Source organism: Elusimicrobium sp., from assembly GCA_015062115.1.
In the GTDB taxonomy this organism is placed as follows: Bacteria; Elusimicrobiota; Elusimicrobia; order Elusimicrobiales; family Elusimicrobiaceae; genus Avelusimicrobium.
In genome coordinates, this window is the sequence record SUVG01000003.1 from 1 (window position 1) to 113,888 (window position 113,888).

At 44.8% G+C, this 113,888-nt stretch carries 114 protein-coding genes, 7 tRNA genes, 1 rRNA gene and 4 pseudogenes (1 of these 126 running past the window's edge); 62 read left to right on the forward strand and 64 right to left on the reverse strand.

The features are described from left to right. A 16S ribosomal RNA gene (locus E7027_02385) occupies positions 1–516 on the reverse strand; the annotation flags it as partial. Between the two features lie 1,147 nt (positions 517–1,663). On the opposite strand from E7027_02385, the gene E7027_02390 reads away from it, so the two are divergent. Continuing rightward, positions 1,664–2,671 carry a squalene/phytoene synthase family protein gene (locus E7027_02390; GenBank protein MBE6420977.1) on the forward strand — a complete coding sequence of 336 codons (1,008 nt, stop codon included), beginning with the start codon at positions 1,664–1,666 and terminating at the stop codon, positions 2,669–2,671. 283 nt (positions 2,672–2,954) lie between these two features. Here the strand turns inward: E7027_02390 and E7027_02395 are convergent, their stop codons facing one another. Beyond that, positions 2,955–3,338, reverse strand: coding sequence for a MazG family protein (locus tag E7027_02395; GenBank protein MBE6420978.1), 384 nt, complete (start codon positions 3,336–3,338; stop codon positions 2,955–2,957). Between the two features lie 37 nt (positions 3,339–3,375). Here E7027_02395 and E7027_02400 point away from each other — a divergent pair, with 37 nt between their 5' ends. Genes E7027_02400 through ybeY form a run of 5 tightly spaced genes read left to right on the forward strand, consistent with a single transcriptional unit; the run spans position 3,376 to position 8,077 of the window. Beyond that, positions 3,376–4,713: a hypothetical protein gene (locus E7027_02400; GenBank protein ID MBE6420979.1), complete on the forward strand. Its 1,338-nt coding sequence runs from the start codon at positions 3,376–3,378 to the stop codon at positions 4,711–4,713. Positions 4,714–4,749: 36 nt separating this feature from the next. Next, positions 4,750–5,421 (forward strand): FAD-dependent thymidylate synthase, encoded by a 672-nt coding sequence (locus tag E7027_02405; protein ID MBE6420980.1) that lies wholly within the window; start codon positions 4,750–4,752, stop codon positions 5,419–5,421. Between the two features lie 25 nt (positions 5,422–5,446). Continuing rightward, complete coding sequence (locus E7027_02410) at positions 5,447–6,658, forward strand: glucose-1-phosphate adenylyltransferase (protein ID MBE6420981.1); 1,212 nt, start codon at positions 5,447–5,449, stop codon at positions 6,656–6,658. A 37-nt stretch (positions 6,659–6,695) separates the two neighbouring features. Beyond that, positions 6,696–7,640 (forward strand): PhoH family protein, encoded by a 945-nt coding sequence (locus E7027_02415; protein ID MBE6420982.1) that lies wholly within the window; start codon positions 6,696–6,698, stop codon positions 7,638–7,640. Next, positions 7,637–8,077, forward strand: coding sequence for an rRNA maturation RNase YbeY (gene ybeY / locus E7027_02420; GenBank protein ID MBE6420983.1), 441 nt, complete (start codon positions 7,637–7,639; stop codon positions 8,075–8,077). The genes E7027_02415 and ybeY overlap by 4 nt, the downstream gene beginning before the upstream one ends. 337 nt (positions 8,078–8,414) lie before the next feature. Here ybeY and E7027_02425 read toward each other — a convergent pair. The 8 genes and pseudogenes from E7027_02425 to E7027_02460 form a co-directional block, all read right to left on the reverse strand. Continuing rightward, a pseudogene (locus E7027_02425) lies at positions 8,415–8,534 on the reverse strand (prepilin-type N-terminal cleavage/methylation domain-containing protein). Between the two features lie 101 nt (positions 8,535–8,635). Further along, the gene (locus E7027_02430; protein ID MBE6420984.1) at positions 8,636–9,199 is read right to left on the reverse strand and encodes an aminoacyl-tRNA hydrolase; all 564 of its coding nucleotides are present in this window, start codon (positions 9,197–9,199) and stop codon (positions 8,636–8,638) included. Positions 9,200–9,202: 3 nt separating this feature from the next. Then, entirely contained in the window at positions 9,203–9,853 is a 651-nt protein-coding gene (locus tag E7027_02435; protein ID MBE6420985.1) for a 50S ribosomal protein L25, read from the reverse strand. 32 nt (positions 9,854–9,885) lie between these two features. Next, on the reverse strand, positions 9,886–10,830 hold the full coding sequence (locus E7027_02440; GenBank protein ID MBE6420986.1) for a ribose-phosphate pyrophosphokinase: 945 nt from the start codon (positions 10,828–10,830) through the stop codon (positions 9,886–9,888). Beyond that, entirely contained in the window at positions 10,823–12,226 is a 1,404-nt protein-coding gene (glmU, locus tag E7027_02445) for a UDP-N-acetylglucosamine diphosphorylase/glucosamine-1-phosphate N-acetyltransferase (GenBank protein ID MBE6420987.1), read from the reverse strand. Before glmU ends, E7027_02440 begins: the two co-directional genes overlap by 8 nt. 232 nt (positions 12,227–12,458) lie before the next feature. Continuing rightward, entirely contained in the window at positions 12,459–12,806 is a 348-nt protein-coding gene (gene rplT / locus E7027_02450; protein ID MBE6420988.1) for a 50S ribosomal protein L20, read from the reverse strand. 11 nt (positions 12,807–12,817) lie between these two features. Further along, positions 12,818–13,024, reverse strand: a complete 207-nt coding sequence (gene rpmI / locus E7027_02455; protein MBE6420989.1) for a 50S ribosomal protein L35 — start codon at positions 13,022–13,024, stop codon at positions 12,818–12,820. A gap of 100 nt (positions 13,025–13,124) precedes the next feature. Further along, positions 13,125–13,670 carry a translation initiation factor IF-3 gene (locus tag E7027_02460; protein ID MBE6420990.1) on the reverse strand — a complete coding sequence of 182 codons (546 nt, stop codon included), beginning with the start codon at positions 13,668–13,670 and terminating at the stop codon, positions 13,125–13,127. A 220-nt stretch (positions 13,671–13,890) separates the two neighbouring features. On the opposite strand from E7027_02460, the gene nusB reads away from it, so the two are divergent. Together nusB and ligA are read left to right on the forward strand one after the other, a co-directional pair. Further along, the gene (nusB, locus tag E7027_02465) at positions 13,891–14,304 is read left to right on the forward strand and encodes a transcription antitermination factor NusB (GenBank protein MBE6420991.1); all 414 of its coding nucleotides are present in this window, start codon (positions 13,891–13,893) and stop codon (positions 14,302–14,304) included. Positions 14,305–14,313: 9 nt separating this feature from the next. Beyond that, complete coding sequence (gene ligA / locus E7027_02470; GenBank protein ID MBE6420992.1) at positions 14,314–16,299, forward strand: NAD-dependent DNA ligase LigA; 1,986 nt, start codon at positions 14,314–14,316, stop codon at positions 16,297–16,299. A gap of 329 nt (positions 16,300–16,628) precedes the next feature. On the opposite strand, the pseudogene E7027_02475 reads toward ligA, so the two are convergent. The 3 genes and pseudogenes from E7027_02475 to E7027_02485 all read right to left on the reverse strand — a co-directional run bounded on the left by E7027_02475 (position 16,629) and on the right by E7027_02485 (position 18,030). Next, a pseudogene (locus tag E7027_02475) lies at positions 16,629–16,742 on the reverse strand (prepilin-type N-terminal cleavage/methylation domain-containing protein). 215 nt (positions 16,743–16,957) lie between these two features. Continuing rightward, positions 16,958–17,635 (reverse strand): MarC family protein, encoded by a 678-nt coding sequence (locus tag E7027_02480; GenBank protein ID MBE6420993.1) that lies wholly within the window; start codon positions 17,633–17,635, stop codon positions 16,958–16,960. Between the two features lie 320 nt (positions 17,636–17,955). Further along, a tRNA-Val gene (locus tag E7027_02485) sits at positions 17,956–18,030 on the reverse strand. A 123-nt stretch (positions 18,031–18,153) separates the two neighbouring features. On the opposite strand from E7027_02485, the gene E7027_02490 reads away from it, so the two are divergent. Genes E7027_02490 through E7027_02510 form a run of 5 tightly spaced genes read left to right on the forward strand, consistent with a single transcriptional unit; the run spans position 18,154 to position 23,847 of the window. After that, a complete protein-coding gene (locus E7027_02490; protein MBE6420994.1) occupies positions 18,154–19,170 on the forward strand; it encodes an AI-2E family transporter in 1,017 nt (338 codons plus the stop codon). A gap of 7 nt (positions 19,171–19,177) precedes the next feature. After that, the gene (locus E7027_02495) at positions 19,178–20,470 is read left to right on the forward strand and encodes an AmpG family muropeptide MFS transporter (GenBank protein MBE6420995.1); all 1,293 of its coding nucleotides are present in this window, start codon (positions 19,178–19,180) and stop codon (positions 20,468–20,470) included. A gap of 2 nt (positions 20,471–20,472) precedes the next feature. Then, positions 20,473–21,357 carry an N-acetylmuramic acid 6-phosphate etherase gene (gene murQ, locus E7027_02500; GenBank protein MBE6420996.1) on the forward strand — a complete coding sequence of 295 codons (885 nt, stop codon included), beginning with the start codon at positions 20,473–20,475 and terminating at the stop codon, positions 21,355–21,357. Beyond that, the gene (locus E7027_02505; protein ID MBE6420997.1) at positions 21,350–22,438 is read left to right on the forward strand and encodes an anhydro-N-acetylmuramic acid kinase; all 1,089 of its coding nucleotides are present in this window, start codon (positions 21,350–21,352) and stop codon (positions 22,436–22,438) included. The genes murQ and E7027_02505 overlap by 8 nt, the downstream gene beginning before the upstream one ends. Further along, positions 22,435–23,847 (forward strand): hypothetical protein, encoded by a 1,413-nt coding sequence (locus tag E7027_02510; GenBank protein ID MBE6420998.1) that lies wholly within the window; start codon positions 22,435–22,437, stop codon positions 23,845–23,847. Before E7027_02505 ends, E7027_02510 begins: the two co-directional genes overlap by 4 nt. A 28-nt stretch (positions 23,848–23,875) precedes the next feature. Here E7027_02510 and E7027_02515 read toward each other — a convergent pair whose 3' ends face one another. From E7027_02515 to E7027_02545, 7 genes are read right to left on the reverse strand one after another with little or no spacing between them, the layout of a single operon-like run. Continuing rightward, entirely contained in the window at positions 23,876–24,364 is a 489-nt protein-coding gene (locus E7027_02515) for a nucleoside deaminase (GenBank protein ID MBE6420999.1), read from the reverse strand. Positions 24,365–24,394: 30 nt separating this feature from the next. After that, on the reverse strand, positions 24,395–26,260 hold the full coding sequence (locus E7027_02520; GenBank protein MBE6421000.1) for a ComEC family competence protein: 1,866 nt from the start codon (positions 26,258–26,260) through the stop codon (positions 24,395–24,397). Next, entirely contained in the window at positions 26,257–26,850 is a 594-nt protein-coding gene (gene recR, locus E7027_02525; GenBank protein ID MBE6421001.1) for a recombination protein RecR, read from the reverse strand. Before recR ends, E7027_02520 begins: the two co-directional genes overlap by 4 nt. Positions 26,851–26,854: 4 nt before the next feature. Further along, complete coding sequence (gene dnaX / locus E7027_02530; protein ID MBE6421002.1) at positions 26,855–28,663, reverse strand: DNA polymerase III subunit gamma/tau; 1,809 nt, start codon at positions 28,661–28,663, stop codon at positions 26,855–26,857. 2 nt (positions 28,664–28,665) lie between these two features. Next, positions 28,666–29,106 (reverse strand): hypothetical protein, encoded by a 441-nt coding sequence (locus E7027_02535; protein ID MBE6421003.1) that lies wholly within the window; start codon positions 29,104–29,106, stop codon positions 28,666–28,668. 15 nt (positions 29,107–29,121) lie between these two features. Continuing rightward, positions 29,122–29,976, reverse strand: coding sequence for a hypothetical protein (locus E7027_02540; protein MBE6421004.1), 855 nt, complete (start codon positions 29,974–29,976; stop codon positions 29,122–29,124). Next, complete coding sequence (locus E7027_02545; GenBank protein ID MBE6421005.1) at positions 29,976–31,052, reverse strand: deoxyhypusine synthase; 1,077 nt, start codon at positions 31,050–31,052, stop codon at positions 29,976–29,978. The genes E7027_02540 and E7027_02545 overlap by 1 nt, the downstream gene beginning before the upstream one ends. A gap of 152 nt (positions 31,053–31,204) precedes the next feature. Here E7027_02545 and E7027_02550 point away from each other — a divergent pair, with 152 nt between their 5' ends. Both E7027_02550 and E7027_02555 read left to right on the forward strand, forming a co-directional pair. Continuing rightward, a complete protein-coding gene (locus E7027_02550; protein ID MBE6421006.1) occupies positions 31,205–32,452 on the forward strand; it encodes a serine hydroxymethyltransferase in 1,248 nt (415 codons plus the stop codon). A 155-nt stretch (positions 32,453–32,607) separates the two neighbouring features. After that, entirely contained in the window at positions 32,608–33,930 is a 1,323-nt protein-coding gene (locus E7027_02555) for a trypsin-like peptidase domain-containing protein (protein ID MBE6421007.1), read from the forward strand. Positions 33,931–33,967: 37 nt separating this feature from the next. Here E7027_02555 and E7027_02560 read toward each other — a convergent pair whose 3' ends face one another. The 18 genes from E7027_02560 to dnaA all read right to left on the reverse strand — a co-directional run bounded on the left by E7027_02560 (position 33,968) and on the right by dnaA (position 53,447). After that, positions 33,968–35,092 carry a sel1 repeat family protein gene (locus E7027_02560; protein ID MBE6421008.1) on the reverse strand — a complete coding sequence of 375 codons (1,125 nt, stop codon included), beginning with the start codon at positions 35,090–35,092 and terminating at the stop codon, positions 33,968–33,970. A gap of 76 nt (positions 35,093–35,168) precedes the next feature. Continuing rightward, positions 35,169–36,002: a prohibitin family protein gene (locus tag E7027_02565; GenBank protein ID MBE6421009.1), complete on the reverse strand. Its 834-nt coding sequence runs from the start codon at positions 36,000–36,002 to the stop codon at positions 35,169–35,171. 57 nt (positions 36,003–36,059) lie between these two features. Beyond that, on the reverse strand, positions 36,060–36,473 hold the full coding sequence (gene atpC, locus E7027_02570) for an ATP synthase F1 subunit epsilon (protein MBE6421010.1): 414 nt from the start codon (positions 36,471–36,473) through the stop codon (positions 36,060–36,062). Between the two features lie 3 nt (positions 36,474–36,476). Next, positions 36,477–37,895: a F0F1 ATP synthase subunit beta gene (atpD, locus tag E7027_02575; protein MBE6421011.1), complete on the reverse strand. Its 1,419-nt coding sequence runs from the start codon at positions 37,893–37,895 to the stop codon at positions 36,477–36,479. Positions 37,896–37,907: 12 nt separating this feature from the next. Further along, positions 37,908–38,813 (reverse strand): ATP synthase F1 subunit gamma, encoded by a 906-nt coding sequence (atpG, locus tag E7027_02580; protein MBE6421012.1) that lies wholly within the window; start codon positions 38,811–38,813, stop codon positions 37,908–37,910. A 9-nt stretch (positions 38,814–38,822) separates the two neighbouring features. Continuing rightward, on the reverse strand, positions 38,823–39,758 hold the full coding sequence (rfaD, locus tag E7027_02585) for an ADP-glyceromanno-heptose 6-epimerase (protein MBE6421013.1): 936 nt from the start codon (positions 39,756–39,758) through the stop codon (positions 38,823–38,825). 9 nt (positions 39,759–39,767) lie between these two features. Further along, entirely contained in the window at positions 39,768–41,294 is a 1,527-nt protein-coding gene (locus tag E7027_02590; protein MBE6421014.1) for a F0F1 ATP synthase subunit alpha, read from the reverse strand. A 10-nt stretch (positions 41,295–41,304) separates the two neighbouring features. Next, positions 41,305–41,835, reverse strand: coding sequence for an ATP synthase F1 subunit delta (gene atpH, locus E7027_02595; GenBank protein ID MBE6421015.1), 531 nt, complete (start codon positions 41,833–41,835; stop codon positions 41,305–41,307). Between the two features lie 3 nt (positions 41,836–41,838). Further along, positions 41,839–42,333, reverse strand: coding sequence for a F0F1 ATP synthase subunit B (gene atpF / locus E7027_02600; protein ID MBE6421016.1), 495 nt, complete (start codon positions 42,331–42,333; stop codon positions 41,839–41,841). Between the two features lie 19 nt (positions 42,334–42,352). Further along, complete coding sequence (gene atpE / locus E7027_02605) at positions 42,353–42,580, reverse strand: ATP synthase F0 subunit C (protein ID MBE6421017.1); 228 nt, start codon at positions 42,578–42,580, stop codon at positions 42,353–42,355. A gap of 47 nt (positions 42,581–42,627) precedes the next feature. Then, positions 42,628–43,389, reverse strand: a complete 762-nt coding sequence (gene atpB / locus E7027_02610; protein ID MBE6421018.1) for a F0F1 ATP synthase subunit A — start codon at positions 43,387–43,389, stop codon at positions 42,628–42,630. Further along, positions 43,376–43,633, reverse strand: a complete 258-nt coding sequence (locus E7027_02615; protein ID MBE6421019.1) for an AtpZ/AtpI family protein — start codon at positions 43,631–43,633, stop codon at positions 43,376–43,378. Before E7027_02615 ends, atpB begins: the two co-directional genes overlap by 14 nt. A 136-nt stretch (positions 43,634–43,769) precedes the next feature. Continuing rightward, positions 43,770–45,224, reverse strand: coding sequence for an alpha-amylase (locus E7027_02620; GenBank protein ID MBE6421020.1), 1,455 nt, complete (start codon positions 45,222–45,224; stop codon positions 43,770–43,772). Between the two features lie 169 nt (positions 45,225–45,393). Then, positions 45,394–47,913 carry a DNA gyrase subunit A gene (gyrA, locus tag E7027_02625; GenBank protein MBE6421021.1) on the reverse strand — a complete coding sequence of 840 codons (2,520 nt, stop codon included), beginning with the start codon at positions 47,911–47,913 and terminating at the stop codon, positions 45,394–45,396. Between the two features lie 63 nt (positions 47,914–47,976). Next, on the reverse strand, positions 47,977–50,448 hold the full coding sequence (gene gyrB, locus E7027_02630; protein MBE6421022.1) for a DNA topoisomerase (ATP-hydrolyzing) subunit B: 2,472 nt from the start codon (positions 50,446–50,448) through the stop codon (positions 47,977–47,979). A 20-nt stretch (positions 50,449–50,468) separates the two neighbouring features. Then, positions 50,469–50,795, reverse strand: coding sequence for a DUF721 domain-containing protein (locus tag E7027_02635; GenBank protein MBE6421023.1), 327 nt, complete (start codon positions 50,793–50,795; stop codon positions 50,469–50,471). Beyond that, positions 50,795–51,904 carry a DNA polymerase III subunit beta gene (gene dnaN, locus E7027_02640; GenBank protein MBE6421024.1) on the reverse strand — a complete coding sequence of 370 codons (1,110 nt, stop codon included), beginning with the start codon at positions 51,902–51,904 and terminating at the stop codon, positions 50,795–50,797. The genes E7027_02635 and dnaN overlap by 1 nt, the downstream gene beginning before the upstream one ends. A 169-nt stretch (positions 51,905–52,073) precedes the next feature. Next, positions 52,074–53,447, reverse strand: coding sequence for a chromosomal replication initiator protein DnaA (dnaA, locus tag E7027_02645; protein MBE6421025.1), 1,374 nt, complete (start codon positions 53,445–53,447; stop codon positions 52,074–52,076). 336 nt (positions 53,448–53,783) lie between these two features. Here dnaA and E7027_02650 point away from each other — a divergent pair, with 336 nt between their 5' ends. The 4 genes from E7027_02650 to E7027_02665 are packed head-to-tail and all read left to right on the forward strand — an operon-like array spanning position 53,784 to position 56,102. Then, on the forward strand, positions 53,784–54,170 hold the full coding sequence (locus E7027_02650) for a desulfoferrodoxin (protein MBE6421026.1): 387 nt from the start codon (positions 53,784–53,786) through the stop codon (positions 54,168–54,170). A 22-nt stretch (positions 54,171–54,192) separates the two neighbouring features. Further along, on the forward strand, positions 54,193–55,386 hold the full coding sequence (locus E7027_02655) for an MBL fold metallo-hydrolase (GenBank protein MBE6421027.1): 1,194 nt from the start codon (positions 54,193–54,195) through the stop codon (positions 55,384–55,386). A gap of 12 nt (positions 55,387–55,398) precedes the next feature. Beyond that, positions 55,399–55,908 (forward strand): flavin reductase, encoded by a 510-nt coding sequence (locus E7027_02660; GenBank protein MBE6421028.1) that lies wholly within the window; start codon positions 55,399–55,401, stop codon positions 55,906–55,908. Between the two features lie 32 nt (positions 55,909–55,940). Then, complete coding sequence (locus E7027_02665; GenBank protein MBE6421029.1) at positions 55,941–56,102, forward strand: rubredoxin; 162 nt, start codon at positions 55,941–55,943, stop codon at positions 56,100–56,102. A gap of 98 nt (positions 56,103–56,200) precedes the next feature. On the opposite strand, the gene E7027_02670 is transcribed toward E7027_02665, so the two are convergent. Then, the gene (locus E7027_02670) at positions 56,201–56,515 is read right to left on the reverse strand and encodes a hypothetical protein (GenBank protein ID MBE6421030.1); all 315 of its coding nucleotides are present in this window, start codon (positions 56,513–56,515) and stop codon (positions 56,201–56,203) included. 74 nt (positions 56,516–56,589) lie between these two features. Between E7027_02670 and E7027_02675 the strand changes: the two genes are divergently transcribed. The 4 genes from E7027_02675 to E7027_02690 all read left to right on the forward strand — a co-directional run bounded on the left by E7027_02675 (position 56,590) and on the right by E7027_02690 (position 60,493). Then, on the forward strand, positions 56,590–57,702 hold the full coding sequence (locus tag E7027_02675; protein MBE6421031.1) for a glycosyltransferase: 1,113 nt from the start codon (positions 56,590–56,592) through the stop codon (positions 57,700–57,702). Between the two features lie 8 nt (positions 57,703–57,710). Further along, positions 57,711–58,679: a signal peptidase I gene (lepB, locus tag E7027_02680; GenBank protein MBE6421032.1), complete on the forward strand. Its 969-nt coding sequence runs from the start codon at positions 57,711–57,713 to the stop codon at positions 58,677–58,679. 73 nt (positions 58,680–58,752) lie between these two features. Beyond that, a complete protein-coding gene (locus E7027_02685; protein MBE6421033.1) occupies positions 58,753–59,586 on the forward strand; it encodes a ParA family protein in 834 nt (277 codons plus the stop codon). Next, entirely contained in the window at positions 59,570–60,493 is a 924-nt protein-coding gene (locus tag E7027_02690; GenBank protein MBE6421034.1) for a ParB/RepB/Spo0J family partition protein, read from the forward strand. Before E7027_02685 ends, E7027_02690 begins: the two co-directional genes overlap by 17 nt. A 366-nt stretch (positions 60,494–60,859) precedes the next feature. Here E7027_02690 and E7027_02695 read toward each other — a convergent pair whose 3' ends face one another. The 3 genes from E7027_02695 to E7027_02705 form a co-directional block, all read right to left on the reverse strand. Continuing rightward, positions 60,860–61,489 carry an MgtC/SapB family protein gene (locus E7027_02695; protein MBE6421035.1) on the reverse strand — a complete coding sequence of 210 codons (630 nt, stop codon included), beginning with the start codon at positions 61,487–61,489 and terminating at the stop codon, positions 60,860–60,862. 96 nt (positions 61,490–61,585) lie between these two features. Further along, on the reverse strand, positions 61,586–62,221 hold the full coding sequence (locus E7027_02700; GenBank protein MBE6421036.1) for a porin family protein: 636 nt from the start codon (positions 62,219–62,221) through the stop codon (positions 61,586–61,588). Between the two features lie 45 nt (positions 62,222–62,266). Next, on the reverse strand, positions 62,267–62,863 hold the full coding sequence (locus tag E7027_02705) for a hypothetical protein (protein ID MBE6421037.1): 597 nt from the start codon (positions 62,861–62,863) through the stop codon (positions 62,267–62,269). 55 nt (positions 62,864–62,918) lie between these two features. Here E7027_02705 and E7027_02710 point away from each other — a divergent pair, with 55 nt between their 5' ends. From E7027_02710 to E7027_02730, 5 genes and pseudogenes are all read left to right on the forward strand, one after another. Beyond that, the gene (locus E7027_02710) at positions 62,919–63,599 is read left to right on the forward strand and encodes a hypothetical protein (protein MBE6421038.1); all 681 of its coding nucleotides are present in this window, start codon (positions 62,919–62,921) and stop codon (positions 63,597–63,599) included. Beyond that, positions 63,596–63,850, forward strand: a complete 255-nt coding sequence (locus E7027_02715) for a hypothetical protein (protein ID MBE6421039.1) — start codon at positions 63,596–63,598, stop codon at positions 63,848–63,850. Before E7027_02710 ends, E7027_02715 begins: the two co-directional genes overlap by 4 nt. A gap of 9 nt (positions 63,851–63,859) precedes the next feature. Continuing rightward, positions 63,860–65,149 carry a serine--tRNA ligase gene (gene serS / locus E7027_02720; protein MBE6421040.1) on the forward strand — a complete coding sequence of 430 codons (1,290 nt, stop codon included), beginning with the start codon at positions 63,860–63,862 and terminating at the stop codon, positions 65,147–65,149. Beyond that, positions 65,149–66,348, forward strand: a complete 1,200-nt coding sequence (locus E7027_02725; GenBank protein MBE6421041.1) for a hypothetical protein — start codon at positions 65,149–65,151, stop codon at positions 66,346–66,348. The genes serS and E7027_02725 overlap by 1 nt, the downstream gene beginning before the upstream one ends. A 101-nt stretch (positions 66,349–66,449) precedes the next feature. Further along, positions 66,450–66,527, forward strand: a pseudogene (locus E7027_02730) (prepilin-type N-terminal cleavage/methylation domain-containing protein). Positions 66,528–67,010: 483 nt separating this feature from the next. Here the strand turns inward: E7027_02730 and speB are convergent. Both speB and E7027_02740 read right to left on the reverse strand, forming a co-directional pair. After that, positions 67,011–67,904, reverse strand: a complete 894-nt coding sequence (speB, locus tag E7027_02735; GenBank protein MBE6421042.1) for an agmatinase — start codon at positions 67,902–67,904, stop codon at positions 67,011–67,013. A 13-nt stretch (positions 67,905–67,917) separates the two neighbouring features. Then, positions 67,918–68,469, reverse strand: coding sequence for an arginine decarboxylase, pyruvoyl-dependent (locus E7027_02740; protein MBE6421043.1), 552 nt, complete (start codon positions 68,467–68,469; stop codon positions 67,918–67,920). A gap of 121 nt (positions 68,470–68,590) precedes the next feature. Between E7027_02740 and E7027_02745 the strand changes: the two genes are divergently transcribed. The 6 genes from E7027_02745 (at position 68,591) to E7027_02770 (ending at position 76,342) form a co-directional block, all read left to right on the forward strand. Next, positions 68,591–70,675, forward strand: coding sequence for a hypothetical protein (locus E7027_02745; GenBank protein MBE6421044.1), 2,085 nt, complete (start codon positions 68,591–68,593; stop codon positions 70,673–70,675). Then, a complete protein-coding gene (gene coaW / locus E7027_02750; GenBank protein MBE6421045.1) occupies positions 70,675–71,511 on the forward strand; it encodes a type II pantothenate kinase in 837 nt (278 codons plus the stop codon). The genes E7027_02745 and coaW overlap by 1 nt, the downstream gene beginning before the upstream one ends. Continuing rightward, positions 71,512–72,333, forward strand: a complete 822-nt coding sequence (locus E7027_02755; protein ID MBE6421046.1) for a hypothetical protein — start codon at positions 71,512–71,514, stop codon at positions 72,331–72,333. Further along, a complete protein-coding gene (locus tag E7027_02760; GenBank protein ID MBE6421047.1) occupies positions 72,305–73,648 on the forward strand; it encodes a tetratricopeptide repeat protein in 1,344 nt (447 codons plus the stop codon). The genes E7027_02755 and E7027_02760 overlap by 29 nt, the downstream gene beginning before the upstream one ends. A 91-nt stretch (positions 73,649–73,739) precedes the next feature. Then, on the forward strand, positions 73,740–75,728 hold the full coding sequence (gene uvrB / locus E7027_02765) for an excinuclease ABC subunit UvrB (GenBank protein ID MBE6421048.1): 1,989 nt from the start codon (positions 73,740–73,742) through the stop codon (positions 75,726–75,728). 26 nt (positions 75,729–75,754) lie between these two features. Further along, positions 75,755–76,342, forward strand: a complete 588-nt coding sequence (locus tag E7027_02770) for a biotin--[acetyl-CoA-carboxylase] ligase (protein MBE6421049.1) — start codon at positions 75,755–75,757, stop codon at positions 76,340–76,342. 49 nt (positions 76,343–76,391) lie between these two features. On the opposite strand, the gene E7027_02775 is transcribed toward E7027_02770, so the two are convergent. Continuing rightward, complete coding sequence (locus E7027_02775) at positions 76,392–76,934, reverse strand: response regulator (GenBank protein ID MBE6421050.1); 543 nt, start codon at positions 76,932–76,934, stop codon at positions 76,392–76,394. Here E7027_02775 and tilS point away from each other — a divergent pair. The 4 genes and pseudogenes from tilS to E7027_02795 all read left to right on the forward strand — a co-directional run bounded on the left by tilS (position 76,806) and on the right by E7027_02795 (position 80,641). Then, entirely contained in the window at positions 76,806–77,534 is a 729-nt protein-coding gene (gene tilS, locus E7027_02780) for a tRNA lysidine(34) synthetase TilS (GenBank protein ID MBE6421051.1), read from the forward strand. The genes E7027_02775 and tilS overlap by 129 nt on opposite strands. A 69-nt stretch (positions 77,535–77,603) precedes the next feature. Next, a complete protein-coding gene (locus E7027_02785; GenBank protein ID MBE6421052.1) occupies positions 77,604–79,061 on the forward strand; it encodes a UDP-N-acetylmuramoyl-L-alanyl-D-glutamate--2,6-diaminopimelate ligase in 1,458 nt (485 codons plus the stop codon). Further along, the gene (gene murD / locus E7027_02790) at positions 79,054–80,448 is read left to right on the forward strand and encodes a UDP-N-acetylmuramoyl-L-alanine--D-glutamate ligase (GenBank protein MBE6421053.1); all 1,395 of its coding nucleotides are present in this window, start codon (positions 79,054–79,056) and stop codon (positions 80,446–80,448) included. The genes E7027_02785 and murD overlap by 8 nt, the downstream gene beginning before the upstream one ends. 58 nt (positions 80,449–80,506) lie before the next feature. Next, positions 80,507–80,641, forward strand: a pseudogene (locus E7027_02795) (pilin). Positions 80,642–80,800: 159 nt separating this feature from the next. Here E7027_02795 and E7027_02800 read toward each other — a convergent pair. Together E7027_02800 and E7027_02805 are read right to left on the reverse strand one after the other, a co-directional pair. Then, on the reverse strand, positions 80,801–81,181 hold the full coding sequence (locus E7027_02800; protein MBE6421054.1) for an acyl-CoA thioesterase: 381 nt from the start codon (positions 81,179–81,181) through the stop codon (positions 80,801–80,803). 2 nt (positions 81,182–81,183) lie between these two features. Continuing rightward, positions 81,184–81,600 (reverse strand): YjbQ family protein, encoded by a 417-nt coding sequence (locus E7027_02805; protein ID MBE6421055.1) that lies wholly within the window; start codon positions 81,598–81,600, stop codon positions 81,184–81,186. A gap of 58 nt (positions 81,601–81,658) precedes the next feature. Between E7027_02805 and E7027_02810 the strand changes: the two genes are divergently transcribed. From E7027_02810 to E7027_02820, 3 genes are all read left to right on the forward strand, one after another. Continuing rightward, positions 81,659–82,585, forward strand: a complete 927-nt coding sequence (locus tag E7027_02810) for a hypothetical protein (GenBank protein MBE6421056.1) — start codon at positions 81,659–81,661, stop codon at positions 82,583–82,585. Positions 82,586–82,643: 58 nt separating this feature from the next. Next, a tRNA-Gly gene (locus tag E7027_02815) sits at positions 82,644–82,717 on the forward strand. A 168-nt stretch (positions 82,718–82,885) separates the two neighbouring features. After that, on the forward strand, positions 82,886–83,542 hold the full coding sequence (locus E7027_02820) for a hypothetical protein (GenBank protein MBE6421057.1): 657 nt from the start codon (positions 82,886–82,888) through the stop codon (positions 83,540–83,542). Between the two features lie 110 nt (positions 83,543–83,652). On the opposite strand, the gene E7027_02825 is transcribed toward E7027_02820, so the two are convergent. Further along, positions 83,653–84,774, reverse strand: coding sequence for an HD domain-containing protein (locus tag E7027_02825; GenBank protein ID MBE6421058.1), 1,122 nt, complete (start codon positions 84,772–84,774; stop codon positions 83,653–83,655). Positions 84,775–84,827: 53 nt separating this feature from the next. Between E7027_02825 and coaD the strand changes: the two genes are divergently transcribed. Together coaD and E7027_02835 are read left to right on the forward strand one after the other, a co-directional pair. After that, positions 84,828–85,316, forward strand: coding sequence for a pantetheine-phosphate adenylyltransferase (gene coaD / locus E7027_02830; GenBank protein MBE6421059.1), 489 nt, complete (start codon positions 84,828–84,830; stop codon positions 85,314–85,316). A gap of 400 nt (positions 85,317–85,716) precedes the next feature. Then, positions 85,717–89,187, forward strand: coding sequence for a hypothetical protein (locus tag E7027_02835; GenBank protein MBE6421060.1), 3,471 nt, complete (start codon positions 85,717–85,719; stop codon positions 89,185–89,187). Positions 89,188–89,246: 59 nt separating this feature from the next. On the opposite strand, the gene E7027_02840 is transcribed toward E7027_02835, so the two are convergent. From E7027_02840 to E7027_02850, 3 genes are read right to left on the reverse strand one after another with little or no spacing between them, the layout of a single operon-like run. Next, on the reverse strand, positions 89,247–90,923 hold the full coding sequence (locus E7027_02840) for an STAS domain-containing protein (GenBank protein MBE6421061.1): 1,677 nt from the start codon (positions 90,921–90,923) through the stop codon (positions 89,247–89,249). A gap of 4 nt (positions 90,924–90,927) precedes the next feature. Next, complete coding sequence (locus E7027_02845) at positions 90,928–91,743, reverse strand: PHP domain-containing protein (protein ID MBE6421062.1); 816 nt, start codon at positions 91,741–91,743, stop codon at positions 90,928–90,930. A 1-nt stretch (position 91,744) separates the two neighbouring features. Further along, positions 91,745–91,969: a NifU family protein gene (locus tag E7027_02850; protein MBE6421063.1), complete on the reverse strand. Its 225-nt coding sequence runs from the start codon at positions 91,967–91,969 to the stop codon at positions 91,745–91,747. A gap of 156 nt (positions 91,970–92,125) precedes the next feature. Here E7027_02850 and E7027_02855 point away from each other — a divergent pair, with 156 nt between their 5' ends. From E7027_02855 to E7027_02865, 3 genes are all read left to right on the forward strand, one after another. Next, positions 92,126–92,593 carry a hypothetical protein gene (locus tag E7027_02855; GenBank protein ID MBE6421064.1) on the forward strand — a complete coding sequence of 156 codons (468 nt, stop codon included), beginning with the start codon at positions 92,126–92,128 and terminating at the stop codon, positions 92,591–92,593. A gap of 127 nt (positions 92,594–92,720) precedes the next feature. Beyond that, a complete protein-coding gene (locus tag E7027_02860) occupies positions 92,721–93,191 on the forward strand; it encodes a hypothetical protein (GenBank protein MBE6421065.1) in 471 nt (156 codons plus the stop codon). Positions 93,192–93,284: 93 nt separating this feature from the next. Next, positions 93,285–93,989 (forward strand): hypothetical protein, encoded by a 705-nt coding sequence (locus E7027_02865; GenBank protein MBE6421066.1) that lies wholly within the window; start codon positions 93,285–93,287, stop codon positions 93,987–93,989. 43 nt (positions 93,990–94,032) lie between these two features. Here the strand turns inward: E7027_02865 and E7027_02870 are convergent, their stop codons facing one another. Genes E7027_02870 through E7027_02900 form a run of 7 tightly spaced genes read right to left on the reverse strand, consistent with a single transcriptional unit; the run spans position 94,033 to position 99,111 of the window. Then, positions 94,033–94,431 (reverse strand): hypothetical protein, encoded by a 399-nt coding sequence (locus E7027_02870; protein ID MBE6421067.1) that lies wholly within the window; start codon positions 94,429–94,431, stop codon positions 94,033–94,035. Between the two features lie 9 nt (positions 94,432–94,440). Next, positions 94,441–95,307 carry a bifunctional 5,10-methylenetetrahydrofolate dehydrogenase/5,10-methenyltetrahydrofolate cyclohydrolase gene (locus tag E7027_02875; protein MBE6421068.1) on the reverse strand — a complete coding sequence of 289 codons (867 nt, stop codon included), beginning with the start codon at positions 95,305–95,307 and terminating at the stop codon, positions 94,441–94,443. 36 nt (positions 95,308–95,343) lie between these two features. Further along, entirely contained in the window at positions 95,344–96,105 is a 762-nt protein-coding gene (locus E7027_02880) for a TlyA family RNA methyltransferase (GenBank protein ID MBE6421069.1), read from the reverse strand. Continuing rightward, positions 96,095–96,343 carry an exodeoxyribonuclease VII small subunit gene (gene xseB, locus E7027_02885; protein ID MBE6421070.1) on the reverse strand — a complete coding sequence of 83 codons (249 nt, stop codon included), beginning with the start codon at positions 96,341–96,343 and terminating at the stop codon, positions 96,095–96,097. The genes E7027_02880 and xseB overlap by 11 nt, the downstream gene beginning before the upstream one ends. Before the next feature lie 12 nt (positions 96,344–96,355). Then, entirely contained in the window at positions 96,356–97,561 is a 1,206-nt protein-coding gene (gene xseA, locus E7027_02890; protein MBE6421071.1) for an exodeoxyribonuclease VII large subunit, read from the reverse strand. Beyond that, complete coding sequence (locus tag E7027_02895) at positions 97,562–98,812, reverse strand: replication-associated recombination protein A (GenBank protein MBE6421072.1); 1,251 nt, start codon at positions 98,810–98,812, stop codon at positions 97,562–97,564. It lies immediately after the preceding gene. A 2-nt stretch (positions 98,813–98,814) separates the two neighbouring features. After that, on the reverse strand, positions 98,815–99,111 hold the full coding sequence (locus tag E7027_02900) for a hypothetical protein (protein ID MBE6421073.1): 297 nt from the start codon (positions 99,109–99,111) through the stop codon (positions 98,815–98,817). A gap of 142 nt (positions 99,112–99,253) precedes the next feature. Between E7027_02900 and pheS the strand changes: the two genes are divergently transcribed. The 4 genes from pheS to E7027_02920 all read left to right on the forward strand — a co-directional run bounded on the left by pheS (position 99,254) and on the right by E7027_02920 (position 103,571). Further along, the gene (gene pheS, locus E7027_02905; GenBank protein ID MBE6421074.1) at positions 99,254–100,294 is read left to right on the forward strand and encodes a phenylalanine--tRNA ligase subunit alpha; all 1,041 of its coding nucleotides are present in this window, start codon (positions 99,254–99,256) and stop codon (positions 100,292–100,294) included. Positions 100,295–100,303: 9 nt separating this feature from the next. Continuing rightward, complete coding sequence (locus E7027_02910) at positions 100,304–102,688, forward strand: phenylalanine--tRNA ligase subunit beta (GenBank protein ID MBE6421075.1); 2,385 nt, start codon at positions 100,304–100,306, stop codon at positions 102,686–102,688. Beyond that, positions 102,688–102,948, forward strand: coding sequence for a hypothetical protein (locus E7027_02915; protein ID MBE6421076.1), 261 nt, complete (start codon positions 102,688–102,690; stop codon positions 102,946–102,948). The genes E7027_02910 and E7027_02915 overlap by 1 nt, the downstream gene beginning before the upstream one ends. Positions 102,949–103,079: 131 nt before the next feature. Further along, entirely contained in the window at positions 103,080–103,571 is a 492-nt protein-coding gene (locus E7027_02920) for a prepilin-type N-terminal cleavage/methylation domain-containing protein (protein ID MBE6421077.1), read from the forward strand. 49 nt (positions 103,572–103,620) lie between these two features. On the opposite strand, the gene E7027_02925 is transcribed toward E7027_02920, so the two are convergent. From E7027_02925 to E7027_02940, 4 genes are read right to left on the reverse strand one after another with little or no spacing between them, the layout of a single operon-like run. Further along, positions 103,621–105,036, reverse strand: a complete 1,416-nt coding sequence (locus E7027_02925) for a hypothetical protein (protein ID MBE6421078.1) — start codon at positions 105,034–105,036, stop codon at positions 103,621–103,623. Then, a complete protein-coding gene (locus E7027_02930; protein MBE6421079.1) occupies positions 105,033–105,707 on the reverse strand; it encodes a 4-hydroxy-tetrahydrodipicolinate reductase in 675 nt (224 codons plus the stop codon). The genes E7027_02925 and E7027_02930 overlap by 4 nt, the downstream gene beginning before the upstream one ends. Continuing rightward, entirely contained in the window at positions 105,704–106,582 is an 879-nt protein-coding gene (locus E7027_02935) for a hypothetical protein (GenBank protein MBE6421080.1), read from the reverse strand. The genes E7027_02930 and E7027_02935 overlap by 4 nt, the downstream gene beginning before the upstream one ends. Before the next feature lie 9 nt (positions 106,583–106,591). Continuing rightward, positions 106,592–107,479 carry a 4-hydroxy-tetrahydrodipicolinate synthase gene (locus E7027_02940; GenBank protein ID MBE6421081.1) on the reverse strand — a complete coding sequence of 296 codons (888 nt, stop codon included), beginning with the start codon at positions 107,477–107,479 and terminating at the stop codon, positions 106,592–106,594. Between the two features lie 90 nt (positions 107,480–107,569). On the opposite strand from E7027_02940, the gene sppA reads away from it, so the two are divergent. Next, positions 107,570–108,751 (forward strand): signal peptide peptidase SppA, encoded by a 1,182-nt coding sequence (gene sppA, locus E7027_02945; protein MBE6421082.1) that lies wholly within the window; start codon positions 107,570–107,572, stop codon positions 108,749–108,751. 9 nt (positions 108,752–108,760) lie between these two features. Beyond that, positions 108,761–109,324, forward strand: a complete 564-nt coding sequence (locus E7027_02950; protein ID MBE6421083.1) for a hypothetical protein — start codon at positions 108,761–108,763, stop codon at positions 109,322–109,324. A gap of 101 nt (positions 109,325–109,425) precedes the next feature. Here the strand turns inward: E7027_02950 and E7027_02955 are convergent. Beyond that, positions 109,426–109,497 (reverse strand) — tRNA-Cys (locus E7027_02955). A gap of 362 nt (positions 109,498–109,859) precedes the next feature. Here E7027_02955 and E7027_02960 point away from each other — a divergent pair. The 10 genes from E7027_02960 to E7027_03005 all read left to right on the forward strand — a co-directional run bounded on the left by E7027_02960 (position 109,860) and on the right by E7027_03005 (position 113,700). Continuing rightward, positions 109,860–109,930, forward strand: a tRNA-Gly gene (locus E7027_02960). Positions 109,931–109,954: 24 nt separating this feature from the next. Further along, a tRNA-Thr gene (locus E7027_02965) sits at positions 109,955–110,027 on the forward strand. Positions 110,028–110,073: 46 nt separating this feature from the next. Further along, positions 110,074–110,146, forward strand: a tRNA-Thr gene (locus E7027_02970). Between the two features lie 53 nt (positions 110,147–110,199). Beyond that, positions 110,200–111,390 carry an elongation factor Tu gene (tuf, locus tag E7027_02975; GenBank protein MBE6421084.1) on the forward strand — a complete coding sequence of 397 codons (1,191 nt, stop codon included), beginning with the start codon at positions 110,200–110,202 and terminating at the stop codon, positions 111,388–111,390. Positions 111,391–111,500: 110 nt separating this feature from the next. Beyond that, entirely contained in the window at positions 111,501–111,659 is a 159-nt protein-coding gene (gene rpmG / locus E7027_02980) for a 50S ribosomal protein L33 (GenBank protein MBE6421085.1), read from the forward strand. A 10-nt stretch (positions 111,660–111,669) separates the two neighbouring features. Next, a tRNA-Trp gene (locus tag E7027_02985) sits at positions 111,670–111,744 on the forward strand. 30 nt (positions 111,745–111,774) lie between these two features. Then, positions 111,775–111,963 (forward strand): preprotein translocase subunit SecE, encoded by a 189-nt coding sequence (gene secE, locus E7027_02990; protein ID MBE6421086.1) that lies wholly within the window; start codon positions 111,775–111,777, stop codon positions 111,961–111,963. Then, positions 111,963–112,496, forward strand: coding sequence for a transcription termination/antitermination factor NusG (gene nusG / locus E7027_02995; protein MBE6421087.1), 534 nt, complete (start codon positions 111,963–111,965; stop codon positions 112,494–112,496). The genes secE and nusG overlap by 1 nt, the downstream gene beginning before the upstream one ends. 43 nt (positions 112,497–112,539) lie before the next feature. Beyond that, positions 112,540–112,974 carry a 50S ribosomal protein L11 gene (gene rplK, locus E7027_03000; protein ID MBE6421088.1) on the forward strand — a complete coding sequence of 145 codons (435 nt, stop codon included), beginning with the start codon at positions 112,540–112,542 and terminating at the stop codon, positions 112,972–112,974. A 51-nt stretch (positions 112,975–113,025) separates the two neighbouring features. After that, the gene (locus E7027_03005; GenBank protein MBE6421089.1) at positions 113,026–113,700 is read left to right on the forward strand and encodes a 50S ribosomal protein L1; all 675 of its coding nucleotides are present in this window, start codon (positions 113,026–113,028) and stop codon (positions 113,698–113,700) included. 32 nt (positions 113,701–113,732) lie between these two features. On the opposite strand, the gene E7027_03010 is transcribed toward E7027_03005, so the two are convergent. Next, on the reverse strand, positions 113,733–113,888 hold the end of the coding sequence (locus E7027_03010) for a hypothetical protein (GenBank protein ID MBE6421090.1). It continues 519 nt past the right edge of the window; the window shows 156 of its 675 coding nt (coding positions 520–675); the start codon falls outside the window, past its right edge; its stop codon occupies positions 113,733–113,735.

Below are 113,888 nucleotides of genomic sequence, written 5' to 3' on the forward strand. Positions count from 1 at the left end.
CTTACCGCGGCTGCTGGCACGTAGTTAGCCGTGGCTTATTCGATGGGTACCGTCATTTTTTTCTTCCCCATCAAAAGGAGTTTACAATCCGAGAACCTTCATCCTCCACGCATCGTTGCTGGATCAGGCTTTCGCCCATTGTCCAAAATTCCCCACTGCTGCCTCCCGTAGGAGTAGGGCCCGTGTCTCAGTGCCCTTGTGGCCGGTCGCCCTTTCAGGCCGGCTATCCGTCGTCGCCTTGGTAGTCCGTTACACTGCCAACTAGCTGATAGAATATAAGACCGTCTCCAAGCGATAAATCTTTGATATCTAAATGATGCCATCTAAATATGTTATGGGGTATTAGCAATCCTTTCGGACTGTTATTCCCCACTCAGAGGTAGGTTTCTTATACATTACTCACCCGTCTGCCACTAAACTTTACTTTGTATTGCTACAAAGCAAAGTCCCGTTCGACTTGCATGTGTTATGCACGATGCCAGCGTTAACTCTGAGCCAGGATCAAACTCTCCATTAGAATTAATTACCTTTAAATCGCAAGCGGTTTAAAGGTCCTCAATCGCTAACAGCGAGCTGTTGACATTTGACTCTACTTACTTTTGAATTAACTTGGTGTCATAATATAGTATATGACTTACTTTAATGAGCCTTGAACTGTTAAACCTTGCGGTTTTTCCGGTTCAAATCGCCCATTCGCACATTGCTGTCAAATTTTCAGAGAGCAAAAATTCCTCGTTGCTGTTTTTCAAATTGAAAAAAGCAGTGGAAATTTTTATTAACTTCTTTGCGCTGTAAAAGCTACAAAGATATTATAACAAAATTTACTTCGCTTTGTCAAGCCTTTTATTAAAGACTTTCTTCAACTACTCGGCTTGTCAATTCTTACTACTCTTATATTAAAGCATATTTTTTTGAGTTTGTCAAGCGATTTTTTCAAATCTTTCAAACTGCCTGTTGCCTGCTTTCTGGCCACATTTATATTAAAGCATATTTACAACTAATTGTCAAGTCTTTTTTATACTTCTTGATTATCCAAGGAAGTCATGGCCGCTAAGGACCGAAGGGTTAAGACTGACGGTATTATTTATTTTTGTTTTTATGTTCGTGTAAAACTAACTTGATCCGCTGGGCTCAGTCCATCGGCTGCCTTTTCTAATATAAGGTGATGTTTCGCTGCAGAAAAGTTTTCTGTTTACAACTGTTATAAAAACGAAAGAAGTTTTTTGTTTGTTAAAAGATCAGTTCTGACTACTCTTATAGTCTAGCAAAAAAAGACAGAAATGTCAAGACCCATTTTTCTATTTTTTCAAAAACATGAAAAAGGGCTCTTGAAAACTTCCGTGGAAACAAAGCCTTTTTTGTTTCCTATATAACTAGTATATCTAATTTTGTTTTATTTGTCAACTCTTTTTTTCTCCGTCGATAAAAAGAGTTTTTCTATGCTTTCTTTTTTGATTCTTTGCAAAAAAGAATAACAAAAAAATATACTCGTTATTTCTATATAAAGGATACCAAAATCTTTCTCTTTCCGTCAACTTTTGCTTTTCTTTTAACATTTTACCGTACGCGCGCGTATGCGCGCTCATATATTTAAGTATTCCTCTCCAAAAAGTTTCGGCATATTATTCATACCTTTTCGGCGGAAATTTGCTATCTTATATGTATGGATACGGAAACTCTTTTGAAAAACACTTCCCGCAGTTTGTACCTCAGCGTACAAGTTTTGCCTAAAGCAATGCGCCCGGCTTTTTCCATTGCCTATTTGCTTTGTCGGTACGCCGACACCATTGCAGACACCGCTATCCTGCCCCTTCATCGTCGGCTACATTGGATTGAACAATTCAAATCCCTTGTCGTAGAGCAAGATTCCAAACAAATAGAACAACTTATTCGGGAAATTGACGGAGCCTCCGAAAACCCGTATGAAAAAGAACTTATCAAACAACTCCGCCCGTGTTTAGAGGCCTTTAACCGCATTTCCGCCAAACAAAAACCTTTAATTTTGGAAGTGGTGCAAGCCGTTTGCGAAGGAATGTGCTTGGACTTAAACTTTTTCCCGCAGGAAACAGAACCAAAACCCAAGGCGTTTCCGTCTCATAACGAATTGGAACATTATTGCCGGCTGATGGGTGGTATGCCCGGATTGTTTTGGAGCAAACTTATTTATACTACCTCTTGTATTCGTATGCCGGAAGAAAAATTTTACGAACTGGGCAAGTACATCGGAGATGCTTTGCAAATTGTAAATATTTTGCGTGATATTCCCAAAGATTTACGCATCAACCGTTGTTATTTCCCGCTGAAAGATTTAGCAAAAGAAGGTCTTTGCGAAACAGATTTATTAAGCGGGGAAAACTCCGCACGGTTTGAACCCATTAAAAATAAATGGATTTTGTGGGGGGTAGAAAGATTAAAAAGCGGGAAAAAATACTTCCGCCAACTCCCCAAATGGCAATTCGGCCAACGCGCAGCGGTGGCCTGGCCTATGCTTTGGACGGCGGACAGCCTTTTCAAACTTCGCGAAGAAAAAGATTTGCTAAACCCCCAAAAACGCGTCAAAATATCCCGCAAAATTATTTATTTCACCATATTCTTAACGCCTTTTATTTTAATCAGCAACACTTTATTTGAAAAGTGGCTGGATAAAAAACTGCGTAAGTTCTCTCGGTAGAAGTTTTCCCCATATCAAAAAAGACCTATGTATAAAAATAGGCCTTGAAAATAAAACAAATATCCTTATAGTATGTGTAAGTACTTAGGGATCGCCCGACTTCCTTGGTTGCAGTTGTGAAGGTACAGCGTACTTTCCTATTGCTTAAGACCCGGATACGGAGCCCCCTTAGGAACGAGGAACATAAGTCATGATGATGACACTAATGAGCTAAACCCCCGAAATAATATGCGGGGGTTTATTTTTGCGGTTAAAATTATGTGGTAAGGTTTTTAGAAAGAAATTATTTTTCTGCCCGTTCCTTCTTTTTCATTTCCTTCCACAAGGCGAGCGCTTCTTCGGGGGTGGAGGCTTTGGCTCCGTCGCCGAACACATGCGGGTGGCGGCGGTGAAGCTTATCATACAAACCGGTGATAACATCTTCTATCGTAAATTTCCCCTCTTCAGCGGCAATTTGGCTGTGAATCAACACTTGCAACAAAACATCGCCCAACTCTTCCTTCATGTTTTCGTCATCTTTATTGTTAATAGCATCGATAAGTTCCTGCGCTTCGTTCTGCAAACATTTAATCAGGGTTTCGTGTGTTTGTTTTTTATCCCACGGGCAACCGTTCGGCCCGCGCAAAATAGCAAAAGTTTCCACCAAATCGTTAAAAGTAGGTTTCATTTGTAGCCTCTTGGAAAAAATGGTATACATTTATTATATGAAAATAAAATTCTGCCGATACATTGTTTTAGCTGTTTTGTTTTTATTCCCGTCGCTGGCTTTTGCACAGTTGACGGTTGTGCGTACCGACGGAAATAAAGTGTATATTGATATTTCTTCTTTGTCCCGTTCTGTACAAACCGGAGACACTTTCAAAGTTATTTTGTCTTCCGAAAAATTAACCAACCCCACTACCGGCAAAGAATTGGGCCTTGTTCATAACTATTCTGCCGAGGGGAAAATCACGGAAGTGCAACCTTTGTATGTGGTGGGAGAACTCCCTTCCGCCGAACAAATAAAAGTGGGGCAAGAAGCGGTGTTAGAAAACAAAGAACCCTCCAAAAACCCCGAAGAAAAAGGCCTTTCCAAACCCGCTAACAAGTCGAAAAAAACGACTTCTGTTTCTTCACGCAAAACCATTGTCTACGAACCGGTTGAGCAAGAAATCATCAGCCTGACGGAAGCCGATATTACCGCTCCGCGTGCCCGCAACTTGGTTACGCTTTCCAAAAAAGGACAAGTAACCGTGTGGAACCGTCAAGGCGAAACCTTACAGGAAGTTTTGTCTTATCAAATTGCAAAAAATAAAACGCCGCTAACTATCTCGGCCGACCGCGTACGCGATTGGAAATTGGCCGAAATTTTTGTTTCGGTGTACGATAGCGCCCGCGAAAGAATTTCTACCATCGTTTTAGAAAACGCAAACGGACAATTAAAAGAAATTGACTCGTTGCCTTATTTCGTAAAAGAATTAGGTTGCGGAAGCGATAAAGACATCTTCGCCCAAAAACCCTTCGTTTCGGGTTCTCGCCCGGGCAACGCGCGCGAAGTAGATTATGAAAGAGGCAGTTTTAGGCTCGACGATGACACCTTGCGCACACAACGCAACTGGCTGACGGGGGTAAATCGTTACGATATTACCAAAGACGACTCCGATAACTTTATTTATACCTCTTCCAACGGTAAAATCCGCATGACTTTGCCTCTTGGGAAACGTGCCGAAAGCAAAGATATTTTTGCAACGGCTCCAAATCGTGTAAAATATAAACAGGAAGTTTTAGAATTCTATCCTTCTTTACAAGTTTTCGGGCCGGACGGGCGGGCTACTATCGCCGCTGTGGAAAACACCGCCAAAATGGGGTTACTTTCCGATACTTTCGGCCAATATCAGTCCGGAAAAATTCATTTCTTGACCTTCGAAAAAGGTCGCTTAAACATTACCGACACCGTAGAATTGGACGGTTTTGTTTATGATACTGCCTGCACGAACACAACCGTTTTAACGGCTGAAGTTCTTCCGGACGGAAACAGCAGTGTCGTAGAAATTTCAAAATAATTTAGGAGAAATACTGTGCAACAATCAAACGAACAAATCAATGTGTTAGACAAGGGCTTCGTGCGCTTGGTAGATTTTATGGGAGGAGACCAACGCGCCGTGCAATCTGCCCGGGTGTCTTTCGGTGCGGTTTCCAAGGGCGAAGAACAAGACAAACGCCTGATTAAATACTTAATGCAACATGCCCACCATACTCCGTTTGAGCACTGCTATTTCCAATTTCATATCTGCTGCCCGATTTATGTAGCACGCCAATGGATGCGTCATCGCTGGGGTTCTTACAACGAAGTAAGCGCCCGTTACACCGAAGTAAAAGACGAATTTTATATCCCCGAACAGTTCCGCGGACAGGATACCAAAAACAAACAAGGTTCCGTGGCTGATTCTCAACTTGATAATGAAGCCCTTCGCAAAATTTACGAAGAAAGCATCGAAGCCTCTTATGCGGCTTATCACAAGTTAATCGAAGCCGGCGTGGCGCGCGAAATGGCGCGCGGCGTACTGCCGGTTTGCCAATACACTCAATTTTACTGGAGCGTCAACGCCAGAAGTTTATTCAACTTCCTTTGCCTGCGCATGGATAAACACGCACAAAAAGAAATCCGTGTATATGCAGACGAAATTGCCAAAATCGTAGCGGAAAAAATGCCGTGGTCGTGGGAAGCCTTTGAAGCCTTGAATAAACAACTGCCGTTGGGCTCTGAATAAAAATTCGTCTTACTAGGGGAACCTCATGAAAATACTGGGCATGATTATGGCCGGAGGGAAGGGGGAACGGCTTTATCCGTTAACAAAAGACCGCTCCAAACCTTCTGTTCCGTTCGGCGGTAAATACAGAATCGTGGACTTTGTGCTTTCCAACTTCGTTAACTCGGGGATTTTTTCCTCGTATGTGTTGGTGCAGTACCTGTCCCAAAGTTTAATTGAATACCTGCGCACCTCTTGGAGAAGCGAAGGCATCATCGGCGACCATTTTTTAACCTGCGTACCGCCGCAAATGCGTTTGGGTGAAATTTGGTATCGCGGCACGGCGGACTCTGTGCGCCAAAACATCAATTTGGTAAAAGATTTCGCACCGGACTTGGTAGCCATCTTTGGGGCGGATCATATTTACCGCATGGATATCCGCCAAATGATTGATTTTCACTTGAAAAACAAAGCGGATGTTACCGTAGCAGCCAATACCGTATCTATCCAAGAGGCTACCGCCTTTGGGGTGCTGGGAGTGAACAAAGAAGGGCGCATTGTCCAGTTTGATGAAAAACCTGCCAATCCCACCCCGATTCCGGGCAACCCGAAAGCCGCTTTTGCCTCTATGGGCAACTATATTTTTAACACCGATGTTCTGTTGCAAGTGCTCCAAAAACGCTTCTGCGATGTGCCCGCCTTGGACTTCGGCAAACATATTTTGCCTAAAATTCTAACGGACTACAGAACTTTCGCCTACGATTTCCAAAGTCAAGTTTTACCGGGGGCCAAACCCTACGAAGAACAAGGTTATTGGAGAGATGTGGGAACGATTGAGTCCTTCTGGCAAACCAATATGGATATGTTGGGCCCGACCCCCAAGTTGGATCTCAACAACCCCGCTTGGCCCATCAATACCACGCTTAACCGCGTTCCCGCTACCAAATACTTGGGAGGGACGGTAACCAATTCCATTGTCGGGGCCGGCTGCGTTATCCACCCGAAAGCCAAAATTAAAAACTGCGTTATCAGCGATAGCGTAATTATCGGCGAAGGGGTGGAAATGGAAGGCTGCGTAATTATGGATAACTGCGAAATTAAAGCAGGCGCCAAACTTAAAAAAGTAATTATGGACCGCTTTAATACCATCGCCCCGAAACAAACCATCGGCATCAATGTAGAAGCAGATGCGCAAAAATACTACATTGACCCGTCGGGTATTGTAGTTATCCCGCGCGGTAAAAATAAATTCTTATAATCACAAGCGCGGCCCTTAAAAGCCGCGCTTTTCTTTTATGATAAAAACCCTAAAACTTAAAAACCAAGAAGAAATTTTAATTGCCCTGGGTATTCAGGATCGCAAGTTGAAGGCTTTGGAAAAAAACTTCAAAGTGACTGTCTTTGTTAAATATGATGAAGACGGAAACGGCGCTTTGTTATCCGTCAAAGGGACAAACTCCCGCGTGGATAAAGCCTTAGCCAAACTCCAAAAAGACCTGACTCTTAATGATGACAAACGCCCGCTGGATACCACCCAGGACACAATCCCTTTTGCTAATAATGTGGTTTTCCGCCCCGAACACGCCCGCCCCATAGAAGCCCGCAGCGAAAACCAAAAAAAATACATAGAGGCCGTTTTTGCGCATGACTTGGTTATTTCTTCCGGGCCTGCCGGAACGGGCAAAACTTTTTTGGCCTGTGCGTGTGCTTTGCGTGCTTTGGAATTGGGCCTTGCCCAACGCATTGTAGTTACACGCCCGATTGTGGAAGCAGGAGAAAAGTTAGGGTTTTTGCCGGGAGATATTGAAGAAAAAGTAGATCCCTATTTGCGCCCGATTTATGATTCCTTTTACTCAATGTTGGGCATGGAGAAATTTAATTCTCTTAAATATAATAATATTTTGGAAATTGTCCCCCTGGCTTATATGCGCGGACGCACATTGGAAAAAGCTTTCATCATTTTAGATGAAGCCCAAAATACATTGCCCGCCCAAATGAAAATGTTTTTAACCCGCATGGGGGTAGGCTCTAAAATGATTGTAAACGGCGATTTAAGCCAAATAGATTTGCCCAACAAAAAAGAAAGCGGCCTCCTGCATGCCTCCGCTGTTTTGTCTAAGGTGGAAGGAGTAGCGTTTGTTGAATTTTCCGGGCAAGATGTGGTGCGCCATCCGCTTGTAAAAGATATTGTGGCCGCCTATGATAAATGGGATAAAAAACACGCCAAGGAAACAAAATGATTTCTCATATCTTCTATCAAACCGATATTCCCCGTTATTTACGCAAAACGGGACTATTCAAAAAAGCACTTGAAAAAGGGCTTAAAAACTACGCGAAACAAAACATAGAAGTAAATGTTATTTTTGTGGACGAAAAAGAAATTTTACGGGTGAATAAATCTTTCTTAAATCACCATTATGTAACCGATGTAATTTCCTTCAACCACGAAAAACCGCCCTTTGAAACAGACGAACCTTGGGCTTTTGGGGATATTTTTGTATGTTACCAAGTAGCACGCAAAAACGCCAAGGCCTTCGGCCATACTTATCTGCAGGAAATGATGATGTATGTAACCCACGGGGCACTACACTTAAGCGGCATGGACGACCACGACCCACAAGACCGCGCCGAAATGGATCGTCAAGCAGAAAAAATAATCAGCCAAGTTCTTAGTTAAAAATATAATCTGAGCCGCTTTTTGTGCCCATGGTTTTGCAAATACTTTCGCCTTTTGTGCTGTAAAAACGGCAAACCATTTTCCCGTTTTCTAACTTCACAATAGCGTAATTTGTTTGGAAGGGAAGGCGGTTGCAAACGGCAATAGCGTCCGTCCACACGCCACCGGCAGGACGACAGACAAAGTTCTTTGTTTGGAAACCCGGGATATTGTTACTTTGATAAATTACTTTTTCGCCGGGGAAATCAAAATCCAGTTTAGAAATATCTTTAGCGTAAGTGCCGTTTGCCAAGTGATACAAGGTTTCGGCATCTGCAATCGCGCGCACCAAAGTGGCCGCTTCCGCCGCGCGGCTTTTTTCAACCGATTTTTCGTATTGAGGAAGAGCCACGGCGGACAAAATACCAATGATAAGAACTACCACTAACAATTCTATTAAAGTAAACCCTTTGTTCATAAATACTCCTGTATGATTTTTATAAAAAGCAAAAATTTTGTATTTTTTCGCTTAGAGGTATTGTATAAAAACGATAGAGAAAAGAAAAGATAAGTATTTTTCTATCCGTTAAAGCGGTTCATGGCTTTTTCCAACCCTTCCTTCAAATACACTTCCAGGGCATCTACGGCACGCGTCAAAGCCTCTTTCAATACGGACTCGTCCGTTTTGGAGAAATTGGATAAAACGAAGTTGGCCAAATCAAAGCGATCCGGTTTGGGGCCAACCCCCAGGCGCAGGCGGGGAATATCTTGCGTGCCGAGTTGCTCTATCACGCTTTTCATTCCTTTTTGTCCGCCGGCCGAACCATTTTTGCGGATACGGAGTTTGCCCGTATCCAAAGAGATATCATCAAAACAAATTACGCAATTTTGCGGCGCAATTTTATAAAACCGGGCAAGGCTGGAAACAGCCCTGCCCGATTCGTTCATATAGGTTGTCGGTTTGAGGAGGAAAACATCTTGCCCCCCTACAGAAACCTTTGCATAGTCCCCTAAGTTTTGCCAGGCCTTCCAATCGGCTCCCCACTTTTCGGCGACTTCGTCCAACACCATAAAACCGGCATTGTGCCGCGTACGCGCGTATTGAGAACCGGGATTTCCTAACCCAACCAAGAGGTATTGCATAAACTATTTGCCTTTGGTCAAGTTGCCTTCGGCGTCTTTTTTACCTTTGGTGGAAGAGCTGGCGGGTTGAGCAGCATCATCAGCCACATCGGCGGCATCCTCTTTTTGTACCGTCAAGAACACCACAGGGGCTTCTTTATCGGTTACGAGTTCAACACCTTCCGGCAAATTGATATCTCCGGCCAACAAACCTTTGTTGATGGTTACGCCGGTGATGTCCACCACGATTTCGTGCGGGATAGCACTTACCAAGGCGCGGACTTCGAGTTGGCGCAAGATGTGTTCCACCATGGCACCATATTGGGCCACATCGGCGGGGGTGCCTTCCAATTTAAGCGGAACGACTACGTCCATGGTATCTTTCATGGCTACGCGTTGGAAGTCAGCGTGGATCGGGTTATCGGTTACAGCGTGGTATTGGATTTCTTTTACGAGCACCAATTCTTTGGCACCGTTCAAGTCCATTTCCACAATAGTGTTTTTACCGGCTTTTACGATTTTTTCCAAATCTTTTACGCTCACGATAATGCTGACGGGTTCTTTATGGCCGCCGTACACCACGGCCGGGATTTTCTTCTCCGCACGAATTTGGGAGAGGGTCCCTTTCACGCCGATCCCTTCGCGGGTAACGGCAGTAATGCTTACTTTTTCCATTTTATTCCTCCGAATTTTATACAAAATTCTTATTAGTTAAACATATCGCTGATGGAGCGACCGTCGTGGTTGCGCTTAATGGCGTCCGCTAATAAATAAGAGACGGACAACACATCCACTTTCGGGCCTAAATCCCGGATAGGCAAAGAGTCGGATATAATCAACTTTTTGATATCGGAATTGTTAATTCTTTCCATCGCGTTGCGCGACAACAAACCATGCGTGCAAACCGCATAGATTTCACGAGCGCCGCGCTCTTTGATTTTTTGGGCAACGGTGGTAAGAGTACCGGCCGTGTCCACAATGTCATCAAAAATGATTGCTACTTTATCTTTTACATCGCCGATAACATTATATACCACTGCTTCGTTGGCTTTGGGGCGGCGTTTATCGATAATAACAAGCCCCGCATCCATACGGGCGGCAAATTTGCGGGCGCGTTCCACACCGCCCACATCCGGCGAAATAACCACAATATCTTCGCGGTTAAAATCTTTGAAATAGTCCAAGAACACTTTGCGGGCACGCAAGTGATCCACGGGGATATCAAAAAATCCCTGAATTTGACCGGCGTGCAAATCGACCGTCATAATACGGTCGGCACCGGCTTCGGTGATTAAGTTGCTGGCTAATTTAGCCGTAATCGGTACACGCGGGGAAGCCTTGCGGTCGGCACGGGCATAACCGAAGTAGGGAATAACGGCCGTAATTTTACCGGCACTGGCGCGTTTGAACGCGTCAATCATAATCAAAAGTTCCATCAAACTTTCGTTGACGGGCGGGCAAGTGGGCTGAATGATATAGCAATCATGCGCACGCACACTTTCCAAAATTTGCACATCAATTTCGCCGTCGGCAAATCTTTCTACACGCAATTTACCCAAATCCATATTCAGGTGGCTGCAGATTTTTTGCGCGAGGGCAAAGTTGGCATTGCCGGAGAAAATACGCAAGTCCCCGTTTACGCTTTTAGTCATGTTTTTTAACACCTTTTTTTTCTAACACTACCTGGCGCGCACGGGCAATGCCCAAAGATTCCGCCGGAACTTCTTTGGTAATGGTGGAACCTGCGCCGATTTTTGCATATTCGTGCACCGTTACAGGTGCTACAAAATTGACATTGGAGCCCACAAATACATGGTCGCCAATCACCGTTTGGTGTTTATTTACCCCGTCATAGTTACAGGTGATGGCTCCGGCCCCTACATTTACACCGGCTCCCATTTGAGTATCGCCGATATAACTGAGATGATTAACCTTGGAACCTTCCCCGATAACCGATTTTTTAATTTCGGAAAAATTCCCTACTTTTGCACCTTTTTTAAGAACCGATTTCGGGCGCAAGTGTGCATACGGCCCGATTTGGCATGTAGATTCTATTTCCGATTCTTCAATATAAGTTCCCATTTTCAGGACGACATTGTCCCCGATAATAGAATCTTTAATATAGACATTTCCTTCAATATAGCAGTTCTTACCGATAACCGTTTTGCCGGAAATATAACACCCGGGACACACCCACGTATCTACGCCGATTTTTACTTCGGGGTCGATATATACTTCTTTCGGGCGAACCAGTGTAACCCCTTCTTCCATCAAACGGGTGGCTACACGGTCACGCAAGATTTGTTCGGCTTCGGCTTGTTGAACTTTGCTGTTAATCCCCAAGGCTTGCTGGTAATCATCACTGCCGAAAACCAACACCGGAAGATTCATTTGTTTAATAAGGGCCAATGTATCGGTTAAATAAAATTCGTTTTTAGGGCCTTGAGGAGTCAGTTGAGTAAGGGCTGTTTGCAAAGATTTGGACTTGAACACATACATACCGGAATTGATTTCACGAATTTTGGCCGTGTTCTCATCGGTATCCGTTTCTTCCACAATGTTATCAAAACTGCCGTCTTGCGCACGGATAATGCGCCCGTACCCTTTGGGGTTGGGAACGGTTACGCCCAACACCACACACCCGGCTTCGTTCGCATCGAACGCGTCGTCCATGCGGGCAAGCGTTTCCACACGCAAAAGCGGAGTATCCCCGTTTAGAATCATTACTTTTTCAAATTTTTGAATTAAAGGAAGAGCTGCTTTTACGGCCGAGGCAGAGCCGGATAAATCGGTTTGGTGCACAAAAACAACGGGCGCAGTAATACCCCAATCGGACAAATGTTCTTTTACTGCGTTAATGACTTGTTCGGCTTCGTGGCCCACAACAATACCTATAGCCGAAGGATTTAACGCTTGCGCCGCTTTCAAGATATGTGCAATGATAGGAGTTCCGCAAACCACATGAAGCGGTTTGGGAAGGGGAGATTTCATGCGCGTGCCTTTACCGGCAGCGAGAATAAGTACACACAGATTTTTTTTGGCTACCATTTTGTTTAACTCTTGCCTAAAAAAGAATCTAACTTGTTAGAAACAAATTATATATATATTATACCAAAATCCTGCACTATAGCCAAGCAAAGGAATCGGTACTTCCTGCCCTAGGCCCGGCATTAAATATATTTTACCATTTATACTTACAGGCAGGAACAACTTTTTCAACAAATAAACAACCCCTGCCTTTTGGGCAGGGGTTTTAGCAAATACTTGTTAAACCAAACGCTTAGGCGGCTTTTACCACGTCCACCAATTTCTTGAAGGATACGGGGTCTTTAATCGCCATTTCGGACAACATTTTGCGGTTAAGCGTAATGTTGGCTTTGGCCAAGCCGCTGATGAATTTGGAGTAAGACAAACCTTCTTCTCTTACCGCGGCGTTAATGCGGGTGATCCACAATTGGCGGTAGGTGGTTTTTTTGTCTTTGCGGTCCACATAAGCGTGCACGCCGGATTTGTCCAGCTGCTGGGTGGCCATGCGTAAGCGGCGGGATTTATCTCCGTAATAACCGCTTGCTCTTTTCAATACTTTTTTCTTTCTTGCGTGTCTGGCAACGCTGAATTTAATTCTCATGTTCTAACCTCTTATTTGGCCATGGGGAGATATTTTTCCAAGATCTTCCCTTTGTTGGACTCGGGCGTAATGACGCCGGTCTTTCTCATACCGTGTTTAATGGAGGCAGAAACAGGCGTTAACAAGTGTTTTCTGCCGGCTTTTCTGTGGGTGAATTTACCCGTGGCGGTTTTTCTAAAGCGTTTTTTACCGCCGCTGTGGTTTTTCAATTTAGGCATTTTAGTATCCTTTTATTTAATTGATGTTTTTTACACTACCTATGCCGGGAGCCGGTCAAGCCCCGCACACAGTCACAACAAAAAACACCTAAAAATCTGTTTATTTATCGTTTTTGGGTACAAAGGTCATGGACATACGGTTACCCATCTGTTGAAGGCCACCGTCTACGTTGGCTAAAGGTTCCAAACGTTTGGCGGTGTCGTTCAAAATTTGTATGCCAATATCTTTGTGTTGGTTTTCGCGACCGTGGAATACCACTACGAAACGAACCATATCTTTTTTGCGCAAGAAATCTTCAATCTGGCGCACTTTTACATCTAAATCATGCGGAGCAATGCGCGATTTGATGCGCAATTCCTTCATGGTTACTTTGGCTTGTTTCTTTTTGGCTTCCGCCGCTTTCTTTCCCTGTTCGTAAACATACCGGTTGTAATCGAGTATCTTACACACAGGAGGTTGGGCGTTGGGAGAAATTTCCACTAAGTCCAACTCTTGTTCTTTGGCCAGTGCAATTGCTTCTGCAATGGGTTTAATACCAATCATGGTACCGTCGGAATCAATCACGCGGACTTCCGCCGCGCGAATATTCTGGTTTCTGTTGTACAAGTCTTTCTTGTAAGTTCTTCTGTTATCGAATCTGGCCATTTATCTGTTCTTTCAAAAAAATCGTTCCGCTCGGGAACACTATTATTATAGCATCTTCCAATACAAATAGTCAATTTGAGGCGGCATAAAAATTCCCTCAAAAAGGTCTTTTATAAATTATACTATTTCCGGGGCCCGTACTAAAAGTTCTCTGCAAGAAACGAGAGAAATTTGCTAAAATACTAATAACTTCTTTATAAATTTTCGCAAGGGGATCATCATGAGCAACAGAAGAATGGCCCGGGAATGTGCCCTGCAATCTCTTTATTACGCCGACAACTTAGTCACTGCCGACGAAAACAATAATGTTTCTCGTTATGCGGCCGATTTTAAGAAAGATTTAGGGGATTTCTTCCCCTTCTGTGAAGACTTGATAACGGGAACGACCGCCAATCTTCAGGAAATCGACAAACTCGTTTCCGCTTATGCCAAAAATTGGACGGTTGCCCGCATGTCCGCGGTGGATCGCTCCATCTTGCGTATGGCCACTTACGAAATGGTCTTCAGCCCGGAACGCACCCCCGTGCCTGCCATTATTGACGAAGCCATTGAACTCGCCAAAAAGTACTCTACGGAAAATTCCAGCAAATTCATCAACGGTTTGTTGGACCAACTGAAAAAAGAGCGCAAATAGAACCCGGTTATGTATCCGAAAGACGAAATTGAACGGCTTAAAAAACTGATCAATTATCACAATAACCTCTATTATAATTTGGACAATCCTATTTTGTCCGATACCCAGTACGACGAACTTTACAAGCAGCTCAAAGATTTAGAAGACCAATATCCCCAATACCGCACGCAAGATTCCCCTACCCAACGGGTAGGCGGAAAGGCTGTTAATCTTTTTACGCCCGTCAAACACGCGGTGGCGATGATGTCGCTAGACAATTCCTACTCACCCGAAGATATCCGCGAGTGGTACGAGCGCACCGCCAAAACTTTACAACTAAATGATTTTGAAATGGTAGTAGAAGGAAAGATTGACGGGGTTTCCTGCTCGCTGACATACGAAAACGGCGTTTTGGTAAAAGCCGCCAGCCGCGGAGACGGAAAAACAGGGGAAGACATTACCGCCAATGTTCGTACTATTAAAAATATCCCGCAACAGCTGACAGATGCCCCGCAGGGGACTTTAGAAATTCGCGGGGAAGTCTATTTAGATAAACGAGATTTGGAACAATTAAACAAAGTGCAACAACTGCGCGGCGAAAACATTTTTGCCAATACCCGTAACGCCGCGGCCGGTTCTCTTCGGCAAAAAGACTCCCAAATTACGGCCACCCGCCCGCTTAAATTTTTTGCTCACTCTTTTGGCGCGGGCAACCTTACGCAAAGCAGTTTCAGCGAATTTATAGAAATTTGCCGCAAGTGGGGCTTTTCCATTTGTCCGGCACGCACCAAAACCAACCAAATCGCGGAAGTAATCCGCTTTTACCAACAGTTCGAAAACTCCCGCCACCAACTCCCTTTTGATGTGGACGGGTTGGTAGTAAAAGTAAACCGCTTTGATTACCAACGCATTTTGGGCGCCACCGCCAAAAGCCCCCGTTGGGCCATTGCTTTTAAGTACCCGGCTCCGCAAGCCACCACTATTCTAAAAAATGTTATTTTTTCCGTGGGACGCACCGGCGTTATTACCCCTGTAGCGGAGTTGGAACCCGTACCCTGTGCGGGGGTGGTAATTTCCAATGCCACTTTGCATAATTTTGACGAAATAAACCGCTTGCAAGTGCGCGTAGGGGACAGCGTGATTGTGGAACGCGCAGGCGAAGTGATTCCCAAAATTATAAAAGTGGCCGAACACAAAGGCTCTCAGGAAGTTCTTCCTCCCGAAAAATGCCCTTCCTGCGGGGAAAAGGTTTATAAAGAGCAAGACGAAGTAGGGTACTACTGCATTAACCCCGCGTGCCCGGCCCAATTGCGCGCAAGACTGCTACACTTTGCGTCCCGCCATGCCATGGATATCGACGGCTTGGGCGATGTGGTTATGGATTTGTTGCTGGCCAATAATTATGTAACCGATTTTGCCGACATTTACGGTTTAACTTTTCTGCATTTATTAAATTTGGAAAATTTCAAAGATAAAAAAGCCCAAAATCTGTTGGACGCGATTGAAGCAAGCAAACAAAAACCGCTGTCCAAATTATTATTCGCGCTCGGAATTGCGTTTGTGGGAGAAAAAACCGCCGAAATATTGGCGGATAAATTCCACACGCTCGATGCCCTCAAAGAAGCTAGTTTGGAAGAGTTGCAAAGCGTTCCCGAAGTGGGCGAAAAAGTATCTCAAGCCATTTACGATTTTTTCCGCGATTCACGCGTGTTGGAATTGTTGGAACGCTTGCGCGCGGCGGGGCTCAATTTTACACAACCGCAAAAGGAACTTTCCGGCAATATTTTTGACGGGAAGACCTTGGTATTTACAGGGGAACTAAAAACCATGACCCGCACCGAAGCCGAACAAATGGCTAAACAATACGGCGGAAAAGCCAGCGGAAGTGTGTCTAAAAAAACCTCGTATGTAATTGCGGGAGAAGCCGCCGGAAGCAAACTGAAAAAAGCGGAAGAACTGGGAATTCCCGTACTGACGGAAGAAGAATTTTTGAAGATGATAAATTCCGCTAAATAAAAGATCTTCAGGAACTGTGTTTACGAAACAGTACGCACTGTGTAGTAGAAAGTATCGCCGGGGTCCTTATAAGAGAATGTTCCATACTCCGCACATACCTTTTGTGCCAATTCACCCCAAGCAATACATTCCACTTTGTAAAAATTAGGATTTATTTTCAACTCAAAAGTTATTCCGCCAGAATGTTTCATCATACAAACCGCAGTGCCACACGTCCACTTGTCACCGACATCTATCGTCAAATCTTCAACATTCAATGCATAACTACCATTAGCTAACTTATATTCAGCTTGGGCTGTCTCCATGGCTTTTAACATTGGCATCATTGAAGCCGCCCGCGACTTCAAAACCGATTTTTGATACTGAGGAAGAGCCACTGCAGACAATATACCAATGATTAACACTACAACCAAAAGTTCTATCAAAGTAAAACCCTTTTTCATACAAAACCTCTTATAAACAGATTTACGGCAAGCAAACAACATTTTAATTCTTTCTGCCTGCCGATTAGGTACATTGTAAGAAAAAAAAAACGGGTCAAGCCTTGGGCGAGAAACCCTCTTTTTTACGACCCCAAAAAAACAAAAAAGTAGTCGCCCCGAGGCGCGTTTTATAAACCGGGTAAAAGCGGGCCTCACATAAAACTATCAATTATTTTTTAATGGCCGGCATGAGTAAAGGAAGAATCTAACACTCCCGGCAACAGTTGGGCGACCCCGTCAATCATAAACTGCATGGCAATCGCGCACAAAATCATACCCATAAAACGAATCACAATTTGAGTTCCGTTCGTGCCGATTTTATTAAAAATATAACGGGAACTGACAAGAACTACCCCCACAATTACCGAACACAAAAACAGCATGGCCAGCATCACAATGCCCATGGTGATGGATGTGGTTTTTTCCGCATACAAAATAACCGTGGTAATAGAACCCGGCCCGATAAAAAGCGGCATGGCCACCGGCACCAAAATATGGCTCAAACGATTGCGTGCCTGATCAAAAGTGCCGCTACTGCTGGCGGCGGTTTCAATGCCGTGGCTTTCAAATTTTCCTTTCCCTTGTAACATGCGAAGCCCAACTATCAAAATAATAATCGACCCCGCTAAACGGAAAGCCGGAATGGTAATACCAAAAGCAGTAAGAATTCGGTTCCCAAAAATAAAAAATATGGCCATCAAAATAAAAATAGATAAGGCCATCAAAATGGCTACCGCACGCTGTACATTGGGGGGCTCATTTTCTACATGTTCCAAAAAAATCGGCACGTTTCCAATCGGGTTCAAAATAGCAAGCATACCGATAAATGAGTTAAAAAGCAAACTCCATTCCATGGTTATTTACATTCTCCTGTAAAGAAAAATAGCCTGCTTCAAAGCAGACATATCTAAACTATAAAAATAGTATATAAAAAACCCGCATAAAGCGGGTATTTTTCTTAAATGGTGGGCAGTACAGGATTTGCCTTCCAATAAAATCCCTGACGGTGTTTTTTTGCAGGCCGGGCTCGCGGTTTTTGCCTCTCGCTTTTTACACAAATAACACACGCTCAAACAAAAACATCGCTGCGCCTTTCAAATCCTGCCGCGCATAAAGCAGTTTATGCGCTACAGCCCTAGAACAAAAAACCCACACAATGTGGGGTTTCAAAAAATGGTGGGCAGTACAGGATTTGAACCTGTGACCTTCCGCGTGTGAGGCGGACGCGCTACCGCTGCGCCAACTGCCCTTAAAATCTATAATTTATTATAGCAATTTATTCATTGCTTTGGAAGATTTTTCTTTTTCCGGCACGCAAAACTCCTCTTTTGTTTTGCCGTAACTTTGCTATACTAAAAACAAGAGGAACTTTATGGCATCTAAAAACATATTGGAAAAATTTGCTCCCATCAATAATATCTGCCTGATGATTTTAGCAGGCTGTGCGGCTACTTGGGTTTTGGTTTATACCAAAACGATGCTGATGCCGTTTGTCATTGCGTTATTTATTTCTATGGTAGCCGGAACCCTGGCCAACAAAATGAAAAAGAACTGGAACGTGCCTTATACCTTGGGGCTTATCATCAGTTTTTTGGCTTTTTTGGCTATCATCACCTCGTCCGTGTTATTCATCTCCGGTTCTATTGAAAGTTTTGTGGCCGGAGCCGATATCTACGGTGAACGCGTCAGCGACAGCATCGATTGGGTACTTTTGCAAGCACAGAAATACGGAGTAAATGTAAATGCCCAATTCGTGGCAGACACCGTGGCCAAATTACCCGTTTTTAATATGGTAAAAAGCGTGGGAAGCACCTTGGTATCTATTCTTACCAACTTAATGCTGATTACCTTGTTTGTTATCTTTATTTTCATGGGTAAAGCGACCGAAAACAAACCTTCTTTGGTAAGCAATGTTCAACAGCAAATTTCCTTTTATTTGATTATTAAAATTTTTGTTTCTCTTTTAGCGGCCGGATTTACCTGGATTGTGTTGGCCTCCGTCAAAACGGAATTGGCTTCCATGTTAGCCGTGCTTACTTTTGTACTTAATTTTATTCCCAATATCGGCCCGTTTATTGCTACCATATTACCGGCGCCGGTGCTCTTTTTACAATACGGTTTCGATTGGCATATCCTGATTGTGCTGGCCCTGTTGACGGCGATTCACTTTGTTATCGGCAACATTTTGGAAACCAAATGGCTCGGCAAAAGCATGGATTTGGATCCCATTGTTGTGATTGCCTGCTTAATTTTTTGGGCCCTTGTTTGGGGGGTGATGGGGGCACTTCTTGCCGTGCCGATGACGGCTATTATCAAAATTATATTAGCCAAAAACGAAACCACCAAGCCTTTGGCTGATTTGCTTTCCGGTAAATATTCTTTCAAGTAGAGGGTATATGCAAAAAAATCCGTGGGCGTTTATCCCTTCCCTTTATTTTGTGGAAGGGCTTCCGTATATTTTAATCAATGTCGTTTCGGCGGCCCTTTATACCAAAATGGGTATTCCGAACGACATTTTTGCTTTTTGGACGGGCTTTTTATATCTTCCGTGGACGCTTAAAATGTTTTGGAGTCCGCTGGTGGACGGTCGTTCCACTAAACGCAAGTGGTTGCTTGCCTGTCAGTTTTTATCCGCCTTTATTTTCTTTTTTATTGCGCTTTGTTTAAGGTGGAATTCCTTTTTTGCCGCTTCGCTGGGAGGTTTTATGGTAGGAGCGTTTATTTCCGCCACTTATGACATAGCCACCGACGGCTACTATATGCTGGCATTATCCCCGGAGCGCCAGGGATATTTCATTGGAATCCGTACTATTTTTTACCGTTTGGCTATGATTTTCGGCGGAGGAACTCTGCTGATGCTCATTGGCCTGTTGGAAACTTCTACCCAAAGCGTTCCTTTGGCGTGGAGCCTGGGCATGGGCGGAATAGGCCTTCTTTTTCTCCTCTTTGCTTTTTATCACGCCTGGATACTTCCTCTCCCCGAAGAAGACAAACCCGCCGTTTCTACCGGGGAAAAACCTGTTTTTGCGGAAGTTTTCAAAACTTACTTTTCCCAAAAAAAGATTGCTTACATTTTGCTTTTTATTTTGCTTTACCGTTTGGGCGATGCCATGTTGGAAAAAATCATCACGCCTTTTTTAATCGGCGAGCCCGAAACGGGAGCCTTGGGTTTAACCACCACCCAATTGGGTTTTATTAAGGGAACGCTCGGTTTGGCGGCCGTTATCGCCGGGAATTTGACGGGCGGCTTTTTGCTTGGGAAATTCGGTTTCAAAAAATGTATTTGGCCGTTTGCGCTCGTGCTTATTTTGCCGAATTTCTTTTATGTGTATATGGCTTACTGCACGCCGTCTGTCACCACGGTGGCCGCATTGATTACCTTGGAACATTTCGGCAACGGTTTGGCCCTCATGGCCTTTATGGTATTTATTATGTATGTTTCCCAAGGAAAGTACAAAACTTCCCACTATGCTATTTCTACCGGGATAATGGCTATCGGCATGATGCTTCCTTCCATGCTTTCGGGCAAGTTACAAGTGGCGTTGGGGTACAAACATTTCTTTGTGGCGGTGGCTGTTTTAAGCGTATGTATGTTAAGCGTTATTCCGCTTACCTTCAAAATAAAATCAATTGAACAAACCGAACAATCTTTCAAAAAACATAAAATGTCCTTGGCGGACGCGGAGTAAACATGAACAAAATTTCTCCAACCGAACAGATAAACCCCCTTACCAAAGGGTTAGATAAAATGACCCCTCTGCAAATTGCCCGCGCTATCAATGCGGAAGATTTTACCGCGGCCAAAGCCGTTAAAAAAGCCCATAAACAAATCGCGCAGGTAATGGTAATGGCCGCACAAACGCATGCTTCGCGCAAAAAAATTATTTTTATCGGAGCGGGAACCAGCGGACGCTTGGGCATTTTGGAAGCGGTGGAGTGCGTGCCCACTTTTGGAGTGAAACCTTCCCAAATTATCGGCCTTATTGCCGGCGGAAAGAAAGCCGTTTTCCGCTCGCAGGAAGGCGCGGAAGACGATGATAAACAAGGAGCCAAAGAAATTACCCAAAAAGCACGCAAGGGAGATTTGGTTATCGGCTTGGCTGCCAGCGGAAAAACCCCGTATGTACAAGGAGCCTTAAAAGCTGCCCAAAAATTAGGAGCGCAAACGGCTCTTGTTTCCTGCAACCCGTATGCCCCTGCCGAGTATGCCCAAGTGCATATTTGTTTGGAAACGGGCCCCGAAGCCTTAAGCGGTTCCACCCGCATGAAGGCCGGCACGGCTACCAAACTCGCACTCAATGCCATTACCACAGGCGCCATGACTTTGTGCGGCAAAACGTACGGCAATTTAATGATAGATGTTCAGCCCTCCAATAAAAAATTGGTTGCGCGCGCCGTCCGCCTGATTTGCCAAGTAGCCCAAACGGACGAAAAAACAGCTATATCTCTGTTAAAAAATTCCGGCAAAAGCGTAAAAACAGCCGTTGTGATGCACAAGAAAAAAGTTTCGCGCCAAGAAGCCAACAAACTTCTTCAAAAACACAAAGGATTTTTAACGGAGGTTATCGATGACTAAAATTGCTCTGGGCCTGATGAGCGGCACCAGTGCCGACGGGCTGACCGTTTGTGCCGTTTATCCAAAACCTTTCCAAATTCTTTGTTTCAAAAACTATGCCTATCCCGCATCGTTACAAAAACGGCTTTTATCCGCCTATCAACTTACCGCTCCGGAATTAAGCGCGCTTCACTACGAGTTGGGGGCTTTGTATGCACGGCTTGTAAAAAAATTTTTGAAAGAATTTTCTGTTTCTCCTAAAAATTTATGTGTTATCGGCTCTCACGGACAAACGGTTTATCATGGCCCGCACGATAAAGTACCCAATACTTTACAAATAGCAGATGCCTCTGCTCTTGCGTGCGAAATAGGAGTGCCCGTCGTTAGTGATTTTCGCGCCAAAGATATTGCTCTTGGCGGAGAAGGGGCCCCCCTTATGCCTTTTTTTGATGAATACATTTGGGGCAAAAGAATCCCAAAAATCTTATTGAATATCGGCGGAATTTCCAATTTTTCCGTAGTGGGGAAAGGCCAACAGACCGCAGGCTTTGATGTCGGCCCGGGAAACACTTTAATCGATTTGGCATGCCAACACTTTTTCCGCAAACCTTTTGATAAAGACGGCCACCTTGCCGCACGCGGAATACCCGATAAAACCCTTGTCGGAAAATTGTTAAAGCAAAAGTTCTTTTCGCAAAAACCGCCGAAAAGTTTGGACAAAAATGCCTTCGGAACAGATTATTTAAAAAAATATTTCAAAACAACGCTCCCACAAAATCCATACGATTTAATGGCCACCCTTACTTATTTTACCGCGGCCGCCATTGCCAAAGCCGTAAAAGACTTTGTGCCCGCAAAGGCTCAACGGGAATTGGTTGTTTCCGGCGGGGGGTGTTATAACAAAACCCTTCTTAATTACTTAAAAGAACTTTTACCGCATCTGAAAGTAAGCACCACTCTTTCTTATCACATAGATCCGCAAGCCAAAGAGGCCGCCGCGTTTGCCTTGTTTGCGTGGTTAACTTTGCAGAAAAAAATAAATCATTGTGCGCGCGCCACGGGAGCCCGCAAAAATACCATTTTAGGAAAAATTACCCTATGAAAAAGGAAAGACTTGTCCACCCCGGATTTTGGTTTGATAAAACCCCGTTGGAAGAGGCCCTTGCTCTTGCCGAAAGAGGAGTGGGAGGGTTTTGCATTTACGGCGGAACGCGCGAACAAATAAAACAATTTACCCAAGCGGTACGCAAAGTTTCTGTTTATCCTCTCCTCATTTCCGCCGATTACGAAGACGGGTTAGGCCGTTGGGTGGCAGATGCGGAACTGTTGCCTTCCAACTTGGCTTTGGGGGCGGCAAACGATGAAACCCTTTCTTTTGAAAAAGGACTTTTAACGGCCCGACAAGCCAAAAGTTTGGGGGTAGATTGGGTCTTTGCCCCGGTAGTAGATTTGGCGGATAATCCGCTAAACCCCATTGTTAATACCCGCTCGTTCGGGGAAGATACGGCTTTGGTTACGCGCCTGGCAGCGGCATTTATGAAAGGGCTTAATCAAGGCGGGGTATTAAACAGCCTGAAACATTTTCCGGGGCATGGCGATACTCAAACCGATTCTCACCTGGCTCTTCCGCTATTAAGTAAAACATTGGAAGATTTGCGCCAAAAAGAATTAAAACCGTTTCGGGAATTGTTGCCTCTGGCCGACAGCGTGATGATAGGACATTTGCTTTTCCCGCACTTAGATCCCGAACACCCCGCTTCTCTTTCCAAAATTTTGGTAAGAGACTTACTGCAAAAAGAAATGGGTTTTGAGGGTTGTGTGATTACGGACGCACTCCTTATGAAAGCGTTGGGAGACGAGAAACAAGCCGCTTTGTTGGCTTTACAGGCGGGAGCGCATATTTTACTGGCACCGGAAGACCCTTTTGGCCTATTAGATTTTTTGGCAGAACAAAAAATTACGGACGAAATTCTTGCGCGTTCCGAAAAAATTCAAAACGATTTGTGCCAAAAAGTATCCCAAACCCCCGCCCCCAAAGAAGAAGCCTTTGCTCCCAACGCGCTCTCCCGACAAACGGCCCAAAAAGCCCTGGTGCAAACGGGGGATTTTCCTTCCTTAAAGCCGGGAGATACTGTATATTATGTGGAAATCGGGCGCAGTCCAACCGTCAGTGCAGAACCTTTTTTGAACACCCTTATCCAAAAGGGAATTCAAGTGAAAAAATGGGAAGGGAAAGGCGATAACCTGATGATTTTATGCTTTCGGCGTTACCAAGCCTTTCAGGGGAAAATAGAATTGGAAGAAGAGGATATTTTACTCGCAAGAAAAGCCGCCGAAACCGCCCGGAACAGCGTTTTTGTCGCCTTCGCCAGCCCTTGGGCGGCCAAAAGCCTGCCGCAAGCCAAAAGCACACTTTTGACCTTTTCCCCCGCCGCACCGTTTCAAGTATTTGCGGCAGAGGTTTTGCTAGGAGAAAAAACTCCCGCTGGGAATCTTCCTTTCCGCCAATAAAAAACCCCCTTTAACGGGGGCTTTTTATCTAGTATTTTGTTTTATCTGTTTTATTATCCCAATTGTCAAAAGGTTTTTCTTTTTCGTCCAAGGCAATACAAACCGTTTTAATGGCCCTTTCTTTTACGGGCAAAACAACTTCTTTATAAATAAAATTATCATCAAACCCGTGTTTGGCAGCAATAATTCTGTCCGCCGCAAAATAAAGGGCTTTCGGGCGGGCCCAATAGATAGCCCCCAAACACATAGGGCACGGTTCGCACGAAGAATAAATAATACAATCTTTGAGTTCAAAAGAGTTTAATTTTTTGCACGCTTTGCGTATGGCATCTACTTCCGCATGACGGGTGGGATCGTTGGTAGATGTTACCTGATTGCATCCTCTTGCCACAATTTTACCGTTTTTTACGATAACCGCCCCAAACGGCCCCCCTTTGCCGGTGGCTACGCCTTTTTCAGCCAATTTAATGGCTTCCTTCAAAAATTTTTTATGCTGTAAAAGTTCTTGGGCTTCCATAATATTTCCTCCCTCGTCCCCCCATTATAACTAATTTTCAATAAAAATAGTTTGGTTTAGTTTGCCGGAGAAAACACCGTTTTCCGTCTTTATAAAAAACCCCTTAAAACCCACGCAAACTTCCTTCCCGCCAGAAGAAACACAATAAGAAACATCTTCTTTCCCGTTTCCGCTATAACCTTTGTTTGTCCACAGGCGTCCGCTTTTTGTTAGATGTTCCCCCCATACTATTTTCACTTTTGTTTTGCCAAAAGAAATTTCTTCCCCCGGCCAATAGCCTCCGCCGAAGGGAGAAATTATTTGCTTGGCATCGTATAAGGCGGAAGGATATTTCCCTTCTTTATCCGTAAACAAAAAATGTGCATCGGCTTGGGCAAACCCTGTTTTGTGCAAAGCACGGGATATTTTTTCGGGCGGGATATCCTTCCCGCCGAATAAAAACACCCGGCCGTCGCGCGTGGATAAAATAACGGCGGGTTTGTGCCACTCGTTTAATAAATAAATTTTCATTTCGGGAGAGAAAAAGAACTGACTTCCCCACACTAAAACAATCGCCGTCAAACAAAGCCCCGTTCCCCGACGGAAAAAGCCTTTTACCGGTAAATTTAACACCCAAAAAAGGCCGATGTAATACATGATAACCGAACCTGTGTTCCATGCACAAACAGGCAACGCCGAAAAAGGGAAGGAAGCAAAAAAGAGTGTAAGGGCTTTGAAAATTTCCAACAAATAAAAACAAGGGCCATACAACAAAACACCTACACCGCAAAAAGAAAAGAGTGCATACAAAAAACTAATACTCATAATCACGGAAGAAAGCGGAACCAAAAAGATATTGGAAAGCAGTCCTGCCAGAGAGACCTTGTAAAACACATTAGTAAACACGGGAATTAACGCCAATTGACTGGCAAGCGTAGCCAGAAAAATATGAAAGAAAAATTTGCCCGCACGGGGCCATGAAGAGCGCGCGGGGTAATTGGTTAAACAAAGTACAATGGCAAAAGTGGCTAAAAAAGACATTTGAAAACCTGTCTCGAATAAAGCCGAAGGATTCCACCCCACAATTACCAAACAGGAAATAAACAACCCCTGCAATACCCCGCTGTTCCTCCCGAACAAATATCCCAAACATGCACAAAGCGTCATTATATACGCACGCACTAAAGGAGCATCGGCCCCTGCCATACAAGTATAAGCACCCGCCACAAACAAGGACACCAATAGCGCCTTGCGCCTGGGCAAGCAGATTAAGCCGCAAAGACCCAATGTAATAAGGGTAACAAATCCCACATTTCCGCCCGATGCCACCAACAGATGAATCGCCCCGCTGTCCTGAAACGCACTGTAAATGGCAGGGGGCAAATCGCCTTTTTCTCCCAGCAAAATACCACCCGCGATGGCAGCCAACTCCGGCGGAAAGGACTGTTGAAAAACCTGCAAAATGTTACGGCGGAGTTCCCGCACTCCGCGCCAATAAAAAGGAGCCTCTTTTTCGACGCGGACTTGAGAACCTTTTATTTCCGTAAAAATATTTTTATACGCCAAATAACGCCGCCAATCAAAATTTCCCAGCAAATCTATTCCATAGGGTTGTTGCAAATGACCCGTTATTTCCAGCGTATCTTTCCATTGGGGAGAAAAGTTTTTCAGGCGAGCGTAAACATACCCTTCCCCTTCCTGTCCGTTTACCGACAGCACTTTTAATACTACATTTTGCGTATCTTTTTTGGTGACGGCAAAACTTTCCACGCGCCCCACAAGGGTAACTTCTTTTAGAAAGATAAAATGGAAAATGTCCCGCCGGGAAGGAGCGGGACTATAGAGAAAAGAAAGGGTTAACAAAACAACCGCCAACACCCATAAAAGCGGCCTTTTATAGAGGTTTAAATGAATCAAAGTTTGGTGCGTCCTTTGAGGGAATATCCCAACGTCATTTCGTCAATATAATCGATATCTCCGCCGAGAGGAACCCCATAACCGATACGCGTTACCTGCTCCACAAGACCACGGAGTAAATCGGCCAAATAGAGGGCGGTAGTTTCGCCTTCGCTATCCGGGTCGGTAGCGATAATCACTTCGCGCACGGGTGTTTTGGCATTGTGAATACGATCCAACAATTCCCGCACTTTCACTTGCTCGGCCCCGCGCCCTGCCATGGGAGAAATAGCCCCATGAAGCACATGATAAAGGCCCTTAAAGGCTCCGGTTTTTTCGATAGATTCAATATCTTGCGGATCTTCCACTACGCATAAAACGCTGTGGTCTCTGTCGGGGTCTTGGCAGATTTCGCAAATATCGTTTTCACAATAGGAAAAACAAACTTGACATAATTTAATGTCTTGCTTAACAGACAAAAGGGCATTGATAAACTCTTCCGTTTCCCCTTGGGGGGCACGCAAAAAATAGGCAGAAAAACGCTCCGCCTGGCGCGGACCCACGCCGGGTAATCTTCTTAAAGCACGGACGAATCTATCTAAACTTTTCATACAATCAGCCAATCAGTTCCCCGGAAATAATTTCCAACACCCCTCTCACTTCTTCGGGGGCATCTTCGGCAGATACAAAAGAGTTTTCGGCAACTGCATCTTTTTCGAAACTGGCCGCCACAAAAGGTTCTTCGGCCGATATTTCGGCAACGGGGGCAGAGGTCTCTTTGGCGGAATTTTCTTTTTTAGTAACGGGCGTTACGGAAGCGGGTTTTGCGCTCGGCGTCATCGTGTTTTCTTGCGCGGAAGCCAACTTAAATTTAATGGTTTGCCCGGATATTTTTTTGGCGGCGGCTTCCAAATCGGCCAGTTTATATTGCGCCGGGATTTGATAAAACTCTTTCCCTGCCGCAAAACAAAGAGTCCACTCCTCTTCCCCAAAATTTACGGTACAGTTTGTCATCACGTCGTAAACAAACGGGTTCTTTTCAAAATGTTTCAACATTTTTTCCCACAGTTGGCGCGATGTAAGGTTAGCAGGCTTTTCGGTTGCAAGAACGGGTTTTTCCTGCCGAACGGGAAGCGGGTTTTCCTGTACGGGGGACGCGGTAGATTTCGGGGCCGCATATGATGCTGCCGGTTTTGTTACCGCTTCCGCGCGGGGGGCAGGTTTAGAAACGGGAGTTTGCCGAAAAGAGGAATTCGTCGGCCCGGAAGGAACACCTGTTGTAGCGCGTTCTAAGGCTTCCAAGCGGCGGATAAAACCTTCAATGTCCAAGCAACTGTCCATCACCGTAAAAATGCCCACTTCCGCACTTACCAAAGCATTATCGGAAAATTTTACTTCTTCGATTACTTTATTGATTTTGCGGGAAACCTGCGCCAAAAAACCGGGGCTTACTTCTTTTATCAATTCTTTAGCCCCGCCGAAAGGCTCTCCGCCTTGCCCGAGGGAAAAATAGAACAAATCTCCCAGGGCGTTTTTCAAATCTTTTAAGAAAGAGTTTGCATCAAAACCTTCGGCCTTGAGCGTTTCGAAAACTTGGTGCAGGGAAGAATTATCTTTATGAATCAAGGCACCGACGGCTTGTTTAATTAAATCTTCCGGAGTAAGGCCCAGCATTTCTCCCAACAGTTTTTCATCAATGCGTTCGCCGGAATAGGCAATGGCGCGGTCTAATAAAGTCAGCGCATCACGCATGGCTCCGCCTGCATTTTTGGCAATAATTTTAGCCGCACCGGGTGTTAAATCGATATTTTCCGCACCGGCCAAATCAAGCAAATGCGTGGTGATTTCATCAAGCGTAATCGGGCGGAAACGAAAGGTTTGGCAGCGGCTGACAATCGTGGCGGGCACTTTGTGTTTTTCCGTCGTGGCTAAAATAAAAACCACATGGGCCGGGGGCTCTTCTATTGTCTTCAAAAGAGCATTGAAGGAACTGGAAGAAAGCATGTGGACTTCGTCCAAAATAAAAACCTTGAAGCGATCTCTGGAAGAGGCAAGGGCCACGGTGTCGATGATAGCTTCGCGTACTTTTTCCACTTGGGTATTGCTGGCGGCGTCCAATTCCAAAACATCTAAGTCCGCACTTTGGGCAATCTCCAAACATTGGGGACATTTGCCGCACGGTTCAGGCGTCGGTTTATCGCCGTTCCCCGTGCAGTTTAACGCCTTGGCTAAAATACGGGCCGTGGTGGTTTTACCGCAGCCGCGCGGCCCGTAAAACAAATAAGCATGGGCGATGCGACCCAACTTGAGGGCATTTTGAAGCGTTTTGGAAATACTTTCCTGACCAACCATATCCTCAAATTTTTGGGGACGATATTTGTTGGCTAAACTGACATATTGTTTTGTTTCTTCAAAATTTTCCATAATTACCCTCTAAATTTTGATTGCGCTTTGCGTACTGCGTGATTGTAATCTAAACTGATTTTTCCCGGCCCCAAAATAGAAGACGGAAGAAGCGATGCCACTAACAAAACAAGAAGCATCACATAAAATTTGTTAATTTCTCCGGCAAAAAACACATACCCCAGGATAAGCGCGCACACAATGGCGGCACAGGCAGAAAAACGGGTAAACCACCCCAGAATCAGAAGCAACGATAAAAACAACATGGCCACCACCATGCTTACTCCTAACGGAACGGGCAAAGGCAGGCCGATTGCCGTGGCGTTATATAAAAATTCACGGTAAAAAAGAAGACAACCGATTGCCATATACAAAAGCGTACCGCCCGCCAGCAAGCGGGTTAAAAAAACGGTCAAAGAGAATTTATCTTCGTCTATATTGCAATGCAGATTCATTTTTCTCATACGGTTTGTCTCCTGCTAAAATTCTACCTCTGCCGAAACCGAAAAAAAGGTTTTGCGGGTTTCTTTCCTTTTTGGCTCAAACACTTCCACCCCGGCCGAAAAATCAACTCCCCATAAGTGTAAGTGCGCCCCGGCGCTGACCGCGGCAGCGGCATCGTTCAATGTGGCGTATCGGTATTGCGCCCATGCCAAATAGGGTGTTATTAAATCGGTTTGATAACTTACCCGCAAAGCGGCTGTTTCTTTAATAAAACCCTGTAGCACAGCCGTCATAAACGGAACATCTGCCCAACTAAACGATATGTTTTGCGGGGCACTGTTCTTATATTTTATCACTTTATGCCACACCGCGTTAAACCGCCACTGTTTTAAGTCGGCACCGGCTTCTATTTGGGCGGAAGTTTCTACCTGGGAAAAAGGCCCGGAGGCTAAATCAACCCCTTGTTCGTCCACATAACTTTTGTAACGAATTTGCCCCGCTTGAAACCCGACATAAGGATTTGTGAAAGATCCCAAACGGTAAAACGGAATCCACTTGGCATCCGCTAAGTAACCAACTGCCTGATACCCCAATGCTTTGGGTTGCCAAAAACCTTCCGTGCCTACCAGCCACGCGTCCGACAATTCATACAAAGCCTTCAGGCCGTAGCGCGAGGTAGAACCGGCCTCATCGATGTCTTTGTCCGACATACGGTAATACCCGTAAGAGGGAACCAGAAAGAAGCCGTTATCCAAATTCCAATCGTATGCGGCGCGCACCGCCACATACCCGCGTTCTCCGTTTACCCCCGAAAAACTAACCTGCCCGTAGCAGAACGCACACGGGCAGATTAGTAGCAGTAAACTGATTAACGCTTTTTTAAGCCACATTATTTTTTGGCTTTTTTCGCTTTCAAAGCCGCCACTTTGGCATCTTCGTCTTGCAAGAATTTGACATAGTTAGAGGCTTTGCGTTTTTTCCAGGCACCCTTGTGGTAGCCGTACCCGATAATTAACGGGATAAGCGTGGTGCATTCGCCATAGACCATTTGTTCCAAGGCGGTGGAAACTTTACCCCAAGAAGAGGCTTCTTTGAGGGTGGAACCGGAAAGGGCCCCGTCGCGCACGTCGGCTACCGTGATTTGTACGGCATATTTGTGCATGGGGGAATCCGCACCCAAGATTTCAGCCGCTACTACGGTGTCTTGCGCAAAGTTTTTCGGTACGCCGCCGGACCACATCATAAGACCGGTTTCTTTGGCTTTGATTTTGATTTTGGTAAGTTCCAAGAAGTCTTTAGCGCTGTCGATGGAAACATGGGCTTCCGGATGTTCCGTTTGGTGGGCTACGAAGCCGAACCCGGCAGAGCAGTCGGAGAAGGCCGGCACAAACACGGGCACGCCGTATTTATAGGCATTATAGACGATAGAATCTTTACCTTTGCCTTTCTTTTCCAACCATTTACCCATTTCCCAGATAAATTCGCGGGAAGAGTACGGGCGGGGTTCCAAGGAGTTGCAAATTTTGTAGATGGTTTCGTCGCAATCTTTCAATTGGTCTTCGTCGATATAGGTATCGTAAATGCGGTCGATGTGTAAATCGCGCAACAAGTTATCGTCTTGGTTGTAGGGGGTGCCGATGTAGTGTTTATACCCAAGGGCTTCAAAAAAGTCTTGGTCTACAATGTTGGCGCCGTTGGAAACAATCGCGTCAACCATGTTGTTTTGAATCATATCCACCACTACTTTCTTCATGCCGGCGGATACTAAAGAACCCGCGATGCACAAAATGACAGAGCATTTCTTGTCGGAAAGCATCATGTTATAGATTTTGCTCGCTCTGGCCACTTCGCGGGACGCATAGGCCATGCTCCCAAAGGCTTCCACCATAGGAACCACATTGTATTTTTTCAAATCAATGTGTTTGATGGTATCTTTGAGAAAGTCTTTTTTGGTAAGTTTTGCCATTTCTTTTTACACCTCTGCTGGATTTATTGTACTTCTATTTAGTAAATTATATTAAATAACAACTAATTTTCATAGGGGAAAATATTAAAAATTCGCTCTGTTTTTCCGCCGGAAATTTTTGCATCACTTTTCACCGCCTAAGGAGGGCTTTTATGTACCCGAATTTACAACAAACAGACCCTGCCGTTTTTGATGCCGTAACCAAAGAACTTTCCCGCCAACGCGAAAAATTGGAATTGATTGCTTCGGAAAATTTCACTTCCTTGGCCGTTATGCAAGCCCAAGGCTCCGTGCTGACCAATAAATATGCCGAAGGGTACCCGGCCAAACGCTACTATGGCGGCTGTGAACATGTGGACACGGTGGAAACGTTAGCCATTGAACGCGCCAAAGAACTCTTTGGGGCGGAACATGCCAATGTGCAACCTCACTCCGGAGCCCAAGCCAACATGGCCGTTTACTTTGCCTTGCTTCAACCGGGCGATACCGTTTTGGGCTTAAATCTTTCCCACGGGGGGCACTTAACTCACGGGCATCCGCTCAATTTTTCCGGCAAACTGTACAACATTATTGCCATGAATGTCCGCCCCGACACGGAAGAAATAGACTACGAGGAAGCCGCCAAACTGGCCGCCGAGCATAAACCGAAACTTATTTTAGCCGGCGCTTCCAACTATTCCCGTATTTTCGATTGGAAGCGTTTACGCGAAATTGCCGACTCCTGCGGGGCTTATTTAGCGTGCGATGTGGCCCACTATGCCGGGCTTATTGCCGCCGGAGAATACCCCAACCCCGTTCCCTATGCCGATGTGGTTACCACCACTACACACAAAACTTTACGCGGCCCGCGCGGCGGCCTTATTTTGTGCAAAGAAAAACTGGCAAAAGCCATCAATTCTTCTGTTTTCCCCGGTGTTCAGGGCGGGCCTCTTATGCATGTAATCGCGGCAAAAGCGGTTTGCTTTGGCGAAGCCTTGAAACCCGCGTTCAAAGCCTATCAACACCAAGTTAAACTAAACGCGGCGGAACTGGCCAAGCAACTCTCCTCCCGCGGATATCGTTTGGTAGCGGGAGGGACGGACAGCCATGTAATGTGTATTGATTTGCGCTCTAAAGGCATTACGGGCAAAGTGGCGGAAGCCGCTTTGGACAAAGCCGGCATTACCGCTAACAAAAACACGATTCCTTTTGACCCGGAAAAGCCGTTTGTAACCAGTGGGTTGCGTATCGGAACCCCGGCGGTAACCACACGCGGTATGAAGGAAGAACACATGGCACAAGTAGCCGCTTTTATTGACGAGGCTATCTGCCACCATGATGACGAAAAACACCTCGCAAACATAGCGGAAAAAGTAAAAACATTTTTGCAAGATTTTCCGCTCTATGCACAATTAGGCTAATCTTATACCCCCGCAATCAGGCGGGGGTTCTTTTTCATTACACAAACCGAAAGACCTATTGTGTTCTGGGTCTAATGGCCCTGTTTTATGCGTGCATAAAAAAATACAATATTATCATAGCTGGATGCGCTAATGATTTTTATTGTTAATTTTTTATGAAGAAACTTTTTTTATTTTTCATTTTATTATCTTTTTTGGTACCCGCAGGCTCCGCCCAAAAAGCCTTGCCAACCGTTGGGAAGGCTCTTTCTAAAGAGGCGATCCAAAAAGCGGCATCGTCCACTGTTTCTGCCACTAGTATTCTTTCCGAAGTCGCAAATATCCCTGTCTCTGCCGCGGACACACCCACCTTACAAAATTTTACCCAACCGGAAATTCGCCCCATGCCTTTACCGCAACACTCCCGCTCTATCGTCATGGCACCCGTTCGTCCTTTTTTGGAAGATGCCACCTTGCCGGAAATGCCGGACGCTCCGGGCCGCACGGGAAAAACGATATTGCCTTCTTTAGATCATTTGAAAAAGATTTTTTCTTTTCGGGAAAAACAGGCCGAGAAAAAACGCATGGCCGAATTTGACAGCCGCGCGGACGAGTCGGTCATCGCTATTCAAGATAGCGCCGATGATATGTACGGGGCAACTCCTTTTACCGCAACGGCCTTTGTAATTGAAGAAGAATTTGAAGGGAAAAAGTATCTTTGGGGGGTTACCTCCGCCCATGTACTTAATGTGTTGGGGCCCGATTTCTATGTGCATATCCCCGGCTTCCCTTTGCCATGGAAAAGCAATGTATCTTTTATGGGAGACCCCGGTATGGCCGACATAGCCATTTTCCCGATTCCGGAAGGCCAAGAATCGTGGCTAAACCCTATCCCTTTGGCCGATAAAGACCCCGAAGTGGGAGAAAAACTGCGCTCTTTCGGATATTTTAACGGCGGGTTTCATGTTGTACGCAACAGAGAAGTACAAGAAGTAACAAAAGGGAGAATCATTACTTCTTTGGAATTTAATACCACTGAAAGAGGCGGTGCCTGCGGAGGCCCGCTATTGAACACAAAAAACGAAGTGGTAGGTATCCACTGCGGAAGTTCCAGCAAAAAACAAATCAGTTTTGTGGTTCCCGTTTGGCAGTTAAAAGATTTATTGACCGCTTATCGTAACGGCGGGCGCGCCATGAAAAAATTAAAATTCAGAAATCATGAAATCGGTGAAATAAACATCAACCAATATATTTCCAGCATTAGGGTCTTTTCTAACGGAGAAAAAATCGACGAGTTCGATACCACCCACCAAGCCAAAAGCATCGATTACGAACATTTGGAAGATTTAGTTTATGCCGAAGGAGCCGACCGAATAGAAGTTAACCTTAGCGGACAATATAACCCGCAAAAACCTTATTCGTTAAAACAATTTTCCTACTCGGTGGTTTATCTCCCCTTTGAAGAAAAAGTTTTTATAGAAAGCCCCTCCAAACCTTAAAACAAAAACCTCTTCTTTTCGGAAGAGGTTTTTTACTTTAATTTTCCAGTAAGGCTTTGGCAGATGCGTTGCCGTTTTGGGCGGCCCTTAAAAGCCATTTCTCGCCGGCTTTTTTATCAACCGGAACACCCAACCCTTTCCAATAAATTTGTCCCAACACATATTGGGCGGCCGTATGTTCCTTTTCTGCCGCATCGCGGAAAAATTTGATTGCCAACTGTACCGAACGGTGAGTTCCCTGCCCTTGCATCAGCATAAAGCCCGTCATGTATTGGGCTTGGGGGTAACCGCCCTCGGCGGCATTGGAAAACCAAGCAAAAGCATCTTCGTATTTCGGGGGATTTTCTTTATAAGAGCGTTCACCCAAAAGATATTGGGCAAGCGGGCTTTTCTTTTCCGCCGCCGCGCCTAATAATTCCAAGGCTTTGGCTTCGCTCTTTTCCACCCCCCACCCGTTTTGGTATAGTTCGGCCAATTCGCATGCCGCCTCGGCAGATTGGTTTTCTTCCCAAGCGGCCGTAAGCCAAAAAACGGCTTGTTCGTCATCTCGCAAAATGGGAAATCCCGTACGATACGCCCGGCCTGCTTCTAGACGGCTGGCGGCATTTCCTTGCTTGGCCAAAGCCAAAGCATCTAAAAAGTTTTGAATTTGTAAAAAGAGTTCCGGGTTCTCTTTTTCGGTCTGTTGCACAAGAGCCTGTGCTTTTTTATCCCCGTTTTGAGCGGCCAAAAAGCGCCAGTATAGCGCTTGCGCAGGGTGGACGGGCAATCCGGCCAGCCCTTGTTCGTAAAAGCGTCCTAATTCGGATTGGGAAGCGGCATAGCCGGCCCGTGCGGAAAGTTGCAAATAGGTAAGGGCTTCTTCCAAATCTTGCGGAACAAGCACTCCGGTGATGTAAAGTTGGGCTAACAGCCACGAGGCTTCGCTGCTGCCGTCCACGGCGGCTTTGCGGTACCACTCCGCAGCCTGCGTGCCGTTTTGCGCAGTTCCTTCCCCCGCGGCATACAGTTTGCCCACCGAAAGGGCCGCGTTCATATCTCCTGCTTGGGCGGCGGCGAGCGTTTTGGCAAACATTTTTTGTTGCGGAGTTTTATAAAAAGCAAAACGATACACTAACCCTGCAATCAATAAACAAACCGCTAATTTTATTATTGTCTTCATTTATCCTGTTCCCTTGTTTTCAAAAAAGGGAGGCTTTTTTCGGCCTCCCTTTCATTTTTCTTACTTCAAAAAGGCCTTATTTTACCATCACAAACGGCATTTGTTCGCCACCCATATAGTGGGGCATTTTGCCGTCCCATTTTTCAATGGCTTTTAATTGGGCTTCCACCTGGCGGAGTTTAATTAAGTTATCGGAAACCACTTCGCGTTGCAAACGCAAAGATTTGGCTTCGGCTTCTGCCTGTAAAATTTTCTGCTCGGCTTCTTTTTTTACTTTTTCTACCAAATTCGTAGCGCGTTTGGCTTCTTGTTCCGCAATTTGTTTTTCTTCTACCGCTTTTAAGAATTGGGGAGAAAACTCAAAGTTGGTAATGGCAATATCGGAAACGATTACTTCTTTTTCCGCCATTTTGGCTTTTAAGATTTCATCCAGTTCTTTGGCTACTTGCGTGCGGTTGGAAATCAAACTGTCGGCCGAGTATTTGGCAATAACGGCTTTTGTCCACTCTTCCACCATGGGTTTTAATACGGTGGAGGTGTATTCCGTACCCAAGTTACGGTAGATAGATTCTATCGTGTCCGGCAATACACGGTGGTTAATAGCCAAGGTAAGCCCTACGGTCTGTAAGTCTTTGGAGAAGGCTTCCGTATTAAAAGAGTCTTTTTTGATGCGGACGGAGAATTTTTCGATATCATCTACGAGCGGCAATTTGAAATGCAACCCTTCTCCATATGCTCCTACTAATTTACCGAAACGCAATTTTACCGCTACATTTCCGGCAGAGACCGTAAAATACGAACCTAACGCACAAATAGCCAATAAAAAAATAATTACCGGCAAAATCAATTTTTGGGGCTGAAAAGACCCGGGAGTAATTTGTCTCATGTTTTCTCCTTTTGTTTTTCTCATAGGGAATCTTTTTAACTGTTTCAAAATTCCCGGAGATTTTCTCTCCGGGAACAAAAACTACATATGACGCCGTTTTACTTTCATGCGCGCAATAGATTGCTTAATTTCTATTTCCGCGAGTTCAAAGTCGATATCGGCATCTTTATTGGAAAGGGACGCTTTCGCCGCTTTTATTTTTTGTTGTTCGGCTTCTTCGTCGATTTCTCCCGCGAGTGCAGCACTTTCCGCAAATACATTTACCACATCGTTGAGCACTTCCACAAACCCTCCGAGCGCGGCAAATTCTTCTTCCTTCCCGTCCTTTTTGTAACGCAAGGAGCCCATGCCCAGTTGCACAATCGTTTGAATGTGCCCGGGCAGGATACCCATTTCCCCTAAAGCGGCAGGCAAAATAACCATGTCCACTTCCAAATCGGAAATAAGTTGTTTCTCCGGCGTAATCAAATTCAGGGTCAGTTTTTTCTGTGCCATAGATTACTCGTTATCTTTGATTTTTTCGTAATTGGCCAGCACATCTTCTATGCCGCCGCACATGTAAAAGCAGGATTCCGGAATATGGTCGTATTCCCCTTCCACAATGCCTTTGAAGGCTTTGATGGTATCGGGAAGTTTAACATATTTACCCGGGTGTCCCGTAAACTGTTCCGCCACGGAGAAGGGCTGAGAAAGGAACTTTTGAATTTTTCTGGCACGAGCCACAGTCTTTTTATCTTCTTCACCGAGTTCGTCCATACCCAAAATGGCAATAATATCTTGTAAGTCTTTATATTTTTGCAACACTTTGCGAACGCTTTGGGCCACATTGTAATGTTCTTCCCCGATGATGCGCGGGTCCAAAATGCGGGAAGTAGAATCCAACGGATCTACGGCCGGGTAAATACCCAAGCTGGCAATTTGGCGGGAAAGCACGGAGGTGGAATCCAAGTGTGTAAAGGTAGCGGCCACACCGGGGTCGGTCAAGTCGTCCGCCGGTACATATACCGCTTGAATAGAAGTGATAGCACCCTTTTTGGTAGAGGTAATGCGTTCTTGCAAGCCACCGATTTCGGTATTAAGAGTCGGTTGATAACCTACCGCGGAAGGCATACGGCCCAAAAGGGCGGACACTTCGGAGTTGGCAAGCACGAAGCGGAAAATGTTATCCAAGAACAAAAGCACATCTTGCCCTTTTACATCGCGGAAATATTCCGCTTGGGTAAGAGCGGTAAGAGCCACTTTCGCACGGGCCCCCGGCGGCTCGTTCATTTGGCCGTACACGAGCACTGTTTTGTCCAAAACGGTGCTGCCGTCCGAAAGTTTAGATTCGCTCATTTCCAACATTAAATCGTTTCCTTCGCGGCTTCTTTCCCCTACACCGCCGAAGACGGAACTGCCGTGGTGTTCACGCGCCACGTTGTTAATAAGTTCCATAATAAGAACGGTTTTTCCTACACCGGCCCCGCCGAACAAACCTACTTTCCCCCCTTTCATGTACGGGGCGATAAGGTCAATTACTTTAATACCCGTTTCAAAAATTTCCGGGGTGGGGTTTTGTTCTTCCAAGGTAGGCGGATTGCGGTGAATCGGCATATCCATAGCAGCGGCAATATCCCCTTTGTGATCTTGCGGTTTGCCCAGAACGTTCATCAAACGGCCCAAGCAGGCTTCCCCCACGGGGACTTTCAAAGCGGCTCCGGTATCTACGGCTTTGGCTCCGCGTTGAAGGCCGTCGGTACTTTCCAAAGAAACGCAGCGCACGATACCGTCGCCCATTTGTTGGGCCACTTCGGCTACGATTTTGGAACCGCCGTCCATATCAATTTCAATAGCATTTTGAATAGCGGGCAAGTGGCCTTGTTCAAATTGAATATCCACTGCCGCACCGATAATTTGAATTACTTTTCCAGTGTTCATAATTTTCCTGTATTAACTGTTTAGAGCCTCGGCCCCGTTCACAATATCTAAAATTTCGTTTGTAATACCGGCCTGACGAACTTTATTAAGTTTTAAGCCCAGGGCATTGATCAGTTCCCCCGCGTTTTTGCTGGCTGCGTCCATGGCATTCATGGTAGCCGCCAAGTTAGCGGCTTGCGATTCCAACAAAATGCGATACATATTGGCTTTTACCAAACGGGGAACCAACATACCAAAAATTTCCTGCAGTCCCGGTTCAAAGATAAAATCTCCCGCTTCCTTTTTAACGGAAGAATCGTTGAGCCCGAACGGCAACATTGCTTGTTCCACAAGGCTTTGGCTGGCAAGCGATTTGAAGTTGTTATAAATCAACTGTACCGAGCCCAAATTTTCCTGATAATACGCCTTTAAGACGGCTTCGCCCAAAAGTTCGGCATGAGCATAAGACACTTTGGGAAAAATGCCCACGCTTTCGTACACAACTTTCAAATTCGGCATTTTAAGGCGGGCAAAAAAGTCGCGCCCTTTTTTCCCGATAGCGAACACGAAGATTTGTTTGCCTTGTTGCTCTTTAATAAATTGCAACGCCGCACGCAACACTACCGCGTTGAAGGAACCTGTCATGCCTTTGTCCCCGGTAATTACCAATAAACCTACTTTGTTTTGATCCCCGGTTTTGTTGACAAAGAAACGGCTGGCCCAACTTTCGCTACCGTCTTCCGGTTGAGGCAAAGCAAGAACATCTTGTTTCAAATCGTCCACCATTTCCAACATTTTATTGGCGAACGGACGGGCGGCCGTCATCAAATCTTGCGCTTTGCGTATGCGGGCGTTTGAAATCATTTTCATCGTCTGCATAATCTGCTGCGTAGATTTGATGGCTTTTATATTTTGCCGTATGTCCCTAAGTGATTCCATGAGAAGTTCCTATTTATTGCGCCCTTCCAAAATAGCCACATAATCGGCAATACCGGCTTCCAAGGAATAGTCCGGCTCATAGCCCAATTTTTCTTTGGCAAGGGTCATATCCGCTTGGGTTTTTAATTGGAAGAACGGATACGGGTTGTCAATGTATTCCGGTTCCAAGTTGGTGCCCAATTCTTTGTTTAAGCAATTGATAATGGTGTTGTAGTCGCGAGCAATACCGGTAGCGGCATTGTAAACACCCGTTTCTTTACCGTTATTCAAGGCGCACAAGTTGATTTTGACGATATCTTTTACATACACAAAATCGCGTTGTTGTTCCCCGTACTTAAATACACGCGGGCGTTTGCCTTCTTTCATTTGTTTGTAAAGTTGATACACCATGCTGGCCATTTTGCCTTTGTAATACTCACCCGGCCCATAGACATTGAAATAACGCAAACCGATAATGGTCATATCGTTATTATCTTCGGTAAATTGGCGGGCCACATTATCCATGATGGCTTTGGAAAAACCATACACATTTTCGGGGTGGGTCGGCTGCGTTTCCACGTTCGGGGCCGGAGCATTACCGTAAGTGGCGGCGGAAGAAGCATAAATTACTTTTTTAATATCGTTTTCCGCAGCAAAAGCCAACAGATTTTTGAAGGCTTCCACATTTTGTTCCATCATGGCTTTTTGATCCATAACGGTGGTATCGGTAATGGCGGCTTCGTGGAAGATAGCATCAAAGTACATATCGTGCGGCACGCATTCAAACAAATCGGCCGTAATAACATCACCTTTGAAACCGATTAAGTTTTTGAAGTTCCCGTTTTTGGAGAAATCGTCCAACACGGTTACTTCATGCCCTTGGGCTTCCAAGGTTTTAGCAATGTTGCTACCGATAAAACCGGCTCCGCCGGTAACCAAGTATTTCTTTTTGGCTTTGTTTTCCATGAAATTCTCCTATTTTACGGGTTTGAAAACCGTTTTGAAAGCTTCTAAAGCGGCAACGATTTTTTCTTCCGCTTCAGGGGTCAGTTCGTTTACGCTGTTGAGCGTATCCAACACGGCCGGGTGTTCCGCGCGCACAAAGGAAAGAAGTTGTTTTTCGTACGGCAGAACATCACTTACTTCAATAGAATCTAAATATCCGTGCGTGCCGGCATAAAGCACCAACACTTCTTCTCCCACTTTTAAGGGGGAGTATTGGTCTTGCTTTAACAGTTCCGTCATGCGCTTACCGCGTTCGATTTGGCGTTGGGATTCTTTATCCAATTCGGAACCGAATTGGGCAAAGCCTGCCAATTCTTGGTATTGGGACAAATCAATACGAAGCGTACCCGCTACTTTGCGCATGGTTTTGCGTTGGGCAGAGCCCCCTACGCGGGACACGGAAAGCCCTACGTTAATAGCCGGTTTGATACCGCTTAAAAAGAGGCTGCTTTCCAAATAGATTTGACCGTCCGTAATAGAAATAACGTTTGTAGGAATATAGGCGGACACGTCGTTGGCTTGCGTTTCGATAATGGGCAAAGCCGTCAAGGAACCGCCGCCGTTTTCCTGGGAGAGTTTACAAGCACGTTCCAATAAGCGGGAGTGCAAATAGAACACATCTCCGGGGAAGGCTTCGCGGCCCGGGGGACGGCGCAAAAGCAAAGACATTTGGCGATAGGCTTGGGCGTGTTTGGACAAATCGTCATAAACGATTAACACATCTTTCCCTTGCCACATAAAGTATTCCCCGATGGCGCAACCGGCATAAGGCGCAATGTATAACAATGAAGCCGGGTCGGAAGCGGTAGCGGAAACTACCACCGTGTAATCCATGGCACCGTAATCGGTTAAGGTTTTAACCACTTGTGCAACGGTACTTTGTTTTTGACCGACGGCTACATAAATACAAATACAGCGTTCGGATTCGGGAATATTTTTTTGGTTGATAATAGCATCAATCGCAATGGCTGTTTTACCGGTTTGGCGGTCACCGATGATAAGTTCGCGTTGGCCTTTGCCGATCGGCACCATAGCGTCGATGGCTTTAATACCGGTTTGGAGAGGCTGTTTGACCGGCTGGCGGTCAATAATGCCGGGGGCCACAATATCGAGCGGCATTTCTTTTTCGGTTTTGATAGCACCTTTTCCGTCCAAGGTGTTACCTAAAGGATCCACCACGCGGCCAATCATTTCACTGCCGACGGGAATACTGATTACTTCGCCCGTGCGTTTTACGGTGTCGCCTTCTTGAACCAAATGGTCTGCACCCATAAGCACACAGCCGACGTTGTCGTATTCCAAGTTCATGGCCATACCTTTCACGCCGTTACCGAAATCTACCAATTCGGAGGCTTTTACATTGTTTAAGCCATGCACGCGGGCAATACCGTCACCCACTTGGATAACAGTACCCACTTCGCTAATATCGGCAGAAGTGTCAAATTTCTCTATTTTTTCTTTGATAATGTTGGTTATTTCTTCAGGTCTAATTGCCATATTATTACCGTTACTTGATTAATTCTTCCTGCAATTTGGCCAGCCGCCCTTGCAGGCTGCCGTCTATCATTTCGCCGCGGCACCAAATTTTAAGTCCCCCCAGAAGTGCCGGGTCTGTATCAAAAACAATTTCTATTTTTCCGCCGTAACGCGCGGATAAAGCGTCCTGGGTTTGTTGTTTTTGTTCGGCGGAAAGTTCCCGCGCGGAAAGTACGCGCGCACGGACGATTCCCAGCCGTTCATCTAAAAAGGTCTCTACCGTTTTGACTATTTCCGGAAGAAGGGCATAACGTTTTGCATCAATCAAAACTTCCACGAAAGATGCCGTTTGTACAGAGACGGAGGACAAGGCCTCGCGCACCATTTCTTTCTTTTGAAGCAAAGAAATACGCGGGTTATCCATTACGCTTTTTACCGATGCCAACGCCTCGGCCGCCGCCTTCAACTGTTCCGTATGTAAAACGGCTTCTTGGTCGTTTTGGCTCAGTTGATTGTAAGCGGCTGCATAACGCTGCACGGCAATTCTGTCTGAACTGTTCATGGATTATTTGGCTCTCACTTCTTCCAATACGCGATCCACCGCTTGGCGGGTGGCGTCTTCGCTCATCTGCTGTTGCAATACTTTTTCGGCAGCGAGCATGGCGGTACGGACAATTTCTCCGCGAACATCTGCCAAGGCTTGGTTTTTTTCCGCTTCAATTTGTGCTTTAGCCTGTTCTACCAAGCGTTCGGCATTGGCTTTGGCTTCCGCCAACAGTTGATCCCGTTGGGTTTCGCCCGTTTTTACCGCTTCCGCAATTTTTTTTGCGGCGGCATCGGTAATTTCTGCCAATTTCGCGTCTAATTCCCGTTTAAGATTTTCGGCCGATTCGCGGGCTTCCTGCGCTTGTTTTTTGTCGTCGGCAATTTGTTGTTCGCGTTTTTCCAGCATACCGATAATGCTGCCCCACGCAAACTTTTTAAGCAAATATACCAGCAACAAAAAGTTACAAACGGTAAGGATAAAAACCCCGTAATCGGGTTTTAACAAATCTTCCATAGATTTCGCCTATCTAAAATTACATTACCAAGTTGAGCAAGCAGATAACCAAACCCAACATAGCGGCACCTTCCAACAAGGCAGCGATAATAATCATCGTGGTGCGCAAGTCAGAACCGGCTTCGGGTTGGCGGGCAGTACCTTCCAAGGCAGCCGTACCGATTTTACCTAAACCGAGAGCGGCACCGATTACGGTAAGTCCGGCACCGATACCGGCGGCGATATATTTAAGTGCTACGAGTTCCATAGTTATTTCTCCTTTTGGGCAAAAGCCCGATTGATAGATTTTTCAAATTAGTGCGTATGTATGACCGATCCGGCAAAGATGGCCGTTAAAAGCGTAAATACATACGCCTGTAAAAACGCCACCAAAAGTTCCAAACAAGTCATAAAAATTTCCAGCCCCATGGCAGGGAACAACGCCCCCACCCCGGCGGCAATATGCATTTTCCCAACAATAAAAATAATCAAAAGCAAGCACAACAGTACCATGTGCCCCGAGAGCATATTGGCAAACAAACGAATTGCCAATACGCAAACTTTAATGACGGTACTGATAACTTCCAACGGGAAGATAAGCGGAACAAGCCATGCCGGCGTACCGGAAGGAACAAACCCTTTCAAAAAGCCGATAAAACCGTGATATTTTAGACCGCTGTACAAAATAAGTCCGCCGGAACAAACAGCCAACGCGGCGGTAACGGAAATGTTGGAAGTAGCCGTGCGCATATTGGGAATCATACCCGCTAAGTTAACGCACAAGATGAACATAAAAAGCGTACAAAAATACGGAAGCATACCGCGCCCTTCCTGCCCCATATTGGGAAGAACAAGCCCGTCGCGAATAAAAGAAACATATTCTTCCATAAGCGTGGTAAGCAAGCGCCCGGCCCGGCTTTTATGCGGGCGCGAAACCCAATAAAGCCCTAATACTAACAAAACACTTACGGCCATAATGGTAACGGAATGTGTGGTAATGGGGAGGCGGAACCCGCCGAGCACAATGCCCCAATCGTGGTCTAAAATATGGTGAGAAATAATTTCAGCGATATCCATCTTTGCTTTCTGCCTTTTTTGTATTTACGCGCGCGGTTTGCATTTCTTTGGCGGCACGCAAAATAATATAAAATCCAAGTACAAACCCGACACATACCCCCGCTAATAAAAACCACGGCGAAGTTCCGCATTTTTTATCGAGCCAAAAACCGAACCAGGCTCCTAAAATTTCACTCACGGCAAATTCGGCACCTAAGGTAGTAATGGTTACATGATCCTGCTTAGAAATAGGCCCCAATGCCATGGCGTTCTCCGGGTATAAATACCGAGTGAAAAGTATATGCTAATATTATAAAAAATTTTACTCTTAAAAACTACTCTCTTTATTGTATAAAAAACCCCACCGTAAAGGCAGGGTTTTTTCTGTTTTTGAATCTTACTTAAATGCCGAAAGTGAATATTTTACTTTCGTACGGTTTTAGTACGATTTCGTATCCTTCCGCTTGCATTTGGGGAGAAATCGTTATCCTTTCCCCTGAAAATTCTTCTACCAAGCCTTCTTGCTGTTGCATGCCTTTTACGGACAGCCGCCCTTTGGCAGAATGTTCGCTGTAGTTAATAACAATCAATTTACCCGTATTCATCTGTTTCCACTGCCAGGATAAAATACTGCGGAAGGAATCGTCCCCGGAGGGGGAAACCTCTTTCAAACTCCATTGTCCTCCGTGGAAAGCCGGAGCGGACGCCATTTTCAACAAGCGGTGATAGTGAGAGCGCACTTCTTCGTTTGTTTCAAAAGAATCGCACACATATTGAATCGGCATACGGGCCGGGCGGCCTAAAATTTGGAACAAGTGGAACAAGCGCGCCCCGGGCAAAGTGGAGATAATCGTGCTGGCCGCGAGCGATTTTTCCTTCCCGAAAGCTTTTAAAGATTCTTCTTCATCGTGGTTGGAAGTAAAGCGGATAGAGCGTTTTTGATATAAATGCTCCGCTCCCAAGTGGGCTCTGATGCTTTCCGGATTGGAAAAGCGCAGACGGTCGTAGAGCACTTTATCGTAGGTATAGTCAAAACCCATTTCCTGGATATCCCACTCTAAACCCCAATACACTTCGGCAATAAATACAAATTCGTGGTAGTTTTCGCGTACCGCCGCCAAAGCACGGCTCCAAAATTCTTCCTTCGGCAGTTCCCCCCCTACAAATTCCCACCAGGTATCGCGGTGAACTTTGTTGAGGGAAAGCATGGCCATATCGCAACGAACGCCATCGCACATTTGCGCCACTTTTAATAAATTGTTGATGACAAATTCCCGCGTTTCGGGATTAAAATAATTCAGTTGTGCCGTATCCGTCCAAGGGGCAAAATACGGGTCGCGCCCATGGGCAATATACACACCGTTGGAATTTTTGAAAAACCAATCTTTGTGCGTATGAGGTTCTTGGGTGCCTGTATTGATAAAATACTCCGGATGTTCGCTAACGGCAGGGCAGTCTATCGCCAAGTGATTGCCCACAAAATCCAAGAACAGGGAAATGCCTTTTTGGTGCATTCTTTCACGCAGGGTTTGCAAAGCACTGTTTCCGCCTAAAGATTCATCTACTTCATACTCGTAAACGGCATAGGGGGAGGCGGTAATATCTTCGGGGACAAAATCGGGTTTAATGGTACGGACTTGATCCTGAATATCTTTACAATCACGCGCAATTTGTTCTGCGGCGGGGCTTTTTTTCCAAACGCCCATTAACCAAATGGCATCGAAACCTGTTTCTTTGGTTGTATTCAAAAATTCTTCCGGAATATCGGCCAGCGTAAAAGAGCGGCCGTATTGCGCGTTTAGCCGTTGAAGCCAAGAACGCGTATTGATTTCTAAGATATGTGGATTTGTTCTCATGGCGATACTCCCCCCTATAATTCTTATAGCACTTTACAACCAACTTGTAAACTTTTTTCACTTTACACAGAAAAAAGCCTCTTTGGAAGAGAAAAAAAGGGTTATTTCAGCGCAAAAAAATCCCCGCCCGGGAAACCCGAACGGGGAAATTTTCTCTCAAAACGAGCCGTTAGTTATTTTCCGGTTCATTTTCTTCCTCGTCTTTTACGACGGGAGCGATGCGGGCAATTTTGTCGCCCTCTTCCAGCTTCGCCAAGGTAACGCCTTGAGCGTTGCGGCTGACGGAGCGGATATCGGCACAGCGAACGCGAATCGTCATACCTTTTTCGGTTACAATCATCAAGTCTTTGCTTTCATCTACCAACTTGATACCGACCACGGAACCGTTGCGCGCACTGGTTTTAATGGTAATTACACCCATACCGCCGCGGTTTTGGCGTTTGTATTCGCTAAACTCAGTGCGTTTACCGAACCCGTTTTCACAGACGGACAACACATCGGGTTGCGGTTCATCGTTCGGGGCGTGTTCCATACCTACCACCACATCGCCGCTGGCTAAGTTAATGGCACGGACACCTTTTGCCGGGCGACCCATGCTGCGTACTTGGTTTTCATCGAAACGGATAGATTTACCGTTTTTGGTGGCTACGATAATATCGGATTTACCGTGCGTGGTTTGTACGCCTACAAGCACATCGCCTTCTTCCAAACCGATAGCAATAATACCGGAACGGCGGATATTGGCAAACTCGCTGAGTTCCACGCGTTTAATCGTACCGAAACGGGTACACATCGTAAGGTAGGTGTTTTCGCAATGTTTGGGGTCAAAATCTTCAATAGCAACGGCAGAGGTTACTTTTTCTTCGCCCGTTAATTGCAAGAGGTTTACAATCGCCTTCCCTTTGGACATACGGTTTCCTTCGGGGATTTCGAAAGCACGCAAAGCAAACACACGGCCGCGGTTGGTGAACATCAAGATAGTGGCGTGAGAAGAAGTGATGAATAAGTGTTCCATAAAGTCTTCTTCCTTCGTTTTGCTACCGATGATACCTTTACCGCCGCGGTTTTGGCTCTTATAGGTGGAAAGCGGAATACGTTTGGCGTAGCCGTCGTTGGATATAGTGATAACCACATCTTCCTTCTCGATTAAATCTTCCATGGAGAAGTCCGTCATGTCCGGGCCGATTTCGGTGCGGCGTTCATCGCCGTAGGTTTTCTTCAGCTCGGTTAATTCTTCCACGATGATATCCAAAATGCGTTGCGGATTGGCCAAAATGGCTTGTAATTCTTCAATCAGTTTCAGCAGGTCTTTGCGTTCGTTTTCAATAGCCAAAGCGGAAAGTTGCGTCAACTGGTGGAGTCTCATATCCAAGATGGCTTGGGCTTGTACTTCGGATAAAGTAAAGCGGCTCATCAAGGTAAATTTAGCTTCGGTCGGGTCTTTGGCATTACGGATAATGGCAACAACCTCGTCCATGTTGGCAATAGCCACTAACAAACCGGACAATACATGTTCGCGGCGTTGGGCTTTGTTCAAATCGAACTTCGTGCGGTTGGTGATGATTTCCTTGCGGTGTTTTACATAGGCTTTCATCACTTCCTTTAAGGAAAGCACGCGCGGGCGGCCGTCCACAATTGCCAACATATTCACCGGGAAAGAGGTTTGAAGTTGGGTGTGTTTGTAGAGGTGGTTTAAGACCACTTGAGCGTTGCCGTCGCGTTTTACTTCGATTACCAAGCGCATACCGCGGCGATCGGACTCGTCACGGATATCGGAAATATCGGTAATCTTTTTATCGCGCACCAAACCGACAATGTTTTCAATCAAAGAGGTTTTGTTTACTTGATACGGAATAGCCGTTACGATAATAGCTTCGCGGCCGTTTTTGCGTTCTTCGATTTCCGTGGTGGCTTGTACTTTTACACTGCCGTGGCCTGTTTCGAAGTATTCATAAATACCTTTGGTTCCGCGGATAATAGCACCCGTCGGGAAGTCCGGCCCTTTAATAATTTTCATCATTTCTTTGGTGGTAATATCGGGGTTTTTGATATATTCGATAATACCGTCGCAGACTTCGGCCAAGTTGTGGGTAGGAATATTGGTAGCCATACCTACGGCAATACCGGAGGAACCGTTTACGAGCAAAGCCGGGAATTTGGCGGGAAGCACGGAAGGTTCCATTAAAGAACCGTCGTAGTTGGGAATCATTTTAACGGTATCTTTATCCAAATCTCCCAACATTTCTTCGGAAATTCTTTGCAAACGGCACTCCGTATAACGCATAGCGGCGGCGGAGTCTCCGTCGATAGAACCGAAGTTTCCTTGTCCGTCAATTAAGGTTTCTCGGATAGAAAAATCTTGCGCCATACGCACCAGCGTATCGTACACGGCCGTATCGCCGTGCGGGTGATATTTACCGAGCACATCCCCCACTACGCGGGCAGATTTTTTGTAGGGTCTGTTATATTTCAAACCCATTTCGTTCATGGAATACAAAACACGGCGGTGTACCGGTTTTAGACCGTCGCGCACGTCCGGCAAGGCACGCCCTACAATTACGCTCATGGCGTAATCGATGTAGTAAGAGCGCATTTCGCCGGCGATATCGCGTTGTTGAATATTACCAAATAAGTCCACATTTACATTAACATTTTGGACTTCCGGTTGATTGTTGTTTTCTTCACTCATTATAAAAATCTCCTGTTACGGATAAATCGTCAGGTGCCGGCGGTATAAACACCGGCACTAAAATTAAATATCCAAGTTTTTCACTTCCAAGGCGTGCGTTTGGATAAAATCGCGGCGCGGTTCTACACGGTCACCCATCAACATAGTGAAGGCTTGTTCCGTATCGGCAGCATCGTTGATTTTTACTTGGATCAGTTTGCGCTTGGCAGGGTCCATGGTGGTTTCCCACAATTGTTCGGGGTTCATTTCCCCCAACCCTTTGTAGCGTTGAATCGTAGCACCGGAAGAAGCGGCTTCTTTTACTGCGTGCAATAATTCAGCCAAACTATACACCAGCACGTCCGTTTTGCCGTTATTTACTTTGAAAAGCGGATTGACCCGTTCTTTTTCGTTTTCGATAACGGGGTATTGGGCAAAAGTAAAACCAAAACCTTCCGTTTTCTTTACATTGGCAAGAAGTTTACCGAATTCAAATAAACTTTGATGTTCCGGTACCAAACTATCCGCAGAAATAATGTTTACATCTACACCGTCGGCGGCTAATTCTTCCTTCTTTTCTTGGACATATTGGTCTTCGTAGTCGCGGTATTCTTGTTCCGTATAGAAATAGCGGAAACCGCCGCTTCTGAGCGGAATACGATATACCGGCACTTTTCCTTCGGCTAAGAAAGCCATAAAATCTGCTAAAGTGATGTTTTTTACTTCCAGTTTAGCAAGGATATCTTCCACATCTCTTAACACTTTTAACAAATCGCGTACACTTTCTCCGTCCAGTACGGTATTTTTCTGCATATCCGTCACCGTTACGCTGGCTAAACCTTCCTTCATAAGCCATTGTTGCATTTGTTCTTCGGTTTGGAGATATTGTTCCACTTTACCTTTTTTCACTTTATAAAGCGGCGGTTGAGCCAAATAGATATGCCCTTGTTCGATAAGGGGTTTTAATTGGCGGTAGAAGAAAGTTAATAACAGGGTAGAAATATGCTGTCCGTCCACGTCAGCATCAGCCATCAAAATAATTTTGTGGTAGCGGAGTTTGGAAATATCAAAACCGCCTTCCCCTTCACCTACCCCGGTACCGACGGCGGCAATTAAATCGCGTACGGTATCGCTGGATAAAATTTTAACCAGAGGGGCTTTTTCTACGTTCAAAATTTTACCGCGTAACGGCAAAATGGCTTGGAATACGCGATCGCGCCCTTGTTTAGCAGAACCACCGGCGGAGTCCCCTTCTACCAGGAAGAGTTCGCATTTGGAAGATTCGCGTTCTTGGCAATCGGCCAATTTACCGGGCAGACCACCGCTTTCCAAAGCCCCTTTGCGACGGGTTAGGTCGCGCGCTTTGCGGGCGGCTTCGCGCGCAACGGCCGCGCTGACGCATTTTTCGCAAATGGCTTTGGCTGTTTTGGGGTTTTCTTCAAAGAAAGTAGAAAGTGTTTCCCCTACAACGGAACGAACAATACCTTCCACTTCGGAGTTGCCTAATTTGGTTTTGGTTTGCCCTTCAAATTGCGGGTGCGGAATTTTAACGGATAAAACAGCCGTTAAACCTTCTTTAATATCATCTCCGCCCACGGAAACATCTTTATGTTTGGAAATGTTATTGTTTTTAATATATTCGTTAATGATACGCGTTAAAGCACTTCTAAAACCGCTTAAGTGCGTACCGCCTTCCACCGTGTGAATGTTATTAACGAAAGAGAAAGTATTTTCGGAATAACTTTCGTTATATTGGATAGCAAACGAAATATAATTATCCCCCACCTCTTTGGTTAAATAAATAGGTTCGGGGTTAATAACGGTTTTATTGGTATTTAAGTATTTGGCGAATTGAGAAATCCCCCCTTCGAAATGGAAGGTAGTGGTGGGGTTTTCTTCTTTGCGTTCGTCGGTATAAACAATTTTTACACCGGCATTTAAGAAGGCAAGTTCGCGTAAGCGGTTGCCAATGGTTTCATACGAAAAGGCAATATCGCCGAAAATTTCTTTATCCGCATGGAAGGTAACTTTAGTACCGTGTTCTTCGGTTTCGCCGATAACGGCCACTTTGTCTTCCGGTTTACCGCGGTGATAGCGTTGAAAATGAATTTTTCCGTCGCGGCGTACTTCCACTTCCATCGTTTCGGAAAGAGCGTTTACGCAGGATACACCTACCCCGTGTAAACCACCGGACACTTTATAAGCACCGCTATCAAATTTACCGCCGGCATGTAATACGGTCATTACAACTTCCAAGGCAGATTTATTGCGAAGTTTGGCATCTTTAGCGTTCTTCATCAAGTCCACGGGAATACCGCGCCCGTCGTCTTGAATAGAACAAGTCATATCATCTTTGATTGTAACGGTAATGGTAGTGGCACCGCCCGCTAAAATTTCGTCTACGGAGTTATCCACCACTTCGTACACCAAGTGATGCAACCCCGGTAAACCGGTAGAGCCAATATACATGGCCGGACGCTTGCGTACCGCTTCCAAACCTTCTAAAACGGTAATTTTAGAAGAATCATAATCCTTCTCTTTTTGTTCTTCACTCATGAAAAACTCCTTAATTAAAACTAAAAATTCTTATTATCGTAAGTCCACGGTTTATTTATTTCTATTTTCTTTATCCACGGACTATCAAAATGTTTATTGATTTCCCGAATCAATTGGCGTTGACGCGCAATCAATTCGTTTTTAGCCACAGCCATTTTTACCTGAACGTACAAAGTGCCGGATTGAACACCTTTTAATTCCCAAAAACGGCCTTTATCCCCCACTAATAGAGTCCACACATGTTCCAATATCATCAAACGGTTTAAGGCTTTGCTTAGACGGGTGAAATCTTTATTTAATTCCCCGCTGCAATGCCACTCTTTTTTAGGGGTTTGGCCTAATTTCATTACGCTCTCACCGGCATAATGACATATTTGAAAACATCTTCCCCTACCGGTTCAATTAACACAGGTTGAGAAGCATTTACAAAAGAAAAAGATACTTTTTCCGTACCGATATTTTTTAATACATCAATGATATATTGAGGATTAAAAGCGGCATCAAAAGTTTCCAAATTATATTCCACCGGAAGTTCTTCCGTAAAATCCATTTTTTGGGAATTGGAAGAAATTATCAAGGTATTGTTTTCCAGTTTATATTTCACCACACTGCCAAATTCGCCGGCGCACAAAGCGGAACGACGGGTACAGGCTAAAAGTTCTTTGGAAAATACCTCAAAAGTAATATTTTTCTTAGTAGGAATTACTTGATTATAATTAGGGAAATTCCCTTCAATTAAACGAGAAATAAAAGTGGTTTCGTTCATAATAAAACTGACTTGGTTGGAAGACACATTTATTTCGATTTTACTGTCTTTGGCCGGTTTGGCAATACCGATAAAACGGCATAATTCGTTTAAGATTTTAGTGGGAATAATAATTTTAAATTCTTGGCTTCCCGGTAATGCTTCGTGGCTGGCTACAGCCAAGCGTCCGCCATCGGTGGCTACAATTTCAAACTTATCGGCAGTGTTATTCCACAAAAGACCGTTCAAAATATAGCGGGTTTCTTGTGTAGAAGCGGAAAACGCTGTTTTTTCAATCATTTTTTGAAGTTTAATAGGATCTAATAAAATACTGTTTTCGCGTTTTACTTCGGGAATAGCGGGATATTCGGATTTAGGAGTACCGATGACCCAAAATTTACTTTTACCGGATTTAATATGAAATTTATTATTTTCATCGGAATAAAGGCTGATTTCTTTATCATCAGATAAGTTCTTGATGATATCAGAAAATTCCTTCATAGGAACAGTAATACTACCTTCTTCTTCCACCTCGGCATTTACATAGTGAACGGTTGCCATTTCCATATCGGTACGGACGAATTTTAATTTTCCGTTTTGTGCTTCAAGTAAAAAGTTATGCAATATCGGCGCCGGAGTACGGGAAGATACGCTGGTGGAAACAATTTGAATGCCTTCCAATAAGGTGGACTTAGTAATATTTATTTTCATATTTATATTCCTAGTAATATATCCTGTTTATTGTGTGGATAATGTTTATTGCCCTATACGGTTTTTGGGGGCCCGTTGTGAACAACACGTTTTTTTTATCCACAATATACACTTCTAAAAAATTTATCCTTCGGGTTACGGCTTTATTAGGGGTATTATCCACTAATTTTTACTTCTTATCCACAGCCTTAATATCCAAGATAATTTGATTTATTTCGGCTGCAAAAAACGGATCTGTTTCTATTTTGTTCTTTATCAGGTCGCGCGCATGAACAACTGTGCTGTGATCGCGGTTAAATTCCCGGCCGATTTCCGGCAGAGAAAGATCAGTCAGTTCCGTAGTTAAAAACATGGCAATTTGGCGCGGCCAGGCAATCGATTGGGTTTTTCGTTTGGAATTAAAATCTTCCATACGAATATTGTAATGTTTAGCCACTATTTTTTTAATTACATTTACATTGATTGAAAGGGTATTTTCTGTTACCAAAATATCGGAAAGAAGTTCTTTGGCTACAGGGATAGTGGGGGTAATACCCTGCATATCACAATATGCTTTTAAGCGAAGTAAAGAACCTTCCAATTCGCGTACGTTGCTTTGTATACCTTCAGCAATAAAAGAGATAACATCATCGCCTATATTAAAACCGTTAGAATCTCTTTTTTGGCGTAAAATGGCAATACGCGTTTCCAAACTGGGGCGTTTAATTTCGGCAATAATACCCGATAATAAGCGGGAAGAAAGGCGTTCGTCCCACTCAAGTTGTTGGGGGGTTCTGTCCGATGATAAAACAATTTGTTTACGACTTTCAAACAAAGCATTAAAAGTGTTAAAAAATTCAATCGTACATTGTTCTTTACCCGATACAAACTGAATATCGTCCATTAAAAAACAATCTAACGAACGGTATTTTTTACGGAAACTTTCCGAAGATTTGTTTTGTAAGGCTTCAATATATTCGCTCACAAACTCTTCACCGGACATATAAAGTACTTTTGCATTAGGGTTATTTTCGATAATTTTATTTCCCAACGCATGAAGTAAGTGTGTTTTTCCTAATCCGGGAGAAGAATAAATCACTAACGGGTTATTTTCCCTGTTTCCCATTTTAAGGGCCGCTGCCTGAGCTGCCTTATAAGCAAAACGGTTAGAGGGAGATTCAATAAAATTTTCAAAAGTATAAGAGGTATTCAACCGCGCCGCAAATTGGTTTCGTTTGGTGGCGGTAGAATTTTGTGCGGGGGGGAGAGTGGATAAAATACTTTCAGCTGAATTTATTACAGGGGCAGATTGTTGCTGTGAAACGGTATATACAACCGTAATATCCGCGCCTAAATGTTTCAAAAAAGCATCTTTAATAATATGTTCATAACGTTCCCGAATTGTTTTTCCCCAAAATTGGTTGGGTAAAAGTATAGTTAATACGTTTTCCTTATATGTTAATTGCGCGGGCCGCAACCACATATCATAAGTGTCTCTGCCAATAATATTTTCTATATCTTGAAAAACAGGAACTAATTGAGGGTACGATTTTAAATTATCCACAGAAATGCCGCCATATAAAAGATGATAATCTAAATATTACCACTTATTAAAACATAGGTCAAATAAAAAAAGTAAAAATAGGGTTTAAATTGCTAAAATACCTGTAAATTACGATTTTTTAAAAAAATAGCAGGGTTTGCCTATAAATTTATTAAAACTTAAAAAAATAGTGTTTTTATGGAAAAAAAGTGCTTTATAATCAAAATTTATTTAATTTAGAAACTAGTTAAATTTATACCTTGTATGTACTTTTTGTATTTTTATAATTACAAAAGCAGTAAAATATGTTATATTATTATTAGGAATAATTACTAATAAAAAAATAAAGGGGGCATTATGGCTCAAGTAAATGAAGTGTATAAATGTGCTGTTTGTGGTAATATTATAGAAGTAGTGCATGGCGGTGCAGGTGAATTGGTATGCTGTGGACAACCGATGAAAAATCAAATTACCGGTACTTCCGACGGAGCAGCCGAAAAACATGTGCCTGTGGTAGAAAAAGTAGAAGGTGGTTATTTGGTAAAAGTAGGCAGTGTGGAACATCCTTCTACGCCGGAACATTACATTGAATGGATTGAACTGATTTGTGAAAAATGCGGAAAAGTACAACGCAAACACTTAAAACCGGGAGATAAACCTGAAGCCTTTTTTAAGACGGACGCCGAAAAAGTAATTGTGAGAGAATACTGCAATTTACACGGTTTATGGAAATCTGAAAAATAAAGTTAGGAGACGATAGTATATGATGCAAGCGGTAAAAATTACAGATAAAGTTTATTGGGTGGGGGCAATTGATTGGAATATACGTGATTTTCACGGTTATTCCACTAAAAAAGGAACTACTTATAATGCCTATTTGGTAATGACGGAAAAACCCACTTTAATAGACACGGTGAAAAAAGAATTTTACGGGGAAATGATGGAACGCATTAAAAGCGTAATAGACCCCAAAGACATTAAAATTATTATTTCCAACCACTCGGAATTAGATCATGCCGGGGCTTTACCGCAAACAGTAGATGCTATCAATCCGGAAGAAGTATATGTATCGGATATGGGTTTTAAGGATATTACGGCCCAGTTCCATTGTGATCTAAAATTAAAAACCGTTAAGACGGGAGACAGAATTGATATTGGGGGAGATACAATCTCTTTTGTGGAAGCGAGAATGTTGCACTGGCCGGATAGTATGTTCTCTTATTTGGAAAAAGAAAATGTATTGTTTACCAACGATGTATTCGGTATGCACTATGCCACCAGCAAACTCTTCGACGATGAAAATGAAGAAAGATTGTGGCTCTATGAAGCGGAAAAATACTATGCCAACATTGTACTTCCTTATTCGGATATTGTACTTCGCTTTTTGGCTCAAGTGCAAAAAATGGGATTATCTCCCAAAATTATTGCTCCCGACCACGGTTTTATTTGGAGAAAAGATCCTTCTAAAATTGTGGAATTATATGCTAAATGGGCGGCTCAGGCTCCTAAAAATAAAGCGTTGGTTGTCTATGATACTATGTGGGGAAGCACCGAAAAAATGGCCACCTATATTGCCGACGGATTACGCGAAGGGGGGACTATTGTTAAACAACTTTCCATGCATAGTAATCACAGAAGTGATGTGGCTACCGAGATTTTAGATGCTTCCGCTTTAATTATCGGTTCTCCGGTATTAAACAGCCAAATTTTTCCTGCGATGGCCGATGTTTTATGCTACTTAAAAGGACTTCGTAAGAAAGGGCTTGTGGGGGCGGCTTTCGGTTCTTACGGGTGGAACGGATCCCCGGTAGATGAACTAACTAAAATACTGGAAAGTATGAATGTGGAAGTAGTATCCCCGGCTATTAAATCTCCTTTTGTTCCCGACGAGAATATCAAAAAAGCTTGCCGTGAATTAGGGCTTTTAGTCAGCCAAAAAATTGCTGAAAAATTAAAATAAAGGTATATTTGTATGGCGGCAAATGAAATAAACGAAGGGTTAAATTATATTACTTACGGGTTGTATATTGTTACTTCGGTCGACGGAGAAAAGAAAAACGGACTGATTGTAAATACTGTTTTTCAGGTAACCGCGCAACCGGCACAAGTGGCTATTTCCGTTAATAAAAATAGTTTAACGCATGATATTATTACAAAAAGCCGTGTATTTGCCGCTATGCCTCTTGAACAGGAAAGCACTTTACCTTTTATCGGTATTTTTGGTTTCCGTTCGGGGAAAACCTTTGATAAATTTTCTAAAGTTCCTTATAAAACCGGCTTTTTAGGTTGCCCGATTGTTACGGAACATACACTTTCTTATATGGAAGTGGAAGTAAACAATACGGTAGATTTAGGAACTCACACCTTGTTTATCGGAGAAGTAAAAGATGCCGGCGTGTTAAAACAAGGCCAAGCCCTTACATATGATTATTATCATCATGTGATTAAAGGCAAAACACCTGCGGGTGCAACACACTCATAAATTTAGAAGTAAAAAATCTGGAGGAAATTACTATGGTAAAATATATTTGTGAAATTTGCGGTTATACGTATGATCCTGCTATCGGTGATCCGGAAAACGGAGTACCGGCCGGAACCAAATGGGAAGACTTAAAAGAAGATTGGGTTTGCCCTGTTTGCGGGGTAGGTAAGGACCAATTTAAGCCTGAAAATTAAATTTTGAGGGTATTTTGAAAAAAACGCTTAAAATTTAAGTATTTTTTTGAAATAAAAAAAGGGACTCTTTTTAGGGCCCCTTTTTGTAATGACTGATGTTAATATCCATAAACATTACGGCAAGAATAAGCATAGGTTAACTTATAATCATAAATACTGTCTATCCAAACAATATTTTTAATACCTGCTTCTTTTATTGCACCTATTAAGGTATCCGGTGTTTTTGTTTTATGCCAGGGCCAAGGAATTACTCCTAATAACAAAAACGAACAAGAAGATCCTTTTTTTAGTTCTTCTGTTTGTTTGAAATAAACCTGTTGAGCATCTAGTTGTAATGAGTATTGTGTGGTTCCGTAAAGACCACAACCGCTCATTAAACCTATGCAGAGTAGTAGTATGATTATTTTTTTCATAAATATACCCCTTTACTAAAGAGTAAAGAGGGAAAACTTCTACTACAAGTAAATAAATATACTATAATAACAATATGAAAATTCTATATGTTATTACTTCTACAGATGTCGGCGGTGCAGAAAAAGCACTGGCTGATTTGGTTATTGAAACCGCAAAGGAAAATCGGGTGCAGATTGTTTGCCTAAAAAAGTTGGGGCCCGTGGCGGAAGAATTAAAACAAAAAGGAATAGAAGTAATTTCTTTGGAAATGAAATGGTATTCCCAGCGTGGGGTTATAAAAAAAATAGCGGAAATTATAGATACTTTTAAGCCGGATTTGGTTCATGCTATGCTTTACCGGGCTATTGAATATACGCGTATTGCTATAGCCGGAAAAGGAATCAAATTGCTCACGACTCCCCATTTTGATTTATCCAAAAAAAATATTTTGTTAAGATATACAGACCGTATGTTAAAAGATTTAGACACTCTCACGGTGGCGGAATCTTTTTCAACGGCCAAATATTTGGTTGAAAAGCAAAAATATCTTAAAAATAAGGTTTTTTTACTTCCAAACGGAGTAGATAAAGAGGTTTTTTTTCAAGATAAATCAGCCCGGGAAAAGATGCGCAAGCAGTATGGATATTCTCCCGAAAATATTATTTTTATTAGTGTAGCCCGTTTGGAACCGGTAAAAGATCCTTTAACTTTGTTGCAATCTTTTAGAAATGTCCATCGTTCTTGTCCTCAAGCCAGGTTGGTGTATGTGGGAGAGGGAAAAGAGAGAAAGAAAATAGAAGATTATATTAAACAGAGTAATTTAGAAGAGGCTGTACTTCTTGCCGGAGAACAGAAAAATATCAGCAGTTGGCTGAATATGGCTGATATTTTTATACTTACCTCTGTGGAAGAAAGCCTTCCTCTTTCTTTATTGGAAGCCTTACATGTAGGCCTGCCTTGTATAGTCAGTAAAGTGGGGGATATGCCTCTTTGGGTAGAAAACGGAAAGAACGGTTTTGTGTGTAAACCGGGTGAAATAACCCTGTTTAGTTGCTTTATGAGTGAGTTGATTTTAGATGAATCAAAAAGAGAGAAAATGTCCTCTTATTCTTTGAAACTTTCTCAAAGGGTTACCTATACTTCCCAACAGTATCAACAAATTTATCAACAAGTTTTTAATAATAGTTTTCACGTGAAAACAAATTAGGAGTTGTTATGGAATTGCGTTTATTTATTGTCGCGTGTATTATGTATGCTTTTACGCTTGCCACGCGTTACTTCAAAAAGAAAAAAGAGAAAAAATTCTTTAATTCTTTTGCATGGTGGCATTGTTTATTTCTTTTTCTTATCCTAAGTTGTGCGGTGTATGTTGCCCTGTTTGTGATGGGAGGGGGAACAGGGGAACCCATGTCCGTATCAAAACTTTCCATCGGTTTGGTAGGAGCATTAGTCTGTGCGGTTTACGGGTATTTTAAGAGCCAAAAAGCCAATGAAAAAGAAAAAAATGCTATCCTTAAAGCAGACTTAGAATGGAGTAATACGGTTTATTTTGCCGGTTTTGTGGCTTCTTTTGTTATGTTTTTCTTTATTCAGGCTTTCCAGATTCCTTCCGAATCTATGTATAATACTTTAATAAAGAAAGACCATTTGTTTGTAAACAAAGCTGCTTATGGTTTCCGTATTCCTTTTACAAATATCCGCTTTGGTGAATTTAATAAAATTAAACAAGGGGATATTATTGTATTTCAATTTCCCGCCAAAGATCGCAAACAACAAAACTGCGGGGGTTCCCAGTATGGCAAAGATTTTGTAAAGCGCGTTATTGCTATGCCGGGGGATACGGTACAAATCATTGATGGCCACCCTTGGGTAAACGGACAAAAACTTCCCCAACAAGACTATGAGTTGTATGATGATGTGGAGAGAGTTTCTTATCAAGAAGAGGAAGATCCTGCGCTTTATCAACAACTTTGGGAAGAACACCAATTAGACCAATACTTAGGTATTTACTTAAGAGATTCTTTAGGGCCTGTAAAGGTGCCGGAAGGCCATTATTTTGCTATGGGGGATAATCGTGATAATTCTTGCGATTCCCGTTTTTGGGGGCCGGTTCCCAGAGAGAACATAAAAGGAAAAGCCTGGTTTATTCATTGGCCTCTTAACCGTATTCGTATGATTAAATAGTTTTCACGTGAAAACCCATTGATTTTTTTGCCCAAATCATGTTAAATATTAGTATATTCTTTTTGGAGGAATTATGGGAGAAATTGTAGTCGTTGCCAACCAAAAAGGCGGAGTGGGTAAAACCACCACTTCTATTAACCTTTCTTATGCGTTATCCTGCTTAGACCAAGAAGTTCTCTTGGTTGATTTTGACCCGCAGGGAAATGCAGGTTCCGGACTGGGAGTAGATGTTGCGGACGGAGAAAAATCTGTCTATCATCTTATTACCAAAACTGCCTCTTTTGAACAAGTAGTGCGCCAAACTTCCAGCGAAATGTTAGATGTCCTCCCGGCTTGTAAAAACTTGGCCGGTGCGGAAGTTGAACTGGTAAATGTTCGCGGGCGCGAAAACATTTTGAAAGACACTTTGGCCCCGCTGAAGGAAATGTACGATTATATTATTATTGACTGTCCGCCTTCTTTGGGCCTTTTAACCTTAAATGCTTTGATGGCGGCCGATAGCATCATTACACCTGTTCAGTGTGAGTTTTATGCCATGGACGGTTTGGCTCACTTTATGGGAACCGTTAATAAAATCAAACAATTTCTGCATCCTAAACTTAAAATGGACGGCGGTGTTCTTACTATGTATGATTCCCGCATGAATCTTTCCAAACAGGTTTTTGCGGAAGTAAGCCGCTATTTTGGTGATAAAGTATATAAAACTCCTATTCCTCGCAATATTCGCTTAGCGGAAGCCCCCAGTTTCGGCCAGGCTATTTTCGATTACGACCCTGCCTGTCGCGGTGCCAATGCATATATTCAATTAGGAATTGAGTTTTTGGTTCGCCGCGGCGCCAACCCGGAAATGTATAAAGACTTTAAGATGACGGGCGAAATGCCTGTAAATTATGATTTTGGAGGATAAGATGTCCAGACTGGCATTAGGAAAAGGCTTAGATGCCCTTATTAAACAAACCCAAGAAGTGGTACAAATGACCACGCAAGAAGCCGCCCAAGTAGTAGAAACTTCTTCCGGAGCGGCTGTTGCTAAAATTGCCGTAAATAAAATTGTTCCCAACCGTTTTCAACCCCGTCGCGTATTTGATGAGGAAAAACTGCAAGAATTGGCGCAATCTATCAAAGAACATGGCCTTACCCAACCAATTGTGGTGGTGTATGACGCCGGATTGGATAAATACGAAATTGTGGTGGGGGAACGCCGTTTCCGTGCCACGCAATTAGCCGGTTTAACTGAAATTGATGCTATTGTCCATAAACATCTGGGCGATAAAGAAATGTGCGCGCTTGCTCTTATCGAAAATATCCAGCGCGAAGACTTAAACCCCATCGAAACGGCCCTTGGGTATCGCAACTTAATGAATAAGTTTTATATTACCCAAACAGATTTAGCCTCTTATTGCGGCAAATCTAAAGCGGCTATTTCCAATTCCTTGCGTCTGTTGGACTTGGAGCCCGAAATTCAGCAAGCCTTGCAGGAAGGGACTCTGTCCGAGGGGCATGGACGCGCACTTTTAATGGTAACAGATCCCGCCAAACGCGATCTTCTCTTTAAGAAAATGAACGGAAGCAAAATGTCCGTCCGCCAAGCGGAAGAAGCGGCCCGTGCATTGATGTTTCCGGCAAAACCCTCCGCAAAACAAACAAAACCTGCGGAAGTGGCTTCTTTTGAAAACGACTTGCAATCTGCTTTGGGTACCAAAGTGGAAGTAAAATATGGCAAGAACATCAAAAAAGGTACTTTGGTAATTCATTATCATTCTTTAGATGAATTGAATAACATTGCAAGCCGCTTAAAAAACAAAATGTTGTAAAAAAGTGTTTTTTAGTTCCCCGCATTCTAATTGGAGTGCGGGGATTTTTTATACCGAAAATATCATAGAGAAATTAAAACAAAAAACCCTTAAAAAATAAGGATAATTTTTAATAATGGGCTTATTTTTGTTTTTTGAAAGGGGGGGAATATGCCGGGAAGGCTTATTTCGTTTTTACCTGTTACCCCTTGAAAAAATCTTTTTTATTCGCTATACTATTGATGTGAGATAATCAGCGGCGAGGGTGTTTGCCAGAAATGGCCTCTCTCATTTTGCGTTGATTATCTCTTTTTTATTCCCAAAAAAGGTTTTAAGCAAACAAAAAACCCCAAGGCCAAAAGCCTCGGGGTTTTTGCAAAGTTTTACTTATTTATACAAACTGTGGACTTCCGGCATTTCCAAAAGTTCTTTTGTTACATTTTGAAATTCATGTCCGGTAAAAGTTGCCACGATGCTAACATGGAATCGGTTGTCTTGTTTGGAAACTTCTTTTTTAAGAATCGTTACATGTTGCTTTTCAATTTGTGTGGCAATTTTATTGACCACTTCCCATTTCGGTTCACAAGTGATGTAAATAGTGTCGTAGTGTTTTACGAACTCTACCAATTTCACGGTTTTGCGAACCCCTAACTGCACCAGTAAAATGGAAGCCGCACAAATAGCCGCCCATACATATTGGCCGTATCCTACTGCCATCCCGATAGCCGCCACCAACCACACGCCGGCGGCTGTTGTTAAGCCGGAAATTTTATTTCCGTCCCGCAGGATAGATCCCGCGCCGATAAAACCCACACCCGTAACAATCTGTGCGGAAATACGGCCCGGATCGCCGCCGAAAGAGCCCATATATTCGGATAGGAGTGTAAACAAAGTGGCTCCCAGGCAGATTAAACAATACGTAGCATATCCGGCAGGCTTATCGTGGTATTGTCTTTCCATGCCCAAGGCTCCGCCGAAGATTAACGCTAAAATTACTTTAATTAAAATTTCTTCCATATCCTTATCATACAATACACGAGGCAAAAAAGTAAACCGTAAAATAGTGCAAAAAAAACCCCGGTTTTCCCGGGGTTTTCAAAAGAAGCGTAAAACTTAAAAACGGCAACCGAGTTTAAGCATCACATTTACATAATGCAAGCGATCTTTGCCGAATTGGGTTCTTACTTCGTCGGCGGCTTCTACCAAATAGTAGCGGCCTTCAATACCGAAGATAACGGTTTCGTCGATATCAAATTCCAACCCCAAACCGATCATTTGCGCAAAGTCGGTTCCGTCGGTGGTGACATGGGAGCCGTCATCATTTTTTTTGCGGGCAAAAATATGGCCGGCGCCAACACCGAACGGAATATATACGCGGGTGGCTTGAGACGGGAAGAAGTTCACACGACCCGTTACCAAAGCGGTGGCAATACCGGTGCGGTAGTAAGATTGACCGGTGCCATTGCTAAATTTGTCGCCGTCTCCCAGTTGGGCATAGTTTGCGTCCAAACCCAAAGCAAAAACCGGGATAACATTGCGGGTAAAACCGATACCGGCCGTCCAGCCTGTTTGGCCCAAGTCCACTTGTTGGCTTTTATAAGTCCAAGAATCTTGGGGGATATTCATACCGCCGTAAAATTCTACGCGGGTGGTGTTTTTGCGCAAGCCGTATTCTTGCAAACCGTAGTAATCTTGCGCTACGGCGGGCAAGGCGAACAGCAAAGCACACAAAGCTAATAATTTTTTCATATTACTCCTATTTGTTGAAGGTGTTACCTTTTTATTTTAAAAATTTTACAACCCTTTTACAATACGCATCTGGCGTTGCGGACTTTTGAAAGAACCGTCTTTGTTTGCTTGTACGATTTTTTCCCACTCGCCGCGCGCTTTTAAGATTTGTTCCGCAATATCGCGTACGGCGGCCTTTCCTCCCGAGCGGGGGGAAGTGTAGAGGGCTAACTCTTTTACTTCGGGGATACTGTTTTGTACGGCTAAGGGAAGGCCTACTTTTTCCAACACGCCCAAGTCAATTAAATCATCACCGATAAAGGCAACTTCTTCGGGTTGGATATTATATTCCTTTTGCAAAAATTCAAGGGCTTTTTGTTTAACGGAAGTATTATAAAACAAAAATTCCATGCCCAAAATTTTTGCCCAGTATTCCAGGGTATTGCTGCTCCCGCGGGAAATAATACCCGTGCGGATACCGCAGGTGGTTAAATACATCAGCCCCATGCCGTCTAAAGATTCAAAGTGTTTTATTTCGTGCGTAACACCTTCGTTATCGGTAAAAAAACTGATGGTGCTGTCCGTCATTACGCCGTCCACATCGGTCAGGAGCACTTTTATTTGTTTGGCTTTTTGAATAAAAAGAGGAGAAATATTGTTCATACTGATATTTATTATACCTTTATTTTGCCCCTGCTAAAAATTATATAATAAGCATATGAAGAGATTTTTGGCACTGGCATTTTGCTGCCTTTTCTTTTTAATGGGTTGTACACCTAAAACGGTCATCAGTTCCACTTACGATTTTGACCAAGTACAACGCATCGGCATCATGTCGTTTGAAAACCGCTATGCCGCTTTGCGCGGGGTGGAAAATCTGTTTGCCAAATATTTCATCTCTTCCGGATTTAAGGTGGTGGAACGCGCCCAGTTGGAAAGCGTGTTAAAAGAGCATAACATTTCCGTTTCCGGGTATTTATCACCGGAAACAACCCGCCAAATCGGCCGTATTTTAGGGGTGGATCTTTTGTTGATCGGTGAGGTAAGTTCTTATACTCCAGCCCGTACCGAATTAACGATGACGGCTACCCGCCGCACGGAAGCACGCCCCGTTTACACGCAAGATGTTATGCAACTGCCCGACGGTACTTATGTGGGATATACCCGCAATGTGGGAACGACCGTTTCTCACTCTACAGATGTAAGACCGACGGAATATGTTATCAATGCGCAAGTGGGTATTATCGCCAAATTGGTAGATGTGGAAACCGCGGAGATTGTATGGATTGGTTCTTTCGATGAATCTTCCTCCAGCGCGCTCGACGCGGCAGACTATATTGCCCGCAGTTTGGTAAAAAGTTTTACCAAAGAACTCGCCAAGAGACAGGACATCAAATGAAAGCCACCCCCCAACCTTTTGCCACCACTTCGGTCTCTTTCTTGTTTAGAGCTTTCTTTGCTCTGACAAAATTGGCTTTTATTTTGCTTTTTTTGGTGGTAGGGGCCTTGGTGGCGGGGCAGAGTTCCGTGGCGCCTGTCAGCGCGCGTTTGCTCACTTCTTACGGTATGGAATATGCCGTTAAAACCCTTAAACCTTACCGGCATTATTTTCCGGAACCGTTTTTAATAAATTTAGAAAAACAGAAATAAAGAGGACTTATGTTAGACATTAAAAATATCGTTGCAAACCCTGAAGAAGTAAAAAAACGCTTGGCCCTTCGCAAGCCGGAACTTGCCGACCAAGTAGAAGAAGTTCTTACCAAATATACCGCTTACAAAGCCGTTTTGGCCCGGGTGGAGGAATTGCGCGCCAAACGCAACGAAATGTCTAAATCTATCGGCAAAATTAAAAAAGAACAAGGCGACGAAGCCGCCAAAACCGCCATGGAACAGGTGGGTAAATTAAAAGAAGAAATGGCGGCCAAAGAAGCCGAAATGGAACCTCTTAAAAAAGAAATCGATGATTTGCTTTTATCTATTCCCAATATGCCCAACGAAAATATTCCCGTGGGCACTTCGGATGCAGACAACCCGGAAGTAATTCCCTGCACGGTTGCTTTACCGAAATTTGATTTTGAACCGCAAGATCACCAAACCGTTGGGGAACGGCTCGGCCTTTTAGATTTTGAAGCCGCCGCGGCTTTATCCGGCAGCCGCTTTGCTTTGTTCAAAGGAGACGGGGCCCGTTTGGAACGCGCGATTATTTCGTTTATGTTAGATTTGCACGCCCAAAAAGGTTACACCGAAATTTTGCCGCCTGTAATCGTAAATGAAGATATTTTAATCGGCACGGGGCAACTGCCGAAATTCCGGGAAGATATGTACGAACTTACCGGCGAACCGAAACAATTTTTAATTTCCACTGCCGAAGTTCCGCTTACCAACTTAAACCGTATTCGCGTTGTGCCGGAAACCGAACTGCCCGTTAAATTGACTGCCTACTCTCCGTGTTTCCGCAAAGAATCGGGCACCTACGGGAAAGATACCCGCGGTCTTATCCGCAATCACCAATTCGACAAAGTAGAACTGGTGATGCTTTCCAAACCGGAACACTCTTATGAAATGTTGGAAGTAATGGTCAACGATGCACAAGATGTGTTAAGAAAATTGGGTATTCCGTTCCGTGTCGTGGAACTTTGTAGCGGCGATATCGGTTTTTCGGCTGCCAAAACGTATGATATCGAAGTTTGGATGCCCAGCGAAAACCGCTTCCGCGAAATTTCTTCTTGCTCCAACTGTTTGGACTTCCAAGCCCGCCGCATGGGGTTGCGTTTCAAAAATGCGCAAGGCAAACAAGAATATTTGCACACTCTCAACGGCAGCGGTTTGGCGGTAGGACGCACTTTTGCCGCCATTTTGGAAAACTTCCAACAGGCCGACGGATCGGTAATTATCCCCGAAGCCTTGCGCCCGTACTTTGGCAAAGATAAAATCGAGGCCAAAAAATAATGCGTAAGTTTTTGTGTTTATTAACGGCGGCAGGTCTTTTGGCCGCCGCCGTTTTACCGGCCCGTGCGGAAATACAACTCCCTCCCGATGTGATGAACTATGCCACCGTAGGCATCAACGGGGTTTATAGTTTAGATTTCCAAACCGCTAACGAAAATATCCAAAAAGTATTTGATGCCTACCCGGATCACCCCTTCGGGCATTTCGGTAATGCCATGGTTGCGTGGGCCCGTTACGAATATGAATTTGAAACAAGCGACGAGACCCAACGCAAAGTGTTTGAAAAAATTTTGGACGATTCTATTGATGGAATAAAGCGTTGGTTAAAGCAAAACCCCGATGACCCGAACGGGTACATGGGGATTGGTGCTTTGTATGGGTTGCGTGCCATGTTTTCTATGCGTAACCGCAGTTGGATTACCGCGTATTTTTCCGGGCGAAAAGCCATCAAAAATTTGGAAAAATCTATGGCGTTAGACCCCACTTATTATGATGCGTATTTCGGTTTGGGGGTTTATCAGTATTACGCGGGCACTTTGCCTGCCGTTATCAAAGTGCTTGCCAAAATTGTGGCTATCAAAGGCGACCCGGACAAAGGCGTTTCCCAATTAAATACCGCGCGCGAAAAAGCCACTTTTACGGCGGATAGTTCCAAACTCCTGCTGATTGAGGTGCAAAATAACCGCCGCAATACCAAGTATTACAACCCGCATAAATCGTTACAGTATATCCGCGAATTGCGGGCCAAATATCCCAAAAATCCGCTGATGCACTATGTGGAAGTAATTTGTTTGTTTGAAACCAAACATTACGAAGCGGTAACGGAACAAGCCAACCGATTTTTAGAACTTATAGGGAAAGACCCCTTTTATAAAGATATTTATATTGCCCGTGCTTACACCGCACTCGGCACTTCCCAAATGGCTCAAGGAAATTTAGAAGCCGCGCGTGAGCTCTTTGAACAAGGGCACAAGGCGCTGCAAAACCAAGAGCCCAGCCGTTGGGGCGTGTGGAACGAGTTTCGGTTAGGGCAAGTGTACGACTTGCTTGGCGAGCGCAACAAAGCCCTTAAACAATACAAATATGTGCTTTCCTTCAAAGATAAATGGGGCTTTGACGAAATGACCCGGGAGTTAATCAAAAAGCCGTATCAACTCCCCGAAAATAAAGATATAGGGCCCCTTCCTCCGCATGTATAACTCTTCCATAATAAATAGCAAAAACCCCCGCTTGTAATAGCGGGGGTTTTCTGTATAAAATAATATAATAAAATTATAAATTTATTAAAAACGGTGCTTTTATGAAAAAAGGTTTTACTTTAATAGAACTCTTGGTAGTCGTATTGATTATCGGCATTTTATCAGCGGTTGCTTTGCCGCAATATACACTTGCTGTGCAAAAAACGCGTTCTCTGCGTCTGTTGCCTCTTTTGCGGGCCATTTCCGACGCGCAAAATGTCCATCGCCTGGAAACAGGAGACTATACTTTGTCTTTCTCGGATTTGATTATTACTTTGCCTGAAGGCGGAACCTTAACAGCTGGTGGCGCTAACGGATCGGGGGAAAGACTTACTTTTGATGAATTTGTCTGCTGGTTGCGGACTAATTCTTCCCTAAATACGGAAAGTTATTCCGTTTACTGTGATGATAGAAGAAGCGGGGCTCCTTCTATAGAAAAATATTTTTCTTCAACTAATTTTATTTGTTGGGGAGCCAGCGGTATGGCGCAGAAAGTTTGCCGCAGTGTTTCCAGCAGTAGCACTCCTACGGCCTGTAGCGGAAGTAGTTGTTCCGGATATCACTTTTGATGAAACAAAAACCCCCACTCATAAGAGCGGGGGTTTTTGTTGTTAGAAATAAAGTTATTTCTTTTTGGCTTTTTTAGCCGGTTTGGTGGACAAGTAGCCCATCAAACGGTAAATTAACTTAGCCGTATTAAATTCCGTAATCGGGTCGGCCTTGCGTTGGCAGGCTTCCACCACATCTACCGCCACAATGTTTTTATGTTTGATGACTTCGCGGAATAAATCTAACGCTTCATACCACATAAACCCACCGGGTTGAGGCGTACCGGTAGCCGGGATAACCGACGGATCAAAACCGTCCACATCAATAGTGATATACACGGTATCCGTCAATTTTTTAAGCACTTGCGGAATCAGCTTTTTGATATCGCGGTGTTCGTGCATTAAAAAAGTGGTTACCTTGCCGGCGTTGATATACTGCTTTTCTTCGCTGGCTACGCTGCGAATCCCCACTTGCACTACCGGAACTTGACGGGAAGCCGGGAACAGCGCACAAGCGTGGCTTTTGGGGGTGCCTTCAAAGGTTTCGCGCAAGTCGGCATGGGCATCAAAGTGCAAGATGCTCAAATTTTTATATTTTTCAATATACGGTTGGGCCAAAGCCTGCGTAACCGTGTGTTCCCCGCCAATATAGAAAGGAATTGCTTTGTATTGCATCAGGTTGCGGACGGTTTTATCAATATTTTTGAAAACCGTATTGGTAGAACCTTTGCAATTAACGGCCGGTTGGGTGTTGATGCCTTCTTCCCAGGTTTCGGTTTTGGTTTCTTCGTCCCAAAGTTCAATTTGGGTGGAGGCTTCAATTATCGCGGCAGGGCCTTTGGCGGTACCTTGCCCGTAGCAGACCGTTTTTTCAAACGGAACGGGAACTACCGCGAATTTACAAAGGGCCAGAGAACTTTTTTCGTTCTCTAGCCCCATAAACTTATCGGTTTGTACGTTTTCGCTCACAAAAAATCCGTGATTATTTTACAAACACAGCCGCAGCGATAACGGTGGTCCATACCCCGTTGGTGCAAACGGCAGACTGGGTAACGTTGGTGGTTTTAACGATTTTACCGCTCATTTTCCAGATTTCTTCTTTCTGGTCCCAAGTGGTGTCGTTATCAAAATCAAGTCCCAATGTAGTGGACAGCATCAAGGCCGCCAAATCTTCGGCGTAATCACCGGCTTGTTTATCCGTTTCCCCGAAACTGTGGTGTTCGGACAGATAACCGTGGTGGGTTCTATCTTTCGGGATAGCCACCCCTACGGATGCGGCAATCATGCGGCGGTATTCGTTGCTGGTGTTTCTGCTGATAACACAATGCAGAATTTGGCCCGGGTGTAATTTTTTCAGCCCTTTTTCAATGGGCACGATTTTGCAACCGGGAGGGAAAATGCTGGACACAGGCACCAAGTTGAAACTGGCAATTTTGGCGTCTCTCAACGCTTCTTCAAAACTGGCCAATTTTTCTTTGTGTCTGCCGATTCCTTTGGTAAGGAATATTTCTTTGGGTACAAAGGCTTCGTACATTTTTATTTTTCCACTAATTCCTTGATATGAATTATTATAATATAAATTATAACAAATAAGACGCCTTTAGAAGCATTTTGTTTGTTATAAGGGGCAGAACCTGTTTATCGGTTGCCCGCGTATGCGAAAAACCGATACAATAAAAGTGTATTATATTACTATGAAAAAAACAAAACTTATTTTACTGATTTTTTTATTTCTTATTTCAACGGGGGCCTACGGTATGGCAGATATGTTCAAAAACGGTGTGTTACATTTTGATTATAAAGCAGAGGAGTTAGCCCCTGCCGAGGCGGCCGCCCGCGTGCAACTGGAAAAAGATTTGGCTGCTTTAATTGCTATCCCGGCCGCCGAGCGCACTTTCGAAAATACCATTATGGGCTACGAACGCGCTTTTGATAAATACAGCGAAGCTTTGGGTATGAGCGGTTTTCTTTCTTATGTTTCTACCGACAAGAATTTCCGCGATACGGCCCTTGCGCTGCAAATGCAAATCAGCCAATATATGGTAGATGTAGCCACTCGCCGCGATGTTTATAAAGCTATTCGCGAATATACGGACACCAACCCTCAACTGGATCCTATCCAAGCCAAACTCGTTAAAGAAATGCTTATCGGTTTTAAGCATAGTGGTATGGATTTAAACGACGAAGATTTGGAAAAATTCAAAGCCCTTAATAAAGAAAAAGCCGAATATGTAATTAAGTTTGATAAAAATGTGCAGGAATACAAAGATCCCCTTGCCGTAACGCGCGAACAACTGCAGGGGTTAGGGGAAGATTACATCGGCAAATTGGAAAAAACGGAAGACGGGAAATACTTGATAACCCTGGACTACCCGGATTATGTTCCTTTTATGCTAAACGCAGACGACGAACAAGCCCGCAAGGCTTTGGAATATAAATACAACCGCCGCGGCGGTGAAGAAAATGTGGAACTTTTAGAAAAAACCCTCACCTTGCGCCGCCAAATTGCGCATTTGTTGGGCTATGAAACGCATGCCGCCTTAAAATTGGAAAACCGCATGGCCAAAAACCCCAAAACGGTAATGTCTTTCTTGAAAGATTTGCAAAAAAAATTAAAACCCATGAGTAAAAAAGAAGACAAAGAAATGTTGGCTTACAAAAACAAAAAAACGGGGAAAAAATCGCGCACGCTTTATCCGTGGGAAAGCGGCTATTGGAGCAATAAATACAGAAAAGAAAATTTGAATTTGGACAGCGAAAAAATCAAAGAATACTTCCCTTCCCAAGTGGTTATTTCGGGCATGTTAGATTTGTTCGGCGGAATTTTCGGTATTACTTTTGAACCGGCGGATATTCCCGTCTGGCACCCCGATGTAAAGGCTTTTCAAATTAAAGATTCCGCCAGCGGAGAACTTATCTCTTATTTCTATATGGATTTGTACCCCCGCGAAGGGAAATACAAACACGCCGCCTGTTTTGACTTGGTCAGCGGAGAAGAAAAAGAAGACGGCTCTTATCAAATTCCGTTCGTGGCGATTGTAGCCAACATGAACAAACCTTCTGCCGACACTCCCTCCCTTCTCAAGCACGGAGAAGTGGAAACCTTGTTCCACGAGTTCGGCCACGTGCTTCACAACGCTCTTACGAAATCTAAATACGGGGCTTTTTCCGGTACCAGCGTCAGTTGGGATTTTGTAGAAACCCCCAGCCAAATGTTGGAACGTTGGGCGTGGGATCCGGCGGTACTCAAAAAAATCAGCAAACATTATAAAACGGGCGAAGCTCTGCCGGACGATTTAATCGCGCGCATGATAGAAGCCAAAAATTTCGGTGCGGGCGGCGGTTATTTGCGCCAAAACTTTTTTGCCCAGTATGATATGACCCTTCACACCCTGGACAAAACCCCTGATACGACCCAACTTTATTTTGATTTAACGAAGAAGATTCGTGCCTTACCGCTTACTAAAAACACAATTCCGCAAGCCTCTTTCGGGCATATTATGGGCGGATACGATGCCGGGTATTACGGCTATTTATGGTCCGAAGTAATTGCCGAGGACTGCTTCAGCGAATTTGAAAAACACGGTATTTTTAATACGGAAATTGGCTTAAAATTCCGTCGTGAAATTTTGGAAAAAGGCGGTACTTTGGAAGAAGAAGAAATGGTACAAAACTTTTTAGGTCGTCCCGTAAACAACGGGCCGTTCCTTAAATCTATCGGCCTGACGGAGGAAAAATAATGAGTGTTGTTATCGGTATTGATGTAGGCGGTTCTACTACCAAAATCGTAGGTTACACAAGCGAAGGCAAACTTGTTTCGATGCTAAAAGTGGAAGCGGCCGATCCTCTTACCTCCGCCTATGGAGCCTTGGGAAAATTTGTAAACGAAAAATCTTTGTCTTTAAGCGATGTAAAACAAATTATTTTAACCGGGGTAGGTTCTTCTTTGTTTCAAAAAGAAGTATATGGGATTCCCACTTCCGCTATCGATGAATTTAAGGCTATTGGTCTGGGGGGATTGGCTCTCTCGGGTAAAAAGGAAGGGCTGATTGTCAGCATGGGAACGGGTACGGCTTTTGTGCGTGCCGGACAAAACGGTATTAAACACATCGGCGGTTCCGGTGTCGGCGGAGGAACAGTGTTAGGCCTTTGCGGTAAATTGTGTGGGGCATCTTCCTTCAAAACCGTAGTGGAATTGGCTGAAACGGGGTCTCTAAAAAAAGTAGATTTGAACATTGAAGATATCAGCAAAGGTGTTATCGCCACGCTCCCGCCCGACACGACGGCCTCCAACTTTGGTAAAATGGAAGACGGCTCCTCGTGCGAAGATTTAACCCTGGGCATTTTGAATATGGTTTTTCAAACCATCGGCATGATGGCGGTGTTTGCGTGCCGTAACGACGAAGTAAAAGATGTTATTTTAACCGGCACACTCACACAGGTTCCTTTTGCGGCGCAAGTCTTTGAAGCCTTGCATAAAATGCACGGCGTAAACTTTATTATTCCGCAAAATGCTATTTATGCCACCGCTACGGGGGCGGCATTATCGTATTTATATCCCGACGGAAAAAACTAAATGACGGCAAGCAATCAGTCTTATAAAAAATCCAGTTTCGGCCCGGCTTTTTTCTTTTTAGGAAAACGCCAGCGGGAGGCCTTGGCAAACTATTACGAGTTCTGCCGTTTAATGGACGATTTGGCTGATGAACCCAATCAGGATAATCCACAACAACAATTGGATACTTGGGCCGGCGAAATTGCCCGCGTGTATGCGGGGTCTCCGCAAACTCCGTTGGGCACGCGCCTGATGCAAGATATTAAAGACTTTGGAATAACCAAAGACCGCTTTTTGTTGTTAATTGAAGGGATGCAAGCCGATTTAAGCGGAAAAACTTACAAATCTTTTGAAGAATTGGAGTGGTATTTGTACCGCGTGGCGGTAATTGTGGGCTTGGCTACTCTTGATATTTTAGGGGTAAAAGGGCCGCAGGCAGATGCGTTATCCAAAGATTTGGGTGGCGCGGTGCAGTTGACTAATATTATCCGCGATGTGTCCAGCGATGCGGAGTTGGGGCGAGTGTATCTTCCCATGGATTTGTTGGAAAAACATAACCTGACCCGCCAAGATGTTTTGGAAGGGAAACACTCTGACAGAGTTTCCTTTGCCCTGCAGGAAACCGATGCGTTGGCGCAAAAACTTTATGCCCGCGCAGAACAGAAAATGCAAGGGCTTCCCCGTCTTAAGATGCTCCCTTGCCGAGTAATGGGGTATGTATATTTTGCAAATCTTGCTAAAATAAGAAAAACAGGTTTTTTATTTACCACTCCGGTTAAATTAAGTAAGTTCGAAAAATTAAAAGAGGTCTTTCATGCGTTTGTTAAAACCTTTTTCAGTTAGTTTGCTTTCTTGTTTACTCGTAGGCCTTGTGGTTGCGCCGGCTAAAGCGCAAGCAAAAATGGACGCATGTTTGGCGGAAGGAAAAAAATTCTTTTCTTCTAAGGAATATGAAGCCGCCCAAAAAACATTTTCACGCTGTGTAAAATTAAATCCTTCCAACGTGGACGCGCAACTTTCTTTGGCCGGGGTTTTTTTGACGCAGGATAAACTTAACGAAGCAGAAAAAGCCTTCCAATCTGCCATTAAATCAATGAAACGGAACTCTCCGTATTGGTCTTATACTTATTCCATGTTGGGAGATATTGCTCTCAAACGCCAGCAAAATAAACAAGCCTTGGACTTATACACCAAATCTCTTTCCTTTAATGCCGCCAATGTAAACTCGTTGGTGGGCAAGGGTGTAATTACCGAATACCAAGGGGATAAACAAGGCTCTGCCGAGTATTACCGCTCCGCGTTGGCGGTAGAACCGTTGAATTTAATTGCACGCAAACGCCTGATAAACCTGGAGCCGGAATACTTAACGAACGATGAAATATTAGCCGCCTTAAAACAACGCTATGCTGTTCCGCCCGACACCAAAGAATTGACCGACGAGTATCGTAAACTCTTTGAAAAAATTCACCAAGCCGAGCAACGCCGCGGGGTTGATTACCTGAAAAACAAACATACTAAAGTTTCGCCGGAGTATGTGGTAACGCTCAACAAAGACACGGAATTCGAGCGCGAAATGCTTACTGCGGCCGGTTTTAAGGTGTTGGAAAAAAATATCGGGCAAGATGCTATTGCCGTGTTCCAACGGGTAGGTGTGCCGATACAAGATGTGTTTGAACTTCGCAACAAAAAAGGTGAAAAAATCTTCACACCCGAAAGCACCCTGACCGAAAGCGGATTCTTTGTGTACACCGAAGCGTTGCAAAACAGAAAAGCCTTTTTGCTGCCGCACGAATCTGTTCCGCCCACGCAGGCCTTTTTGGAAAAAATTGCCAAACATGTAAAAGATTTGGAAGAAGCAGGTTATATCGAAATTTCCCGTTCGGAATATAAGATGATTGAAAATCAAACCAAATGTTCCGAAGAAACGCTCCGCACCCGCCTGGGGTTGTATATCATGCAGATAAACAAAAACGACCGCCGCTATTTCGTGCAGTCCCGCCCTACGCGCGACCCCAAAAAAGGAGTTCCATATTATTACTTAATGGCGGCTCATGCCAAGCGTAATCCTAAAATCAAAGTGCCGCGAAACTCATTGGTCGAAAACTACGCCTACTACGGCTATTCCATTTGTTTAGATGACGGGAACTTGTTAGAATAAAAAATCTTTTGATAAAAAACAGGAACAGTAAAAAGTTCCTGTTTTTTGTTTGGGGATAGAATTGCCTTCCCAAGATAAGTAGAATAAAGATATGGATAAATTCAAACTCGTTTCCAATTTTCGCCCGGCGGGAGACCAACCCAAAGCCATCGATGCTCTTACACAAGGGGTCTTGTCGGGCAAGAAACGCCAAACATTGTTAGGGGTAACCGGTTCGGGTAAAACTTTTACCATGGCCAATGTCGTTGAGCGCCTTAACAAGCCTACGCTTATTTTGTCTCCCAATAAAGTATTGGCGGCGCAGTTATACGCCGAGTTCAAGCAATTTTTTCCCGAAAATGCCGTTGAATATTTTATTTCTTATTACGATTACTACCAACCCGAAGCTTATATCCCGCAAACCGACACTTATATCGAAAAGGATTCAGCCGTTAACGAACAAATCGATAAACTTCGCCTCAAGGCAACTACTTCGCTTACGGCACGCAAAGATGTGATTGTGGTTGCGTCGGTATCTTGCATTTACAACATCGGTTCTCCCGACAGTTTCCGCGAAATGCGTATCTACTTAAAACAAGGTGCCGAGATGACCCGCGCTCAACTTTCGGGCCATTTAATTAAAATTCAATACCATCGCGACGAAATGGAATTTTCTTCCGGCAAGTTCCGTATGCGCGGGCCCAATGTGGATATAATGACCCCTTACAGCCAACACGCGCTACGGGTGGAAATCACAGGAAAAACGATTTCCCATATTTACGAAATACACCCTGTTACAGGGAACGTATTGGCAGAGTTGAAAGAAGCCTGGATTTACCCGGCAAAACATTTTGTTGCTACGGATGAAGATACTTACAACGCCATTGAACAAATCCGCCAAGATTTATTCCTTCGTCATGCGGAACTTATCAAACAAGGTAAAGAAATGGAAGCCTACCGCTTAAAACAGCGTACGGAGTATGATATCGAAATGCTGTTGCAGGCGGGTTTTTGTTCCGGTATTGAAAATTATTCCCGTTATATGGACGGACGCAAGCCCGGGGAGAGACCCTCTTGCTTGTTAGATTATTTTAAGCGGTATGATGATTTTTTGATGATGGTGGACGAATCGCACGTGGCTTTGCCACAGGTGCGCGGTATGTTTAACGGAGACCGCGCCCGCAAACAAATGCTGGTAGATTTCGGGTTTCGTTTGCCGTCTGCTTTAGATAACCGCCCGTTGAAATTTGAAGAATTCGAAAGTTTGCTCCCGTCCACGGTGTTTGTATCCGCCACCCCGGGCCCGTACGAATTAACCGTTTGCGGAAACGATATTGTAGAACAGGTAATTCGCCCCACGGGGTTAGTTGACCCCAAAGTGTATGTGCACCCGACGGCGGGGCAAATAGACCATTTAGTAGAAAAAATAAATGAACATAAAGCCCGCGCAGAACGCACTTTGGTGTTGGCTCTTACGAAAAAAACAGCGGAAGATTTAAGTTCTTATTTTACGGAAAAAAATATTAAAACCCGTTATTTACACTCGGATATAGAATCGTTGGACAGAGTGGAAATCTTAAAAGAATTTAGGCAGGGAAAATTTGATGTATTGGTTGGGATTAACCTGCTTCGCGAAGGCATCGATATCCCCCAAGTGGGGTTGGTGGCTATTTTGGGGGCCGATAACGAAGGGTTTCTCCGTAATACGACCACGCTGATTCAAATTTCCGGCCGGGCCGCGCGCAATGCCGGAGGCGAAGTGGTGTTGTATGCCGATCGCAAGACGGATTCTATCAAGTATGCCTTAAACGAAATGAACCGCCGCCGCGAACTTCAAGAAGCCTATAACAAAGAGCACGGCATTACTCCTAAAACAATTCAAAAAACAGAAGTGGAATTAAAAGAATTCGAACAGCAAACAAAAGCAAGTGCTTTCGGTATTTTGGCGGAATCGTTGCCGGTTCCTACTCTTAAAAACATAAAAGCGGTTGAACAAGATTTGGAACAACAAATGCGTCAAGCAGCCGATGCGCTTAACTTCGAATTGGCTGCGGAATTAAGAGACCGACTGTTAGAACTGCGTCGCATGAAACTGAAATAGAAAAGCCAAATTGGTAAAATATAAATATGGAAGAAATAAAACTCCCTTTGCAATCTGTAACAAAAGTAATCGGGCTGGACACGGTGGACAGCACGCAATCCTTGGCCAAAGTTTTGGCCCAACAAGGTGCCGAAGACGGAACTTTGGTTCTGGCCGGAGAACAAACGGCCGGGCGCGGCCGATACGATCGTTCTTTCAGTGCGGCTCACGGCGGGGTATATTTTACTTTAATTCTTCGTCCGGGCAAACCCGTTTCGGCAAATTCTTCTCTCAGCGTGCGCGTGGGTCAAGCCGTGGCAGAAACCATATCTTCTGTTTTTGATATCAAAACAAAAATCAAAGAACCCAACGATGTTTTGGCGTGGGATAAGAAGAATAAAAAGTGGAAAAAAATCAGCGGAATCTTAATAGAATCTTCCAGCGAAGGTGCCTGTGAAGATTGGGTTCTTGTGGGAGTGGGGGTTAATGTGAACAACCGCTTACCTGCTTCGTTAAAGGATACGGCCGTAAGCCTTAAGCAACTTATCGGAGGGGAAACGAGTAAAGAACTTTTCCTTGATGAACTGTTGGATACTTTTTGGAAACATTACGCCCATTGGTGTTGCGGAGCGTAAAAACATATATTCTGGCAATAAAAAACCCGCCGTTCGGCGGGTTTTATTTTTACATCAAATCTCCAATTGCTTTCTTTACCAGTGCGGTTAAATCTGCCAGCACAAACGGTTTAGAAGCAAAACCTTTCACTTGCGGGAAGGGCAGGAACATTTTTTCGGACTCTACCAACGCGGAAGTGATGATAACGGGAGTGGAAGAAAGCATTTCGTCTTCGTTCATGATGCGCACAATGCTGGCCCCGTCCAACCCCGGCAACATAACATCTAAAATGACCAAGTGCGGGTGGTAGGCTTTAATGGCGGCAATCGCATCTCTGCCCGACTGACAGGAAGCAACTTCGTATCCTTCCCGATTAAGAACCAGTTTTAATAAATCAATAATACCGGCTTCGTCTTCTACGATTAAAATTCTCTTTTTCATATTCTTTTTCAAATTCCCTATATATTTATTATACTTTTTTATATGACAAAAAAAAGTTTTAATGCTTCCGTTCTTCCCCGCATGAGGAATTTCTCGTCCAAACTTATCACTCGAAAAGACAGCGTGTTGGTGGGCTTTAGCGGCGGGGCCGATTCCGTTTGTTTGCTCCATTTTCTAAAATACTTAGCCGTCGAAAAACATTTTGCGTTGGCTGCAGTTCACATCAATCATGGCCTTCGCGGTAAAGAGGCGGCCCGGGATCAATCCTTTTGCAAAAAAATTTGCAAAGAGTGGGACATTGAATTTTTTTGTGAAAAAGTAAATGTAAAAAAATTGGCCAAAGAGCAAGATTTAAGCCCCGAACATGCCGCCCGCAAAGCCCGTTACGGGGCTTTCATGCGTGTATGCAAAAAATGGGGAGCAACCAAACTGGCCCTTGGGCATCATTTAGATGATCAGGCCGAAACTTTTTTATTGAATCTTTTGCGCGGAACAAAAGCGAAGGGGCTAGGGGGAATTCCGGTTCGGCGCAATTTGTGTACGCAAACGGAAATCGTTCGCCCTCTTCTGTGTGTTTCCCGTCAGGAAGTAATGGATTATTTGAAAGGGAACGGCCTTACCCATATTACGGACGAAACCAATTTCGATGATGCCTTCCGCCGCAACTGGGTGCGCGGAACACTCTTGCCTTTGTTGGAAACCAAACAACCTCAAATTCGGGCACATTTGGCTCAAATGGCCGAAGAAATTTCTGCCTTGTTTTCCAAATAAAAGGGCCTAGTTTTTTCTGGGCACTTTTTTCTGTTTTCGTGTGATTTGCAATTTGCTACCATATCCTATATGGCAAAATCTATTGTGTTGGAAAAAGCCCTCCAAAAAGGTCTGCAAGTTACCGGTCTTACCTTTCGTTCTCAAGAGGTAAAACCGGGGTTTGTGTTTTTTGCATTGAAAGGGGCCAATGTGGACGGGAATTTGTTTATAGAAGAGGCTATCTCCGCCGGAGCGGTGATGGTAGTGTCTTCCTTCCCTGCCGCGAAACAATACAATGTTTTGTATCATCAAACAGAAGATATCGCCCGCGATATGGCCGATGCCGCATATGAGTTTTATGCTCGTCCTTCCGATAAAATGCGTATGTTCGGTATTACGGGAACAAAAGGCAAAACTTCTATTGCTTATTTGCTGGAATCTGTTTTATCCGCAGCCGGAGAAAAGGTTGGTGCGTTGGGCACGGTTAATTACCGCATCGGCGGCCGCAAAGTGTGCGATGCCCCCAACACAACCCCCGCCGCATTACCCCTATTTGGTTTGCTCAACCAAATGAAAGCGGAAAATTGCACAAGCGTTGTAATGGAGGTTTCTTCCCACTCGTTAGACCAACAACGCGTGCGCCATATTTGGTACGATACGGCTGTTTTTACCAATATCCAACGCGATCATTTAGATTATCACCTCACTTTTGAAAATTATTTTTTAGCCAAGCAGAAACTGTTTGATAATTTAACCGACCCTCTTAATCCTAAGCCAAACCGAGTGGCGGTTGTTAATGCAGATGACCCCTACGGCCGGCGTTTGCTGAACGATTTGAACGGGCGTGTAAAAACGGTTACCTTTGCTTTGGAAAATCCGGCCGACTTCAAGGCGGAAAATATCCGCGAATTTTTAACTCATACCGAATTTACCGTAAACGGTGTGCCGGCCAAAATCAATTTGCTGGGGCGGCACAATGTATATAATGCGTTGGCTGCTTGGGCGAGTGCCGCGGCAAACGGAATTTCGCAGGAAGATATCCTGCGCGGTTTGGCGGCTCTTTCCGGGGTTCCGGGCCGTATGGAGCGCATAGATGAAGGGCAACCTTTTTATGCTTTTGTAGATTTTGCTTATACGGACGAATCTTTGCAACGCGCTTTCAAAACGGTAGAACCGTTCAAAAAAGGGAAAGTGTTTGTTGTGTTTGGTTGCGGGGGGCAACGAGACCGCACCAAAAGACCTCTCATGGGAAAAACGGCCTGCACACATGCGGACAAAGTTTTTTTAACCAACGATAATCCCCGTTGCGAGGATCCCAACCAAATTTTTGAAGATATTTTGACCGGAATGAAGGAATTTTCCAACTACGAAGTCGTTCCGGACAGAGCCCAAGCCATTGGACGGGCTTTGCAGATTGCCCAACCAAATGATATTGTTATTGTGGCAGGGAAAGGGCATGAAGACTATCAGTTAATCGGCACAACCAAACACCATTTTTCGGATCAGGAAACGGTGCGCGCCTTCTTGAAAGGAGAAAAAAATGTTTAAACCGGAAAAATGGATAGGAAAGAAAGCCTGTGTGTTAGGCCTCGGTAAGAGTGGCCGCTCCGCCGCGGAGTTATTGGCATCCAGGGGTTTTTCGGTGTTAATCAGCGAGGAGGCGCCTGTGGCGCATGCCAATCGTTTGTCGTTTGTCCCCGGGATAGAAGTGGAAACCGGGGGGCATAGTTCCCGCGTGTTTGAGTGTGATTTTTGGATAAAAAGCCCTGGTATTTTCCCCAAAAACCCCGTTTTATTGGAAGCCAAAAAAAGAGGAATACCCGTTTTTAGCGAATTGGAAGTTGCTTTGGCTTTTATGCCTTCCAAAGTCCGTGTTTTTGCCGTAACGGGAACGAACGGAAAAACCACCACCACCGCTTTATTGGGAGAAGTGCTGAAGGAAGATGCTTTGCGCCAAAAGAAAGGGCGGCAAGTGTTTGTGTGCGGAAATATCGGCAGTCCCGTTTCGCTGTGCGCTTCTCAAGTAAAATCGGGAGATGATGTGGTAATAGAAGTTTCCAGTTATCAGTTGGAAGACAGTACCTATTTCCGTCCCAATATTGCGTGTGTATTAAATATAACGCCGGACCATTTGGATCATCACGGCGGAATGAAAGGATATATCAAAGCAAAAGGGCGTGTATTCAAATGGCAACGCGAAAAAGATGTATTGGTGCTTAATGGCGCCGATACGGTTTGTGCGGAATTTTCCGAAAAAGCCAAAAGCACTGTGCTTGCTTTTTCCACCCACCCGAAGCATTTACTGAAAAGTGATGTGTTTTTTGACGGAGATGAACTTATTTTCAGTGAAGGGTACCAAATCCGTCCGCCGAAACTTAAGGGAATCCACAACATTGAAAATGCCATGACGGCTGCCCTCATGGCTCTTTCTGCGGGAGTATCTGCCGACACCATACAAACGGTATTTTCCCGGTTTCAGGAGATGGAGCACCGCATTGAACAGTTTGCTTACCATCGCGGTGTTATCTATGTAAACGATTCCAAGGCTACCAATTTGGACTCCACTATTACGGCGTTAAAAAGTTTTGAAAAGTGCCGCAATATTTGGTTGATTCTCGGGGGAAGAGATAAGGGCGCTTCTTACGAAGTGTTGCGCCCCTATTTACAGGAATATTGCAAAAAAGTACTGACCATCGGTGAGTCTATGGACAAAATCGAACAGGAGCTGAAAGGTTACCCGGTTATTCGTTGCGGCACGCTGGAACAGGCAGTGGCAACGGCTATGAAGGGGGGAATAAAAGGAGATGTTGTTCTTCTTTCTCCGGCCTGCTCCTCTTTTGACCAATTCAAAGATTTCGAAGAGCGCGGCAGAGTGTTTAAGAGACTGGTAAACGCCTATGTTTTCAAAGACCGTGTAGAAGGGGATAAAAAGTAATCTTTTTTTCGACAGAGCCTATCTATTTGACCGCATGATTTTTGAGAGAATATTTTTTGTGCGGAAAGGTTTTACGTTAATAGAATTATTGGTGGTGGTCCTCATTATAGGTGTTTTGGCCGCAGTGGCACTTCCGCAATATCAAAAGGCTGTTGCAAAAAGCAGAATAGTGGAATTTCTGTTGCAGGGAGAAATGATTCGCAGAGATGAAAAATTTTGTTAGGGGGTTAGGTTGGAAAGAATTAGGCGGAGAAGGGGACAGAATCCGTTGGCAACCTTCTTTTTCATGGACTAAGAAATAAAAAAACCCGGGCTTAACGCCGGGGTTTTTTATAATAAGAGTTCCTGTTTTTTACTGTTGCATGGCCGCTTTTACTTCGGTTCCCATCGGGGTCGGCATGCCGGAAGAATTTACACAAACAAGAGTTGTTTTCCCTTTAGTACAAAGACGGCCGTTTTGATTTTTAATCACATGTTCAAAAACAATTTTAATATCCGAAACTTCCGCCACTTGGGTAGATACGTCAATTTCATCTCCGTAGCGGACGGGAAACTTGTATTCCACTTCTTGGCGGGCTACCACAAAATACAATCCGCGTTGCATAAGAGCGGGAACAGAAAAACCCTTTTCTGCCATGTGTAAGGTGCGGGCTTCTTCAAAAAATTTTAAGTAGTTTGCATAATAGACCACATTTCCGCAGTCCGTATCGTGGTAAAAAATCGTTTTCTTCATATTTATTCTCCGATAATTTTAATTAAAATCCGTTTGTTTCTTTGGCCGTCAAATTCCCCGTAAAAAATGGTTTCCCAGGGGCCGAAGTCCAGTTGTCCGTTTGTTACGGCTACCACCACCTCGCGGCCTAGCAAGGTTCTTTTCAGGTGGGCATCGCCGTTATCTTCTCCGGTTAAATTGTGCTGGTAGCGGTCTACCCCATAAGGGGCCAATTCTTCCACCCAACGCAAGTAATCGGCGTGTAACCCCCGTTCGTTATCATTGATAAATACACTGGAAGTAATGTGCATGGAATTGACCAAGCACAAACCTTCCTGGATGCCGCTTTTTGCAAGGGCCTCTTCCACTTGCGGGGTAATATTGACGATTTGGTATCGTTTTTCCGTACAAACGGTTAGATATTGCGTATAAGATTTCATATAATAAATTATACTTGATTATGCTGTAACTCTTACTTTTCGTTTAGATAATGAAGATATGAAAAAAGAAGAATTGATGAAAATGCTGCGCAATCCCGCGCAATACCGAAAACAAAAAGAACAACAAAACCCCACCGCGCAACAAGCCGCCCAACAGGCGCAAGTAAGCGAGATGAAAAAGAAGGAAAACAAAACCCTCTTGGCAGTAGGTGCGGGGGTAGCGGCGTTGGTGCTTTTTACCTTGATGATTTCTCTTTCTGCCAAACACAGAGCGGAAGATTTAACCGCGGCATTAGACCCTTCCCAATTGGCGGGTCTTACGGTAGCGGATAAAGAATTTAACCCTTCTGGCGGGGTTACCTATGTTCATATTCAGGAAGGGCAAGATCGCAACGTTTCCGTTAGCAACTTGGGTTCCACCTTACCCATTATCAGTCGGTTTAATTACAAAACTTTTACTCCTAAAAATTTTGAAATTATCGGTGCGGCTCCCTGGGCTTTAACTACTAACTTTTCTTCCAATATGTCCGACCCGGACTTGATGCGCTATTTGTTGGGCAACGACAATATGATTAAAGCCTTTTTGGCCCGTCCCGATGTTGCCCCGCTATTGGAAGACCCGCAACTTTTACTGGCTTTTGCGCAAGACGAAAACGCGATGCGGGAATTTTTTACAAGCGAAACCGTACAAGGCGTATTGAAAAACGAAAAAATGGTGCGCGGTTTGGCGGGAAGCCGCTTTATGAGTTATTTGCTTATCAGCAAGGCTGTTAAGTATTTTCGCGATCGTCCGCAAGAGGCTTTGCAAATTATTCGCGCCAACCCGTATTTAGAAAGCGTGCGTCAAAATCCGCATGTGCGTACGGCCGTGGCGGAAAATCCGTATCTCAAAAAAATCGCCAATGTTTTGTTGGCCGGCACAACCCCTGCTTCGACGGCAAAACCGGCCGCAACGCCTGCGGGAAACAAAAAAACCACAAAATAAATTTGTACACATAAAAAAAATTTGTTATACTATATGTGTTGAAGGTAAACAGATTTTTGCGGGCGTGGTTCAATGGTAGAACGCGACCTTGCCAAGGTTGAGACGAGAGTTCGATTCTCTTCGCCCGCTCCATTTAGACCCCGGGATTTCTCCGGGGTTTTTTCTTTTTATATTTCCCCTTTTTTCTACCGGGGAAATAGGGCCTAGAAAAATCATAGGTCCAATATTTTTATTCACTAGGCCCAAAGACCCTCGCAGAATTTTACCTAAAAAGCCATACTTTAAGTAAGAGAGGGACTTATGAAAAAAATTCTTTTTATTTTAATGGCTGTTTTGATGGTTGCTACGCTTAACGCCGCTCCGTTGCAAGAGGCGGCCCAATCGCGTCGTGCCAAGATGATTGAACGCTACTTGAAACAACGTCTTATGACCGCAGATGTTACAACTGCTTTGATTTCCGCTTCCAAAAACGGAGATGTAGAAGCCATTACCTCTTGGGCGGACAAAGCCACTCAAGGGGCTGCTTTATTGGGCACCGACAAATTCGGAAACAATGTTTTCCATGTAGCCAAAGATGCTTCCACCGTGCAGGCCTTGGCCGCAGCTGTAAGAACTCTTTATAAAAACGATTATGCTTCTAAAATCGCTCAATTGAAAAACCACCGCAATAAAGTAGGGGAAACCCCGCTGATGATGCATGTTGGGTATGGACGCACCGATACTTTTTACTTGTTCTATAACGGATCCGAGTTGGAAACCGCCGTTAAAAACGCGCAAGCGGTAGATAAAGGCGGCCTGTTGAGCGATGTAGCGCAAATTCGCAAAGGGGAAGTTCTCCGCTTGGCGCAAGATAACAGCGGACGCAATTTCTGCCAAGCTGCCCGTGACGGATTGGCCTACTACTCCAATTTACAAGAAGTGGTTGCCTTCTGCGCCCAAGAAACCCCTTACTTATAAGATTTCATCACAAATCCTAACCCTCCTGCACCTCCGGCTACCCTTCCGGAGGTGTTTTTTATATAAAAAACCCCCGGGTTGTTCCCGGGGGCGGTGTGTCTTATTTTTGCTTAACTAAAGAATTTTATGGAGTTCGGCAAAATAACATCTTCCATGACGGTCAATGCGAAAGAGTCTGTCATGCCCGCAATATAATCGGCGATGATGTCGTCTATTTGCGAAGGGTCTTCTTTGTATATGGTTTTCATGGACTTCATATAGTTTGCAAACCCGCGGGCCGTTTGTTTTCCTTCCCGTTCGTAGGCCGAATACTCAAAACCATAGCGCGCAAAAAGCGTACGGAAATAATCAAACAAATCGCGGATACATTTATCAATGGTTTCTTTGCGTTGGCGCATTTGTTCGTTGTGGTAAATGCGTTCGTAATTAAACCGTTTTAATTGAGAAATCAGTTCAAACTTTTCATCGGAAAAGCCGATAAAATCTCTGTCTTTGGAGTGGTTGATAAGATCCAAAGTAAGCGTGTTGATGATTTCCCCGTTGGAAGAGCCGATTTCTTCGCGCACTTTTTGCGGGATATCCTGCGTGGTGATAAGATCTGCCTTAATGGCATCTTCGATATCGCGTCCCAGATAGGCAATTTTATCGGATAATCGCACAATACAGCCTTCATAGGTAGAAGGCATTTGGTTGCGCCCTGTGATCTGTTCCAAATCGTTGGGTTTATCGGCCGGGCGCAAGCAGTTGTTGGCAAAATCTTCTCCGCAGTGGCAGATAATACCGTCCTTTACGGCAAAGGTTAAATTAAGCCCTTCTCCGTAGTTGGCCAAGTGTTCCACCACGCGATAACTGTTAATTTCATGCAGGAATCTTTTTCCTTTTAAGCAGGCATCAATGGCGCGTTCTCCTTCGTGCCCGAAGGGGGCGTGCCCAATGTCGTGCCCCAATCCGATGGCGTAGGCCATGTCTTCGCTTACTTGCCATTTCCCGCTTTTATTTAAGCCGCGGCAAATGGTGGCGGCAATCGTAGCCACATGGAGCACATGTTCAATGCGGGTGCAGATGTGGTCGTTGTTGGGAGCAAAAAAAACTTGTGTTTTGTGTTTTAAGCGTCTAAAAGGAAGGGAGTGGATTATTTTAGTTTGATCCCTAAAATACTCGTCTCTCAAATCCGGGTTATGCGCGTGGGTGCGCCTTAGGTAAATTTCGTCACTAAAAGGGTTTTTTATCATAAAATTATGATACCATAATATAGAAGGCCGCCGCACGGCCTTGCGGAGGAAATATGACTTGTAAACCCGTAGTTTATGCCGGAAGTTTTGATCCCGTTACCAACGGTCATTTGGATATTATCCGTCGGGCGAGTGCCGTTTTCGGTGCGGTGCGGGTGCTGGTGATTCCCAACGCAAACAAAACCCCTCTTTTTACGCTGGAAGAACGACGCAGTTTACTAGAGCAGGCACTTGTCGGGGAAAGAAATGTGGAAGTGGCAACCGTTACCAAGGGACTACTTACCGATTATATGAAGGCTCATAATCTTACGGTAATTGTTCGTGGCCTCCGCTCGGCGGCAGACTTGGAACACGAGCAGACCAATGCTTACTTTAACCGCCTTTTCTCTCCCGAAACGGAAACGGTTTTTCTGCCGGGAAAACCCGAAAATGCCTTTATCAGTTCTTCGGCTGTGCGCGAAGCCGTGCGCTATGGGGCCGATGTATCCGCATTAGTGCCCGTTTGTGTGGCTCAAGCCTTGGCAAAAAAAGAAGTCAAATAAAAACTATCGTCGGCAGACATTTTTTTCTAATCTAAAAGAACTACCCTAAAAATGGGCCTTTTATTCGGTTGAAGCCTAGGTTGTAAGTTTACTAAAATATAGGTGGAGACGGATAAAAGGAGATTGTATGTACTGTGCCAAATTAAAAAAATTTGCGTACCAGTGCGAACCCAAACGCTTAAAGCGCTTGAAGGGTGAGCTGTGTTTTTCCTTTTTTTCCATTATTCCTTCTCATTTGTACCCCAGTTGTAATCAATATAATCATGCTGTAAAAAATAGTAATAATCTGCAACATTTTGTAGTCCCGTTTTTGTATAGGGCCAAAAACCTAAGTAATATAGGTCTTTTGGCCCTGTTTTTTTGTCGGTTAAAATGGAATTATTAATATAAGAGGAGAATTATGAGAGCGCTAATATCGCTAGTACTTAGTTTTTGTATCATCTTCAGCAGCGTTACGCCTTCGTTTGCGCAACTGCTTCCCAAAGTGAGCAGAAGTGCAATCAAAGGGCTTAGCGGTGCCGGAAGCGTTTTGGGCAAAGGAACCGTCGCGTCCAGCAAGATTTCTTCCGGGGTATATGCGGCGCTTGCTCGTCAGCAACTGGCCGGAGTATTTACTAAAAGCAATATTGTTCCTACGGAATTGTTGCAACTTCCCGCCGCTGTGTTGCCTTCCCGCATTTTGTCTTATCCCGACCCGGTTATTCGCACGGAACTTTTACGAACCTCCTTTTTAACGCTCTCTTTAGGTCAAAACATTCCTGCCGAACAACTTACTCAAGCCCTGGGCCACTACAAAGCCTCTTTAGCCGAAGCCTCCTCTTCTTTCCAACAATTTTCTCAACAAGAAATGACCGCCCTTTTGATTGCGCATCGCACGCAAGATGCGGTGGCCCTGCAAAAAGCTGCTAAAGTTTCTGCGGCCTTAACGGATGCTAGTGCGATCGGTTTATTAGGTACGGCGGCCGATGCTCCGGCTTTGTTGGCTTTTTATAAATCTGCCGGCGAAACTATTTTCAAAGATGTGGCCGAAGTTATTACGGCTCGCGGTTTGCTGCGCCAAGGGGCTTATGAAGAATTATCCGCTTGGGCGGCTTCTCTCCCGGCGAAAGGCGTATTCTGGGAAGAATTAGCCGCTTATGCCAAAGCCAATAATCTCCCGGTAGAAATTGCAGTCGTCTCCGCTGAAACCGCGGCGGTGCCGGGCATGGCAAACTTCTTGGCAGAACAAGGCGAAATGGTCGCTTTGCACGCGGATATCAGCACCCAAGGCACTGCCAGATGGATGGAAATAGGCAAAACCCCGGTGGTTACCGAAGAAGCCGTTACCGTTACCAAAGCCGATCTTTCCTTCCGCTTACCCGAAATCAATTTATCTGCTCCTAATTTACAAGCCTCCCCGATGCAAGTGGCTCCTTCTGCTCAAGGAGAAGTTGAAGCGGTTGCTCAAGCCTCCTCCCCGCTTTCCCATACCCCTGCAGCTGTTTCCCCTGTGCAAACGGGTAATTTTCTGCAAAGAGGTTTCAATTCTTTAAGAAATTTATTCGGTACCCACTTCCAACCCATGAAAGCCTCCTTTGTTAAAGAAGGCGGCTCGGAACAGGCTTTACCGCTTGAATTAGATGTTTACAGCACCCGCAACAAACTGGGCTCTAAAGATTACGACAGAGTAACCTTCGTTTTTAACCCTAACTTCCAAAACGGTTATATCGCGGAGTTCCGCAATTCCCACACCCCCCAAACTATGGAACATTTCTTCTTAAAAATGGAATCTAACCAAGTGGGCATGTTGGTAAACTTGTTTGAAAAAACGGCCAAACCGGGTAGTAAACTTTTATTGAAGTTGGAACAAAAAGCCAATGTGGAATACCAAAGCATTCGTTTGCCCGTATATACTTGGGACGGCCGCGTCCTTCCCGTGGAAGTGGAAATGCCGATGAAAAGTTACATCGAAGGCGCTGATGTTATCATTATGAAAGACGGCACCTTCGGTTTCCGCGTACAAGATACCGATCGTGTAATTTCCTTGAGCGACCACTATGTTCGCTTGCCGAAACACCAACTTTCCAACTTTGTTCATGCGATTGAAAACTCTCCGGTGAAATTCAAATTGACGGTTCTTCCTACGCATGACCGTACCACTTTAATTACGCGTGACACTTCTCTTACCAACCCGAGTTTGAACAAAACCTACGGTTCCGTAGTGCACAAAACATTGGGAATTTCTCCCTCTACCGCTACCGGGCTTATGTTCACTATCGGGTATGTAATGCCGGGTTTTGCTTCCTTGCTTACTCCCGCCCTTAAGAAATACGGGGAAAAGAACCTGATGTTGGTGGCTATGGGTATGTCCACTATGGCCGGTGTGTTGGCTACGGCCGGCGGCTTCTGGGGTATGGTAGAAGGCATGACCTTGGGCCCCATACAAAAAGGTTTATTCATCACGGCTCTTTTCTTGATGAGCGGTTCCAGCATCTTAAAACAATTGGTATCTAACATGCTTATTCGTGCCAACCGCGGACAAGTAGTGTTGGACAATGTAGGCGCAACCGCCAAGAAAGTACAAGGCGAAACGGCTGCTTTAGAGAAAATGACTTTCTCTACCTTAAAAACTCGTTTCAAAGATTTCTTTACTAAAAAATCGGATGTAACCTTGAAAGACATTGTGCTCTACAACTTGTCCTTTGTGTATAAAAACGTGGGCACGTTGGCTTTCTTGGCCTCTCCGTACTTGATTAACGAAGCCATTAGACTTACCACCGGGGTCAACCTGGGCTTGGACTTCTCCCTCAGTTTCCCCATCTTCGCTTTGTATAGTGCCGGAGTTACCTGGAATGTGTGGCGCTCCAAAATGAGAGATGCCTACTCCGCCAAAAACCTTTCCCAAAGCCAAGTGGCTTTAGACAAGGCTTTGAACTCTGCGGTGGATAAGTTGGTTGCGGAAGGAGGCAATGTTTCTTCCCAAACGATTGATGCCGTTTCCCGCTCGTTAAAAGAAGGGATGGACGATGTTTCCTTTGCCGCTATCAAATTGGATACGAATTTAGGCAAAAAAGACGCTTATACGAAATTGAAAGGCGAAGTATTACCTGCCTTGGAAGGTAAACTCGTAGAAAAAGGTTTGCCGGCTGCCCAAGCCAAAGAAATCACCGAAAAAGTGGCCTCCTCTATCCATGTTCAAGAAAATGTATTGGGTAACATGGCTAAAATGATGAAGGCTCCGGGCGTGTTGTCCTTAACCTCCGCCATGACTTTAGCCACTGTACACGAGTTCGTACTTTCCAGTTCCTTCGCCGGCGCAATGAAACAATTGATTCCGGCCGGAGAACTCGGTAACTTTATTATCGCCGCCACTCTGTACTTGCCGCTCATCATCGGTCGTTTGGGTGGTAACGTAATCAGCAAACGCATCAGTTCCGGCAGTATGTATCTCTTCTGCTCCGCCTTGTCTGCCTTGGGGACGATGATGATGATTGGTGCGGGTAATTCTATCCCGATGACCATTGCCGGTGCGGCCACCGCCAGTTTGGGCGTAGGGAACTTCTTTACTCAAATGTACGATTACATTATGAAGAAATATCCCGCCCAAAACCGCGAACTTTCTTCTATCTTGGCCTTGACGATGGGTATTGCCGGGTTGATGGCTCTGCCGGCTTCCTACTTCGCCGGTATCATCCCCGGAGCGGACTTGCTCTATGCCGCAGGTTGTTTGGGTGCCAGTTTGGTGCTTACCCCGGGCATGATGGCGAACTCCTCCTTCGTTAAAGTAGCCAAAAACGAGTGGAGCAACTTAAAGACTGCCGTAAAGAATTTCTTTAAGCGCGGCAATAAAAACGGCCCGGGCAATTTGGACGGTGCCGCCCCTGTTCAATAAAATTTCAGTACAATAAAAAACCCCGGAATTTATCCGGGGTTTTTTTTGGTTTCTTTTTATTATTCCAAGAAGTGATTGCGTCCGCTGATAATAGATTCGGCCCGCATTAAAGACAGGTCAATGTTTTTACAAATATGGTCGGTTCCTATCTTTTCTACGAATCCGTATTTATCCAGCGTTTTTAATACATGCTTTTGTACATGGGAAAGCACCAACTGTACTCCTTCTTTTTGGCAACGGTTGTAGATGCGTTCCAAGGCGTGGTAGCCGGTGGCATCAATTGCCGGCACGCTACGCATACGCAAAATAAGCACTTTGCAATCTTTGTGGTGTTCCAATGAGTCTAAAAACTTGTTGGCCGCGCCGAAAAAGAAAGGCCCGTTGATTTCGTACACGCTTACATGTTTGGCGATAATCTTGGTGTCGATATCGTCTTTTTGGCGGACTTCGTCCATAATATCGTCGTCGGCATTTTTGATTTGGTAAACATCGGCCATTCTTTTCATAAACAGAACAGCTGCCAAAACGAGCCCAAATTCAATGGCTACCACTAAATCTTCCACCACCGTAAGGGTAAAAGTAGTTAGCAAAATGGCGATATCGCTGGCAGGAGCCTTAAATAAGGCTGTAAAAGAACGCCAATCGCTCATGCGGTATGCCACTAAAAACAAAATGGCCGCCAGAGAAGTCATGGGGATAAGACCAATGTATTTCATCAGGCACATCATCATGACAAACAGAAAACACGCATGGGCCATACCCGCAACAGGGGTACGGCCGCCGTTTTCAATGTTGGCCGCGGTGCGGGCGATGGCGCCCGTGGCGGGAAGGCCGCCAAATAAGCCGGAGGCCACATTGGCCAAGCCCGTGGCTACAAGTTCCATGTTGGAACTGTGGCGTTTCCCAATCATACCGTCCGCTACTACGGCGGAAAGCAGGCTTTCTATCCCGGCCAAAAAGGCAATGGTAAAAGCAGAGGGGAGAAGTTTGCGAATCACTTCATAAGAAATTTCACCCGGCATATGCGGCATAACAAGCGTGCCGTCCACCTGCCCGAAAGTAGAAGTGATGGTGGCTACATTCATACCCGAGAATTTAACCAACAGCGTGGTAATGATTAACGCCGCCAAAGAGCCGGGTAATGCGCGCCATTTTTTCGGCCAAAAGAGAATAATTCCCAAGGTTAATAACCCAACTGCCAGCGTCTGCCAGTTGATGGCCGACAGAGTGTGAAAATATAAGTTCCACTTGGCAAAAAACGCACTGGGGATATCCGTTAGGTTTAACCCCAAGAAATCGTTTATTTGGGTGGAAAACAGCACTACCGCAATTCCGCTTGTAAAACCGGTGGTTACGGGATAGGGGATAAATTTGATAAACGCCCCGAACTTAAAAAGCCCCATAAACATCAAAATAATACCGGCCATAATGGTAGCGGTTAACAGCCCGGCCATGCCGAACTGTTGTAAAATTCCGTACACAATTACCACAAATGCCCCGGTAGGGCCGCCGATTTGAACCCGGCTTCCGCCCAGTAGCGAAATGATAAACCCGGCCACAATGGCAGTAATAAGGCCTTTTTCGGGGGTTACGCCGGAGGCGATTGCCAACGCAATGGAAAGAGGTAAAGCCACACAAGCCACAACAAGGCCTGCGCTTAAATCTTTCAAAATCCGTTGGGAAGAAAATTCTTCAGGGTGATTTTGAAGAAGCGTGAATAATTTAGGTCTAAGCATCATATTATCGGTTGAATAATTTACGAATCAGCCTGTCATAATAAGGCTGAGGAATTTGCATACCCGGGGTGGTAATTCTTCCGGCGTGCGGGCCATGATAGTCCGACCCGGCCGTGCAGAACAAACCATATTTTCTGGCTAAAGCCAGCAGGTCTTGCTTCATTGAGAAGGTATGGGCGGGATAAAAAACTTCAATGCCGTCCAGGCCTGCTTCTACCCACGCGGGGAAATTCCAGTGTTCGCTGACAATTCCCGGGTGGGCAATCACGGCCATGCCGCCGGCTCGCTTAATATGTTGTATGGCTTCCACGGCGGTTACCCCGGCGGAAGGTACATAGCCGGGTTGGCCGGGCACCAAGTAGCGGCGGAAACCTTCCTGTCGGGAAGGCACAACCCCGTTTTCTTTTAAGGCATCGGCCACATGGGCGCGGGAAACGGTGTTGGGGGCTCTTTTGAAAACATCTTCTTCGGTGATGTTTACGCCCGCTTCTATGAGTTGGCGGATAATTTGGCGTATTCTTTCCCGGCGGTTTTGGCGGTTTTGGGCCAAAAAGGCTTGAAAAGTCGGGTTGTCCAAATCTAAATTATAACCCGTGAAGTGCAAATGGTCGTGTTCCCGGGTGCTGATTTCTACCCCGGGGGTAAAAAGAATACGATGTTCTTTGCATACCGCTTCGGCTTGGCGTACGCCGTCGGTGGTGTCGTGGTCTGTCAGCGCAAACACATTTGCGCCTGCTTTCAAGGCCGCGTGCACCACCTCTTTGGGCGAACAGGTACCGTCCGAAAATTCGGAGTGGGTATGCAAATCTATCTTGGGCATTTTATACGCGTTCTACCGCTGTTACGCCGGGGACGAGTTCTTTAATTTTCTTTTCTACCACGGCTTGCAAGGTAAGTTGGGCGTGCGGGCAGGATCCGCAGCGGCCGCGAAGCCCTACGGTTACGATACCGGTTTTTTCATCTACACCGATAAGTTGGATATCCCCTCCGTCGGCTTGCAGAATAGGGCGGATTTGTTCAATTACTTGTTCCACTTGTTCTTTCATATTATTTCTCCAAATTAGTTTTTTATATTATATCTTTTTTAGAAGAGCGCGTTTAGATAACAAAAAGCATAAAAAAGTTGTATGTATCGCAAAAAATATATGCTATACTTTTAGGGAAGACTTTAGAAGTATCTTTGTGAGAGGAGAAAAAGGTATATGAAAAAAATTATCGCTTTAGCGGCCCTTTTAATGTTTGTCAGCGCGCCTGTTTTCGCCCAGAAATATGCCAGCGTAAACGCTAAAAGAGCCAATATCCGCACCTGCGCCGGTACCAAATGCGCTATCAAGTGGTATGCTTGGAGATATACACCCGTTATCATGGTAAAAACCAATGAAGATAAAAGCTGGGTGTTCATCAAAGATTTTGAAGGTTTCAACGGTTGGATTTCCGCCGATTTATTGAGCCCCAATGGCGGTATGTCTGCCAAAGTGGACTTAAATGTCCGCAAAGATGCTTCCGCCAGTGCCGATATCGTTTGCACCGTGGAAAAAGGCTATCCGTTCAAATACCTGGCCAAAAAAGGAAACTGGATTCAAGTAGTGGACGAACCTGCCAACGCCAAAGACGGCACTTGCAAAGGTTGGGTATATAACGCAAACCTTTGGGGTTTCTTCAAACAATAAGTTTTGTTTGTTTTCAAAAAGGGGCTCGCAAGAGCCTCTTTTTTTATCTTGAAAAAATTTCTTTTACAGATATACTATTAAGTGGCGCATCTTGCCAAACCCGTTTTGAAAAGAGTAAAATATAGATATGAAGAAAATTTTAACCATATCCGCTGTGGCCAGTTTGCTGATTTGTGCTTTTTGTGCGGCCCGGACGGTGAACGAAGGTCGTTTCAATATCTCGGGTACCGTAACGGTGCCGGAGCGTTTGGCTCGCCAAGCGGAATCTGCCAATAATTCTTGCGCGATTATCGTTAAGAACGAAGCGGATGTGCCGGTGGCAATTAAACGGGTTGTAAACCCTAAATTCCCGTTGGAATTTACCATGGGAGAAAATGATTTGTTGGCCGAGAGTTTGGACGGTTCGTTGAAATTGGAAGTCCAAATCAATAATCATGGCCAGTTGGGCTTAATTAAACAAGGCGACATTTTCGGTTCTGCCGATACTATGATTAAACCCACTTCCAAAGATATTTTGGTTCAAGCCGATAAAACGATGGGCCCCGTGCGCTTAGCGCGTAATGTGAAAGGAAACTTCTTCCGCACCGCTGCCCGCTAAAACCTGTCTCTTTTATAAAACCCCGGGAAACTCCCGGGGTTTTTTATTTGCCCGGCCCTTGCACTTTGGTCTTTTTTTTCTTAGACTAAAGGTATGATATACTTTGCACATCGGGGAGCCTCGGCCCAACGCGTTCAAAATTCTTTGCCGGCTTTTGCGCTGGCTCGCGAGCAGGGGGCCACTCACTACGAATTGGATCTCCACCTCACCAAAGACCGGTTTTTAGTTGTCCATCACGACCACTCTTTATTATCTACAACCGGGCACGATGTGCAACTGGGCGGGCTTACTTTAGCCGATTTGAAAAAATATCCCCTTCAAAACCCCTTTGACAGCCGGGAACTTTATATCCCTTCCCTCAAAGAAGTATTGCCCGTAATTGTAGAAGATTTGCAACTGTTTAATTTGGAATTTAAGAACGAAGGGAACTGCTATCCCGGGATAGAGGAACATACTTTGCAGGTGCTTAATACTTTTGTGCCGGAAGTGTTCCCTAAAACGCTGTTTTCCAGTTTTGATTATGAAACCTTAGTGCGTATCCGCCAATTAAATAAAAGCGTGCGTATCGGTCTGTTAACGCGCTCTTTTGATATTGCGCAGGCCCTTTCTCTGCGGGCGGAGAGTATCCACTTAAACGCGACGCGTTTTTCTCCCGAAATGGTGCAGATTTGCCACGATAACGGCCTGAAATTGTACCTCTATACGGTAAACGATTTGGAAACGGCCCGCCAACTGGAGTGGTTGGGGGTGGACGGTATTTTTACAGACCGAATTGATTTGTTTACAAACCGCAAATAAAAAACCCCGCTGTAAAAAGCGGGGTTTTTTGTTGAGAACAAGATTAGTAATCATACTCGGAGGAAGAATCTTCCGCGGGGGCTTCGCCTTGCATACCATAGTATTCTTCGGGCGTGTAGCGTTTGGGTTTTTGCCACAGGCGTTTTTCTTTACGGTGATCGGCGTCGCTGGGCTGGCCGGGGATTTTGGGTTGTTGGCGTTCATCAAAGAAGTAAACTTCTTTTTGTTCTTCCGGCCCTACATTAAAAATATATTCGGATTCCGTCAACGGTTTAGTTTCGCGGCGTTCTTTAACGGCTTCGCTACTCAAATCTTCCATATAATCTTCTTCCGTCAAATAAATTTTGCGGTTATATTTTTCTTTCTTTTTTGCGTTGGTGTTACAGCCGGCCACTACACCCAAACACAATACTAAAACCAAAAGTTTAAGAGCAGTTTTCATAAGATCTCCTTAAATTTTCCTTTCACCTGATATTATAATGTTTTCCAGCAGTACTGCAAGCGTTACGGGGCCCACTCCGCCGGGAACGGGAGAGTAGGATACTGAAAATTTATCCATTTGTTCCGGGACGGCATCTCCGCACAAGCGGTTGTTTTGTTCGTCCCAGTTGGTAGAAATATCCGCCACAATCGCCCCTTTTTTTAACCAAGATGCGTCCAGAAGCCCCGGTTTGCCGGCCGCGGAACAGACCACATCGGCATCGCGCACGGCGCGGGGCAAATCGGTTTTGGTGTGGCAAATTTTTACGGTTGCGTTTTGGCAAGTAAGTAAATGCGCAAGCGGACGGCCTACCGTAATAGAGCGTCCGATTACCACGGCTTCCGCTCCTTCTAATTTCACACAGTGATAGGCCAGTAACAAAACTACCGCCATCGCCGTACAAGACACAAAACCGGGCAGGGCTTGCACCTCTTTCCAGGTTTTGCACAGGAACAGATTGCCCATATTGATGGTGGACATACCGTCAATGTCTTTTTGCGGAGCCAATTTGTCGGCATAATTGGTGGCCGCTAAATGGGCGGGCAAAGGCCGCGGAATTAAAATAGCATCTACCGTATCGTCCGCGGATAAAGTTTCCACCAATTTCAAAAAATCTTTGGCCGGGGTTTGATTATTTACTTCGTAAATTTGGGTTTCCACTCCCAGTTTTTGGGCGGCTTCCACTTCTTTTTTCAGGTAAACATGCGCGCCGTAATCTTCGGTAGAGCCGATCGCGCAGAGTTTAATGGGTCTGCCCAAAGCGGCCCGCACCCTTTCCGCCCTTTGGGGGAGGGTTTGGCGAATTTTGGCTGCTAATGTTTTTCCTTCTAAAATCATATGTATTATTTTACCAAATTAAAAACAAACCCGCAGTTAAGCGGGTTTGTTTATTTTAACATGCCATAAATACTCAATGTTTCCGTGAGTCCCTTTGATGGGGCTTTCTATCACTTCACCCGACCAACCCCCGTATTTTTCCTTCAAATTTTCTTCAAAGAAATCTTGCACCCGTTTAATGGCAAGTTGGCGGTTTTCTTCCGTCTTTACAATACCGTGAGGCACTTGTTTGGGGGTTAATTCAAATTGGGGCTTAATTAAAAATACGATTTCGCCTTGCGGTGCCATAATCTTAAAAAGGGGTTCCATAATCATGGTAAGCGAAATAAAAGACACATCTACCGCGGCAAAATCGGGGGGCGTTTCAAATAGGTCGGGAGTCATGTAGCGGGCATTTGTTTCGGGTTTGAAGTGGAAATTCTTGTAACGGCGCATTTCGTCTGCCAGTTGCCCCTTGCCGACATCTACTCCATACACATCTTTGGCACCGGCTTGCACCATGCAATCGCTAAATCCGCCGGTGGCAACGCCAATATCCACACAAGTTTTTCCCGCTACGGAAATATTCCAAGTTTTCATGGCTCCTGCCAGTTTGAGACCGCCGCGCGACACATAGGGGCAAGATTTTTCTTTAATGGCAATGGTATCTTCGGGCAAAATGGTGCGGTCGGCGCGGGTATCTACCTCGCCGTTTACCAAAATTTCCCCGGCCATAATGCTGGCTTGCGCCCGGTTGCGGCTGGCGAAAAAGCCCTGCTCGACCAAGGCCATATCCAAACGCAATTTTTTATTCGCCATCGGTAGTCTCCGCCAAATCGGTGTCAAAAGGTTCCGTTATCATTTCGGCTCCTTTTTTCTTTAATTCTTCCACTTTGAATTTTACCGTTTCCAACTTTTGGGAAAGTTCTTTGGATAGAACAATTCCTTCTTCAAAAAGTTTTACGGAAGCGTCCAAATCGGTTTGTTCTTCTTCGAGTTTGGAAACAATTTCTTCCAAACGGGAGAGTTGTTTTTCAAAATTAAATTTCGTTGCCATATTAAAAGACCTCTACTTTACTTCGGTATAAATCATGCCGTCTTGCACTTGTACAAAAATTTGCTCTCCGGGTGCAGTTTGATGAACACTGCTGATGACGGAGCCGTCCTTTTTGCGGGTGATGCTGTATCCGCGTTTTAATACGGCTTGCGGGCCCAGCGCCAACAACTTTTGTGAAGCGAGTGCATAGCGGTTTTCAAAATCTTTTCGCTTGGTTTGAAAGGCATTGTCCAAACGCAGGGAAAGGTCGTCGAGTTCCTGTTCTTTAGCCAGTGTTAAATTTTCCGGATATTTGAAAACAGGGCTTCCCACGGCCAAATCATAACGGCGTTTGGCGCGTTCGTAAAACAGACTGACAGCCTGTAACAACCGTTTTTGTAATTGCGAAATGTGCGTCTGCGTGTTTTGGGAATTTTGCACTACCAGTTCTGCCGCAGCCGACGGCGTGGGCGCGCGTAAATCTGCCACAAAATCGGCGATGGTAAAATCTACTTCGTGTCCCACGCAGGAAATAACAGGAATCTTGCTTTTGAAAATGGCGCGGACAACCGTTTCTTCGTTAAAAGCCCACAAATCTTCTATGCTTCCGCCTCCGCGCCCGAGCAAAATAACATCGGGTTTCGGGGTAAAAGAATTGGCATCTTCCAAGGCTTGGGCAATTTGAGGGGCGGCTTCGTCCCCTTGAACCAGGGTAGGAATAATCAATACTTCCAAATGAGGATTTCGTCTTTTTAATACGGATAAAATATCCCGCACGGCCGCCCCGGTGGGGGAAGTGATAACGGCGATGCGTTGCGGAAACAGAGGAATTTCTTTTTTATGTTCCGGTAGAAAAAGGCCTTCCTCTTCCAACTTTTTTTTCAGTTTTTCAAATTCTAAAAAGAGATTTCCTTTGGTAAGTGATTCAGCCGTTTTGGCTACAATCTGGTAACGGCCTTGCTTGGCGTAGCAGGATAAGTCTCCGCCTACACGCACCTTCATGCCTTCTTCAAGTTGCCCGCCGTATTTTCGTGCGTCCCACTTGAACATTACCCCGGACAAAAGAGCCTCGCGGTCTTTCAAATCAAAATAAACATGGCCGCTGGCGGCCGTGCGCAGGTTGCTTACTTCCCCTTCTACAAAAACACCGCGGAAAACACCTTCCATCATTTGCTTGATAGCAAGCGTAATGGCGGTGACGGTAAAAACTTGGCCTCTAAATGGTGCTTCGGGCTCCATTTATTCTCCTTTGGTTTTTTTGAGGCGGTCGATAAGCGGAGCCTCTTTGCCCAGAGAGCCCGGCTCAAAAAAGCGCATGGGATTGGGCATATAAGATTGTTTTACAAAATGGTTGGGGTAATCATGCGCGTATTTATATCCGCGGTTTTTCCCGCCGGAACGCAAATGCTCCGGTACCGGGCGGTAGCGCCCTTCGCGTACTTCTTGCAACGCGGCGTTAATGGCATTGTAAGCGGAGTTGCTTTTGGGGCAACACGCCACATAAATAGCGGCATGAGCCAAGGGGATACGCACTTCGGGCATTCCCAATTCTTCCGCGGCCTGAAAAGCCGCCTGTGCAATCATCAATGCGGCAGGTTCGGCAAGGCCCACATCTTCGCTTGCACAAATTAAAATGCGCCGTGCGATAAAACGCGGATCTTCGCCGCTTTCCAACATGCGCGCCAACCAATAGACGGCGGCATCGGGGTCGGAACCGCGCATAGATTTGATGAAGGCGGAAATGACATCGTAGTGTTCATCTCCTTTTTTGTCGTAATTAAGATGACGGCGTTGGATACACTCTTGCGCGATTGCCAAATCAATGTGTTTTTTTCCGTCTTTACCGGGTTGCGTGGTTACAAAGGCCAATTCCGCGGCATTGAGCATTTTGCGGGAATCGCCGTTGGCCTGCGTGATGAAGTATTGTGCGGCATCTTCTTGCACAATGGCATTTTCCTGCTCGGCGGCTCGGGTTAAAATTTTAAGAAGATCTTGGTTTCCCAAAGCCTTAAATTCAAACACGGAAAAACGCGACAAAAGCGCGGTGTTAATATAATAATAAGGGTTTTCGGTTGTAATGCCGATTAAAATAATATCCCCTCTTTCCACAGACGGAAGGAGTACATCTTGTTGGGTTTTGTTAAAGTGGTGAATTTCGTCCAAAATAACGAGGGTTTTTCGGGAATCAAAACTGGGGGTGAGGGCGCGTTCCTTGGCTTCGGCTAACACTTTTTTGATGTCCGCCACTCCGGCCGCCGCCGCATTGAGTTCCACCGTATAAGACTGGGTGCGCGACGCAATATAACGCGCCGTGGCTGTTTTGCCACAACCGGGCGGGCCAAAGAAAACGGCGGATTTAATCATATCCGCTTCCAACAAGCGCCGCAACATTTTGCCCGGCCCCAACAAATGCGGTTGGCCGGCAAAGTCTTCCAGTTTTTTAGGCGCTTGGCGGGCGGCCAAGGGTAAAGAGTTTTGTTCTTCTTGCATGGTTATTTTTGCGGGGTTTCCAACGAGGTTCGCAATTTGTGTATCAGTTCGTTTACGCGCGATTCCTCTTCCAACCGTTTCCCGCCGGCGTGTTGGTTTTGTAAGTATGCTTGCGCCGCAAAGTGAAGTGCGGTGATAAGCGCTTGTTTCAGGGTATCAATTTCCCCTTCTTCACGCAGCGTCTTCATGTGGTTTTCCACCGTGGCGGCCAAGTCCGTCAATTCCACGACGCCCAAATCTTTGGCTTCCACTTCCAGTGTAATGCGGTTTATTTCTACTTGTACAATATCTTTTGCCATATAAGTATTGTATCTTTTTTGAGCCGTATTATGGGAAAAACCGAAAAACTCGTTTCATTTGGCAGATTTTTTGTTAAAAATAACCGAAAAATAAGGAAATTTCCCTATACGGAGTACTCCGGAAAATACTATAATAAACTATATGACTATCCAAGAATTTCAAACTGCCTGCACTGCTATCGAGCAGGAATATAAAGACAAAATTTCCCAAGCCGCCACTTTGGCCGAAGTAGAAGATTTGCGCGTGGCCGCTTTAGGAAGAAAAGGGGCCTTGACCGAACTGTTAAAAGGCCTGAAAGATTTTTCTATTGAAGAAAAGAAACAAGCCGGCCCGCTCGGCAATGCGTTGAAAGCCGCCCTTACGGCCGCTTTAGACGAAAAAACAGCCTTTTTTGCGGAAAAAGAAATCAACGAAGAACTTAACAAAACCGAAATTGATTTGACCCTCCCCGGCTATCCCGTGGCACAAGGCCACCGTCATCCTCTTTCCGTGGCGCAAGACCGCATGACCGATGTGCTGTCCCGCTTGGGTTTTGAGTGGGCAGAAGGCCCTTGGGTGGAAGACGAAAAGCATAACTTTGATTTGCTTAATATCCCGCTTCATCACCCGGCTCGCGATGCGCAAGATACTTTTTTTGTAGATGGCAAAATGCCGCTTGTATTGCGCACGCATACTTCCAATGTGCAAAGCCGTTACATGGAAAAACATAAACCGCCGCTGCGCATTATGGCGCCCGGCCGCGTGTTTCGCAACGACAGTTTAGATGCTACCCACAGCCCCGTTTTTCACCAAATTGAAGGGTTATATGTGGATAAAAATGTCAGCATGGCCGATTTGAAGAGCGATTTGACGGCTTTTATGAAAGGCTTATTCGGTAACAAAGCCGAAATCCGCTTCCGCCCTTCCTTCTTTCCGTTCACGGAACCGAGTGTAGAAGTAGATGTAAAATGTGTGTTCTGCCAAGGGAAAGGTTGTAATGTGTGTAAAGGCAGCGGTTGGATTGAAATGTTGGGCGCGGGGGTCGTTCACCCCAATGTGCTGCGCAACTGCGGCATTGACCCCGAAGAATTCAGCGGATATGCTTTCGGTTTAGGAGTGGAACGCTTGGCGATGATGATGCTTAATATCAAAGATATTCGCACCTTCTACGAAAACGATCTGCGCGTATTAAAACAATTTTAAGGAAAAAAGATGAAAATACTTTACTCTTGGTTAAAAGATTTTATTGATTTGGACTTAACACCCGAAGAACTGGTTAAAAAACTGACGGATTTGGGCATTGAAGTGGCTTCTGTGGAAACCACCGGGGCCGATTTTGAAGGTGTCCATGTGGCGCAGATTATTCAAATCGACGACCACCCCAATTCCGATCACTTGCACTTGGTTACCTTGGACTTGGGCGGCGGCAAAACGCAACGCGTTGTTTGCGGAGCCCCCAATGTGGCCGTCGGTCAAAAAGTTCCGCTTGCTCGCGTAGGGGCGCGGTTAGGCAAAGAAGTATTAAAGCCGGCGGTTATCCGCGGAGTAGAATCCGAAGGCATGATTTGTTCTTCCGATGAACTCGGCCTTACACAAACCCGTGCTCGCGGTATTATGGTGTTGCCGGAAGAATTGGAATTGGGAACAGATGTTTCTTCCCTTTACGGCAAGCCGGACTCTTTATTTGATTTGGAAATTACCTCCAACCGCCCCGATTTGCTTTCCCATTTAGGTGTCGCCCGCGAATTGGGCGCTCTTCTTAACAAAGAAGTAAAACTTCCCGAAATTAAAGATATTGCGGGGGAAGGGAAATCGTTGGAAGTGGAAATTCAAAATCCGGAAGGGTGCCCCCGCTATATGGGGCGTATTATCCGCGGGGTAAAAAATGCGGAATCTCCCAAGTGGATGAAGACACGCTTGGCTGCTATGGGCCTAAACCCCAAAAATGCTTTAGTCGATATTACCAACTATGTTATGTTTGAACTCGGCAACCCGCTTCATGCTTTTGATTTGCGCGAAGTGGAAGGCGGTAAAGTGATTGTTCGCAACGCTCAAGAAGGCGAAAAATTTACCGTATTGGGCGGCCGCGAATTGGAACTTACTTCCAATTGCCTGATGATTGCCGACGGAAAAAAGGCCACCGCCTTGGCGGGTATTATGGGCGGTATGGACAGCGGAATTAAAGAAGATACGCAAGATATTTTTATTGAAGCTGCGTATTTCAATGCTCCTTCCGTTAATAAAACCGTCAAAAAGTTTGCTATTTCTTCCGATTCTTCCCAACGCTTTGAGCGCGGAACGGATATTGAAGGGGCCGCTTTGGCTATGCGCCGCGCCAGTGAGTTGTTTGTGCAAATCTGCGGCGGGGTGGCCAGCGAAATTAACGATGTTTATCCCACTAAATACGAAAACCCCGTCGTCACTTTTTCTCCGGCGGATATCAACCGCATTTTGGGAACCCAAATTCCGGCGGAACGCCTGCAGGAAATTTTTTCGCGTTTGGCATTGGACTTTAAGGCCGAAGGCGACGCTTGGACTTTCAAAGCTCCTACGCACCGCCGCGACCTGAACCACAAATGGGACTTGGCCGAAGAGGCCGCCCGTTTTGCCGGGTACGATATGATTCCCGTCAGCGAAACGAAAGCCCGTTTGCAATTTGCCGATAACCCGAAAGGGATTGATTTGGGCAAACGCTTTGCGCGTTCGCTTATCGGCTTTGGTTTTTGTGAATGCAAAAATATCGATTTCGTAGGTGAAAAAGAAATCAAAGCGTTTGGTTTTGATCCTAAATTCTGTATCAAAATCAAAAACGCATTGGCTCAAGGTTGGGATTATTTGCGCCCCACGTTGCTTCCCTCTTTGCTTAAAAACGTAGAAAGCAACTTGCGCTTCGGGAATAGTAATTTAGCTTTGTTTGAAACCACCAAAACCTTCCAATCTATGAAAGGTTTCCCGGTGGAAAACTACACCGTATCCGGCGTACTTACGGGTACCTTGGAGCAGGAAAAATTCTTCGGCGCAAAAGAACGCCCGATGGATTTTTATTTACTTAAAGGCCTGATGCAAGGGCTCTTTGCGGAGACGGACGGTATTACGCTTGTGCCTTCCAAAACGGTTCCCGGTTATATGCACCCCAAAATTTGTATGGATATCCAACTGGCCGGCAAAACTATCGGCTTGTTTGGTAAACTTCACCCGTTAACCTTAAAGGCTTTCGGTATTAAAACCCAAGAAGTATGGGGCTTTGAATTTGCCACCAAGCAAATTGAAAGAGGCTACTGCGCCACGGACTTCAAACCGGCCAAAGATTTAGCGGTCTTTCCGCCGTCTTTGCGTGATTTATCCGTTGTTCTCGATAAAGGCATTACCTACGCGCAAATTACTTCCGCGTTAGATAAAACCCCTTTAGATGTGGAACTTTCTTACCGTTTGATAGACCTTTACCAAGGTGACCATTTGCCGGAAGGGAAAAAGAGCGTTACTTTTAGTTTGGCCTTTTCCAATCCGTCCCACACCTTGAAAGATAAAGAAACGGAAGAAGCATTTAGCCGTATTGTAGAACAATTGCGCACCCAAGTAGGGGCCGAACTGAGATAATGCAAGAAAAATTAAAACAACTGGAACTTTTGGTGATGCAATCCCTCGCCCGGCAGAAAGACCTGCAGGGCGAGAATGCGTCGTTGAAGGCGCGCCTTAGAAATTTGGAAAACGGCGTGGATAAATTAAAAGAAACAGAAGCGGAACTGCGCGAGATAAAAGAGTGGAAGAAAAATGCGCAGGCGGTGCTTCGCCGTTTGTCGGGCCGGTTGGAAAAAGAAATTGCAAAAGCGCAGGAAGAAGAAAAGAAAATTGTTTAATCAAATTTCTGTTTCCTTTATTGAACACGGCCTTCGGCCGTGTTTTGTATGGAAAAAAGGATAGTTGAAAAAGGGAATATTCCCCATTAAACTATCTAAGAAGGAAATGCTTCGCGTTTCAGGAGAAAAATATGAATAAAGGGTTTACTCTTATTGAGTTATTGGTAGTCGTGCTTATTATCGGGATATTGTCGTCAGTTGCTTTGCCGCAATATACCATGGCGGTGGAAAAAGCCCGTGCAACCGAAGTGTTTACCGTGGTGGCGGCCATGCGCAAAAATTACGAAATGTGCAATTATATGGGTGAATGTACCCAGGAAATGTACTTTGGAGACTGCGGTATGAAACCGAAGAGTGTAACGGGAAACGATAGTGATTATAACACCTTGGTCGGCAATAATTTCCAATTCGCCGCAACTCCGTTTGGTTTTGCCGCATTTTGGGATAAAAAAGTTTCCGATGTAAACTCTGCCGATTATATGTTTGCTTGGATGCCCCGAGGCGGTAGTAACGAAATAGACCAACTTATCTGCACGAGTAATACCGATAAAGGGAAGAAGTTTTGTAAATCTCTTTGTGGTTATGAACAGTGCGATGTGGATCGTAAAACAAAATATGATTAAAATTAAAAACCCCTTGGAAAACCAAGGGGTTTTTTCTATGTAAACTTTCTTACTTTTGATAACCCATACAGCAATTTCCCAACATACAATTTTTGCAATTGTAACTTTCGTGGTTTTCTTTTAAGGTCGCCAGCAGTTTGCGGGCAAAGTCCGTAAGGGTCGGGTCGCGTGCACCGAGAACCAGCAAGATGTCCCCCGGTTGGGCGGCTGCCGCCATTTGTGCCAATAATTTTTCGCGGCAATTATCGTAACTGACGGGAACGCCTCTTCCTTTTAACTTTTCATATACCGTTCGGCAAGAAACGCCCTCGGGGATTGTTCCTCCGGGGTAATATACTTCGGTCAGCCACAAATGGTCGTTCGGGCCGATATGTTTGGCAAAACTTTCCACAAATTCATTGGTCAACAGTTTGATAGAAGCAAACGCGTGCGGCTGGTAAAAAGCCAACACTCTTTTACCGCGCAGATGCGCGGCTTCAATGGTGGCACCCAGTTTGTGCGGATTGTGGGCAAAATCGTCGATTACTTCGATTTTATCGTAACTGCCGATGCTGGCAAATCTGCGGGCGATGCCTTGGAATTTATGCAACGCTTTGGCGCAGGTTTCTAAATCTACACCCAAGTGTAAAGCGGCGGCCACGGCGGCGGTAGCATTGGCTACATTGTGCACGCCCGGTACTTGTAAACGGAAGGGTTGGCCTTTAATGGTAAAGTCCGAACCGAAACCGTCCACTTTAATTTCGCTGGGGTGGATATCCCCCAAGGAAAGCCCAAAGGTTTGGGCATTGGGAGCAATAGAGCGGAGGTTTTCTTCTTCCGCATTTACCACGGCTGTTTGGCAGTGGGAAACAAACTCCTTAAAATATCCCTGTAAAATATCAATTTCTTTATGATCTTTCTGCAGGTTGAGGCATACGCCCAAATGCGGGTGATAGTTGACGATAGAGCCGTCGCTTTCGTCGGCTTCGATTACCAGAATATCAGAATTGCCTTTATACACATTTCCAAAAACACCTTGTTCGTTTTGCAGGGATAAAATAGCGGCTCCCGTGATGACGGAGGGGCTGAGCCCCGCAAAGGCCAAGATGTCGTACACCATGGCAGTGGTGGTACTTTTCCCGCTCGTGCCGGATACGGCCACCGTGCGGTGTTCGGCCACATGCTTGGCCAATAATTCCGAGCGGTGCAAAGTGGGGATTCCCAGTTCTTTTGCCTTCAAAAGTTCGGGGTTATCCTGTTCGATAGCGGAAGACAAAATGACCAAATCGGTTTTTTCGTCAATGCCGCTTCCGTCTTGCGGGAAGAGTTTGATATTTAATTTTTTAAGATAATCCCAAAGGGCCATATCCGTGTACCCTTTGCTGATTAACCGGTCGGAGCCGGTTACTTCGTCTTTTCCCATGGCGTGCAGTTGCGCAAGGGCGCTCATGCCCACGCCGCCGATTCCAATAAAATGAATTTTCATTTTTTACTTTCCTTCAATCTAAATTTTGCATAGTCCGACATGGTGTAAAAACCCTTTTCGCATTTCATCAGCCAACAAGCGATATGTAAGGCCGATTGGGCAAACAAATCGCGGTTTGTGGCTTTGTGCGTAAGGGTAATTTCATCAAAAGGGGAGGTATACTGCGCCGTATGTGTGCCCACCGTTTCGCCGATGCGTTCATAAGTTACTTGTTCAAACGGAACATTAACGGCTTCAGCGATTTTTTTAGCAGTACCGCTGGGAGCATCTTTTTTGTGGATATGATGAATTTCGTGTAAATGCAAATCATATCCGGGGTACATACGCGCAGCCTGTTTTACAAGTTCTGTAAAAAAATACACGCTTAAACTGACATTGGGCGCAAAAAACACCGGTATTTTTTCTTCCTGTTGCATTTGAAATAAAAAAGTTTCCGGCAGGTTGGTCGTGCCCGTTAAAAACGGTTTGTGACGGTGTTTTGCCAAGGCAAAAGCCTCTTGCGCTCCCTGCGGGGTGGAAAAATCGATAATTACATCAAAATCTTCTTTTACGCTTTCTCCTGTTTCGCGGGTTGCGGCTACCTCAAGCCCCAATTCCGGCTGGGCCTTAATCAAACGAATCAAGGCTTGGCCCATTTTCCCGTTAGCACCGTTGATGAGTACTTTTTTCATACAAACTTCTCCAACAAGAGTTCTACAATTTGCCGTCCGTTCATAGCGGCACCTTTTAATAAGTTATCAAATGTAACGAAATAGTGAATCACATTGGGTTCTTCCACATCTTGGCGCAGGCGGCAAATATAGGTTTCTTCCCGGCCGCTTACTTCTTTGGGGGTGATGACTTTTTCGCTGTATTTCAAATTAGGAAAACGATTCCATAATTGTTTGACTTGTTCCAAATCAAAGGCTTCTTTTGCTTTTAAGGTAACGCCCAAAGAGTGGCTGTTTTCCACGCCCACTCTTACGGTATGGCAGTATACTTTTATATCGGGAAGTTCCATGATTTTACGCGTTTCGTACAAACCTTTAAGGTCTTCGGCCGTATGTCCGTTTTCTAACAAAGAGCCGATAAGCGGCACGCAGTTTTTTTCGTAATAAGAGCCGGGGGTGTGGAAATCGTCCAACAATTTTTTCCCGCCGCCGCTGATGGCCTGATAGGAGCAGAAAAATGCTTCCGTAAAATGATAAAAAGGTTTCAAAGGCGCCAAGCTCATCACAAGCCCGGTGGTAGTGCAGTTCGGGCTGGCAATAAGAGGGGTCTTTTGCGTAATGGCATGCGGGTTGATTTCCGGGATAACGAGCGGTACTCCCTCTGTCATGCGGAACTCGGAAGACATATCCACCATAAATTTTACGCGGTCTTTAATTTTCGGTGCCAATTCGCGGCTAACCGGGTTATCTGTGCACAAAACGGCAATATCAAGCGGAGTGATTTCGTCGTTTCTTCCGAAAGTTTTAATTTCAAAAGGGGTTTTGATTTTTTTGAGTTCGGACAGCATATTCTGCCCGACCATTCCGTTAATACCAATAATTCCTACGGTTTTCATAATGTATCCTTATTTAATAAATAAACTGGAGTCTGCCGCTTGAAGCAAGCGGTCTATTTTTGTTTTATTATCGGCGGAAATTTCACCCAGCGGCAAGCGAACGGTGTCCGTGCCGAAGCCGATTTTAGACAACATATATTTTACGCAAGTGGGGTTTGTTTCCAGGTAGCAGGCTTTAATCAAAGGATAAATTTGCGCAAAAATCTTAAAAGATTCGGCCGTTTTTCCTTCTTGGAATAAATTGTAAATTTTTACAAAAGCCGGAGCAAACACATTGGCCGCCGCACTGATAATACCCGAAGCATTGATAGCCAGATATTCGGGGAACAAATCGTCGTTCCCGCACAAATAACTGACGCGGTTGGAATACTTAACGGCCGTATCGGTTACATGGGCCATATCGTAATCGGATTCTTTAATGCCCGCAATTTGCGGCACTTCGGCAAGTAAGTCGGCCAATACGCCGGTTGAAATTTTTAAGCCTGTTCTCCCCGGGATATGATACAAAATTACCGGAGTTCCCAAAGAGGCGGCCTGCTTAAAATGTTGAATAAGACCCGAAGCGTTCGGCTTGTTATAGTAAGGCGTTACCACCAATACTCCGTCCGGACGGAAGGCCTGGCTCATGCGGATATTTTCTAAAGTGGAGTTGGTGGCGTTTGTTCCCGCGCCGATAATAATTTTCACGCGGTTTTGGACGCGTTCCGTGCAAAAATGCAGTAATTCTTTTTTTTCTTCCGTCGATAAAGTGGGGGTTTCTGCCGTGGTGCCCAAAAGCACCAAGCCATGCACGCCGGCTGCTAACTGCGCATCTAATAAGCGCCCTAAAGCGGAATAATCGATGGCGCCTTCGCGGGTCATCGGTGTAACAAGTGCGGTGAAAACTCCTTTGAACATATATCCTCCAAAACAGAAATGGGAACAATCATATTTTATCAATTTAATTGCTATAATGAAGTAATCTTTTGTGTGTGAGGATTTGAATTTATGGCTGAAAACGAAAACGAAAAAAATCAAACGGCAGATACTTCTACCAGCCTGCCGAAAGAACAATGGGAGCAAAAGATGTTAGAAAACGAGAAAACGGCTACCCTTGTTTCCGATATTAAAAAAGAAGAAACAACCGAAGAAAAAAAAGAAGAAAAACCTGTAAAAGAAAAAGCCGAAGGGAAGAAAATTTCTCTCCCGGGTTTATGGCCTTCTTTACTTCTGTTAACTTTTATTATTTCTACTTGTTGCGGTCTTTTTCTTTCGGTTCGCCCGGTTCCTGCTTGCACGCAAGAGAAAGATAAAACTTCTCAAGAAGAAAGTGCCGAAGAATCTTTGGTTAGCGGGGCTCTCTCTTCCAAATCTTCCAAGCCCGGCATTGCCTGGATTCGCGTAAGAGGCATCATCGCGCAAGACAATAATTCGGGACCTTTCTCCCGTCCCAGCGGCGCAAGTGCCATTGCCAAAAAAATTCGTGAAGCGGCGGATGCAAAAAATGTAAAAGCCATCGTGTTGGATATTAACTCTCCCGGCGGAACGGTTGCTTCCGTACAAAACATTTACAGCGAAATTTTGAAAGCCAAGGAAAAAGGTAAAAAGGTAGTAGCCCTGTTCCGCGATGTGGCGGCTTCCGGCGGGTTCTACATTGCCATGGCGGCGGATAAAATCGTGGCGGAACCCGGCACGATTACCGGCTCTGTGGGTGTGATTATGCAAACAAGCAATGTAGAAGGTTTGTTTGAAAAAATCGGTGTAAAAGTAACGCCTATTACTTCGGGCAAATACAAAGACATGGGCTCTGCTTACCGTCCGATGAGCGATGCCGAAAAAGCCATTTTACAAGATATGGTGGACGATACCTATTCTCAATTCTTCGCGGCGGTAAAAGCCGGTCGCCCCGAAGTAAAGGAAGAAGATTTGAAGGAATATACGGACGGCCGCATTTTCACCGGTCAACGCGCGTATAATTTGGGCTTTATTGACCAATTGGGCGGGGAAGAAGAAGCCCGCAAATTGGCAGGGGAATTGGCCGGTTTGAAAGACCCCAAAATCCTTTCGCAAAGAGGCGACGGTATTAAGGAATTGATTTTCTCCTTCGGTTCCAAAATGGAAAACAAATCGTTGGATAAACAACTGCAAAACTTAACCACGCCCAGCGTCTCCTATTTGTGGGTAAACTAAGAGGCCGTTATGGAACTCATTAAAATTTATTTTCAATATGTAAAAGACCCTTCCTCCGCGCTTAAAGCCTTGTTGGAAAAACGCTCTTTTCTGTGGGCTTGTTCCGGCTATTTTGCGGCTACTTTGGGTTGGGTGCTTTTCTTCAATATCGGGGATAGCGTGATAGTTCCCGTGCTGTTGTTAAAACTGTTGGTTGTTTTTCTGGCGGAATTAACGGCGGGATATTTTATCGCTTCTCTGTGCGGGCTTTATTTAGATTTTTGCCGCGTTAAATCTTCTCCTGCAGAATTATTTGTGTTGATCGGTTCTGCCGGATTTATTAAAGGCCTCTTGATTGCTTTTGCGCTTATTTCGGCAGCCTTGCCTTGGGCAAAACTCGGTTTTTTGGCCGTATTTGCTCTGGTGTTTGTATTCGCTTTGCAATTGGGATATCTTACGCGCGCGCTTACCCGCGTGTATGATTTAAGAATCGGCCGTGCATTGGGTGCGTGGTTGTTCGGGTTTGTGCCTGTTATTTCGGTAGGGGTGCTACTTGTTGCGTTTTTGATATGGGGCATAGCCCTGTTAGCATAAAAATTCAGCCCCGCGAAAAGCGGGGCTTTTTTATGCGCCGATAATAAGTCCAAAAAAAAGCACACCTTATGAAAGAGGTGTGCCGAATATAAAAAATTAAAAGGTGCGGGCGGGAATCGAACCCACGAATATCAGTTTTGCAGACTGACGCCTTACCACTTGGCCACCGCACCGTTTCTAAAAGTTCCGCTCACCGGAACATAATTATTATAGCAAAAAAAATAAGTTTTAGGAAGTATAAAATTTTTTTCTAAATTGGGTCTTGAAATTTTTGGGTTTGTGCTTATACTAGCCATATGGGAGTGCCACAACAGCCCGTTTTAGGGTACGCCTCTTGTAGGGGACTCGGCCTCCCACCTTTTTGAACCGGCGCGTATGGGCGTGCCGGTTTCTTGTTTGTATTTCCTCAATTATGCTATAATATGTATAGTAAAGTTTTACCGGTTCAAACGAATTTGCCCTGGGTAGTCCTTATTATTTTCATAAAAAACTTTTCCCTTTGTAATTTTTTTGATATAATAAAGTACTGTCTCTTGCGGGCGTAGTTCAATGGTAGAACACTAGCCTTCCAAGCTTGATACGTGGGTTCGATTCCCATCGCCCGCTTGGAGAGACAATAAAACCCTTTTTGCTGGGGTAGCTCAGTAGGTAGAGCATTTCCATGGTAAGGAAAAGGTCGTGGGTTCGATTCCCACTCCCAGCTTATAAATTTGAAAAGAAATGTCTTTATCAACCGATGAAGGCGAAATGCTGGGGTAGCTCAGTAGGTAGAGCATCTCCATGGTAAGGAGAAGGTCGTGGGTTCGATTCCCACTCCCAGCTTATTTTTAAAAACTAAACAACGCAGTAAAAACTAAAACAGGAGAACTAAATAAATGGCAAAGGAAAAATTTTCCCGCAGCAAACCGCACGTAAACGTCGGTACCATTGGTCACGTAGACCACGGTAAGACCACGCTTACCACCGCTATTACGAAAGTATTGGCCAAAGAAGGTAAAGCCAAAGCTATGGCTTACACCGACATCGCTAAAGGCGGTGTAGTGCGCGACGCTTCCAAAATCGTAACGGTAGCCGTATCTCACGTAGAATACGAATCTGACAACCGTCACTATGCTCACATTGACTGCCCCGGCCACGCTGACTACATTAAAAACATGATCACCGGTGCCGCCCAAATGGACGGTGCTATCTTGGTAGTCTCCGCCGTTGACGGCCCGATGCCGCAAACCCGCGAACACGTACTTTTGGCCAAACAAGTAAACGTACCGAAACTCGTAGTCTTCCTCAACAAAGTAGACTTGGTTGACGATGCTGACTTGTTGGACTTAGTAGAAGAAGAAATCCGCGATTTGCTCGGCAAATACGAATTTGACAGAGATAACACCCCGATCGTGCGCGGTTCCGCTTTGAAAGCGATCGAAGGTGATTCCAGCGAATTGGGCGAACCCTGCATCAAAAGACTTATGGACGCCTTGGATACCTGGATTCCTGAACCGGAACGCGATACGGAAAAACCGTTCTTGATGGCTGTGGAAGACGTGTTCTCCATCACTGGCCGCGGTACGGTAGCCACCGGTAGAATTGAACGCGGTGTTGTACACGTGGGCGATCAATTGGAAATCATCGGTTTCCGCGATACCCTCAACACTGTAGCCACCGGTATTGAAATGTTCCGCAAACTCTTAGACGAAGGTATGGCTGGCGATAACGTGGGTATCTTGCTCCGCGGTATCGACAAGAACCAAGTAGAAAGAGGCCAAGTATTGGCTGCTCCGAAATCTGTAACTCCGCACAAACACTTTGTGGGCCAAGTCTACATCTTGAAAAAAGAAGAAGGCGGCCGCCACACTCCGTTGGCCAAAGGTTACAAACCGCAATTCTACTTGAGAACCACCGACGTAACGGGTGAACTCTCCTTCAACCAAGACATGATTATGCCCGGCGATAATGCTGAAATCGAAGTTAAACTCATTACGCCTGTGGCCATGGAAGAAGGCTTGCGCTTTGCTATCCGCGAAGGCGGTCATACGGTAGGCGCCGGCGTTGTCACCAAAATTATTGAGTAGTAAAACTGTTTAGTTTACTGTGGCGGGGGCATTCTAACCAATGCCCCCGCGGATATCGTAAACTGGCAATATTTTAGGGGTCGCTTGGCCCCATATTAAGGATACTTAAGATGGCAAGTGAAAGAATTACGATCGCGCTGATTTGCACCGAATGCAAAAACAAAAATTACTACCAAGTGCGCGGTAAAAAGAAAGAATATAAATTGGAACTCAACAAATTCTGCAAAAAATGCGGAAAGAGTACCACTCATAAAGAAGGCAAAGCCTAAGATTTTTTGTGGGAGCGTCGGTTAACTGGTAAACCACCGGTCTCCAAAACCGGGACTGAAGGTTCGAGTCCTTCCGCTCCTGCCAGGTTTTATACCAAGGAAAACGGAAATTTCTATGAACAAAGCAATCAATTTTCTTAAACAATCGGTAGGCGAATTAAGAAAATCCACCTGGCTTTCCAGACAAGAAGTGGTGCAATCCACTATTCTGGTGGCGATTGTTGTAGCGCTCGTATCTGCTTATGTAAGCGTTATTGATTTCGGCCTGACCAAAGTGTTGGGTTTTGTAGTCGGAGGGCGCTAATGTCTGAAGAAAAAGCCTGGTATATCGTGCATACCCAAACGGGGCACGAAGATAAAGTAAGAGAAAAAATCCAACTGAACGTGGAAATCCAAGGGTTTGGAGACCGCGTTTTTAATGTGTTGGTTCCCACCGAAGAAGTCGTTGAAGTAAAACAAAACAAGAAAATTTTGCGTAAACGGAAATTTTTCCCGGGATATGTGCTGGTAGAAATGAACATGACCAGCGAAGCCTATTGGTTTATTAAAAGTGTTACGGGTGTAACCGGTTTCTTAGGTGATCCCAACCCGGTGCCGCTTCCGGAAGAGGAAATTGCCGGCATTGTGGAACTTACGGATAATACCTCCGGTAAGCCCAAACATGTGGTTCAATTTGAACGCGGCGAAAGCGTCCGCATTACCGAAGGGCCCTTCAAACACTTTATCGGTGTAGTGGAAGAAGTCAACGAACAAAAGAACAAATTGAAAGTAATGGTTACGGTTTTCGACCGTGCCACCCCCGTAGAAGTGGACTTCCTCCAAGTAGAAAAGAACTAGATTTTACCGCAGTAAGCAGTAAAAAATATGGAGTAACAAAAAAATGGCAAAAGAGAAAAAAATTAAAGGTTACATCAAATTGCAGATTCCTGCTGGCGCTGCCAACCCGGCCCCGCCCGTAGGCCCGGCCTTGGGTCAACATGGTGTAAACATCATGGAATTCTGCAAACAATTCAACGCCAAAACGGCTAAATTGGAAAAAGGTATTAAGATTCCGGTCGTCATCACTGTTTATGAAGATCGCTCTTTCTCCTTCATCACCAAAATGCCGCCTATGGCTGTGCTGATTATCAAGGAACTCGGCCTTGCGAAAGGTTCCGGTGCTCCGCACAAAGATAAAGTCGGCAAGATCACCCAAGCCCAATGTGAAAAAATCGCGGCTCAAAAATTGCCCGATTTGAACACCAAAGATGTTAAGCAAGCCGCCGAAATGGTAAAAGGTACTTGCAAAAGCATGGGCGTGGAAGTAGTAAAATAAATTTGAAAACAGGGAGGGCGAAAGCCCGTTACCACCTAAGGAGTTTTTAAGATGGGAAAAAGAATGGAAGCAGCCGTAAAGGCTTACGATAAATCCAAAGTTTACACGTTGGAAGAAGGTGCCCAAATCGTTAAAGATAACGCGAAAGCCAAATTTGACGAAACCATCGAAATCCACGTGAAACTTGGTATCGATACCAAAAAAGCGGATCAACAAGTCCGCACCACCGTTGCGTTGCCGCACGGTACGGGTAAAACCAAACGCATCGCCGTTATCGCCAAAGGCGAACACGCTCAGGAAGCCGAAAAAGCCGGTGCCGATCGCGTGGGCGGAGATGATATTGTGGAAGAAGTGCTCAAAGGCAAAATCGACTTTGATGTGCTCGTCGCCACTCCGGACACCATGAAAGATTTGGCCAAAGCCGCCAAAATCTTGGGGCCCCGCGGCCTTATGCCGAACCCGAAAAGCGGAACCGTTACCTTCGACTTAGCCAACACGATCAAAGCCTTGAAAGCCGGTCGGATTGAGTTCAAAGCCGATGCGTATGGTATCGTACATGCCGTCATTGGTAAAGCCTCTTTTGACACTGTCAAATTGGCCGAAAATGCAAAAGCCGTTATGGACACCATTCTTCGCGTAAAACCCAGCACCTCTAAAGGGCTTTATGTAAGAAGCATTGCCTTGAGCTCCACCATGGGGCCTGGCGTATTTGTTACTCACAAATAGTCTTTCTCTTTTGCAACGAAAAACCCCCACTCTTACGAGCGGGGGTTTTTAATTTGTTCATAAACCCAAGGTTCTATGTCTTGTTCCGTATTAAATAGGGAAGCGAGTTTGGGATTGTTCTTTAAGAAAAAGATAGTTTTTCTTAAAATTTTTTTCCGTCCCCACCAAGCAATATATTGTGCAATATT

Excerpts from the sequence above, each read along its gene's own strand:
- E7027_02390 (MBE6420977.1), top strand. The coding sequence starts at position 1,664 with ATGGATACGGAAACTCTTTTGAAAAACACTTCCCGCAGTTTGTACCTC.
- E7027_02395 (MBE6420978.1), bottom strand. The coding sequence starts at position 3,338 with ATGAAACCTACTTTTAACGATTTGGTGGAAACTTTTGCTATTTTGCGC.
- E7027_02400 (MBE6420979.1), top strand. The coding sequence starts at position 3,376 with ATGAAAATAAAATTCTGCCGATACATTGTTTTAGCTGTTTTGTTTTTA.
- E7027_02410 (MBE6420981.1), top strand. The coding sequence starts at position 5,447 with ATGAAAATACTGGGCATGATTATGGCCGGAGGGAAGGGGGAACGGCTT.
- E7027_02415 (MBE6420982.1), top strand. The coding sequence starts at position 6,696 with ATGATAAAAACCCTAAAACTTAAAAACCAAGAAGAAATTTTAATTGCC.
- ybeY (MBE6420983.1), top strand. The coding sequence starts at position 7,637 with ATGATTTCTCATATCTTCTATCAAACCGATATTCCCCGTTATTTACGC.
- E7027_02430 (MBE6420984.1), bottom strand. The coding sequence starts at position 9,199 with ATGCAATACCTCTTGGTTGGGTTAGGAAATCCCGGTTCTCAATACGCG.
- E7027_02435 (MBE6420985.1), bottom strand. The coding sequence starts at position 9,853 with ATGGAAAAAGTAAGCATTACTGCCGTTACCCGCGAAGGGATCGGCGTG.
- E7027_02440 (MBE6420986.1), bottom strand. The coding sequence starts at position 10,830 with ATGACTAAAAGCGTAAACGGGGACTTGCGTATTTTCTCCGGCAATGCC.
- glmU (MBE6420987.1), bottom strand. The coding sequence starts at position 12,226 with ATGGTAGCCAAAAAAAATCTGTGTGTACTTATTCTCGCTGCCGGTAAA.
- rplT (MBE6420988.1), bottom strand. The coding sequence starts at position 12,806 with ATGAGAATTAAATTCAGCGTTGCCAGACACGCAAGAAAGAAAAAAGTA.
- rpmI (MBE6420989.1), bottom strand. The coding sequence starts at position 13,024 with ATGCCTAAATTGAAAAACCACAGCGGCGGTAAAAAACGCTTTAGAAAA.
- E7027_02460 (MBE6420990.1), bottom strand. The coding sequence starts at position 13,670 with ATGGCCAGATTCGATAACAGAAGAACTTACAAGAAAGACTTGTACAAC.
- nusB (MBE6420991.1), top strand. The coding sequence starts at position 13,891 with ATGAGCAACAGAAGAATGGCCCGGGAATGTGCCCTGCAATCTCTTTAT.
- ligA (MBE6420992.1), top strand. The coding sequence starts at position 14,314 with ATGTATCCGAAAGACGAAATTGAACGGCTTAAAAAACTGATCAATTAT.
- E7027_02480 (MBE6420993.1), bottom strand. The coding sequence starts at position 17,635 with ATGGAATGGAGTTTGCTTTTTAACTCATTTATCGGTATGCTTGCTATT.
- E7027_02490 (MBE6420994.1), top strand. The coding sequence starts at position 18,154 with ATGGCATCTAAAAACATATTGGAAAAATTTGCTCCCATCAATAATATC.
- E7027_02495 (MBE6420995.1), top strand. The coding sequence starts at position 19,178 with ATGCAAAAAAATCCGTGGGCGTTTATCCCTTCCCTTTATTTTGTGGAA.
- murQ (MBE6420996.1), top strand. The coding sequence starts at position 20,473 with ATGAACAAAATTTCTCCAACCGAACAGATAAACCCCCTTACCAAAGGG.
- E7027_02505 (MBE6420997.1), top strand. The coding sequence starts at position 21,350 with ATGACTAAAATTGCTCTGGGCCTGATGAGCGGCACCAGTGCCGACGGG.
- E7027_02510 (MBE6420998.1), top strand. The coding sequence starts at position 22,435 with ATGAAAAAGGAAAGACTTGTCCACCCCGGATTTTGGTTTGATAAAACC.
- E7027_02515 (MBE6420999.1), bottom strand. The coding sequence starts at position 24,364 with ATGGAAGCCCAAGAACTTTTACAGCATAAAAAATTTTTGAAGGAAGCC.
- recR (MBE6421001.1), bottom strand. The coding sequence starts at position 26,850 with ATGAAAAGTTTAGATAGATTCGTCCGTGCTTTAAGAAGATTACCCGGC.
- dnaX (MBE6421002.1), bottom strand. The coding sequence starts at position 28,663 with ATGGAAAATTTTGAAGAAACAAAACAATATGTCAGTTTAGCCAACAAA.
- E7027_02535 (MBE6421003.1), bottom strand. The coding sequence starts at position 29,106 with ATGAGAAAAATGAATCTGCATTGCAATATAGACGAAGATAAATTCTCT.
- E7027_02540 (MBE6421004.1), bottom strand. The coding sequence starts at position 29,976 with ATGTGGCTTAAAAAAGCGTTAATCAGTTTACTGCTACTAATCTGCCCG.
- E7027_02545 (MBE6421005.1), bottom strand. The coding sequence starts at position 31,052 with ATGGCAAAACTTACCAAAAAAGACTTTCTCAAAGATACCATCAAACAC.
- E7027_02550 (MBE6421006.1), top strand. The coding sequence starts at position 31,205 with ATGTACCCGAATTTACAACAAACAGACCCTGCCGTTTTTGATGCCGTA.
- E7027_02555 (MBE6421007.1), top strand. The coding sequence starts at position 32,608 with ATGAAGAAACTTTTTTTATTTTTCATTTTATTATCTTTTTTGGTACCC.
- E7027_02560 (MBE6421008.1), bottom strand. The coding sequence starts at position 35,092 with ATGAAGACAATAATAAAATTAGCGGTTTGTTTATTGATTGCAGGGTTA.
- E7027_02565 (MBE6421009.1), bottom strand. The coding sequence starts at position 36,002 with ATGAGAAAAACAAAAGGAGAAAACATGAGACAAATTACTCCCGGGTCT.
- atpC (MBE6421010.1), bottom strand. The coding sequence starts at position 36,473 with ATGGCACAGAAAAAACTGACCCTGAATTTGATTACGCCGGAGAAACAA.
- atpD (MBE6421011.1), bottom strand. The coding sequence starts at position 37,895 with ATGAACACTGGAAAAGTAATTCAAATTATCGGTGCGGCAGTGGATATT.
- atpG (MBE6421012.1), bottom strand. The coding sequence starts at position 38,813 with ATGGAATCACTTAGGGACATACGGCAAAATATAAAAGCCATCAAATCT.
- rfaD (MBE6421013.1), bottom strand. The coding sequence starts at position 39,758 with ATGGAAAACAAAGCCAAAAAGAAATACTTGGTTACCGGCGGAGCCGGT.
- E7027_02590 (MBE6421014.1), bottom strand. The coding sequence starts at position 41,294 with ATGGCAATTAGACCTGAAGAAATAACCAACATTATCAAAGAAAAAATA.
- atpH (MBE6421015.1), bottom strand. The coding sequence starts at position 41,835 with ATGAACAGTTCAGACAGAATTGCCGTGCAGCGTTATGCAGCCGCTTAC.
- atpF (MBE6421016.1), bottom strand. The coding sequence starts at position 42,333 with ATGGAAGATTTGTTAAAACCCGATTACGGGGTTTTTATCCTTACCGTT.
- atpE (MBE6421017.1), bottom strand. The coding sequence starts at position 42,580 with ATGGAACTCGTAGCACTTAAATATATCGCCGCCGGTATCGGTGCCGGA.
- atpB (MBE6421018.1), bottom strand. The coding sequence starts at position 43,389 with ATGGATATCGCTGAAATTATTTCTCACCATATTTTAGACCACGATTGG.
- E7027_02615 (MBE6421019.1), bottom strand. The coding sequence starts at position 43,633 with ATGGCATTGGGGCCTATTTCTAAGCAGGATCATGTAACCATTACTACC.
- E7027_02620 (MBE6421020.1), bottom strand. The coding sequence starts at position 45,224 with ATGAGAACAAATCCACATATCTTAGAAATCAATACGCGTTCTTGGCTT.
- gyrA (MBE6421021.1), bottom strand. The coding sequence starts at position 47,913 with ATGAGTGAAGAAAACAACAATCAACCGGAAGTCCAAAATGTTAATGTA.
- gyrB (MBE6421022.1), bottom strand. The coding sequence starts at position 50,448 with ATGAGTGAAGAACAAAAAGAGAAGGATTATGATTCTTCTAAAATTACC.
- E7027_02635 (MBE6421023.1), bottom strand. The coding sequence starts at position 50,795 with ATGAAATTAGGCCAAACCCCTAAAAAAGAGTGGCATTGCAGCGGGGAA.
- dnaN (MBE6421024.1), bottom strand. The coding sequence starts at position 51,904 with ATGAAAATAAATATTACTAAGTCCACCTTATTGGAAGGCATTCAAATT.
- E7027_02650 (MBE6421026.1), top strand. The coding sequence starts at position 53,784 with ATGGCTCAAGTAAATGAAGTGTATAAATGTGCTGTTTGTGGTAATATT.
- E7027_02655 (MBE6421027.1), top strand. The coding sequence starts at position 54,193 with ATGCAAGCGGTAAAAATTACAGATAAAGTTTATTGGGTGGGGGCAATT.
- E7027_02660 (MBE6421028.1), top strand. The coding sequence starts at position 55,399 with ATGGCGGCAAATGAAATAAACGAAGGGTTAAATTATATTACTTACGGG.
- E7027_02665 (MBE6421029.1), top strand. The coding sequence starts at position 55,941 with ATGGTAAAATATATTTGTGAAATTTGCGGTTATACGTATGATCCTGCT.
- E7027_02670 (MBE6421030.1), bottom strand. The coding sequence starts at position 56,515 with ATGAAAAAAATAATCATACTACTACTCTGCATAGGTTTAATGAGCGGT.
- E7027_02675 (MBE6421031.1), top strand. The coding sequence starts at position 56,590 with ATGAAAATTCTATATGTTATTACTTCTACAGATGTCGGCGGTGCAGAA.
- lepB (MBE6421032.1), top strand. The coding sequence starts at position 57,711 with ATGGAATTGCGTTTATTTATTGTCGCGTGTATTATGTATGCTTTTACG.
- E7027_02685 (MBE6421033.1), top strand. The coding sequence starts at position 58,753 with ATGGGAGAAATTGTAGTCGTTGCCAACCAAAAAGGCGGAGTGGGTAAA.
- E7027_02690 (MBE6421034.1), top strand. The coding sequence starts at position 59,570 with ATGATTTTGGAGGATAAGATGTCCAGACTGGCATTAGGAAAAGGCTTA.
- E7027_02695 (MBE6421035.1), bottom strand. The coding sequence starts at position 61,489 with ATGGAAGAAATTTTAATTAAAGTAATTTTAGCGTTAATCTTCGGCGGA.
- E7027_02700 (MBE6421036.1), bottom strand. The coding sequence starts at position 62,221 with ATGAAAAAATTATTAGCTTTGTGTGCTTTGCTGTTCGCCTTGCCCGCC.
- E7027_02705 (MBE6421037.1), bottom strand. The coding sequence starts at position 62,863 with ATGAACAATATTTCTCCTCTTTTTATTCAAAAAGCCAAACAAATAAAA.
- E7027_02710 (MBE6421038.1), top strand. The coding sequence starts at position 62,919 with ATGAAGAGATTTTTGGCACTGGCATTTTGCTGCCTTTTCTTTTTAATG.
- E7027_02715 (MBE6421039.1), top strand. The coding sequence starts at position 63,596 with ATGAAAGCCACCCCCCAACCTTTTGCCACCACTTCGGTCTCTTTCTTG.
- serS (MBE6421040.1), top strand. The coding sequence starts at position 63,860 with ATGTTAGACATTAAAAATATCGTTGCAAACCCTGAAGAAGTAAAAAAA.
- E7027_02725 (MBE6421041.1), top strand. The coding sequence starts at position 65,149 with ATGCGTAAGTTTTTGTGTTTATTAACGGCGGCAGGTCTTTTGGCCGCC.
- E7027_02740 (MBE6421043.1), bottom strand. The coding sequence starts at position 68,469 with ATGTACGAAGCCTTTGTACCCAAAGAAATATTCCTTACCAAAGGAATC.
- E7027_02745 (MBE6421044.1), top strand. The coding sequence starts at position 68,591 with ATGCGAAAAACCGATACAATAAAAGTGTATTATATTACTATGAAAAAA.
- coaW (MBE6421045.1), top strand. The coding sequence starts at position 70,675 with ATGAGTGTTGTTATCGGTATTGATGTAGGCGGTTCTACTACCAAAATC.
- E7027_02755 (MBE6421046.1), top strand. The coding sequence starts at position 71,512 with ATGACGGCAAGCAATCAGTCTTATAAAAAATCCAGTTTCGGCCCGGCT.
- E7027_02760 (MBE6421047.1), top strand. The coding sequence starts at position 72,305 with ATGCGTTTGTTAAAACCTTTTTCAGTTAGTTTGCTTTCTTGTTTACTC.
- uvrB (MBE6421048.1), top strand. The coding sequence starts at position 73,740 with ATGGATAAATTCAAACTCGTTTCCAATTTTCGCCCGGCGGGAGACCAA.
- E7027_02770 (MBE6421049.1), top strand. The coding sequence starts at position 75,755 with ATGGAAGAAATAAAACTCCCTTTGCAATCTGTAACAAAAGTAATCGGG.
- tilS (MBE6421051.1), top strand. The coding sequence starts at position 76,806 with ATGACAAAAAAAAGTTTTAATGCTTCCGTTCTTCCCCGCATGAGGAAT.
- E7027_02775 (MBE6421050.1), bottom strand. The coding sequence starts at position 76,934 with ATGGAGCAAACAAACGGAATCGGCCCCGCCGCTAAAGCCCACCAACAC.
- E7027_02785 (MBE6421052.1), top strand. The coding sequence starts at position 77,604 with ATGGCAAAATCTATTGTGTTGGAAAAAGCCCTCCAAAAAGGTCTGCAA.
- murD (MBE6421053.1), top strand. The coding sequence starts at position 79,054 with ATGTTTAAACCGGAAAAATGGATAGGAAAGAAAGCCTGTGTGTTAGGC.
- E7027_02800 (MBE6421054.1), bottom strand. The coding sequence starts at position 81,181 with ATGAAGAAAACGATTTTTTACCACGATACGGACTGCGGAAATGTGGTC.
- E7027_02805 (MBE6421055.1), bottom strand. The coding sequence starts at position 81,600 with ATGAAATCTTATACGCAATATCTAACCGTTTGTACGGAAAAACGATAC.
- E7027_02810 (MBE6421056.1), top strand. The coding sequence starts at position 81,659 with ATGAAAAAAGAAGAATTGATGAAAATGCTGCGCAATCCCGCGCAATAC.
- E7027_02820 (MBE6421057.1), top strand. The coding sequence starts at position 82,886 with ATGAAAAAAATTCTTTTTATTTTAATGGCTGTTTTGATGGTTGCTACG.
- E7027_02825 (MBE6421058.1), bottom strand. The coding sequence starts at position 84,774 with ATGATAAAAAACCCTTTTAGTGACGAAATTTACCTAAGGCGCACCCAC.
- coaD (MBE6421059.1), top strand. The coding sequence starts at position 84,828 with ATGACTTGTAAACCCGTAGTTTATGCCGGAAGTTTTGATCCCGTTACC.
- E7027_02835 (MBE6421060.1), top strand. The coding sequence starts at position 85,717 with ATGAGAGCGCTAATATCGCTAGTACTTAGTTTTTGTATCATCTTCAGC.
- E7027_02840 (MBE6421061.1), bottom strand. The coding sequence starts at position 90,923 with ATGCTTAGACCTAAATTATTCACGCTTCTTCAAAATCACCCTGAAGAA.
- E7027_02845 (MBE6421062.1), bottom strand. The coding sequence starts at position 91,743 with ATGCCCAAGATAGATTTGCATACCCACTCCGAATTTTCGGACGGTACC.
- E7027_02850 (MBE6421063.1), bottom strand. The coding sequence starts at position 91,969 with ATGAAAGAACAAGTGGAACAAGTAATTGAACAAATCCGCCCTATTCTG.
- E7027_02855 (MBE6421064.1), top strand. The coding sequence starts at position 92,126 with ATGAAAAAAATTATCGCTTTAGCGGCCCTTTTAATGTTTGTCAGCGCG.
- E7027_02860 (MBE6421065.1), top strand. The coding sequence starts at position 92,721 with ATGAAGAAAATTTTAACCATATCCGCTGTGGCCAGTTTGCTGATTTGT.
- E7027_02865 (MBE6421066.1), top strand. The coding sequence starts at position 93,285 with ATGATATACTTTGCACATCGGGGAGCCTCGGCCCAACGCGTTCAAAAT.
- E7027_02870 (MBE6421067.1), bottom strand. The coding sequence starts at position 94,431 with ATGAAAACTGCTCTTAAACTTTTGGTTTTAGTATTGTGTTTGGGTGTA.
- E7027_02875 (MBE6421068.1), bottom strand. The coding sequence starts at position 95,307 with ATGATTTTAGAAGGAAAAACATTAGCAGCCAAAATTCGCCAAACCCTC.
- E7027_02880 (MBE6421069.1), bottom strand. The coding sequence starts at position 96,105 with ATGGCGAATAAAAAATTGCGTTTGGATATGGCCTTGGTCGAGCAGGGC.
- xseB (MBE6421070.1), bottom strand. The coding sequence starts at position 96,343 with ATGGCAACGAAATTTAATTTTGAAAAACAACTCTCCCGTTTGGAAGAA.
- xseA (MBE6421071.1), bottom strand. The coding sequence starts at position 97,561 with ATGGAGCCCGAAGCACCATTTAGAGGCCAAGTTTTTACCGTCACCGCC.
- E7027_02895 (MBE6421072.1), bottom strand. The coding sequence starts at position 98,812 with ATGCAAGAAGAACAAAACTCTTTACCCTTGGCCGCCCGCCAAGCGCCT.
- E7027_02900 (MBE6421073.1), bottom strand. The coding sequence starts at position 99,111 with ATGGCAAAAGATATTGTACAAGTAGAAATAAACCGCATTACACTGGAA.
- pheS (MBE6421074.1), top strand. The coding sequence starts at position 99,254 with ATGACTATCCAAGAATTTCAAACTGCCTGCACTGCTATCGAGCAGGAA.
- E7027_02910 (MBE6421075.1), top strand. The coding sequence starts at position 100,304 with ATGAAAATACTTTACTCTTGGTTAAAAGATTTTATTGATTTGGACTTA.
- E7027_02915 (MBE6421076.1), top strand. The coding sequence starts at position 102,688 with ATGCAAGAAAAATTAAAACAACTGGAACTTTTGGTGATGCAATCCCTC.
- E7027_02920 (MBE6421077.1), top strand. The coding sequence starts at position 103,080 with ATGAATAAAGGGTTTACTCTTATTGAGTTATTGGTAGTCGTGCTTATT.
- E7027_02925 (MBE6421078.1), bottom strand. The coding sequence starts at position 105,036 with ATGAAAATTCATTTTATTGGAATCGGCGGCGTGGGCATGAGCGCCCTT.
- E7027_02930 (MBE6421079.1), bottom strand. The coding sequence starts at position 105,707 with ATGAAAAAAGTACTCATCAACGGTGCTAACGGGAAAATGGGCCAAGCC.
- E7027_02935 (MBE6421080.1), bottom strand. The coding sequence starts at position 106,582 with ATGAAAACCGTAGGAATTATTGGTATTAACGGAATGGTCGGGCAGAAT.
- E7027_02940 (MBE6421081.1), bottom strand. The coding sequence starts at position 107,479 with ATGTTCAAAGGAGTTTTCACCGCACTTGTTACACCGATGACCCGCGAA.
- sppA (MBE6421082.1), top strand. The coding sequence starts at position 107,570 with ATGGCTGAAAACGAAAACGAAAAAAATCAAACGGCAGATACTTCTACC.
- E7027_02950 (MBE6421083.1), top strand. The coding sequence starts at position 108,761 with ATGGAACTCATTAAAATTTATTTTCAATATGTAAAAGACCCTTCCTCC.
- tuf (MBE6421084.1), top strand. The coding sequence starts at position 110,200 with ATGGCAAAGGAAAAATTTTCCCGCAGCAAACCGCACGTAAACGTCGGT.
- rpmG (MBE6421085.1), top strand. The coding sequence starts at position 111,501 with ATGGCAAGTGAAAGAATTACGATCGCGCTGATTTGCACCGAATGCAAA.
- secE (MBE6421086.1), top strand. The coding sequence starts at position 111,775 with ATGAACAAAGCAATCAATTTTCTTAAACAATCGGTAGGCGAATTAAGA.
- nusG (MBE6421087.1), top strand. The coding sequence starts at position 111,963 with ATGTCTGAAGAAAAAGCCTGGTATATCGTGCATACCCAAACGGGGCAC.
- rplK (MBE6421088.1), top strand. The coding sequence starts at position 112,540 with ATGGCAAAAGAGAAAAAAATTAAAGGTTACATCAAATTGCAGATTCCT.
- E7027_03005 (MBE6421089.1), top strand. The coding sequence starts at position 113,026 with ATGGGAAAAAGAATGGAAGCAGCCGTAAAGGCTTACGATAAATCCAAA.